General features: G+C 43.1%; 78 protein-coding genes, 1 tRNA gene and 1 pseudogene (1 of these 80 running past the window's edge). 24 read left to right on the top strand and 56 right to left on the bottom strand.

What is annotated here, in order from left to right; genetic code table 11:
* Positions 1-96: 96 nt before the first annotated feature.
* The 4 genes from G7Y45_RS19430 to G7Y45_RS19445 form a co-directional block, all read right to left on the bottom strand.
* Entirely contained in the window at positions 97-873 is a 777-nt protein-coding gene (locus G7Y45_RS19430) for a TatD family hydrolase (RefSeq protein ID WP_022011686.1), read from the bottom strand.
* A gap of 3 nt (positions 874-876) precedes the next feature.
* On the bottom strand, positions 877-1,587 hold the full coding sequence (locus G7Y45_RS19435; RefSeq protein ID WP_005808297.1) for a hypothetical protein: 711 nt from the start codon (positions 1,585-1,587) through the stop codon (positions 877-879).
* A gap of 7 nt (positions 1,588-1,594) precedes the next feature.
* Positions 1,595-2,569, bottom strand: coding sequence for a polyprenyl synthetase family protein (locus G7Y45_RS19440; protein WP_005808299.1), 975 nt, complete (start codon positions 2,567-2,569; stop codon positions 1,595-1,597).
* Positions 2,570-2,647: 78 nt separating this feature from the next.
* Positions 2,648-3,331 (bottom strand): energy transducer TonB, encoded by a 684-nt coding sequence (locus G7Y45_RS19445; protein WP_005781269.1) that lies wholly within the window; start codon positions 3,329-3,331, stop codon positions 2,648-2,650.
* Positions 3,332-3,486: 155 nt separating this feature from the next.
* On the opposite strand from G7Y45_RS19445, the gene cmk reads away from it, so the two are divergent.
* The 3 genes from cmk to pfkA all read left to right on the top strand — a co-directional run bounded on the left by cmk (position 3,487) and on the right by pfkA (position 6,214).
* The gene (cmk, locus tag G7Y45_RS19450; protein WP_032539775.1) at positions 3,487-4,176 is read left to right on the top strand and encodes a (d)CMP kinase; all 690 of its coding nucleotides are present in this window, start codon (positions 3,487-3,489) and stop codon (positions 4,174-4,176) included.
* 111 nt (positions 4,177-4,287) lie between these two features.
* Entirely contained in the window at positions 4,288-5,160 is an 873-nt protein-coding gene (locus tag G7Y45_RS19455; RefSeq protein WP_005808303.1) for a 4-hydroxy-3-methylbut-2-enyl diphosphate reductase, read from the top strand.
* Between the two features lie 73 nt (positions 5,161-5,233).
* Positions 5,234-6,214, top strand: a complete 981-nt coding sequence (gene pfkA, locus G7Y45_RS19460; RefSeq protein ID WP_005781272.1) for a 6-phosphofructokinase — start codon at positions 5,234-5,236, stop codon at positions 6,212-6,214.
* Positions 6,215-6,274: 60 nt separating this feature from the next.
* On the opposite strand, the gene G7Y45_RS19465 is transcribed toward pfkA, so the two are convergent.
* From G7Y45_RS19465 to G7Y45_RS19490, 6 genes are all read right to left on the bottom strand, one after another.
* On the bottom strand, positions 6,275-7,141 hold the full coding sequence (locus tag G7Y45_RS19465) for an SDR family NAD(P)-dependent oxidoreductase (protein ID WP_032532032.1): 867 nt from the start codon (positions 7,139-7,141) through the stop codon (positions 6,275-6,277).
* Positions 7,141-8,373 carry an NADH:flavin oxidoreductase gene (locus G7Y45_RS19470; RefSeq protein WP_165016160.1) on the bottom strand — a complete coding sequence of 411 codons (1,233 nt, stop codon included), beginning with the start codon at positions 8,371-8,373 and terminating at the stop codon, positions 7,141-7,143. Before G7Y45_RS19470 ends, G7Y45_RS19465 begins: the two co-directional genes overlap by 1 nt.
* Positions 8,374-8,387: 14 nt before the next feature.
* A complete protein-coding gene (locus G7Y45_RS19475; protein WP_165016162.1) occupies positions 8,388-9,149 on the bottom strand; it encodes a DUF1295 domain-containing protein in 762 nt (253 codons plus the stop codon).
* A gap of 116 nt (positions 9,150-9,265) precedes the next feature.
* Positions 9,266-10,609, bottom strand: coding sequence for a citrate/2-methylcitrate synthase (locus tag G7Y45_RS19480; protein WP_005781276.1), 1,344 nt, complete (start codon positions 10,607-10,609; stop codon positions 9,266-9,268).
* 12 nt (positions 10,610-10,621) lie between these two features.
* The gene (gene icd / locus G7Y45_RS19485; protein ID WP_165016164.1) at positions 10,622-11,812 is read right to left on the bottom strand and encodes an NADP-dependent isocitrate dehydrogenase; all 1,191 of its coding nucleotides are present in this window, start codon (positions 11,810-11,812) and stop codon (positions 10,622-10,624) included.
* Between the two features lie 116 nt (positions 11,813-11,928).
* Positions 11,929-14,172 (bottom strand): aconitate hydratase, encoded by a 2,244-nt coding sequence (locus tag G7Y45_RS19490; protein WP_005821648.1) that lies wholly within the window; start codon positions 14,170-14,172, stop codon positions 11,929-11,931.
* 138 nt (positions 14,173-14,310) lie between these two features.
* Between G7Y45_RS19490 and G7Y45_RS19495 the strand changes: the two genes are divergently transcribed.
* Positions 14,311-16,215, top strand: coding sequence for an AAA domain-containing protein (locus tag G7Y45_RS19495; RefSeq protein ID WP_165016166.1), 1,905 nt, complete (start codon positions 14,311-14,313; stop codon positions 16,213-16,215).
* Between the two features lie 167 nt (positions 16,216-16,382).
* On the opposite strand, the gene G7Y45_RS19500 is transcribed toward G7Y45_RS19495, so the two are convergent.
* The 12 genes from G7Y45_RS19500 to G7Y45_RS19555 all read right to left on the bottom strand — a co-directional run bounded on the left by G7Y45_RS19500 (position 16,383) and on the right by G7Y45_RS19555 (position 34,335).
* Positions 16,383-18,311, bottom strand: a complete 1,929-nt coding sequence (locus G7Y45_RS19500) for an LruC domain-containing protein (RefSeq protein WP_165016168.1) — start codon at positions 18,309-18,311, stop codon at positions 16,383-16,385.
* A 196-nt stretch (positions 18,312-18,507) separates the two neighbouring features.
* Positions 18,508-19,551, bottom strand: a complete 1,044-nt coding sequence (ilvC, locus tag G7Y45_RS19505; RefSeq protein ID WP_005808312.1) for a ketol-acid reductoisomerase — start codon at positions 19,549-19,551, stop codon at positions 18,508-18,510.
* Positions 19,552-19,637: 86 nt separating this feature from the next.
* Positions 19,638-20,222 carry a porin family protein gene (locus tag G7Y45_RS19510; RefSeq protein WP_005808313.1) on the bottom strand — a complete coding sequence of 195 codons (585 nt, stop codon included), beginning with the start codon at positions 20,220-20,222 and terminating at the stop codon, positions 19,638-19,640.
* 16 nt (positions 20,223-20,238) lie between these two features.
* Entirely contained in the window at positions 20,239-20,982 is a 744-nt protein-coding gene (locus tag G7Y45_RS19515; protein WP_005781287.1) for an acyl-[acyl-carrier-protein] thioesterase, read from the bottom strand.
* A complete protein-coding gene (ilvN, locus tag G7Y45_RS19520) occupies positions 20,983-21,543 on the bottom strand; it encodes an acetolactate synthase small subunit (RefSeq protein WP_005808314.1) in 561 nt (186 codons plus the stop codon). It lies immediately after the preceding gene.
* A 13-nt stretch (positions 21,544-21,556) separates the two neighbouring features.
* On the bottom strand, positions 21,557-23,254 hold the full coding sequence (gene ilvB / locus G7Y45_RS19525; RefSeq protein WP_032536827.1) for a biosynthetic-type acetolactate synthase large subunit: 1,698 nt from the start codon (positions 23,252-23,254) through the stop codon (positions 21,557-21,559).
* Between the two features lie 54 nt (positions 23,255-23,308).
* Positions 23,309-25,111, bottom strand: coding sequence for a dihydroxy-acid dehydratase (gene ilvD, locus G7Y45_RS19530; protein WP_165016170.1), 1,803 nt, complete (start codon positions 25,109-25,111; stop codon positions 23,309-23,311).
* A 613-nt stretch (positions 25,112-25,724) separates the two neighbouring features.
* Entirely contained in the window at positions 25,725-27,800 is a 2,076-nt protein-coding gene (locus G7Y45_RS19535) for a PL29 family lyase N-terminal domain-containing protein (RefSeq protein WP_165016173.1), read from the bottom strand.
* A 16-nt stretch (positions 27,801-27,816) separates the two neighbouring features.
* On the bottom strand, positions 27,817-29,967 hold the full coding sequence (locus tag G7Y45_RS19540) for an FISUMP domain-containing protein (protein ID WP_165016176.1): 2,151 nt from the start codon (positions 29,965-29,967) through the stop codon (positions 27,817-27,819).
* Between the two features lie 18 nt (positions 29,968-29,985).
* On the bottom strand, positions 29,986-32,142 hold the full coding sequence (locus G7Y45_RS19545) for an FISUMP domain-containing protein (RefSeq protein ID WP_165016179.1): 2,157 nt from the start codon (positions 32,140-32,142) through the stop codon (positions 29,986-29,988).
* Between the two features lie 5 nt (positions 32,143-32,147).
* Entirely contained in the window at positions 32,148-33,455 is a 1,308-nt protein-coding gene (locus G7Y45_RS19550) for an OmpA family protein (RefSeq protein ID WP_165016182.1), read from the bottom strand.
* A gap of 31 nt (positions 33,456-33,486) precedes the next feature.
* A complete protein-coding gene (locus G7Y45_RS19555; RefSeq protein ID WP_032531981.1) occupies positions 33,487-34,335 on the bottom strand; it encodes an AraC family transcriptional regulator in 849 nt (282 codons plus the stop codon).
* A 328-nt stretch (positions 34,336-34,663) separates the two neighbouring features.
* On the opposite strand from G7Y45_RS19555, the gene G7Y45_RS19560 reads away from it, so the two are divergent.
* Positions 34,664-35,254 carry a peptidylprolyl isomerase gene (locus G7Y45_RS19560; RefSeq protein ID WP_005781304.1) on the top strand — a complete coding sequence of 197 codons (591 nt, stop codon included), beginning with the start codon at positions 34,664-34,666 and terminating at the stop codon, positions 35,252-35,254.
* 93 nt (positions 35,255-35,347) lie between these two features.
* Here the strand turns inward: G7Y45_RS19560 and G7Y45_RS19565 are convergent, their stop codons facing one another.
* A complete protein-coding gene (locus G7Y45_RS19565) occupies positions 35,348-35,866 on the bottom strand; it encodes a hypothetical protein (RefSeq protein WP_005781307.1) in 519 nt (172 codons plus the stop codon).
* 108 nt (positions 35,867-35,974) lie between these two features.
* Positions 35,975-37,261: a serine dehydratase subunit alpha family protein gene (locus tag G7Y45_RS19570; RefSeq protein WP_005808324.1), complete on the bottom strand. Its 1,287-nt coding sequence runs from the start codon at positions 37,259-37,261 to the stop codon at positions 35,975-35,977.
* Between the two features lie 175 nt (positions 37,262-37,436).
* On the opposite strand from G7Y45_RS19570, the gene G7Y45_RS19575 reads away from it, so the two are divergent.
* From G7Y45_RS19575 to G7Y45_RS19585, 3 genes are all read left to right on the top strand, one after another.
* The gene (locus G7Y45_RS19575) at positions 37,437-38,564 is read left to right on the top strand and encodes a glycoside hydrolase family 43 protein (protein ID WP_032531982.1); all 1,128 of its coding nucleotides are present in this window, start codon (positions 37,437-37,439) and stop codon (positions 38,562-38,564) included.
* Positions 38,565-38,713: 149 nt separating this feature from the next.
* Entirely contained in the window at positions 38,714-39,808 is a 1,095-nt protein-coding gene (locus G7Y45_RS19580; RefSeq protein ID WP_005808332.1) for a PCMD domain-containing protein, read from the top strand.
* 10 nt (positions 39,809-39,818) lie between these two features.
* A complete protein-coding gene (locus G7Y45_RS19585; protein WP_005781314.1) occupies positions 39,819-40,601 on the top strand; it encodes a porin family protein in 783 nt (260 codons plus the stop codon).
* A gap of 426 nt (positions 40,602-41,027) precedes the next feature.
* On the opposite strand, the pseudogene G7Y45_RS19590 reads toward G7Y45_RS19585, so the two are convergent.
* The 19 genes and pseudogenes from G7Y45_RS19590 to G7Y45_RS19675 all read right to left on the bottom strand — a co-directional run.
* Positions 41,028-41,909, bottom strand: a pseudogene (locus G7Y45_RS19590) (transposase); the annotation flags it as partial.
* Positions 41,908-42,045, bottom strand: coding sequence for a hypothetical protein (locus G7Y45_RS20190; RefSeq protein ID WP_005821669.1), 138 nt, complete (start codon positions 42,043-42,045; stop codon positions 41,908-41,910). The gene G7Y45_RS20190 and the pseudogene G7Y45_RS19590, both read right to left, overlap by 2 nt.
* Positions 42,046-42,193: 148 nt before the next feature.
* On the bottom strand, positions 42,194-42,589 hold the full coding sequence (locus G7Y45_RS19595; protein ID WP_005781318.1) for a calycin-like domain-containing protein: 396 nt from the start codon (positions 42,587-42,589) through the stop codon (positions 42,194-42,196).
* A gap of 35 nt (positions 42,590-42,624) precedes the next feature.
* Positions 42,625-44,196: a DUF4925 domain-containing protein gene (locus G7Y45_RS19600; RefSeq protein ID WP_165016184.1), complete on the bottom strand. Its 1,572-nt coding sequence runs from the start codon at positions 44,194-44,196 to the stop codon at positions 42,625-42,627.
* A 394-nt stretch (positions 44,197-44,590) separates the two neighbouring features.
* Entirely contained in the window at positions 44,591-46,138 is a 1,548-nt protein-coding gene (locus tag G7Y45_RS19605; RefSeq protein WP_229067040.1) for an arylsulfatase, read from the bottom strand.
* Positions 46,139-46,165: 27 nt separating this feature from the next.
* On the bottom strand, positions 46,166-47,107 hold the full coding sequence (locus G7Y45_RS19610) for an endonuclease/exonuclease/phosphatase family protein (protein WP_032538029.1): 942 nt from the start codon (positions 47,105-47,107) through the stop codon (positions 46,166-46,168).
* 64 nt (positions 47,108-47,171) lie between these two features.
* Positions 47,172-48,095, bottom strand: a complete 924-nt coding sequence (locus tag G7Y45_RS19615) for an alkaline phosphatase (RefSeq protein ID WP_032536834.1) — start codon at positions 48,093-48,095, stop codon at positions 47,172-47,174.
* A 13-nt stretch (positions 48,096-48,108) separates the two neighbouring features.
* Positions 48,109-50,565: a PQQ-binding-like beta-propeller repeat protein gene (locus G7Y45_RS19620; RefSeq protein WP_032539737.1), complete on the bottom strand. Its 2,457-nt coding sequence runs from the start codon at positions 50,563-50,565 to the stop codon at positions 48,109-48,111.
* A 101-nt stretch (positions 50,566-50,666) separates the two neighbouring features.
* Positions 50,667-52,460, bottom strand: a complete 1,794-nt coding sequence (locus G7Y45_RS19625; RefSeq protein WP_032531990.1) for a RagB/SusD family nutrient uptake outer membrane protein — start codon at positions 52,458-52,460, stop codon at positions 50,667-50,669.
* A gap of 12 nt (positions 52,461-52,472) precedes the next feature.
* The gene (locus G7Y45_RS19630) at positions 52,473-55,919 is read right to left on the bottom strand and encodes a TonB-dependent receptor (RefSeq protein WP_165016187.1); all 3,447 of its coding nucleotides are present in this window, start codon (positions 55,917-55,919) and stop codon (positions 52,473-52,475) included.
* A gap of 161 nt (positions 55,920-56,080) precedes the next feature.
* Positions 56,081-57,106, bottom strand: a complete 1,026-nt coding sequence (locus tag G7Y45_RS19635; protein WP_005821685.1) for a FecR family protein — start codon at positions 57,104-57,106, stop codon at positions 56,081-56,083.
* A gap of 73 nt (positions 57,107-57,179) precedes the next feature.
* Positions 57,180-57,752, bottom strand: a complete 573-nt coding sequence (locus tag G7Y45_RS19640) for an RNA polymerase sigma-70 factor (protein WP_165016189.1) — start codon at positions 57,750-57,752, stop codon at positions 57,180-57,182.
* Positions 57,753-58,277: 525 nt separating this feature from the next.
* Entirely contained in the window at positions 58,278-60,119 is a 1,842-nt protein-coding gene (locus G7Y45_RS19645; RefSeq protein ID WP_165016191.1) for a RagB/SusD family nutrient uptake outer membrane protein, read from the bottom strand.
* A gap of 22 nt (positions 60,120-60,141) precedes the next feature.
* Entirely contained in the window at positions 60,142-63,357 is a 3,216-nt protein-coding gene (locus G7Y45_RS19650) for a TonB-dependent receptor (RefSeq protein WP_022011712.1), read from the bottom strand.
* An 878-nt stretch (positions 63,358-64,235) separates the two neighbouring features.
* On the bottom strand, positions 64,236-65,558 hold the full coding sequence (locus tag G7Y45_RS19655; protein WP_044302074.1) for a BT_3987 domain-containing protein: 1,323 nt from the start codon (positions 65,556-65,558) through the stop codon (positions 64,236-64,238).
* Between the two features lie 26 nt (positions 65,559-65,584).
* Positions 65,585-67,471: a RagB/SusD family nutrient uptake outer membrane protein gene (locus G7Y45_RS19660; RefSeq protein WP_005821692.1), complete on the bottom strand. Its 1,887-nt coding sequence runs from the start codon at positions 67,469-67,471 to the stop codon at positions 65,585-65,587.
* A 29-nt stretch (positions 67,472-67,500) separates the two neighbouring features.
* Positions 67,501-70,953 (bottom strand): TonB-dependent receptor, encoded by a 3,453-nt coding sequence (locus G7Y45_RS19665; RefSeq protein ID WP_005821693.1) that lies wholly within the window; start codon positions 70,951-70,953, stop codon positions 67,501-67,503.
* Positions 70,954-71,081: 128 nt separating this feature from the next.
* A complete protein-coding gene (locus tag G7Y45_RS19670; protein ID WP_005821694.1) occupies positions 71,082-72,281 on the bottom strand; it encodes a FecR family protein in 1,200 nt (399 codons plus the stop codon).
* A 99-nt stretch (positions 72,282-72,380) separates the two neighbouring features.
* The gene (locus tag G7Y45_RS19675) at positions 72,381-72,959 is read right to left on the bottom strand and encodes an RNA polymerase sigma factor (protein WP_005781354.1); all 579 of its coding nucleotides are present in this window, start codon (positions 72,957-72,959) and stop codon (positions 72,381-72,383) included.
* A gap of 260 nt (positions 72,960-73,219) precedes the next feature.
* Between G7Y45_RS19675 and aroC the strand changes: the two genes are divergently transcribed.
* Positions 73,220-74,296 carry a chorismate synthase gene (gene aroC / locus G7Y45_RS19680; protein WP_005808404.1) on the top strand — a complete coding sequence of 359 codons (1,077 nt, stop codon included), beginning with the start codon at positions 73,220-73,222 and terminating at the stop codon, positions 74,294-74,296.
* Positions 74,297-74,308: 12 nt separating this feature from the next.
* Entirely contained in the window at positions 74,309-75,673 is a 1,365-nt protein-coding gene (locus tag G7Y45_RS19685; RefSeq protein ID WP_032531999.1) for a dipeptidase, read from the top strand.
* A 107-nt stretch (positions 75,674-75,780) separates the two neighbouring features.
* Here the strand turns inward: G7Y45_RS19685 and G7Y45_RS19690 are convergent, their stop codons facing one another.
* The 4 genes from G7Y45_RS19690 to G7Y45_RS19705 all read right to left on the bottom strand — a co-directional run bounded on the left by G7Y45_RS19690 (position 75,781) and on the right by G7Y45_RS19705 (position 83,540).
* Complete coding sequence (locus G7Y45_RS19690) at positions 75,781-76,833, bottom strand: linear amide C-N hydrolase (protein WP_005781360.1); 1,053 nt, start codon at positions 76,831-76,833, stop codon at positions 75,781-75,783.
* 67 nt (positions 76,834-76,900) lie between these two features.
* Positions 76,901-80,332: a bifunctional proline dehydrogenase/L-glutamate gamma-semialdehyde dehydrogenase gene (locus G7Y45_RS19695; protein ID WP_165016193.1), complete on the bottom strand. Its 3,432-nt coding sequence runs from the start codon at positions 80,330-80,332 to the stop codon at positions 76,901-76,903.
* A 245-nt stretch (positions 80,333-80,577) separates the two neighbouring features.
* Positions 80,578-81,300: a DUF4396 domain-containing protein gene (locus G7Y45_RS19700; RefSeq protein ID WP_005808413.1), complete on the bottom strand. Its 723-nt coding sequence runs from the start codon at positions 81,298-81,300 to the stop codon at positions 80,578-80,580.
* Positions 81,301-81,389: 89 nt separating this feature from the next.
* Positions 81,390-83,540: a DNA topoisomerase 3 gene (locus G7Y45_RS19705; protein WP_005781365.1), complete on the bottom strand. Its 2,151-nt coding sequence runs from the start codon at positions 83,538-83,540 to the stop codon at positions 81,390-81,392.
* A gap of 124 nt (positions 83,541-83,664) precedes the next feature.
* Between G7Y45_RS19705 and G7Y45_RS19710 the strand changes: the two genes are divergently transcribed.
* Complete coding sequence (locus G7Y45_RS19710; protein WP_005808417.1) at positions 83,665-85,056, top strand: alpha-L-fucosidase; 1,392 nt, start codon at positions 83,665-83,667, stop codon at positions 85,054-85,056.
* A 129-nt stretch (positions 85,057-85,185) separates the two neighbouring features.
* On the opposite strand, the gene scpA is transcribed toward G7Y45_RS19710, so the two are convergent.
* Both scpA and mutA read right to left on the bottom strand, forming a co-directional pair.
* Complete coding sequence (gene scpA, locus G7Y45_RS19715) at positions 85,186-87,333, bottom strand: methylmalonyl-CoA mutase (protein WP_005781369.1); 2,148 nt, start codon at positions 87,331-87,333, stop codon at positions 85,186-85,188.
* Position 87,334: 1 nt separating this feature from the next.
* Entirely contained in the window at positions 87,335-89,233 is a 1,899-nt protein-coding gene (mutA, locus tag G7Y45_RS19720; RefSeq protein WP_005808421.1) for a methylmalonyl-CoA mutase small subunit, read from the bottom strand.
* Positions 89,234-90,156: 923 nt separating this feature from the next.
* Between mutA and G7Y45_RS19725 the strand changes: the two genes are divergently transcribed.
* Positions 90,157-91,821, top strand: coding sequence for a putative transporter (locus tag G7Y45_RS19725; RefSeq protein ID WP_005821705.1), 1,665 nt, complete (start codon positions 90,157-90,159; stop codon positions 91,819-91,821).
* A gap of 87 nt (positions 91,822-91,908) precedes the next feature.
* Here the strand turns inward: G7Y45_RS19725 and G7Y45_RS19730 are convergent, their stop codons facing one another.
* On the bottom strand, positions 91,909-92,538 hold the full coding sequence (locus G7Y45_RS19730; protein ID WP_005781380.1) for an AAA family ATPase: 630 nt from the start codon (positions 92,536-92,538) through the stop codon (positions 91,909-91,911).
* Positions 92,539-92,701: 163 nt separating this feature from the next.
* Between G7Y45_RS19730 and G7Y45_RS19735 the strand changes: the two genes are divergently transcribed.
* The 4 genes from G7Y45_RS19735 to G7Y45_RS19750 all read left to right on the top strand — a co-directional run bounded on the left by G7Y45_RS19735 (position 92,702) and on the right by G7Y45_RS19750 (position 96,374).
* Entirely contained in the window at positions 92,702-94,054 is a 1,353-nt protein-coding gene (locus tag G7Y45_RS19735; protein WP_122330235.1) for an MATE family efflux transporter, read from the top strand.
* Positions 94,055-94,095: 41 nt separating this feature from the next.
* The gene (locus G7Y45_RS19740) at positions 94,096-94,665 is read left to right on the top strand and encodes a Crp/Fnr family transcriptional regulator (RefSeq protein ID WP_005808429.1); all 570 of its coding nucleotides are present in this window, start codon (positions 94,096-94,098) and stop codon (positions 94,663-94,665) included.
* 654 nt (positions 94,666-95,319) lie between these two features.
* Positions 95,320-95,673 (top strand): hypothetical protein, encoded by a 354-nt coding sequence (locus G7Y45_RS19745; RefSeq protein ID WP_044300621.1) that lies wholly within the window; start codon positions 95,320-95,322, stop codon positions 95,671-95,673.
* A gap of 524 nt (positions 95,674-96,197) precedes the next feature.
* Positions 96,198-96,374 carry a hypothetical protein gene (locus G7Y45_RS19750; RefSeq protein ID WP_241158999.1) on the top strand — a complete coding sequence of 59 codons (177 nt, stop codon included), beginning with the start codon at positions 96,198-96,200 and terminating at the stop codon, positions 96,372-96,374.
* 5 nt (positions 96,375-96,379) lie between these two features.
* Here G7Y45_RS19750 and G7Y45_RS19755 read toward each other — a convergent pair whose 3' ends face one another.
* A complete protein-coding gene (locus G7Y45_RS19755) occupies positions 96,380-98,590 on the bottom strand; it encodes a patatin-like phospholipase family protein (protein WP_032539727.1) in 2,211 nt (736 codons plus the stop codon).
* 79 nt (positions 98,591-98,669) lie between these two features.
* Positions 98,670-100,058 (bottom strand): MATE family efflux transporter, encoded by a 1,389-nt coding sequence (locus G7Y45_RS19760; protein ID WP_175413957.1) that lies wholly within the window; start codon positions 100,056-100,058, stop codon positions 98,670-98,672.
* Between the two features lie 107 nt (positions 100,059-100,165).
* Here G7Y45_RS19760 and lysS point away from each other — a divergent pair, with 107 nt between their 5' ends.
* From lysS to G7Y45_RS19775, 3 genes are all read left to right on the top strand, one after another.
* Positions 100,166-101,893, top strand: coding sequence for a lysine--tRNA ligase (gene lysS, locus G7Y45_RS19765; RefSeq protein WP_005781393.1), 1,728 nt, complete (start codon positions 100,166-100,168; stop codon positions 101,891-101,893).
* A 99-nt stretch (positions 101,894-101,992) separates the two neighbouring features.
* Positions 101,993-102,988: an NAD(P)H-dependent glycerol-3-phosphate dehydrogenase gene (locus tag G7Y45_RS19770; protein ID WP_005781396.1), complete on the top strand. Its 996-nt coding sequence runs from the start codon at positions 101,993-101,995 to the stop codon at positions 102,986-102,988.
* Between the two features lie 25 nt (positions 102,989-103,013).
* On the top strand, positions 103,014-104,351 hold the full coding sequence (locus G7Y45_RS19775) for a glucose-6-phosphate isomerase (RefSeq protein ID WP_005781398.1): 1,338 nt from the start codon (positions 103,014-103,016) through the stop codon (positions 104,349-104,351).
* A 78-nt stretch (positions 104,352-104,429) separates the two neighbouring features.
* Here G7Y45_RS19775 and G7Y45_RS19780 read toward each other — a convergent pair whose 3' ends face one another.
* Complete coding sequence (locus G7Y45_RS19780; protein WP_165016195.1) at positions 104,430-104,936, bottom strand: DUF5035 family protein; 507 nt, start codon at positions 104,934-104,936, stop codon at positions 104,430-104,432.
* A gap of 97 nt (positions 104,937-105,033) precedes the next feature.
* Between G7Y45_RS19780 and G7Y45_RS19785 the strand changes: the two genes are divergently transcribed.
* Positions 105,034-105,795 carry an HAD family hydrolase gene (locus tag G7Y45_RS19785; RefSeq protein WP_165016197.1) on the top strand — a complete coding sequence of 254 codons (762 nt, stop codon included), beginning with the start codon at positions 105,034-105,036 and terminating at the stop codon, positions 105,793-105,795.
* Positions 105,796-105,817: 22 nt separating this feature from the next.
* Here G7Y45_RS19785 and G7Y45_RS19790 read toward each other — a convergent pair.
* Positions 105,818-105,889 (bottom strand) — tRNA-Arg (locus G7Y45_RS19790).
* A gap of 218 nt (positions 105,890-106,107) precedes the next feature.
* On the opposite strand from G7Y45_RS19790, the gene asnA reads away from it, so the two are divergent.
* Entirely contained in the window at positions 106,108-107,145 is a 1,038-nt protein-coding gene (asnA, locus tag G7Y45_RS19795; RefSeq protein WP_005781403.1) for an aspartate--ammonia ligase, read from the top strand.
* Positions 107,146-107,151: 6 nt separating this feature from the next.
* Entirely contained in the window at positions 107,152-107,814 is a 663-nt protein-coding gene (ung, locus tag G7Y45_RS19800; RefSeq protein WP_165016200.1) for a uracil-DNA glycosylase, read from the top strand.
* Positions 107,815-107,903: 89 nt separating this feature from the next.
* On the opposite strand, the gene G7Y45_RS19805 is transcribed toward ung, so the two are convergent.
* Together G7Y45_RS19805 and G7Y45_RS19810 are read right to left on the bottom strand one after the other, a co-directional pair.
* Entirely contained in the window at positions 107,904-110,612 is a 2,709-nt protein-coding gene (locus G7Y45_RS19805; protein WP_005781407.1) for a putative LPS assembly protein LptD, read from the bottom strand.
* An 89-nt stretch (positions 110,613-110,701) separates the two neighbouring features.
* Entirely contained in the window at positions 110,702-111,238 is a 537-nt protein-coding gene (locus G7Y45_RS19810) for an HD domain-containing protein (protein WP_005781409.1), read from the bottom strand.
* Positions 111,239-111,699: 461 nt separating this feature from the next.
* Here G7Y45_RS19810 and G7Y45_RS19815 point away from each other — a divergent pair, with 461 nt between their 5' ends.
* Together G7Y45_RS19815 and G7Y45_RS19820 are read left to right on the top strand one after the other, a co-directional pair.
* Positions 111,700-114,006, top strand: a complete 2,307-nt coding sequence (locus G7Y45_RS19815) for a family 20 glycosylhydrolase (protein WP_165016202.1) — start codon at positions 111,700-111,702, stop codon at positions 114,004-114,006.
* Between the two features lie 194 nt (positions 114,007-114,200).
* A protein-coding gene (locus G7Y45_RS19820) for a retroviral-like aspartic protease family protein (protein WP_165016204.1) crosses the window boundary here: on the top strand, positions 114,201-115,343 show its 5' portion. Its footprint extends 951 nt past the window's final position; 1,143 of the gene's 2,094 nt are visible here — the first part of the coding sequence; it begins with the start codon at positions 114,201-114,203; its stop codon lies beyond the right edge, outside the window.

The raw sequence follows: 115,343 nt of genomic DNA on the forward strand, positions 1-115,343 counted from the left end.
TACAAATGTATTCTTTTTTTTCTTCTTCTGCAGCATTATCCTTCTTTTATCTTTAATAAATCCACTAAATTAATAAAATTTAAAATCTAACAGAGCTTATTTGAGTATTCCAAACACTTTCAATGCGCTGATAGCAGTCAATTCCGCAACTTTTTCGGGATCTTCCTTGTATATTTCGGCAACTTTTATTAATGTATCTTTCACATTCGCACTCTCATTCCTCTTCCCACGGTTAGGGACCGGCGTGAGGTAAGGAGAATCCGTTTCCAGCACAATGCGTTCCAACGGAATATGTTTAAGCGCTTCCGGCAGAGTTGACTTTTTGAAAGTGACCACACCATTTATGCCAATCTTAAACCCGGAGAACTCCATCATCCGGGCAGCTTCTTCGGACGTCCCGGTGAAACTATGAAAAATGCCGGTCAAGCCACTGCTTTTATAAGGCTGCAATACCTTATATATATAATCAAAAGCTTCACGGCAATGAATGACAATCGGCAACTGGTACTGAAGGGCCCACTGAACCTGTTTCTCAAAAACAATCAACTGTTCTTTCAACCAGGTTTTGTCCCAGTAAAGATCGATCCCGATCTCTCCTACGGCCACAAATCGTTCCGAAGTTGCCAGGTAATTAGCCACTATTTCAAGTTCTTTTTCATACGAATCGTTCACGGAAGTAGGATGCAACCCGATCATCGGGAAACAAAAGTCACGATAGGTATCACAAACCGACAACATAGGTTCGATTGTCGTACTGTCTATATTGGGCATAAAAATATGCGTAACACCGGCAGCACGGGCACGCTCCATTACCAAAGGCAAATCTTCGGCAAATTCTTCCAGAAAAAGATGGGAATGTGAATCGACAAGCATATTTTAAAGAATCTCTTTAGTTTGTTTTTCACCGGTCCGGTAATAATAAATCAGACCGTAATCACGACATTTCTCCAACCGCTTTTCATTAGGCAGTACCTCCTGGTATTTGGCCTCCACCTGATTCCAGATATCGAGAATCAACCGGTCAGCCTGCGCACGCATAGACGAAAGTTGTTCTAAGCTACGATTTGTGAGGAGTTGAAGGTTTTTCTGCTTCTCATAACCTTCCATGAATATATCATAATGTACTTTCACTTTGGCAATCGTCGGGTTATAGATAGGTATGCCTCCCCGGGAAGTACGTTGCCGCTCTCCTTCTATGATTTTCTGTCCCCACTCGGCTATAGAAGCCTCACTGTTCAAGTCGGGCACGCCGAAATTATCCATAGGCAAGCTGTACATATCTTTATGGGATTCTTTAATTTCGGCTCGAATCACTGCCAGGTTCAAAACTTGTATAAAGTGAGAAATATAAAGACGGGCCGCTTTTACATTGGCCTGATGCTTCTTACTGTTTCTGCTCTGTTCGCCATAACAGTGTACATAATAAGAATGCGCAGCCTCAAATTTAGCCAGAAACATACGTGCTTCCCCCAATGTCTTTAACGAAACGGCCAAATCATAGACATTACATACGTCCCCCTTTACGACCGCTGCTTTCAGCGCCCGTATCCTGGCTTGATCAGTATTTGGCAAACGTCTATAAGGCATCGTTATATTACATCTCGCGGTACATTAAATGCTTCATCAGCTTTTTCAGCTCACTTTTCCTATCTTCTATGACAGATACGGCCCCCAGACTGGTCATCGCACGAGTATAGTACTCACGCATCTTGTTTTCACAGACAGCTTTGATACCTATCTGATTGTACAACTCGGTTACAGCACCGATTTTTTCTTCGGCACAGAATGAAGTCGCATTCAACCAACGGTTCAGTTCATCCAACTGATTCCGGTCGGCCCGTTCCAATGCTTTAATCAACATATATGTTTTCTTATTGCATAAAATATCACCACCGATATTTTTACCAAACACGGCTGAATCGCCATATACATCCAGCAAATCATCCTGCAATTGGAAAGCAACCCCAATCTGCATGCCGAAATCATATAGATTTTCAGCATCTTCACGGGAAGCTCCTCCCAAAATAGCTCCGATTTTCAAACTGGCCGCCAATAGAACGGCAGTTTTCAAACGGATCATTTCCAGATATTCCTCTTCTTTCACATCATCGCGGGACTCAAACCCCATATCCATCTGCTGACCTTCGCAAATCTCAAGTGCTGTCAGGCTAAACAAGTCCATAACCTCTTTCAGATACTCTGAAGAACAGCTTGCCATATACTGATAAGCCAGCACCATCATGGCATCTCCCGACAAAATTGCAGTATTGTCATTCCAGACTTTATGAACCGTTGTTTTTCCACGGCGCATATCGGCCCGATCCATCAAGTCGTCATGCAAAAGAGTATAATTATGATAAACTTCAATTGCCGTAGCAGGATCATAAACAGAAGTAACATCCTCCTTATAGAGATTGTATGCCATTAACATCAGAACAGGGCGAATGCGTTTTCCCCCCATAGAAAGTACGTATTTAACAGGGTCATACAAACCAACCGGTGTGCGTGTAAACCGGATATCTGAAATGTGAGAATTTATTTTATCAAGAAGCTGAAATGCTGTATACATAGTAATAAGTTATAAAAAGAGGATTGAATGAAAAGAGGCTGCTTGGACGGCAGCCTCTCTTCTTATACTATACAATGATTATTGCAGTCTGAATCGTACAGGTAATGTAAATCTACAACGAACTGGTTTACCTCTCTGCTTACCCGGCTTCCATTTAGGCATGGTTTTAACCACACGAAGAGCTTCTTTATCAAGATATGGGTCAACGCTCTTTACAACCCTAATGTCAGTAATACTACCATCACGTTCAACAACGAACTGAAGAACAACCTGTCCCTGGGTTCCGTTTTCCTGAGCAATGGTCGGATATTTGATATTCTTATACAGGAACTGCAAACAAGCAGGCATACCACCCGGAAACTCAGCAGCTTCTTCTACTACCTCAAAAATTTCCTGTTCCGACGGTTCTTCCTCTTTCACCTCAACCGGCACGTATTTTACTTCCACTTTCTGTCCGGTATCCTCTGTTGAAGCAATAGCTGTTTCTTCCACATCAGCCTGGTCATCAACAATCTTCAGGATTTCAGCCTGTTTCGGAACCTCAACGGGAGGTGGGGCCGGTTTTTCTTCCTGTTGTGTAATAGGAATCATTTCCTCTTCAAACTCAATTTGGGCTACCGCCTGGCTTGTATCGATCTTTATATCACGCTCCGTCCATTCGAACGCAACGAATATAAAGGCGAGCACCACAACGTAACCGATCAGCAGCCACTGGGTCTTCTTACCTTCGAGGTCTGCTTTGGGCGATTTTTTTACTTCCATAAAATTATTATATAAAAATTGGTGTTCTTCTGGTTTTTAAGCTGTTATTGCTTTTGTGCCACAAATATAACGCAGATATTTTAAAAATGCAGTATATTTGGCGAAAAAATTTAGATAAGACGTTAAAAAAGGGAATAAACCTGCTGCATAACATCATGAAAAAGATAACAATTGCAATTGATGGCTTTTCTTCTTGCGGGAAAAGTACCATGGCTAAAGATTTGGCTAAAGAAATCGGATACATTTATATCGACAGTGGAGCTATGTATCGTGCCGTTACACTATACAGTATAGAGAACGGCATCTTCAGCGGAGATACGATTGATACTGAAAAACTGAAACAGCGTATCGACGATATCCACATCTCTTTCCGGATTGATCCGGAAACCGGTCGCCCGAATACTTACTTAAATGGAGTGAACGTAGAGAACAAAATCCGCACCATGGAAGTTTCTTCTAAAGTAAGTCCGATCAGTGCGCTCGGTTTTGTCCGCGAAGCCATGGTGGCCCAGCAACAAGAAATGGGCAAAGCCAAGGGCATTGTTATGGATGGCCGTGATATCGGTACAACTGTATTTCCGGATGCAGAATTAAAGATATTCGTAACCGCCTCACCGGAGATTCGCGCCCAGCGCCGTTATGACGAACTGAAAGCCAAAGGACAGGAGGCCAGTTTCGAAGAAATATTGGAGAACGTGAAACAACGTGACCATATAGACCAGACGCGTGAAGTGAGCCCGCTAAAGAAAGCCGACGATGCTTTACTATTAGACAACAGTCATCTCACCATTGCCGAGCAGAGGGAGTGGTTGACAGCCGAATATCAAAAAGCAATAAAAAAGTAAAAACGGAAGGGTGTAGCCATACGCCCCATAGGGTGTAGCCATCCTGAGGAAAGGGTGTAGCCATCCGGTCAGTATGGCTACACCCTTTTTTAATCACAGATTTGTAATTATATGGTAAAAGTAGAAATAGATGAAGGTTCCGGTTTTTGTTTCGGAGTGGTCACAGCCATCCACAAAGCCGAGGAGGAACTCACAAAAGGGGTGACGCTCTATTGCCTGGGAGATATTGTACACAACAGCCGCGAAGTGGAGCGTCTGAAGGAAATGGGACTGATTACCATCAACCATGAGGAATTCAAGCAACTTCATAACGCCAAAGTACTTTTACGCGCCCATGGCGAACCGCCTGAGACCTATATCATCGCCAAAGAGAATAACATCGAGATCATTGATGCCACTTGTCCGGTAGTACTCCGTTTGCAAAAACGGATCAAACAAGAATACATGCAGGAGGACTCTGATGAGAAACAAATCGTGATCTACGGTAAGAACGGACATGCAGAGGTCCTGGGATTGGTCGGACAAACAACCGGCAAGGCGATTGTGATAGAAAAACTCGATGAAGCCCGTCAGCTGGACTTCAGCAAAAGCATACGCTTATACTCACAGACTACCAAATCACTCGATGAGTTTTGGGAAATTGTGGAATACATCAAAGAACACATTTCGCCTGACGCGACTTTTGAATATTATGATACCATTTGCCGCCAGGTAGCCAACCGCATGCCCAACCTGCGAAAATTTGCTGCTTCACACGATCTGATCTTTTTTGTCAGTGGTAAAAAAAGTTCAAATGGCAAAATGTTATTCGAAGAGTGCAAAAAAGTCAACCCAAACTCACATTTGATAGACAGTGCTGAGGAAATCGATGATTCTTTGCTCCCCGGAGTCAATTCTATCGGCGTGTGCGGGGCTACATCCACTCCCAAATGGCTGATGGAAGAAATCTCCGAAGCCATAAAGGCACAGATTAAAAGACAATGAATTAACGTTATTTAATCATACAGGGCACTCCTTTTTGTTATCTTTGCAACGTCAATTAAAAAACAAGATTGTTATGGGAACAGTTAAGTGTGTTGGTATTTTAACTTCCGGTGGTGATGCACCGGGAATGAACGCTGCTATTCGTGCAGTGACACGTGCAGCAATCTATAACGGACTGCAAGTAAAAGGTATATATAGAGGATACAGAGGCTTGGTAACAGGGGAGATCAAAGAATTTAAAAGCCAGAATGTAAGTAACATCATTCAACTGGGAGGAACGATCCTGAAAACAGCACGTTGCAAAGAGTTTACAACTCCCGAAGGACGTAAAATGGCATACGATAACATGGTAAAAGAAGGAATTGACGCCCTTGTTGTAATTGGTGGTGACGGTTCGCTGACCGGAGCACGCATCTTTGCACAAGAATATGACGTTCCCTGTATCGGACTTCCGGGTACTATTGACAATGACCTTTTTGGCACAGATACCACTATCGGATATGACACGGCGCTGAATACCATTCTGGATGCAGTCGACAAGATCCGTGACACAGCTACTTCGCACGAGCGTTTGTTCTTTGTAGAAGTAATGGGACGCGACGCCGGTTTTCTGGCATTGAACGGTGCGATTGCCTCGGGAGCAGAAGCCGCCATCATTCCGGAATTCAGTACGGAAGTCGACCAACTGGAGGAATTTATAAAGAGTGGTTTCCGCAAATCAAAAAACAGCAGTATCGTACTGGTAGCCGAAAGTGAACTTACCGGAGGTGCCATGCATTATGCCGAACGTGTGAAAAACGAATATCCTCAATATGATGTTCGCGTCACCATTCTGGGGCACTTGCAACGTGGTGGCAGCCCGACAGCACATGACCGTATTTTGGCCAGTCGTCTGGGTGCGGCAGCTATCGATGCTATCATGGAAGACCAACGTAATGTCATGATCGGCATAGAGCACGACGAAATTGTTTATGTTCCGTTCAGCAAAGCCATCAAAAACGATAAACCTGTCAAAAGAGATCTCGTCAATGTGTTGAGAGAACTGTCTATTTGATAACAGTATACAACAGGAAAAGACAGACGGTGGACAGTAAACATACAAAGTGTTTATGGTTCACCGTTTATCATTTACGGTAAACCCCTTCTCTGACAAGATTCTTTCTGTTTCCTCCCATAATTGCACCCTTTGAACATGGTGAGTATATTTTTCGGAAAGAGGATGCAAATGATTATTCAAATTAAATGTCGCAGTCTGTTTCCCTGCTTCCACATCAAGTAATAGTCCGATTGCAGTAGAGGCTCCCTGAAGAGGTGTCCGTATAAAAGGACGGAAGAAAATGTCGGTCAATGGATCGAACCATTGATGCATCCGGATGATATCGGTAGACACAATTCCTGGATCAGCAGCATTGACCGTTATTCCACGTACCCGAAGACGCTCTGCCAGTTCAAAAGTAAAAAGCAACAAAGCGAGTTTTGTATTACTATAAACAGGGATTCGCCAGAAATTTCCCCTTTTACCACGAAGAAAAAAATCGGGAAAATCCAGCTTACCAATTGCATAGGTACAAGACACCATATTGACAATACGTGTTCCCTGTCCCATCAACGGAAGCAAAAGCCGCGTCAACAGACAGGGACCTACATAGTTTACACTGACCGTACGCTCCAGCCCATCTTCTGTAATATGCAATCCGGTTTCCATCGTCCCGGCATTATTCATCAGCAAAGCTATGGAAGTGTTCCGCTGTAATACCCGGTTTGCAAAAGTTTTCACTGAAGCCAGTGATGCAAGATCTATCTCCCATACTTCCATATTCTTATTTCCTGTTTCCTTCGCCAACTCCCTGCATTTGGGCTCCGCCTTCGACAGCGAACAACAGGCCATGATTACTACATAACCTTCACGAGCCACGGCACGGGTGATCTCCATCCCCATCCCACCATCGGCGCCGGTAATAATAGCAAGCTTACGTTCCATCATTTATTTTCCAAGTGTTCGATCTCTTTTTGCAAACAAAGAGGAAGTTCTTCTGCCAAATGATGATGACAAGCCATCTCAATGGTATACATCCTTCCTATGCAATAATTACTGTGCCCACAATTACAGCGGGCCTTTTCTTCACGCCGCATCCGGTTGACAAACCCGGGTTCATTAAGCAAAGCACGTGCCATCTGTACAGCCTCGAACCCTTCATTCAGCACTTCATCTATTTTCTCACGGGACACCAGCCCGCCAACATAAATTAAAGGAATTTTAATCTCAGAGCGGAACTTTAAAGCATCTTCCAAGAAATAGGCTTCTTTAAAAGGAACAGTCGGTATCATCACCCGTCCCGCCAACTTGACACCATACTTCAACCACCAGCAATCCATATAGTGCGTCAACGTTCTGATGGGCATCGCCCCACGCATAACATACATAGGAGCTTTACTGACAAAACCTCCACTCAAAACCAATGCATGCCCCCCCAATGACTCAAGCCGTCTGGCCACTTCAAGGGTCTCCTCTATTTCCATACCACCACGAAAGCCGTCACGCATATTCATCTTCACGAACACGGCTATATCACTGCCGGCCGCCTTCATCACCTCTTCCATTACCATCGTCATAAACCGCATCCGGTTCTCCAATGATCCTCCATATTCATCTTTCCGGCGGTTGGTGTAAGGTGAAAGAAACTGGCTGATCAGATACCCATGTCCTGCGTGAACTTCAACAGCATCAAAGCCGGCTTCACGAGCAAGACAGACTGCACGTCCGTAGGCTTTTGCCATTTCCGGCAATTCCTCCCGCCCCATCCCCCGTACCCATGTAGGCGAATAAATATTGAAGCCTGATGAAGCAGAAATAGGCGTAACTCCACAAATACTTTTATGAGACATGTTGCCACAATGCCCTATCTGTATACTGGCAGCGGCACCCTCCGCATGAATGGCATCGGTTAGCTCACGTAAGCCGGGAATGATCTCGGGACGAAGCCACAATTGCCTTGGAAATGATAATCCGCTACGGGTCACCGAAGCATAGGCAACCGTAGTCATCCCTACACCTCCGGCAGCAACGGAACGATGATAATCAAGCAACATCGGAGAAGGGGCGTTTCCCGGACACATACCTTCAAAAGCTGCCGAACGAATAGTACGGTTGCGCAATGTAAGCGGTCCGATGGTAATCGGTGTGAAAAGCTTAGAAGCAAGGTGTGTATTCATAAGTATTTTATTTTTTAATATAAGAAGGGAAAAATTCGTTTCTTATACTCGACCTGTGACCCGAACTCTTCCTTATAACGATGCCAAATAGCATCTGCCCGTGGAACAAGGTTGGCAATAGTCCACCAAGCAAAGACACATCCCGGCAAAGACCAGGTCAAGACAGCCCAACCAATCCATTCAACAATCTCACCCAAATAGTTGGCAGAAGTCACGTAACGATACATTCCCCTTTGAGGAAGATAATGGCGGGTATCTCCGGAAGTACGCAGATTCCGGATGACTGAGTCGGAATGCCAGTTGATTAGCATCCCGCTGAAGAATAAAAGTGTTCCTATCCAAAAACAAGGTGACAGCAACCAGTCAGCTGTGTAGTATCCTGAAGGCGCAAGATAAAATATCCATTCACCCTGCATCAGTCCGTTGAGGATATTAAAGAGGACTCCCATCAAAAGAATGAGTATCGGCATCTTACTTTTTCCTTTCATCAAGAAGGGAAAAACAAAGGCCCGCTGGAAGTAATGCAACTGAAAGAAGAGAAAGAAAGTAAGTTCTACAGGAAAGAAACGACGGTCGGAATGCCACCACAACCAACTCATGACCAAAAAGACAGGGGCCTCCATAAGTATCCAGGCCAACTTATTGTTTACCGAGATACCCCAGGAACGGCTGCGGAACATACCGTATCCCGCCCTGATAAAATAAAGGGCTATGAAAACGGCCAGAGCCACCAGACTCATTATCAAAAGAAGCAGATTAAAGCCTTCTATACTCATATCCAAGATTTTATACAATGGACAAAGTTAAAAGAAAAACTTTAAAGAGACAAATAGTTTACGGAAATAAAGTAAGGGTGCTGCAAAGTGATCTGCCACACCCTCAGACTTTTCTTTTATCTTTTTTTCAACGGCACATATTTTTCTTCTTCCAACACATTCTTGTAAGCCGGACGAATGATACGTTTGCCTTCAAAATTCAATTCTTCATTACGATGGGCACACCAACCGACAATACGTGCCATAGCGAACAAAGGAGTGTAGATTTCTTGTGGCAAGCCAATCATTTCATATACAAAACCGGAATAAAAATCGACGTTGCTGGACACCGTTTTTCCATTATTCTTAATCTTACCGAATGTGGCAATGGCACGCTCTTCCAGAAGTTCAAGGAAAGCAAATTCGCGTTCACGCCCTTTCTCATGTGCCAGGTCACGTGCAAGTTCCTTCAGCAATACGGCACGAGGATCGGAAATGGTATACACGGCATGCCCGATACCATAGATCAATCCGGTCTTATTATAAACCTCTTTGTTCAGCATACGGGTAAAGTAAGTGTCAATCTCATCCACATTGGTCCAGTCCTGAATATTTTCCTGCAAATGATGGAACATGTCGGCCACCTGAATATTGGCACCTCCATGGAGCGGACCTTTCAACGAACCGATACCTGCGGCAATAGCCGAATATGTATCTGTACCGGTAGATGAAGTTACACGAACCGTAAAAGTAGAGTTGTTACCTCCTCCGTGTTCCGCCTGGAGCACCAGCAAAAGGTCAAGTGTACGCGCGTCCAGTTCGGTATAATCCCGTTTCAGCATATAAAGGAAATTCTCGGCAATCGACAAATTCTCCTGCGGATGACGGATGTGTAACGAACGGCCGAAAGTGGCATGACGCAACATATTGAAGGCATAAGCGATGATTGTGGGGAACTTTGAGATCAGATCAATGCTCTGACGCATCAGGTTATCACGTGAAGTGTCATCCGGATTGGAATCAAAACGATACATTTCAAGTACACTGCGAGCCAGAATGTTCATAATATTGTTCCCCTCAAGTTCAATGATATTCATCTTGGTTTTTTGTTCCAAAGGCATATTATCATTGATTAGTTCCCTAAACGAAGCCAGTTCTTCTTTATCGGGCAAACTGCCGGATAACAATAAATAAGCAACTTCTTCAAATCCAAAACGTTTTTCTTTCAGAATGGCATGTGCCAAGTCTTCCAGATCATATCCCCGATAGAACAGCTTTCCGGGAATAGGCTTCAATCCCCCTCCGGGAATTCGCTCATAACCTACGACATTACCAATCTTAGTCAATCCGACTAACACACCTGTACCGTCTTCGTTACGAAGCCCCCGTTTTACGTCAAACTTCGGAAATAAATCGGTGTCAATCCGGGTACAATCTTTCATTGCCTCGGAAAGTTTATAAATCAAATATTCTTTTTTCATGTCCTGAAGGTATTAATTTTTAATTCGGTTAATGATTTCTTCTGTAAATTCGGAAGTAGAAAGTGGCTGCCCTTTGTGCATGAAGCGCGCCAGGTCATTGGTGGCTTTCCCTTCGGCAAAACTGGCTTCAAGTGCCTCTACAATCAGGTCGGCAGGCTCCTGCCAACCCAGATATTCAAGCATCATGACGGCCGAAAGTATCAACGAACAAGGATTGACCACTCCCTTTCCGGCAATGTTGGGAGCCGTCCCATGGGTAGCCTCAAAAATGGCATGTCCGGAGTCATAGTTGATATTGGCTCCCGGCGCGATACCGATACCTCCTACCATGGCTGCCAACTGATCGGAAATATAATCTCCGTTCAGATTCAAAGTGGCGATAACCGAATAGTCTTCAGGAATCAAGAGAGTGTTCTGCAAAAAGGCATCAGCGATACAATCTTTAATCACCAGCTTGCCTGAAGCAATCGCATCGGAAAACTCACGTTCAGCCAACTCGTATCCCCATTTTTTAAAACCTCCTTCGGTGAATTTCATGATATTGCCTTTGTGCACCAAAATGACCGAAGGCAGTTCATGCTGCAATGCATAGCGGCACGCGGCACGTACCAGACGCTCTGTACCTTCACGCGAAACCGGCTTCACCCCGAAAGAAGAGGTTTCGGGAAAACGTACTTTACTGACTCCCATCTCATCGTGCAAAAACTTATAGAATTTTCTTGCCTCCGGAGTACCTGCTTCCCACTCGATCCCGGCATAGATATCTTCCGTGTTTTCACGAAAGATGTGCATATTCACCTTCTCAGGCTCTTTGACGGGAGACACCACTCCACGAAACCAGCGCACCGGACGCAAGCAAACGTATAAGTCGAGCGTCTGGCGGAGAGCCACATTCAACGAACGGATTCCCCCGCCGACCGGAGTTGTCAACGGTCCTTTGATGCCGATCAGATATTCCTTAAAAGCCTCCATCGTTTCATCAGGTAACCATGAACCCGTTGCCCGAAAAGCACGTTCACCGGCCAATACTTCTTTCCATTCGATATGACGGCTGCCACCATACGATACGTCTACCGCCGCATTTACTATTGCCTGCATGGCAGGAGTGATTTCCGCCCCTACTCCATCACCTGTTATAAAAGGTATTGTCGGTACATCTGGCACCAACAATCCCCCATCTTTCTGTTTGGTAATTTTACTCATTGATTTATTTTTTTATATACTCCTCCAATCGTGTTCCAAAGTCAGGTTCAATTGGTTTAAAACCAAAGATTTATTGATTTAAAACCTAAAACAAGTCCCGGAAAGCTATCTACAAGCTATTTGGCGTTCAAAGCCGATCCAGCTCGGAACCAGCCAATCTGCTGTTCATTGTAAGTATGCTGTACCGCAAACCGTTCTTCAGTGCCATCTTCGTGATGCAAAATCACCTCCAGGTTATGTCCGGGCGAAAACTCTTTTAATCCAACTACCGAGATTAAATCGTGCTCACGAATCCGGTCATAATCGGCTTTATCTACAAAGGTAACAGCCAACATACCCTGTTTTTTCAGATTGGTTTCATGAATGCGGGCAAAGCTTTTGGCCAGAATCACCTTCACATTCAGAAAACGCGGTTCCATGGCAGCATGCTCACGACTTGAACCCTCGCCATAATTTTCTTCGGCTACTACAATGGAAGAGATATCATCCGCTTTATACTGTTTTGCGGTACCCGAAACAGTTTCATATGTATTGGTCAAACGGTTCCAGACCTTATTCGTTTCGCCATTGAATGCATTCACCGCTCCCATCAACATATTATCGGAAATGTTTTCCAAATGTCCACGAAACCGAAGCCAGGGACCTGCCATCGAGATATGATCTGTCGTGCATTTTCCCTGTGCTTTGATAAGCAGCGGCATATTGAGAAAATCATTGCCGTCCCATGCAGGGAAAGGAGTCAGTAACTGTAAACGCTGAGAATCCGGAGCAACCTTAATCTCAGCTTTCTCACCCGTAGGAGCCTGATATCCCTGATTGCCGGCAACAAATCCGGCAGATGGCAGTTCATCCCCCGTAGGTTCACTAAGTTTCACCTTTTCACCGTCATGGTTAACCAAACGGTCTTTCAACGGGTTGAAACAAAGATCGCCGGCAATAGTCAGTGCCAGAACAATCTCGGGTGAAGCCACAAAAGCAAAAGTATTCGGGTTACCGTCAGCACGTTTGGCAAAATTACGGTTAAATGAAGTCACAATAGAGTTTTTACGGGTCGGATCGTCTGTATGGCGTTTCCACTGGCCGATACAAGGACCGCAGGCATTAGCCATGATAGTAGCACCCATCTTTTCAAATACATCCATCATACCGTCACGCTCGGCTGTCGCACGGATCTGTTCGGAACCCGGATTTACAATCAGTGGTGATGCCACTCCCAAGTTCTTCTCATTCACCTGCCGGGCTACGGAAGCCGCACGGCTGATGTCCTGATAAGAAGAGTTGGTACAGGAACCTATCAAACCTACTTCCATTTTCCGGGGATAACCATTCATTACTACCTTTTCAGCAAATTCTGAAATAGGAGTGGCGGCGTCCGGAGTAAACGGACCATTAATATAAGGTTCCAACTCTGAAAGATTTATTTCGATAACCCGGTCATAAAAATCTTCCGGACGTGCCATTACTTCGTCGTCTGCACGCAAATCGGCAGCTACACTGTCGGCCATCACAGCCACTTCCTCGCGTCCGGTTGCTTTCAGATAAACAGCCATACGTTCATCATAAGGGAAAAGAGAAGTAGTAGCTCCTACTTCAGCACCCATATTACAGATTGTAGCTTTTCCCGTGGCCGATAACGAAGCCGTACCCGATCCAAAATATTCGATAATAGCGTTTGTTCCTCCTTTCACGGTCAGGATACCGGCCAATTTCAGTATGACATCTTTGGGAGCTGTCCATCCATTCAACTCTCCTGTCAGACGTACCCCGATCAATTTCGGCATCTTAAGTTCCCACTCCATACCTGTCATCACATCCACAGCATCGGCACCACCTACACCGATCGCCACCATTCCGAGCCCTCCGGCATTCGGGGTATGCGAGTCGGTACCGACCATCATCCCACCCGGAAAAGCATAATTCTCAAGCACCACCTGATGAATGATGCCCGCTCCCGGCTTCCAGAAACCAATGCCATAACGAGAGGAAACATCACGCAAGAAATCATACACCTCCCGGTTGGTTTGTGTGGCTGTTTCAATGTCACGTTCAGCACCCCGGTAAGCTTGTATCAAATGATCGCAGTGTACCGTGGAAGGTACTGCCACTGTATCTTTCCCGGCATTCATAAATTGCAACAAGGCCATTTGAGCCGTTGCATCCTGCATTGCAACACGGTCCGGACGAAAATTGACATAGTCCTCTCCCCGTTCATAATTCTTTAAATCCGCCACATTATACAAATGTGCATACAAAATCTTTTCAGCCAACGTCAAAGGACGCTTCAGTGCTGCACGAACATGCTCCATTTTCCCTTTATAGGATGTATAGAAGCTCTTTAACATATTCAAATCATATACCATAACAATTCTGGTTTTATCTGTTCTTCTATTTATTATAACCAATTATACGAAAGAAAGGTTTAACAAATTGAAATGTTTATTCCAATCCGGAAACAGATTTGTTATCTTTGCCGGAAATTTAACCCGCACCCCATTAACATGAACGATTATAATACAAACTCTTCTTCCCCGCTTAGCGATCTTCAACGCCAACAGCTTTTGCTACGTATGGAATATGAATATGAAAAAGAAGAATTTCGCAAGCAGACAGAAACGATGGGCATTGCGAGGAAAGTGAAGCGAGGGCTTTGCTGGTATCCCGTCAGTACAGGCAGAAGTTTTTATAATTCGCTGAACCAACTTGTGATAGAAATAGAACGTCAAGAAGATAAAGAGATAGAACATGCATTTGAATTCGGACGTCCTGTCTGCTTTTTCGAACAGGGCTATGATGGCAGCATACATTATTTCAATTCCATCTACACCGTAAGCTATGCAGATGAAGAGCGTATGGTAGTCGTGGTACCCGGAGCAGGTGCACTTCTTGAAATACAAGGAGCAGACAGACTGGGGGTACAGTTGTATTTCGATGAGACTTCCTACCGCAGTATGTTCGAAGCCTTGGAAGACGTGATTCGTGCGAAAGGTAATCGCCTCGCCCAACTACGTGATATCTTACTTAGTAAACAACCTTCGCAATGGAGAGAGATATATCCGGTACGCTTCCCCTGGCTGAACATCACACAAGAGGAAGCCGTTAACAAAGTGCTACGTGCCAAAGACGTGGCTATCGTACACGGACCTCCGGGAACAGGTAAAACCACTACCCTCGTAGAAGCTGTCTACGAAACACTGCATCGTGAAAACCAAGTGCTGGTATGTGCGCAAAGTAATACAGCCGTCGACTGGATTGCAGAAAAGTTGGTAGACCGCGGAGTGCCTGTACTACGCATCGGCAATCCCAGCCGGGTAAACGACAAAATGCTTTCGTTTACCTACGAACGCCGTTTCGAAAGTCATCCGGCATATACCGAGTTATGGGGTATTCGTAAATCCATTCGTGACATGGGGAATCATCTGCGTAAAGGAGGATATTCTGAACGCGAATCCACACGTAACCGAATACTCCGCCTGAAAGAACGTGCCACTGAACTTGAAATACTAATCAACGAAGACCTCTTTTCCAGTGCCCGTGTCATTGCATCTACACTGGTCAGCAGTAATCACCGGATTCTCACCGGACGGCATTTCAGCACCCTCTTTATCGACGAAGCCGCACAAGCCCTGGAAGCTGCCTGCTGGATAGCTATCCGAAAAGCAGACCGTGTAATCCTCGCAGGAGATCATTGCCAACTCCCTCCGACCATTAAATGTATGGAGGCCGCGCGAAGCGGTTTAGACCGCACATTAATGGAAAAAGTCGTAATGAACAAGCAAGAAGCCGTTTCTCTGCTGAAAATACAATATCGCATGCATCGCTCCATCATGCAGTTTCCTTCCGCCTGGTTCTATCAAGGTGAGCTGGAAGCCGCACCGGAAATTTCTCACCGGGGAATACTCGAGCTGGACACTCCCATAAATTGGATCGATACTTCGGAAATGGACTTTCATGAAGAGTTCGTTGGAGAAAGTTTCGGACGTATCAATAAACCGGAAGCCAATCTGCTGTTGCAAGAACTGGAAAATTATATCCGCAAAATCGGAGAAAACCGAGTGGCAGAAGAGTGTATAGACTTTGGACTTATTTCACCTTATAAGGCCCAAGTACAATATTTACGGAATAAAATAAAAGGAAATCCATTCTTTCGCCCCTACCGTAACCGAATCACTGTCAACACAGTAGATGGTTTTCAGGGACAAGAACGTGATGTTATCTTTATCAGTTTGGTACGAGCCAATGAAAACGGACAGATCGGATTTCTCAATGACTTAAGGCGAATGAACGTAGCCATCACCCGTGCCAGAATGAAACTGGTAATATTGGGTGATGCCACAACCATGAGCAAACACGCTTTCTACAGAAAGTTAATTGAGTATATCAATGGACTCAGGCAAAATTCATAAAAATACCGATAACAAAAAAACGAAGTTATGTCAAAACTCACCACAGAATAACACAGAGTACCTCAGAGTATTTTACTAATAATCAACAACTTAAATTACCCCTGTGCTACTCTGTGTTCTCTGTGATGAGTTTTGACAACCTCGTTTACAATAAAGCAGCAGTCTGCTTATTTCTCCAAATACCAATCCTTATCTGTCTTTCCACCTGATTTTGCCCATGAAGCAAAACGCGGATATGATTGATCAATAGATTCCTTCTCTTCCGTATTGAATGTTTCAACATCTGCCAAATGAATAGCAAACGGATAATTCTGGTCTGACACGTAATAGATCCCTTTGTCTGTATCCGATAAATCCTGCTGGCTTCCAAAGAGAGCTGTATTTACCTTATCAGTTGGTTTATGGTTTACCAAATGTACTTCCGTACGATCCTTGCCTGTATTCTGGTGCAAGAAGATGAATGAATTGTAGGGAGCCACTCCAAAAGTTTCATGATCTACAGGTTGCTTAAATTTATTCCGTATCTTGAATACAGAGGTCTTTGTATTACTACCGGTCTCTTCAATAGCATTGGCAAATACAGCAACAGTAGCCTGGCTTAATTCATTATCCAACCCCTGACTTCCCCAAGCCGATTTACCCTCGATGAAGTCACACTCTTCTACATTTGCCCTTTCTGTATTCATTTGGTAAGCAAAGCCATTCTTAAATAACGCTCCCGACCACATAGCAGTAAAAGTATCTTCAGTAGAAAGTACCTGATTTTTGGTGTTAAAACTCAAAACCGAATTATATTTCACAATCACATCATTCAGGTCATAATCACCTTTAGAAGGCCAATTATCTTCAAAAGCCAAAATTCCTTTATACGTCATTTTATAGGCTATTGACTGATCGTCCGGATCTTCCGGATCAACCGAGGGCATATCGGGAGGGATAATAGCCTCTATCGGATTTGACCAGACATTAAACATAACATCATTATAATCTTGACTTGTCCAATCTTCAAACGATAATACAATAAATTCATTTATTTTAAATGCAGCTGTATGCTTACGTCCTTTATCATTTAATGCAGTAGTTGAATAGAACATTCCCCGTCCTTTACCTACATTGCCATTAGTAGTCGTCCCGTTTCTCGTAAAAGCATCATTACTAATAAACCAGCCTATTTTAGTCCCTTTTGGGAATACAGTTCCCTTATCTTCTCCGTCAGCATCAATATAATGTAGTTTTACACACTCCCCGCCTTTAATACCGACTCCTGTTTTGGTGTTGGGGAATACAACGTACTTTTTAGCTTTCCGAATCTGAGCGACATTTGCCCCTTCCGAATAGCAATAATAGCCAAACGCACTATATGCCGCACTTGTCCCTCCGATAAAACGCACCTTCACTTCGGCACCATGTTCGTCATTAATCATAAAATCAACCGACTGGCGATATTTCTGAGGGCAGTTTCCATCCTCCGGTATAGTTTTATTAATTGTTCTGTAAAATGCGGGCGTCAATTCAATAACACCTTCATTATCCAAATAGTTAGGCCGTCCTTTTATATCCCAACTGCCCAAAGTATAAAATCCTTCAGGCACCGTTTGATACTCACCACCTACACGCGTCTGCACAGATGCTTCGGCAGCCGTATCCCAGTTTATATCAGCCATTATTGTATTCCCTTCTATTTTAGTTTTATACAACATAGGTACTCCGATATAAGAGGTATAAATATATACTTCCTCGCCATAAGCCGGGATTGTTTCTTTGGCACGATATACTCCGGTTCCATCAGTCATTCTCACAACCTTGGGGTCGATATCAGTGCGTTTCACAACCTGTCCGTCAGCATCAGTTGTCAACGGATTCTCAAAATACAGTTCAAATAATACCTGATAATTCTCTGCAGGAATATCATACTTCAGATCCAATTGAACATCTTGTGTAGTTGCAAAATCAAAGGAATTAGCTACCCCGGACGGTTTTTCATCTGGTTTATAATGATCTTTCTCATCAATACATCCCACAACCACGCATCCCAATAAAAGAGTACTTAGTAATACTCCCAGCATCTTTTTCGTTGCATAAACACGATTTTTCATATTGACAAATAGTTTGTTTGTGAATTAGACTACAAAGGTATATATAAAACTTGATACATTTATCCAACAAGCATACTTATTTTTCATATTATACAACATACACGCTTCATCCAAAATACACAATACACTAAATACCAATAAAATAAAAAGAGGAAGAACAATCATTCTCCCTCTTATCAAAACTTGTATATTCCGATTAATTATTTTCCGGACGAAGTTTACGAACTGTTACGGCTGTCTGCCACATTTCGCTTTCACGTAATGCCTTCAGTTCTGCTTCCAGTTTCTCACGATAATCCGGTTTTGAATTGGAATCAATAGAAATTTGTGCTTCATTACCTGTCTTGACACTATTATATAATTTCTGAACAACGGGCTTGATTGCGTCGTGGAACGGGCCCATCCAATCAAGAGCACCACGCTGAGCTGTCGTAGAACAGTTGGCATACATCCAATCCATACCATTCTTAGCAAACAAAGGCATCAATGACTGAGTCAGCTCTTCTACAGTTTCGTTAAATGCTTCAGATGGAGTATGACCGTTTTCACGCAAAACCTCATACTGGGCCAGCAGCAGTCCTTGTATAGCTCCCATCAGCGAACCGCGTTCGCCTGTAAGGTCAGAAGTAGCTTCACGAACGAAAGTAGTCTCAAACAAATATCCTGAACCAACTCCAATACCTAATGCAATGGTTCTCTCCATAGCTCTTCCGGTAGCATCCTGATAGATAGCGTATGAAGAGTTCAGTCCACGGCCTTCAAGGAACATCGTACGAAGTGAAGTGCCCGATCCCTTGGGAGCAACCATGATCACATCGATATCTTTCGGTGGAACGACACCGGTACGGTCACTCCAGGTAATTGCAAAACCATGAGAGAAGTAAAGCGCTTTTCCGGCAGTCAGGTAAGGTTTGATAGTAGGCCATACAGACATTACGGCAGCATCTGACAACAGACACATCACAATAGTACCTTTCTCGCAAGCCTCTTCGATGCCGAACAGTGTTTCACCCGGAACCCAGCCGTCTGCCACTGCTTTCTCATATGTTTTTCCCGGACGCTGACCAACGATCACATTGAAACCGTTATCACGCAAATTCAGTGACTGACCCGGTCCCTGCACACCGTAACCGATAACAGCGATTGTTTCATTTTTCAATACTTCACGAGCTTTTTCCAAAGGAAATTCTTCACGGGTTACTACATTCTCCGTAACACCGCCAAAATTCAATTGTGCCATTTTTCTTTTTTGTTTTAAAAGTCCTGCTTCATCTCATTTAGGAAGCAAAACCGATTATTAATAATTAAACTTATACTCTTTATTTATTATAGTGCAAACCGCCAGCCTACATTAAGCTGCACCACACTATTGTTTGCTTTCGGATTAGAATTACTTGCCCACGCTTTGTTTACATTAATCAATCCGATATTATAGTTAAGAGAAACCAGCAAGCCACGCTCAAACTGATATCCGGCACCAAGTCCCACACCACAATCAAACGTACGAATCACGTTCATACCTATAACTGTGGTCGCATGATCGGAAGATGCTTTATTCTCTGAGTTCACATTAAAACTAAACTGCGGACCTCCGAATAGATACAATCCTTTATATATGAATTCTTTCGCATATACCGGGATGTTTATATAATCCAACTTGTCCGTATAAGAAACCCCATTACCGTTATATTTACTTCCCTGCATTGAGTAGTACACTCCTGCTTCTATTCCGAACCGTTCAGTCAGCATCACATCGCCACCCAATCCCACATTAAGTCCGGGACGTACTTTAGAATCCACTTCTCCGGTAGTGTTGGCCAAGTTCAAACCAACTTTAGGAATCAAATGAAACTGCTGGGCACCCACCCGGCAAGAAACAAAAAGCAGTAAAAGAAAAACTATTTTTTTCATCCTATTATATTTTAAACTATACAAACTTCACTTTTGCGCGGCAAACCACTTCACAATCGTTTTTCTTTATCTCTACGTGATACTCATCTTCGTTCACCTCCTCTTCAAAAAAAGAAAGTTCGTCACCGTAATAACTCTCCGCCACATAGGCCATTTCAAACCTCTGAATTTGTTTCCTCATATATAATTGAATGGGGAATAAATCCAAGATATGCTCTATATAACGAATACTGTTCACATGGCCATTGATATCAATATCACTATACTTAGCGGTCAACTTAGCAGAAGGCTTGTCTGTTGTCACCTTGATGCGCGAAGGTTTCTCAATAGGGCAAGGTTCGTCACATACATAATCCACGATACTGCCGCCATGCAATGTCAGCAAATCGGCAGGTTTACGGGTATTCAGATTAATCATCGCCCATACCGAACGGGCATACCCGATCTTCTTGCCATCTTTGTTCAGGATAGCAAAATTACGGTCTGTAAAAAGACGGTATACATTCTCCACCCACGTCTGTACGGTAAACTCTTCATATTGATAAGGCATCTCTTCCAGATCGATGGCCAGACGGGACAGTACCCAGGTATAATTGTCTTCATTCAATGTAGCAATCCCGAACCCACGTTCACTGGCATGAAAACCGGCACAATTTAACAGATGATTACCGAGCACCCCCATTGTCAAACGCCCCTTGAAGTCGACATGAAAAGGTTCCGCAATAAACTTATAACTTCCTATCTTATTCGCATCACTCATCTACTTTTCCTCTCCTTTGCTTAAGTTATATTTGGTTTCACGATCTGCCAGAAATTCGTTCACGCGTTCAAAACAACTGGTAGTGATGGCCACCCGCCCCGAACGCACAAACTGCAACACACAGTTCAATACGCTCAATTCTTCGTAGAGGGAAGTAATTTCCTCACTGATTCCATTCTTCTCGACAATGGCAAATACCGGATTTACTTCTACAATCCGTGCGTTGTAACGACGGATCACTTTCGACGCCTCCGGTTGTGACTGAAATTCCGGCATAGACACTTTGTAAAGTGCTATTTCATGGAAATAAATTTCATCCTCAGTGAAATAATGCGCCTGAAGCACGTCTATTTTCTTCTCGATCTGCTTGACAACCTTCTCAATCGTATCCTTGTCAGTCCAGGCTGTAATGGTGTACTTATGTACCCCCTTGATGGAAGAAGCCGAAACATTCAGACTTTCTATATTAATCTGCCGACGGGTAAATACCGCCGTAACCTGATTCAACAATCCGGCAAAGTTCTCTGAATGAACAATTAACGTATATAATGTTTTATCCATAACCTCTAAATTATTAGCATTCCAACAACATCTGATTAACCGAACCTCCCGGAGGAGTCATCGGCAATACATTCCCCTCTTCAATCACACAGGCTTCCAACAGGAACGGACCCTCTGTCGCAATCATTTCCTCTATCGCATCAGCCAGTTCTTCACGGGTGAAAACCCTTTTGGCCGGTATATCGTAAGCAGAAGCAATCTTGATATAATCAGGATTCAACATGGGTGTAAACGAATATTTACGGTTAAAAAACATTGCCTGCCATTGGCGTACATTTCCCAGAAAATTATTATTCAATACGATGATTTTAACCGGTGCCTTCTGTTCCATAATGGTTCCCAGCTCCTGAATGTTCATTTGCAAACCACCGTCACCCATAAATACACAAACCGTACGGTCCGGTCGGCCAAAAGTAGCACCGATAGCGGCAGGAAGCCCGAATCCCATAGTGCCGAGCCCTCCGGAGGTAATAATGCTACGATCCTTTGAGTATTTAAAGTATCGGGCAGACATCATCTGGTTCTGCCCTACATCAGTTACCAATACTGCTTCATGATTCGTTGCATCGCTTACTGCACGCACCACTTCTCCCATTGAAAGCGTATCGCCCATCGGGTGCAATTCCGGACGGATCACCTTTTCTTCTTCCACCTGTTCATAAGGCAGGAAACTATCCAGCCACTCTTTATGCTCATTGGGTTGAAGCAATGCCGTTACCGTGGCAAGTGTTTCTTTACAGTCACCCAATACTGCCACATCCGCATGTACATTCTTATTCACCTCAGCCGGATCAATATCAAAATGAATCACTTTAGCCTGTTTAGCATAGGTGGCTAAATTGCCGGTCACACGGTCGTCAAAACGCATACCGACAGCGATCAAGACATCACATTTATTGGTGTTCATGTTCGGTCCGAGATTACCATGCATTCCCAACATACCTTTATTCAGAGGGTGTTCAGTCGGTAAGGCCGACAGTCCCAGCAGCGTACATCCGGCGGGCATGCCTGCTTTTTCGATAAAAGCACGCAGTTCCTGCTGGGCATTGCCCAACTCCACACCCTGACCTACCAATACCAAGGGCCGTTCCGCACCGTTAATTAATTCGGCAGCTACTTTCACAGCCTCCGGATCGGTCTCGGGTACAGGCACATAGCTGCGTATAAAATCAAGCTTTGTAGGAGAATATTCCGCCTTCTCCACCTGAGCATTTTTCGCGAAGTCAAGCACTACCGGTCCCGGGCGTCCGCTTTTGGCAATATAAAAAGCACGGGCCACTGCCCACGGAACATCTTCGGCACGGCGAATCTGATAACTCCACTTTGTGATCGGTTGTGTAATACCTACCAGGTCGACTTCCTGAAAAGCATCCGTACCGAGAAAAGCCGTTCCTACCTGTCCGGCAATCACCACAATCGGTGTACTGTCAATCATCGCATCCGCAATACCGGTAATGGTATTAGTAGCCCCGGGGCCACTTGTCACCAGACAAACCCCTACTTCACCCGAAGCACGGGCAAACCCCTGAGCAGCATGTGCCGCTCCCTGTTCATGGCGAACCAAAATGTGATTCAAAGTCTCCCTATGGTCATATAAGGCATCGAATACCGGCATGATGGAACCTCCGGGATAACCAAAGATCGTCTTTACACCATGATATTCCAAAGAACGCATTAATGCTTCACCGCCTGAAATTATATCTTTACTCATGTACTAAAATTTACAATTTAACGATTTATGATTTCGATTGAAACAACCCCATAGTTAATCAATCAGTCTCACCGCCCCTTTATCGGCAGAGCTTACCATGCTGGCATACGCTTTAAGGCTCTTAGGCACATAGCGTTCACGAGTGACCGGAGTCATCGGACGTGCAGCCAGTTCTTCATCGGTCAGTCGCACGTTGATAGTCCGTTCGGGGATATTGATTTCGATGATATCACCATCCTTGATCTTCCCGATATTACCTCCGGCGGCCGCTTCGGGAGAGATATGACCGATGCTGAGTCCCGATGTACCGCCACTGAAACGGCCGTCGGTAATCAGCGCACACTCCTTGCCCAAATGGCGCGATTTAATATAAGAGGTGGGATAAAGCATCTCCTGCATACCGGGACCTCCTTTCGGACCCTCGTGCGTGATGACGACTACATCTCCGCTGACAACTTTTCCTCCGAGTATCCCATTGCAGGCGGCTTCCTGTGAATCAAATACCTTTGCCGGACCGGTAAACTTCCAGATACTTCCGTCCACACCGGCTGTTTTCACCACACAACCATCCTGAGCTATATTTCCTTTCAGTACGGCCAGTCCTCCGTCTTTGCTATATGCATGTTCCATATCGCGAATGCACCCTTCGGCACGATCCGTATCCAGTTCTTTGTAATAGACGTCCTGAGAGCCGAGCACCAGATTGAACTTCCCGGCAGCCGCACTCTTATACTTCTTAATAGCCTCTTCACACACGTTCGGGCTTGTTATATCATATTTATCAATTGCTTCACCCAATGTCATCCCATCGATACGGGCCACGGATGTATCTATCAATCCGGCTTTGGCAAGTTGTCCCATAATCCCCATGATACCTCCGGCACGATTCACATCCTGAATGTGATACTTCTGAGTATTCGGCGCTACCTTGCACAGGCACGGGCTTTTGCGCGACAACATATCGATATCATCCATTTTAAAGTCCGCTCCTGCTTCATGAGCTACCGCCAGCAGATGGAGTACCGTATTGGTAGATCCTCCCATCGCGATGTCCAGCGTCATGGCGTTTAGGAATGCCTCACGGGTGGCAATGCTCCGGGGAAGCACACTCTCATCACCGTCCCGATAATATTTATAGGTATTTTCTACAATCAGTTTCGCAGCATCTTTGAACAATTGGGTACGGTTGGCATGAGTCGCCACAATCGTTCCGTTTCCGGGGAGTGCCAGACCGATCGCTTCGTTGAGGCAGTTCATCGAGTTGGCAGTAAACATCCCCGAACAGCACCCGCAAGTGGGACAGGCCCGATTCTCAATTTTGGAAACTTCTTCATCGCTCACACTTTCATCGGCCGACTTAATCATCGCGTCAATCAGGTCCAAATGCTGCCCGTCCAATTCACCGGCTTCCATCGGGCCTCCGGATACAAATACAGTAGGAATATTCAGCCTCATAGCCGCCATCAACATTCCCGGAGTGATTTTGTCACAATTGCTGATACACACCATGGCATCCGCTTTATGGGCATTCACCATATATTCTACGCTATCGGCAATGATATCCCGGGAGGGAAGGGAATAGAGCATTCCGTCGTGCCCCATAGCAATGCCATCATCAATGGCAATCGTATTGAACTCTGCAGCAAAGCATCCCAGCTTCTCAATTTCTTTTTTCACCAGCTGGCCTATTTCATGTAGATGTACATGTCCCGGAACAAACTGAGTGAACGAATTGACGATGGCAATGATAGGTTTGCCTAATTGCTCTTTTTTCATACCGTTGGCTGCCCAAAGTGCCCGGGCACCCGCCATGCGACGGCCTTGTGTGCTGAACGAACTGCGTAACTGCTTTTTCATTTCAATATTCCTTTTAAGTAAAGAGCCTTTCCCACCGTAGTGAGAAAGGCTCTAAATCATATCTTCTATCTGTACGAATACATACATAACCTTTCTCACGCTCTTGATGGAATCACCACGACGCGAATAATATGCAGGACTGCCAGGTTAATTGATGTATGATTATTCATAACTTCTGTTTTTCTTTCTTTATGTGCTGCAAAGGTAAGTGCTTTTTTATAAACTCCAAACAAATTGAAGAAAAAAATCACTCAAAACAAAATAATTGTAAGCAAAGCCCATCATTAAATACGCATTTATCATTCAGAATACTATATTCCGAACTATTCCTTATAAAAATCCGCTTTCAGAATATATACAAATTGAATATAAACAGCACAAACATACCAATTATGCGACAACTCTTCAAGGAAGAAAACAAAGAAACATCAATAGAAATCAAGGAAAAAGAAAAGAGCGGAAAGATTAGATTAAAGTCAAACCAATAAAACATGGGGATGTTTTACGATACAACATCCCCATGTTATAGTACAAAACATCCGGATGTTTCACATAACAACACCCGGATGTTTTCGCAACAAGAGTTTAAAGTTTCAAAGTAAACAATGGCATATTACTGACGAATAAAACGTATACTAAATCCGAAGCCACGACTATATGTATTCGTACATTGTGGTACGGCTACATTCGAAGGATTGACGGAGAGTGCCCAGCAATCATTCCCATCAACACTGTCAAACCACCAATACCCAACTTCATCTTTTTCCTGGAAAGCAAAAGGCTCATCAGCATTGCGCCGTCCACCGGGTTTCCCGACAAATCCGGCAATCTTCAATGCCTCGGCTACTTTAGGATCCCCACCTAAGAAATCCCGCAATGTATCCCAGTCTCTCAAATGATTCGGTATTTTCCAGCCTTTAGGGACCAAGGACGTGCCACTGGAAAACACACCTGCATTATACAACAGTCCATATTGATTGCGAATGGTCCGGCTATCTTCCGTAATGCCAGCGGGGAAACCATATACAGCATATCGCGGGATACCATCCTTTCTCCATTCTGAGGAAATGACTCCTGCACTGTTTGTTATCGTCCGCAAATTATCCGCCATCCAATACTGTGTACCGATTTTCATCACCCGATACGAGTTACCTTCATTGTCGGTAGCCTGATAAGGACGGAGTCCGCTTGCCTGATTGCCCGAGTAACCGATATAATCACCGGTAATAAAATTCACTCCGTCTTCGGTAAACAAAGAGGTGAATGGCTCCGTATTAGTACCCGGCGTATAAACGGTAGTCAGATAATCCACCTTTCCTCCGTTGTCCAGAACCACTCCTTCACCAAACGCCTTGTTATAAACATTATAAGGATAAAAGACCGAGGCACTTTTACCCGATCCAAATGAATAATCGGGAATAAACTCATGACATAGTTCTCCTACTTTCACTCCCTCAACATAAAGTTCATAAACAAACGAACGGGAAGAATCGGGCACTTTAAATTCAAGTAATAAGGTAGTTTCAAGCGTTGCCGGCAATTTCTTACCATCCTTAGCAGTCAGTTCGAGGACAGCAGTACCGGACAATGCTCCATCAGCCGAACCTTTACCAGGGGCAATCACTGTTATTTCGCCATCAGTGGCCGATGTATACCTTGCCGTAACTGTCCAACCGCGCGGGGCCGTACATACCGGAGCAATATCTTTATTCACGCCACTACAAGTAAATGCAAAGGTCCGGGATTCGCTCCGATGGAAATATGCCACTTCCGAAGTCTCCAGTCCGACCTGTGATCCTTGCCATTCCGGCACTTTAAGAGTTTTTCCATCACTCAGATAAAATACAATATAACCGTCTTCACTGACCACCTTCCGGAACATAGGATCGCCGGATGCACCTTTCGCCTTCATCGGATTACCCGCAGCATCTTCCAATTCAACAGGACCACTCCCATAGTCAAGCGTCCAGTATCCTGCCGCATTGACCCCAATGACCGGAACAATGCCATCGGTTCCCGAAGCTCTGACCTTTTGCCCGTTGTTATCCAAAAGAAAAGAAGAAGTTCCATCCGGAGCCTTGTTAGCCCAATACAGATGCCCGTCCGTATCCATTTTCATGGTGATGACGGGAGCTATACCATTTTTTCCCTTATCTCCTTCCGCACCGTCTTTACCATCCGTACCGTCAACTCCGTCTTTACCATCGGTACCATCCTGACCGTCTTTGCCGTCGGTACCGTCAACTCCGTCTTTACCATCGGTACCATCCTGACCATCCTTGCCGTCGGTACCATCAACTCCGTCTTTGCCATCGGTACCATCCTGACCATCTTTGCCATCGGTGCCGTCCTGACCATTCTGACCATCTTTACCGTCTTCCCCTTTCTTGCCGTCATCTCCTTTCTCGCCATTCTTGATGACAATGGTGCCACTCTTAAAGAAACTGATCGTATAGCCGCTTCCATCCGCAAGTTCGTTGAATCCGGTAATATAATCACCGGATTCAGACGAGTCTATGATCAGCTTTAAGGCAACAATATCCCTATTCATATTTTTACATAACTCTTCGATAGAGTTTGCCTGTTCCTCCATTTCCGCGTGATTCTTCAGCACTTCGTTTATCTCTTCCTGGCTACAGGAAGCAACGAGGAACAAACAGAGAAACAATAGTTTGATTATATGATTCATATTTATTAGAGTTAAATTAATAATTTGCATCCCGGACACAACGGATACTGTTACCTTCGCCCAACCCGACAGCACCGGAAGTCAGTTGCTCTACAGAATTGGAATTATAACTCATCCGGATGCGGTAATCCGTTTCCGTCGACCACCATTGCCCTGTTGTTTCCGAAGCTCCGGTACTGCCATTACTACCCTCGACCGCATTAGCAGGTAAAGCAGTAAAACCGGTCAGATTGTCTCCCTCTATTCCGGCACTCTCCATCCAGCTTCCGAGCCCTTTCCCAATAGCTGTCGATTTCAGTTTACGTGCATCTGCCCCCACAAAGTCTACCAATTCTTGCAGTTCTGCTTTAGAAGGAACATGCCATCCTTGGGGAGCTATATTTCCTTTCATCGCAAACTGATTGTAAAGCACACCGTACAGGTTGCGATATTGCATAGCACCCGGAGCATCGGCATTAGCCGCCCGGTCGACCTGACATGCAGGAAGACTTTTTCCACATTGAACCATCCAATCCAGAGACGTGGCAAAACCGGTAGGAATAGGAGTACCATCATTAAATTGGGTTGTCTTCAGATTTTCTCCCATCCAGTAGAGACTGCCTATTTTCACAACCCGGTAAGCATATCCCTGCACATCGACAGCCAAGGAAGCTTTCAGCCCGCAAACAGTCCCGTTCACCAGCCCGTCTGTTCCATCTGCCGGCATTACATACTGACCGCCGTTTTCCGTCAGTATGGCAGTAGATGACGGATTACCCGTAACCGGAGTATACCCTGTTCCGTCATGCTGTATCGACGCTCCGTTCTCCAGAATAATCCCCGGACCAAAAACACGCGAAGCAGCATTATAAGAATAGACTACAGTAGCCCGGTCCGTCGTGGAATAAGCCGGCACATATTCCCGGCATATTTCTCCTACTTTAAACCCCTCCATCAAAATATCATAAACCAGGGAACTATTGAACTTCGGAAGCTCAATACGATAATACAACGTTACCAAGATGTCTGCCCGGACAGTATTTCCCAAGGCATCTGTGCCTTCTATCGTTATTCTTTCCGAAGCCGGCAGAGCCGAACCGGCAGCAGGCGCTTTCACAGTCAGCACCCCTTGCAAAGCTTTCGGCTGATAATTAATCGTAGCATCCCATGTTCCTGCCACCTTTACTATCTGCCGGAAACTACTACAATCAAACGGAATGTCCAGTGCTACTCCACGACGAAAGAAAAGAGGTCCCGTTTCATTGAATATCAGTTTATTATCTGCGAATTTAGCCACCTTATAGACACTTCCGTCAGTCATTGTAAAAATGACATACTCCGGATCTCCCGGATTCACAGACGTAAAGATGGACTGGCTGCCATCTGTCACGGTGGCTACAATTTTCTCTCCGCTTGCTCCTGTCATCCACTTCGTAACAGTTCCGACAGTAACCTGCCAGTAATATTCTCCGTCCGTATCTTTAGCTATACCGACAGATGGAGTAATACCATTTACCGGAGTCATAATCACTTTATTACCCTCTCCGTCCGTCAGCCACTCTACCACTCCGGCACCTATCTGTACAGTCCAGTAATAATTACCATCCGTATCCTGTTTAGCACCCATCAACGGAGTATCTCCGGCCGGACCTTTCACACCATCTTTACCGTCAGTACCGTCAACTCCGTCTTTGCCATCCGTACCATCTGCGCCGTCCTGACCATCATTGCCATTACTGCCGTCGGTTCCGTCAGTTCCGTTCGAGCCATTCTGACCATCTGCCCCATCTTCACCGTCAACACCATCCTTGCCATCCGTACCATCTGCGCCGTTCTGACCATCATTGCCATTACTGCCATCGGTTCCGTCATTACCGTTTTCTCCTTTATTCCCAACCAGGCCATTCTTTACAAGCATGTCTCCCCCTTTATGAAAAACGATCAGTGTACCGCTCCCATCGGGCAACTCGGTCACACTTTCAATGTAATCATGAGTCGGTATCGTATTCACTATCGTGGCAAGCAGCCGTACTTCATTATTGGTATCGGATATCCATTCCCGGAGCTTTCCCATCCGGACATTCAATTCGGCTTCCCGGCGCAAGGCTTCGTTAATGTCCTCCTGAACACATCCTCCTGCCAACAAAACCGACAAAATGATAAATATATATTTCTTATATCTCTTCATGATTTCCTGTTTTAAAGATTAATCTTCTCTCAAAATCCGTACGCTATACCCCACCGAATTGTTATCTCCACTATTAAACCCAAGCTCGGAAGAAGTTGCAGATAACCTGAATACAGCACCGACACTCTCCAGGCTGGCGCTACTCCACCAGATACCGGCTTGCTGAAGATCGTTAAACGAAAGACCGTCAGCAGCCCTATATCCCCCTCCGAAACCGCCAAAACCAGTGAGATCAGTTCCGCCGGCAACATTCCAATGTTCTGTCCCGGCTTCCTTCAATAACGTACCGGCATTGGTGCCCAGAAAAGCCCGCAATATAGATACGATATCAGATTCCGTAGGAAGTTTCCATCCTTCGGGTACTACTTTCTTTGCTGCCACCCAATTGTACAAAACGCCATAAGATATTTTATTGGCAAAAGCTCCTGTAGCGGAGGCGTCCTGATAATCATACACGGCACAAGCACCTGAACCTGTATCTTCAAATCCACTTTCTTTCCAAGCATGCCCCGATAAGTTAGTTTCGACAGGACTTCCATCAGGATAACTAAGCGTCCGTAAATTTTCCATGGTCCAATACTGTTTACCTATTTTCACGATGCGATAGGTGTTACCATCCACATCAGTCAGTTTTTCCGCTTGCAGGCCATCTCCGAAATTCGGTTCCCGTCCTTTCAACGAACTGTCGGTATAGAATTCCGCCCCGTCTTCAGTATAGATATACATGACTGCCGGCCGGTCGGCAGCAGGAGCATGATAGCCCGTACCGTCGTGCTGCACCGTGCCTCCTGTATTCGTGATAAGCCCCGCCCCATAAATTCCTCCTGTCAGATAAGGATAGACAATCGTTGCAGACTGCTTTAACTCCCGCTGATATTCCCGGCAAAGCTCTCCCACCTTTTTACCCCAAAGACGGATGTTGTAGACATAAGAGCCTTTGAAATCCGGAAGCATTATCCTATAAAGCATACTCACGGCGAAAGAGCTCCGTGCTGCTTCTTCTGTGGTATTCGTACTCCTCAGTACTACATCTCCGGATAATGCTACGCCCGCTGCTCCTGCCAAAGGAGCTTCAAGGGCCAGTGTACCTGCATCAAAATCAACCGTTGCCTTCCATCCCTCCGGAACATCTACCGATAGCCGTTCCTTAGAGATACCCTTACAACTGAAAGCAATCACCCGGGACTCGCCACGACTGAAGAAGAGCAGTTTGCGTCCCTCCGGCACCTCAATAGAAGGTTTTCCCACCGGTATTTTAAATTGGGTTGCTCCCCCACTTAAAGTAAACTCTATATAATCCGGATCTTTATATTCCACCTTCTCAAACACAGACACGGCATCTTTTGCGTTGGCAATTATTTTCTTTCCACCCGCCTCAATCCATGTTTCAGGATCGGACCCTATCTTCTGTGTCCAGTAATAATTATCGTCACCGCCATCAGCCACCGTCCACTGTTTCACTCCTAACCGGGGAGTCCGTCCATCATGGACCGCAGAGACTGCCTTTATCCGGTTTCCGTCATTGTCCGCCAGATAATATGGTTCACCGGAACCGACTTTTACAGTCCAGTAATATTCCGAGTCAGTGGGGTCCTGCATAATGCCGACCACCGGATTCTGTCCGGGATCACCTTGTTCTCCTTTGCTTCCGTCCGTACCATTAGCTCCATCTTTACCGTCTGTTCCATCCACGCCATCCTTGCCATCGGAGCCATTCGTTCCATCCACACCATCTTTACCATCGGTGCCGTTCTCTCCATCTTTACCATCCGTACCATCGGCACCGTCTACGCCATCTTTGCCGTCCGTACCATCTACACCATCCTTGCCGTCCGTACCGTCAATACCGTCTTTGCCGGCATCTCCATCGGGACCCGTATTTCCCTTCTTTCCGTTACGAATAGTGATCGGGGCACTTCTGGAAAAGGAGATGGTATATCCCGTACCATCCGCCAACTCCTCAATGTGAGTGATGTTGTCTCCTATCTTGTCAATATTGACAATCACCTGAAGATTATAAATATCTTCATTCAATTTTCTGCATAACTCTGTCAGTTCCTGCAGTTCTTTCTTCTGATCGCCTTGTCTGTCAAGTAAATCGTTGAAATCGGATTCCTTACAGCCATGCAGCAACGGAATCAATAACAACAACAGATATATTCTCTTTCTAATCATAGTTTTCATTTTTGAATTTCAACAATAACTCGCCTGGCAAGTACACTGTAGTTGTTAGGATCGGAAGTAAGCGTATCTATACACTCTCCTTTCACGTTGATACGTTTGCTGTCAATTCCCTTCTTTTCAAGGTAAGCTGCCAACACCTCCGCACGCTGTAAAGAGATTTTTTGATTAATATCCGGATTACCCGTATGATCGGCATAACCCAAAAGAATGACTTTCAGATCAGGATACTTTTTTAGGGTTTCCACAATGCGGGATAATTCATTTTTGTATAAAGCTACATTCAGATAAGCCGATCCCCTCTTAAAGTAGACAGGAGGCAACTCATTGAATCCCAGCACCGGATTGGATTCCACTCTCTCTTTCGCATCCGTTTGCGCTTGCTGCAACTGCATATTTAAGGAAGCTATTTCCTGTTTCATCCGGTTCTTCTCTATCGAATCCTCCGTACAGCAAACAGGTGTGGGTAAGTTCACCGCGCGCTCCTCTATATATCTTACCGCAATATCTGTCACATGCTTTGAGGCATAAAGGACATTATCTTGTTTCTTCTTACCCACTTTCCATATCAAGGAAAGCCCGGCACTCGTCATAAAATGGTCTTTTGACTTGATAAGGGTCGACACACCATCCATCTTATTATTATTGACCCATATAATTCCCGTACGCAACTGTACGTCAAAAGCGCGTGAAATCTTGTAACGCAAAGAGAGATCTCCCCCTACCCCAAAGTTCCAGTCATCAGTCTTTTTGCCTGACAACGAGCTCTTATCCGCCTTATTTACTAACTCCGTAGAGAAACGTTGTGCATAGACAGCAGGACTCAGCAATACCGTCCAACGCCGGTTGCCCCGGTTGAGCCCAAAGAAGTTATTTACATTCAGATTCATCTGTAAGCCAAGATTGGTGAAGTGTACTTTCGAAAACACATCCTTATACTTCCAGGTAGTAAAGTCCTGCTTGGTATAATAAGTCATTCCGTCAGCACTCAGGAGGTAATCGGACGCATAAGATTTTGCGCCCATTCTGGTATATCCGGTCCGTGCGGATGCCTCTATACCTATCCACGAATTGATCTGATAGCCTGCAAATCCCCCAAACTGAGACCCGACATAAGTTTTATCTGCCGAAAATGAAGTAAAATCACCGAATAAAAAGGGAGTAGCATACTCTGCCCCGAAGTACCAATGGGAATACGATTTGAGAGGTTCATCGGCCCCAACCGATGTTTTTGTCTGGGCAAAGCCGTTACAAAACAGCAGAGACAAGAAAAGGAAAAGAATGACTCTTTTACATTCTGTTTCCATACAACAACGAATTTTTAACATAAGCTCCAATTTAAGAATTATTGTTTGTTTTCAGTTTCTTGCGAAGTTCGCAAGGTGTAAGTCCATATTGTGACCTACAAAATTTATTAAAGTGTGAAGGAGACGAAAACCCAAAGTCATCGATAATCTGGCTAAACTCATCACCATATACGGTAATGCGATAAATAATCCGTTGTGATTTCCGATTGAGGAGCCAACGATAAACCGATACTCCGAATTGCTCTTTAAATTTAACCCGGAAATTGGTGACCCCGTATCCTAACAGACTGGCCAACTCGCCTACATTTTTTGCACTGAGATAGTTTTCCAGTATCTGTTCTTTGAATTTGGATGACTGTTCCGTCAAAGAGCTGAATAAAATTGCAAGTTCTTGCTCATTATAAACAGAATTCAGAATATAAAACAGTTCCTGCCGTTTCGTTATATACAAAGAGACATCATCTAATTTCATCTCCAGATACAGCACCAGAAGCTGTAGAAAAGAGTTCAATGGCTCCGCGAATCTGAGTCCTGTACCTTTCAGAGCAGACTTGTCCTGAAAGGAAGCATAAGGCCTAAATGTCAGCAAATCATGTACAATTAAATCGCCGAATGCAAACAGAATGACTTGTGTATCTGAAAGCATCTCACAAACATGATCATTTTCTTTATCCCAAAAGAAGATATGCCGCTCGTCAATAATAGCTAATTCTTTCTCACCAGAAAAAACTTTCATAGTGCCACTCATGATAAAAATTAAAACATTGCTATCCATTTTCGGCAAATGGCTTCCTTGCACAATGGTTAAAAATCTAAATCCTGTTTGAAAGACCTGATTTTGCAGTAAATCAGAAGATAAATTGTCCAGTAAGGTTTTCATAGGTTTATGTATGTTGTAAAAAAAACAAAAGACACACTAACATCTTATTAATAAATAATACAAAGAAAACCCTTTGACAACTCAATCCGTTTATACATTTTATTTATTTTGTTATATATAATAACGAAATAAAATACTTTTTTTCATTTAAGTAAAATTGAGACATGGCATTCCTTATTTTCATAAAATCACCGCCTATCAGCCAACAGGTATTAATTTCTACTACGAAAGAATAAACTCCATACCAGTCCACAAATCTCTGATGATTAATTCGTATCTTTGTCCCCACGGAAAATCCGAATTTTATTAATAACATTATAAAGAACAGATGGAAACAGCAGAAAACAAGTACATCACTGTAGCTTACAAACTGTATACAACAGAAGATGGCAAAAGAGATTTAGTAGAAGAAGCAACAGCCGAACATCCCTTTCAGTTCATTTCCGGTTTGGGTACTACGCTTGAAGCTTTTGAATCACAGATAGCAAACCTCAATAAAGGAGATAAGTTTGAATTTACCATTCCTTTTGCCGAAGCTTACGGTGAATATGATGAAGAACATGTGATTGATCTTCCGAAAAACATCTTCGAGATTGACGGAAAATTCGATAACGAACATATCTATCCGGGAAATATCATCCCTCTGATGAATTCAGAAGGCCAGCGCCTGAACGGTAGCGTAGTTGAAGTAAAAGCTGACACTGTGGTAATGGATATGAACCATCCGTTGGCAGGTGAAGATTTGACTTTCGCGGGTGAAGTTGTTGAAAGCCGTCCGGCTACAAACGAAGAAATCCAGGAAATGGTTAAAATGATGACCGGTGAAGGTGGTTGCAGCTGCGGAAGTTGTGGTGACGGTTGCGGTGACGACTGCGGAGATAGCTGTGGAGACAGCTGCGGTTGCGGACATTGCCATTAATCGAGCGATTATCTATAAAATAAAAAACGGTGAACATACTGCACATGCATGGTATGTTCACCGTTTTATTATATCAAAATGTGTATAGCACACCTATTTCACGATCTCTATCAAAAAAGAGTCCTCACTGTATTCCTTACCATTCAAATAAAGTTTCTTATGTATCGTAGGATCCTGTTTCTTCCAGGTGATGTATAAGTCAAATTTCACCACGTCTTTTGTCCCGTCTCCCCAATGGATCGTAAAAGTCTCTCCCTTATATTGATGTTCCGGAGAAAACTCACCAAAAGAAAGAACACGCTTTTTCTCTTTACCCAGTAGCTCTTTTCTTAATCCTAAAGAGCGGGGCATATTAAACCGCGTATCCACAGAGTTTTCCAGCGGAAAGGTCTTACCTTCGTATTCCACCGTAATTTCATTAGCCAATAAATTTGATGAAACCTGCGGGTCCAACAGGTTAGCCCCGGCAGCATCCTTCACCGAAAAATAAATATTATAGTTTATGAAATCCCAGATATAATCCCCCGGGCCGTCCTCTTTCTCTTCTTCTCCATAACAACCGGTTGCCAGAAGCGGAAGCAACAGAAGCAACCATACAAAGTAATTTTTCATATATTCAGCATTAATAGTTCGTCATTCCGTCAAAGTTCTTTATATCAAGAAAATGAAAGAATTAGCCTTTTACTGCTTATCTTCTGATTTTTAACACATTGTTTAACATTAGCACCCTTTATGAGTCATAATATCAAGCACCACCTTATCTGTTTCATTCATCCCCTGAGATCCAATCCGCGTCAAATTGCGGATACTTTGATCAACATCTTCATCAATAATTCCTTCTACCGAAGTTACGCAGCGATTCTCCATAGCCATTACAGCGGACAACACAGCTGTTGACACTCCTGTCGTCACCTTCAAGGCACAGCTCGGTTTCGCACCGTCACATATCATTCCGGTCAGGTTGGCTATCATGTTTTGAACTGCAAAAGCCACTTGCTCATAACTGCCTCCCATCAACCAAGTGATTCCACAACTGGAACCGGTAGCAGCTACCACACAACCGCAAAGTGCAGAAAGACGTCCCAGACTTTGCTTAATATATATCACAGTCAAATGACTCATCATCAACGCACGGATCAGTTCCTCTTCCGGTTTTCCGTTTTCTTCGGCATAAACCACTACAGGCAATGTAGCGGAAATACCTTGATTACCACTACCCGAGTTACTCATAACAGGAATCATCGCTCCTGCCATGCGTGCATCACAAGCAGCCGATGTATACGAAAGAATATGTGAAAACACACTGTCGCCCATAATCTTATGTTCATAGGTTCCGCGAAGCATCTTGCCCAATGCGTGACCATAATCTCCCTGAAAAGACTGTTCGGCAGCTTTCTTGTTAAGTCTTGCCGTTTCAAGAATAAAACGGATTTCATCCAACGGAGCAGTCAGTGCAAAGTCATACACTTTCCGCAGAGTGAGTTCCAGTTCCTCTTCTTCCTCTTCTTCACCGGAAACCTGCTGTTTATTTAATAGTATTTCATCTCCTTTGGCTACATAAACAAATGTAGTATGTCCTCCGGAAATAATAGCTGTAGCCTGCTCTCCACCGGCTTCACACATCACCTCTATGTAAAGTTTCTCCGTAATGTTTTCCTTCAGCGAAATACAGATACGCTTTTCATCAATCAACTTCTTCCCTTCTTCCACGGCTTCCGGAGAGCTGTCTTTCAACACTTCAAGTTGATAATCCGACTTTCCGATCAACGCCCCCAGAGCCACTGCAATAGGCAACCCAATCATCCCCGTACCGGGAATTCCCACTCCCATCGCATTCTTCAGGATGTTAGCACTCAACAATACTTTTATTTTTTCCGGTTTAGCTCCTAAGGTTTCTGTAGCCTTTGCCACACACAGCGCAACTGCAATCGGCTCTGTACATCCGATAGCCGGAATCACCTCCCGCTGCACTAAAGCAATTATCTGTTTTCTTTCTGACTCAGTCATCTATTCAAGGTTTATATTTTGCACAAAAGTAGGAAATATACTCTTATAAACCATTCATTTAACTAAAGAATATCCCACCCGGACAAGTTAAGAGTTTTACAATCGGTTTACTGGTTATTTAAGAATTATCATGTATCTTTGTCTCTCAATTACAAATACTTAATAAAAAAGAGCAATGAATAAAGGATTTACACTAAAAGCCCTCTTTCTGTTATGTTTTCTTTTCTCGCAAACAGCCAAAGGGCAATCCTTCACTCCCGGAAAAATATGGCCGGACAATCATCAGGTCCATATCAACGCACATGGTGGAGGTATTTTGTACGATAACGGAACCTACTATTGGTTTGGCGAACACAAAACAGAAGGTGAAACCGGCAACGTTGCCAATGTAGGAGTGCATTGCTACTCTTCCGATAACCTATATCATTGGAATGATTGTGGAATAGCACTGTCAGTGATCGAAAATGACTCCGAACATATCATTTCTAAAGGATGTATCCTTGAGCGTCCCAAAGTCATATACAATCCTCACACTAAAAAATATGTCATGTGGTTCCATCTCGAGCCCAAAGGAGCCGGATATTCGGGAGCTTTAAGCGGAATCGCCGTAAGTGACCGGGTGACAGGTCCTTACACCTTCTTAAAAGCCGTCCGCCCCAATGCAGGTTCATGGCCTGTCAACGTACTGCCGGTCCATAAAACCGCCCGCAGACCTTCTATCGAAGAAGAACGTCAATGCACAGGTGGTAGTCTTCCTGCACATCCCGACAGCCTCAATATATTGGGACGCGATATGGAACGGGGACAGATGGCACGTGATATGAATCTGTTTGTCGATGATGACGGCAAAGCCTATCACATCTATTCTTCCGAAGAAAACAGCACCTTACATATTGCCGAACTTGATTCATCTTATACCGGCTATACAGGAAAGTACACCCGAATTTTTATCAACCGATTTATGGAGGCTCCCGCCATGTTTAAGAAGGATGGTAACTATTACCTTATCATGTCCGGATGTACCGGGTGGAGTCCTAATGCAGCACGGTCTGCAATAGCTTCCTCCATTTGGGGAGAATGGAAAGAATTAGGGAATCCCTGCGTAGGTCAGGATGCGGACCTGACTTTCCATTCGCAAAGTACTTATATTCTTCCGGTGCGGGGTAAGAAAGACCAATTTATATACATGGGCGACCGTTGGACACCCCAAAATGCAATAGACGGACGTTATATTTGGCTTCCAATTTATTTTGAAGGCGAAAAACCTGTTATCAAATGGAAAGATTCATGGACTTTAGACTAAAAACGCACCATTCTGAACATTATGACCGTTATAAAATGTTGTATTGTAGGGGTTCAAATGTATCTTTTCAAAAAAGAAACTTAACTTTGCAGCCAAGTTTACAAAAAATCAACTAAACTAAAAGGATTATTAATCAAAAACAGAATCGAATGAAATTAAAGAATCTGATAGCCTGTTTCTTTCTGGGCTTTATAATGGTTTCTTGCATACAAGACGAAGCACCTAATGCAGAAGCAGACATCATTGCATGCACTGTACCGGGTGATGTTCTCAATCGTGATCCCATCATCGAAAACAAGAAAGTTACATTAATTGTAAAAACAGGAACAGATATAACCGCATTAGCACCTAAGTTTACTTTGACTCCGGGAGCTTCTATTGTCCCTAATAGTGGAACTATACTTGATTTTACCACACCTCAATATTATGAAGTAACTTCTGAAGATGGAAAATGGAAGAAAAAATATGAAGTAGGAGTAACTTTCTCAGGTATTACTAACACAATGTATCACTTTGAGAATATTAAGTTCGACTCAGAGGGAAAATACCATATTTTCTACGAAACAGATGCACAAGGGAAAGAAACCATGACTTGGGCAAGTGGCAATGCCGGCTTTGCTTTTACCGGTGTAAAAGCAAAAGCAGAAGAATATCCAACAAGTCAAGCAAACAATGGCGTCGAAGGGAAATGCTTAAAACTAACAACTTGCGAAACAGGTTATTGGGGCTCGTTGCTTGGAATGCCAATTGCAGCGGGTAATCTATTCTTAGGTAGTTTTGAAGTAAAGCCTACCGATATTCTCCGTTCAACCAAATTCGGAACTCCTTTTTCAAATATTCCAACTTCAATTACCGGATATTATAAATATAAGGCAGGAAAGTCATTCCAAATAGATGGTAAACCTGTAGATAACAAAAAAGATATCTGTGATATTTATGCCGTATTTTATGAAACAGATGAAAAATTGTCTACACTTGACGGAACTAACGTATTGGCAGAAGATAATACTTATATCGTATCAGTAGCTCGGATTAAAGATGCAAAAGAAACTGATGAATGGATTAAGTTTGACTTACCATTTGAATATCGTACTGGTAAATCAGTAGATATGGAGAAACTCAAAGCTGGAAAATATAATTTAGCTATCGTATTTTCTTCAAGTATACGCGGAGATCATTTCGAAGGTGCTCCAGGAAGTACACTTTACATTGATGAGGTTCTATTAAATTTCACTAACAAGTAAAAATGAAAAAATGAAAAAGTATATACTTATAGGCCTGCTCGCTTTTATCGGCACAATCAACACTTTAAAAGCCCAAGAAGAACGGAATCATGGTATTATTTGGTCTGCACTACATGGGCTTGAATATGAAATAAAAGCAGGTTTCAACGTTGGAGGTGCTTCACCACTCCCATTACCTGCAGAAATACGTGCACTCACAGGGTATAGCCCTACTATATGCTTAGCTATAGAAGGCAATACAACCAAATGGTTTGGTAAAGACTCTAAATGGGGAATGACTTTAGGATTACGTCTTGAAACTAAAGGTATGGAAGCCAAAGCACGTGTAAAGAATTACAGTATGGAAATTATAGGGGATGGCGGCGAACTTTTAGCAGGCTACTGGACAGGAAAAGTAAAAACTAAATATAGAGGTTCTTATTTCTCAATTCCAGTAACAGCCGCTTATAAACTTAGCCAACGTGTTAGAATTAATGCCGGTCCTTATGTTTCATTTATGACCAGTGGTGACTTCAATGGACATGTGCATGATGGATATCTACGCAAAGACACCCCCACTGGAGAAAAAGCAGAATTCGAAGGAGATAAAATTGCTCCTTATGATTTCTCTAAGGACCTAAGCAATTTTCAATGGGGATTTCAAGCTGGTGCCGAATGGAAAGCATTCAAACATCTAAATGTATACGCAGATTTAGTCTGGGGATTAAATGATATCTTTAAAAAAGACTTCAAAACAATTACATTCAATATGTATCCCATATATCTAAATGTAGGATTTGGATATGCATTTTAATTAAAAAAGACATATTTCATTTTAGTAAGCTCGTATAAATCCTAATACCTTGGACTTTATACGAGTTTTTTATACAATAATATTCTAATACACTTCTTTGAAGACAAACTAACAACATACAGATAATATCACTTTAAAAAAGAAGCATAACAATAGATTCCACTGAATTCCAACAACCCAAACAATTAACAAAAAAGTCCTAAGCATTAATACTACATAATAAAAAAGGAGGATGGTTAAACGAGGGCACTGAAAAAGTGATCTTTTTTAGCATCCAATCCTTTTTTTAGAAATTCTTGGAAAAAGTTGCATGTCGAATGATGCATTTCATTCACATACAACTTTTTCTTATATTAAGGGTAATAACTCCACAATTTGCTTTATACAAGCCGTGTTTGTCTTCCACGGGCATGGATTACACTTACTTTAACTGAGTTTGAGTATTCTCTTGAGATTTGCTGCAAAAATAGCCATTGCTCCTTGCATTTTCATACATGACAGTCCGTAGGACTGCGCCCTGTCATATCCATATACCTGTTTCAGTTCCGCATTTTTAGCTTCAATCTTATAACGCTCGGCAGCCTTCTCTTTGAACCGTTCGGTTTGTTGAAACTCTATCTGTTGTTGCTGCTCATCGGTTTTTATGGGTACAGAATAGGTTTTAGATTTAGCTCCCGGCTTATAACATCCCTCCCGTTTTGAGCAGCATTGACACTTATGCACATCAAAATAATAAGTATACGCCTGATTCCATGCTCCATTCTTTCTCCCTTGTTTTGCCCTACGTATAGCTATATGGCCGGCAGGGCAAACAAACATGCCGGCATCCTTATTGTAATCAAACTTGCCTTCCTCCTTTCTGAAACCTTGGCTGATACTGGGATTCAATTTAGCTACCAACTCAAAGTGTTCATCACGAGATTTCTCCAGATTATCCTTTCCCGAATAAGCTGAATCACCAATCACTGTTTGTACATCGATACCATTCTTCCGGCTTTGTTCAATCAACGCGGGCAGCTGGGGACCGTCTCCCTTTTCACCCGAAGTTATGACAGCCGCTGTTATGATACGCTCCTCGGTCATTCCGATATGCGTCTTATACCCAAAGAAAGAACTTTCTTCCGATTTGTGCCCGATACGTGCATCCTCATCTTCAGAAACAGTGTAATGGTCGATGATATCATCCAATGTCTCTTTTAAGAGGTTCAGTTTTTCCTTTATTTGGGGAATGCAGACGAAGGTTTCCTGTTCTTTTAATGTATCAATCAGTGTTTGCATATAAGTCAGTTCATGTTCCAGAACGTCGTCAGGAAACGAGCTCATTATAAACAAAGGAAAAGTCTATCAGCGAGTTGATACGTCGAAGCAGGTTATCCTGAGGGATGATCAAATCATAAAGACTTGAATAATCACTAAAAGCCAAACGTTCTTGGGGTGCTAACATGGCGGTATTCTTTTGGTGACTCGAAGATACAAAAAAACGGTATAAATCCAGATTTTCTTGGATTTATACCGCCATTTTTTTATAGAAGGGAGACAGGAGGACTTTTTCAGTGCCCTCGGTTAAACCATCCTCCTTTTATCTATACAATTTATTTAGTTCCAACAAAAGTAACCTCTATTTTTTGAAGAACAGCTGAAATAGCCAAAGAGATATTACAGTTACTATCACTAACCTTTGAACCATCATCGAATTTCGCAGATAATCTCAAAAAGCCATATTTAATTGTTTTCAAAGTCAAATTTCCAGTAGCATCTTTTGAGGCCGTAATAACAACATCCGCTTTAGGATAACCAGAATAAGAAAAATCAGGAATTGTTAATGTCACAATATCACTTTCTGTCACAATTACATTCTGACCATCCTTCACAGTTGGGGTACCACCATCAACCGAAATCGTCAATCTACCAGTATAAGTACCAGCAGCATTTGCTGCAAACACACTTATCGTACAAAGTAACATTAATAAGGTAAATATCTTTTTCATTATTTATTGTTTTAACATTATATACTACAAACAATTTATTTAGCTAATAAATCCAACCCCAGATCAAAACCTGTTGTAGATGGCCAGTTCTGTGGTAATCCAATTAAAAGAATTATAGCCGCAGCTGCATCCTCTGGAATTATTTTCGCATCCATCATGATCTTCCACAACTTAAATAAATCTGATCCAGTACCAAATTCAGAAGAGTCAGCAGACATTTCTTTATCAACCATAATTGGGTCAAAAGCTGTTTTATCAAGATAAATATAAGTATGCCCCTTATCTGTGGTTTTTACATTCAAAGGTACACCATTATTCACCCAACTCAGCAACATTTCAAATGTCTCATCACTAATAGAACTCATATCAACCTTCAACATTGTACCTATTAGTTTCTTAACAGTAGCAGCATCACCATTTAAAATTTCAGAAATTATCGGAGCAAGCGATTCTGCATTACTACCCATTGCCTGAGAAATAATGGCAGGAACATTTAATTTCAAATACAGTTTATCATCTTTAGGAAACCAATAAGCTAAATTTTTAGGAGACTGCTGCCATCCATCAGTAGGAATTAATTTATTTAAAACATCAACTCCTGGTGCTCCACCACCAAAAATTAATCCCATTGCCCAACTTGGTTCAAAAGTTATAGAACCTGAAGAATATTTTGCAGAAATATTACCATCAGCTTCAAGAGTTACAGACTGCAAAACTTGAGGCAAAATTAGTCCACCAATAGTTCTGAGCACCGCAGGAAAGAAAGTAGAATAATATGCATCCTCAACCTCCCAGTTAGAATATAAAGAACTTGTTAATACAGAGTTAGGCATAGGTGTACCATCTACATCTAAGGTACCAAGAGTGTATTCTCCCAAAGTATATGTCTTAGCCCATCCTTTAGGATCATTCATTTTCACTTTCAAGTTCAAAGTCAACACTTTATCTTTGCGATAACCAGTATATTCTATAGTAGAACTATTTGTTTTGGTGCTTCCACTGAATCCTCCATTTGCTACTTGAACGCCAGTCAATGTAGTTTCTGTTTCTCCTGGGATAACGTCCTTCAAAAGGATACTTACATTATCACCATCTGTGGCATCAAACACTACTTCTTTACCTGTCAGTGCAGTTTCTCCATAAGTCAAAACTAAAGTTTCACCTTTGTAGGTTCCGATATAAAGACCGGCACCTGTTGCACTAACATTCAAGGCAACCTTACCTTCAGGTGTAATTGTACCATCAACTGTAACCTTTAACAATGGAGTCGGTTTAGCCGTTTCTCTTGTTACAGGTTTAGTCATAATATCTTTCGTCCCATTGAATTTGAAAGAGCCGTCAGCTTGTTTTTCCATTGCAACATCAACAGTTACATCACTATAACCATCAATCACATTTTTAAAACCTACTGTTGCAGACTGAAGACTTGTAGCTTCAAAGTTTACAGTTCCCGTGGTACTTGCTCCATTCAACTGGAAATCTACATTTTCTGCCTTAATTTCACCTTTAGGAAGTTCTTGCCAACTGTTATCATCATCGTCACTACAAGCAGTGAACAAGCTCACTGAACAAATCAGTGCGAAGAGATACAATAAATTTTTCTTCATAAATTAATCACGTTTAGTTAGTAATTTTTAATCTTTATTCTAAAACGGAGCAAAGTAACTGCTTTATTTCCATCCAAACAAGGTCTATCTTACGTATTTTATGTTCTAAATTTAAGATTAAGTTGCTTATTGGCCGAAATCGTATCATAAAAAATTCAATCTATGATTCTAATCCATCAGATATAACATCTCTCAATCATCATCTTTAATAATATAATGGCAGAATAGTTTTCTTATGCTAATTACTTATATTACACTGGTTATAAAAAGACAGTGGTAAGAGTCTTTTTCTATCAAAAAAGATCTCTTACTCCCTTTCAGCCTTTATACATAATAATATAATCGTATATATACGTTCTAAGTTGCCACTACCGATTATCCTATTTTTTAAGAATCAATATAGTTCGTCCAATACTTTCACCCGAAATGCAGGATATACGGGAACAGTATGCTCTTTTTTCATAATCTCACCAATCTTTTTGACGATTTCAGGATGCTTAGGGGCAACATCCCTCTGTTCACAAGAATCTGTTTCCAGATCGTATAGCTCGATCTTCATATTTCCTCTTTTCAGTCCATTACGCAATCCTTTCCATTTGCCCATACGTACAGCCTGTTGTCCTTCTATGTCCATAAACTCCCAATAGAGATAAGAATGCTTCATTTGATCTCCACTCTCCATTAAAGTCGGATAAAAACTGATTCCATCGGTCTCTGTGGCCGGATTCACACCTGCCAGTTCACATATCGTTGAGTAAAAATCATAAGATGTACATGGTAATGTAGTGTGTGCTCCTGCCCGGATATGTCCTTTCCATGTTACAATCAACGGTACACGGATTCCTCCTTCACGCAAAAAGCACTTTCCCCATCCATATTCCGAACGGAAAGGACCTCCACTCCGGAACCAGGGCGAATCGACTCCACCATTAAAGGTCGGGCCATTATCACTTGAAATGATAATGACCGTATTTTCATACAATCCCTTCTTCTTTAAAAAATCTACAATCTCACCTACCTTCTCATCGATGTAAGTCACCATTGCCGCATATCCGGCATGTGGATAACGTGCCGGAAAGTAATCGGCCTGTCCTAAATAAGGGGACTCGTCACCAAATTTCCTGACATAATGATCAATCAAACGTTGAGGGGCCTGAATTGGAACATGTGGCAAAGGAGTAGCGTAGTAAAGAAAAAAGGGTTGTTTTTTGTTCTCCTCCATAAAACGCAATGCTTCTTCCTGAATTTTATCGGGCGAATAAACATGTGAGATTAACTTATCATAGCTGCTCAGGCTCAAAGGATCGGCTCCGGGGTCAAGTTTGGTATGCGGTATCACCGTATCATTTGCCAGATACTCCCTCTGTTCATTCCGATACAAATGCAATGGAAAGTAAGTATGTGCCTGACGCTGACAATTATAACCATAGAAGAAGTCAAAACCATGATTCAAAGGCAGGCTTTCAGTACCCGGAGCACCCAATCCCCACTTTCCTACTATCCCTGTACGATATCCTCCTTCCTTCAAAATTGACACAAATGTTTTCGTACCGGATGGCAATCCGCGTTGACCTTCTAAGGTTGAATCGCGCTCAGCCGCAAGAAAATCCCATACTCTACCACGTTCCGGAGCTTCATCATTCCCCCTGATGCCACAATGACCACTGTGTTTTCCTGTCAAAAGAACACAACGGGCAGCAGCCGAAACCGGAGATCCGGTATAATAATTACTGAATACCATTCCTTCGGCAGCCAAACGGTCTATATGGGGAGTTTCGATCCGCTTCTGTCCGAAACATCCCAGATCTCCATAACCCAAATCATCCGCAAGCACAAAAATAATATTGGGACGGACAGAATCGGTAACCTTATCCCCCGCATACACCATCTGGAGTCCTGCTGTTTGTACCAACAATGCAGAACATACAAATCTAATATTCATAAAAATTCAATATATGATAATCCGGCACTACTTTTCCAACGATGACACTTTAAAAGTAGTCAATACAAAACCGTGATCGGAAGGATAAAAGAATTTTTCTCCCATAAACTCCAGAGGTTTAGTCAGCTCCTGGTTATAAGATTCAGACGTTACCGCACGAATAGTCTTACCTTGATAATAGATAAAATCAATACGGTCGGACCGGACAGGCTTATCTTCATTATCGTAGATCCAGGTAGCTCCTATATTCTTTTCGGGTTGGGGATGAATTTCACGAAAGCTATCCTTGAAACCTGCGTTTTGCATCTCTTTAGAAACAGTCCATTCCACAACGGCACCACCATGGCTATACATATCTTTCGTGGTATCTGTCCAGTCAAGATGGGAATGTACATTGAAATCTCCCCCCATAATCATGGGAATACTGTCAGTCTGACGAATCATCGGTTGCAAAACAGAAAGTATGCGGCGTATTTCATCATCTCGTGTCCCGGCATCGTCCCAAGCCAAAATATCGGCTTCTGATTGCTCCGTAGGCACTAATCGCATATCGGGTAAATAATGCAGCCAGGTATCGAATAAACGGACTGGCGTACCATCCATATCTATTTCGACTCCTCCGAAATTGAATGTAGAAATGGAATCAGGAAAAAGATACGTTTTCTTTATCGGATAGCGACTATAAATGCACAGATTGTCTGATAACAATACGTAATCATATCCCAAAGAGTCTGCCACCATTGGAGCCGCACCATAAGTCTCAATCATCAAAATAACATCCGCCTGACTCTTTTTCAGAATCCCTATAGTTCCTTCACAGCCCTTTTCGGGATAGTTTTTAGCATGTCCTGCATGCCATACATTCCATGACAAAACTTTTAATTCCTTCTCCTTAACACGTTCCACAGGTGTGCAAGAGACAAAGCTAATTGCCAAAGACGCAATTAGCATATATATAAATCTTTTCATATCAATCTTTTATACAGGTATCATCCAATGGGGCTATTTCCCCCATTGGATAAGTACATTTTAATTATTTAGTAAAGAATGCTGTCGTTACCGGATTGCCCAACCAGGCTTCGTGAGGCTCAACCCCCAGCAGCCAAGCTTCCGTTGCAGCCACATCAATCACCATTGTACTCTCAGTTATCTTATAGTTCTTTTTCACACCCTTTCCATAAAATACAAGCGGGGTCTCCATTTCATTGAGAGTTTTTCCGCCATGATTAGTACCGATTCCGCCATGATCCGCAGTCAGTATAATTACAGTATCATCCATCATACCGGCTTCTTCAATGGCTGCTACTATTTCACCTAAATAACCGTCCAATTCATCGAGCTTTTCATAATACTCTTTGGATTCCCACTTGTAGCTGTGTCCGGTGTGATCAGGATATTCAAATATAACAGCACAATACATAGGCTTTTTCTCTTTCAGATAATTCACGGCGAATTGTGTCGCTCCCTTAGGATGTTCCTTTGTTTGCGGAGCATGTACGAAGTAGTTGATAGCGAGCGAATCAACCAGATATCTCATTCCATCCCATTCATAAATATAGCCTACCTCTGCTTTAGGATATGTATCGCGTATCAATCCGTAAAGTCCCGGAAAACGACCGTATTGATTGGTTATAAAAGGAGGAATCTCGGGTGTCTTGCTTCCCCAGGTCGTATATCCATGAAGTTCCGGTCCGGCTCCGGAAAACATAGAGGCCCAGTTTGGAGCACTCGATGATGGCAGAATCGAACGGTTGTTCAGTGTATAAGCCCCTTCTTCCATCAACCGGTTGAAATTGGGCATGGGATGATTGCGGATAGCAACGGCACTTAAACCGTCAAAAGCAATTAATACTACATGCTTCGGATGTTTCTTCAAACGGGGACCGGCTGCATTTACTTCACTGGCAAATAAACTAAGAATCACAGAAAATATGAATAATATCGAAATCTTTTTCATTTTGTATATACAATTAATCATGTAACCTAAAATTATAAATATTACCTCCAAAATCGGTAACGAACAGACAGTTACCGCTTACTGCCACACTCGAGAATACCGGAGCTCCCAAAGCACGTTTTCCACGATAGGCGCCTGTGTCCAAGTCAACGGCATGCAAATACCCGTCACTGGCCCCAAAGAAAACGGTTGCTCCCACAAGTACAGGCGAAACTTCGACTGTGCATTCATGGCTATGAGAATAAGGGACAGTATAGAAAAGGCTTGTTCCGGTACGATAGTTCCAGACCTCTTTAAAAGTAAGACGGTCAAATGCAACCACTCCCTTATTGGAAGTGGAAACAACCAGATATTTATCCGTCACAAGCGGAGCGCAGGCCGAATTAAACTCATAAGAAGTTTCCGCCATTTTCAGAATATCTCCGGAACGTGGGTTGATCACATATAAATTCTCACATGAGGCCAGATAGAAATTACCATCGTAAAAAGTTGCCGATCCGTCACGGAAACGAATTTTACTGTCACGCTTCTTCCACAATAAAGTACCGTCATTGATGTCATGTCCGAAGAGTCCGTTCCAATGTGCAGACGCCACTAATACTCCTGCACCTACAGTCAAAGTAGAAGTGGTTCCCTCACCTCCATCCCAGGCTTTGTTCTGCCACAGGATCCTTCCATCGGCAGTCCGTACGGCACAAGTTCCTTTCGCATGTCCGGCATACACCACACCATCGACAACCGCCAAGCCTTCATCAAGAAGTGGCAATAGAGAAACCGGCAACTGTGTTTGCCAACAAACCGTTCCTTTTTCTGCATCTATGGCGTAAAGCATCCCCGAAGCATCCGAAGCAAACACGCGCCCGTCTTCATAAGCAATGGTATTCTTTATCGAATTAGAAGCACTGAAAGTCCAGCAAAGACCTCCTGTTGCAGCATCATAAGCTTTTATAAAGCATTTCTCTGCCCTATCATCGTCAATGGTTCCTATAAACACTTTATTCTGTGCCACTATGGGCGAACACATATAAATATTGCTGCCTGCATTTCGGACCCAGTTGGTTTGCAGAGGCAAAGACACTGTGTCATTCACCAGTTGATTGTGGGCGGCATTTCCACGAAGTCCCGCCCAAATGGCGGATGCCACAGCCGAAGCTGCCGGCTGCCCGGTTACGGTGTAATCCACCCTTTTCGTCAAACGGGTTCCATCCTCAAACTCGGCAGTCACCAACAAGCGCTGCTTGCCATCGGACACACGGACTGTTCCGCTCCATTCCCAGTCTGTTTCGGGTAACAATGTGACAGACGACATGATTTTCCCGTTCCGTTCAACAGAAGCCGTTACTTTTTTTGCGTACGACACCGTACGATAAGCATTAATCCGAACTGTCATTTTACCATCAGAGACAGAAACAATTTCACCTTCTGCCGGATAAGCAGAAGTCAAGATTCCATCGATATAAGTATAACGGGTTTCCGAACTGAGTTTACCTTTGGTATCAGCATGATAAATCCTGAAACAGGACGTTCCGTGATCGATTCCTCCTTTATCCGGAGTAGATGAGCAGTAGGTCTGAAGTCCCGACTTCAACTGCTTATAATAATGATTGTGCCAGTGTCCGTAAATCATGGCGTCCAGATTATAATCTGCAAAGTCTATCTGTTCGCCGTTTTTATCCTTGAAGAGCAAATCGTCTCCCCAAAACCATAAGTCGTGATTAAATAAAACTACCCTTTTATCTCTATTTATTTGTGCAAGGTCATTCTTCAGCCAACGGATGATATCAGCACGCCTGTACGAGGGTGCATGATCACCACCCAGCATTGGAGTAACCACATAATGCACATTACCAACGTCGAACGAATACCATGAAGGACCGAAATGACTCTGCCATAACTCTTCACCATACCTTCCGGCACGCAAATCATGATTACCCACACAATAATAAGTCGGAACCCCCAAATCCTCAGAACGAAGATAACGTCCGTGAAAATCCTGATGGGCTTCATAACAAATATCACCCGTATGGATGATAAAAGCAGTCGGATTTGTTTTCACATACTCTTTCAGATTGTCTATCCAGTCACCATACAGAGATGTCTCTGTATCTGTGATTTGTACAAACGAATATCCATTTCCTGTCCTTACCGGACTCTTGCAAATTCCCAGTTCATACTTTTTTCCGGTCCCGTCGAAAGGTAAATAATGGGAAGCAGATGCCTGAAATCCATCGGGCACGGTCAAAGTGATAAACCGGGTGTCTTTATGTCCCGGAAGTATAAAGCTACCATCTTCCGCCGTTTGCACCACATGGAGCCCATCTTGCACACAGACCCCCTTTATCCCTTTCTCTCCGGCATCACGAATGCCGTTTCTGTTTGTGTCGATATAAACCCCGCCTTCTATCTGTGCGAAAGCAGAACTGCCAACTCCCAGGAATAAAGCCGCTATACCTGCAAATAACTTCAACATATTTATTGTTTTACTATATTAATCAGTTTTGTCTCTTAACGAAAACAGCAGGCTTCTCCCGCTACTGCCGGAGCAGCCTTTCTGTTTTCGATATGATAAACCTATTCCCAGAATGGATTCTGATAGAGGTTTTCGTTAACAGTAATATCTTTGGTAGCAACCGGATAATAATAATATTTAGGAGATACAAAAGTATACTTACCATGTTGCGCTATCAGGTAGATATAGCCTTTTGTCCCTTCGGTGAGCCCAATCGTATTACCTTCCAAAGCATAAACCGTCAATTTATACTTTTGCTTGTCCTCCTCAGGTATCTTATCTACATCCGCTTTCTTTTCCACTACTGCAATGTCCGGTGTACCATCACCTGTTACATCATAATAGCCCATTCCCGGAATATACGCCCCTTCCGGAGCAGCCTCAAACAACTTTCCACATCCCCAACGCATTAAATCACCATATCTGAACCCTTCGCATGCCAATTCGATTCTGCGTTCACGGCGTACTTCCAGCACAGCACCTTTTTGTGAAGACTGTACATTGGAATAACGTTCTTCCTGTACCGGATCAATATTAGCCAGCCAGTCGTCCAACGAAGCATCCGGCATACCGGCACGCTGCCTGATCAGATTGATTGTATTGTTGATATCATCTTGTGTAAGCGTACCCAATTCGGCCTTTGCCTCAGCATATATCAGCAAAATTTCAGCGTAACGGATAATAGGTAAATCAGTATAAGATTTTCCCCAATCCATCTGATCGAATGTCAACGGACGGAATTTGATCTGTGGATATCCACCCAGATTCAGTTTAGCCCGGTGAGGCTCGGTAGTACCCACGTTCAGGACACCCGGTTTCATAAAAGTCTGCTCCAGACGAGGGTCCCGATTCTCAAAGATCTCCAGTACCGTCTTGGTCCGGTAACCTTCCACTTCATGAAAATATTTGGTTTGTCCGTCCTCAACGACTAAATAATCTTCCATCAGACTACGGGAAAGTCCCGTATTATAGTCAAACTGAGCCTGAGCATTGTGCAGGCGTCCTAATGCCTTATCGTAATCAGCCACCAGAATCATTTCCGGGTTTTGCGTAAGATCCGCACTACAGAAAAGTGACTGATAGGCAGGCAGTCCACTCTCTTTGGAAGTCGACAGGCTGTAATGTTTTGTGTCCATAATCTTCCGGCAGGCCTCTACCGCTATTTTCAGGAACCGATCGCCATCATTCAGTTTCAACTCGGGATGATATTTACGGAATGTCCCTTCATGCAAAGCAATCCGCGCCTGTATAGCCAAAGCAGCATTCCGGTAAATACGGGTCGTACTATTGTTTGTTTTCATGTGGGTCACGGCAAAATCAAGATCGGCCATTATGGAATCTACGACCAGGGAACGAGGATCCTGTGACTTATATAGTAACTCGGTGTCCGTCGTTTGCAGGTCATGGCTATACCATGGCACATCCGAATAGTCTTTCACCTTTGAATAATAGATTAATGCACGAAACATGCGCGCCAGCCCGATGTAGTGATTAATCTCACCACGGTCGCCCTCCACACGGTCTGTCCTTGCCAACATAAAATTGACCGTACGAATGTTCTTCCAACTCCATTTACCTATGTTATCGGGTCTATATTCACCACGCATCATCTTATAAATATCAGTATCTTCCGGATACAGCATATTGTCAGAAGGCGTATCCGAGTAACTTGCACCAATATAGCCGTACATGCCATTGGTATAGGTCTCCAAATCGGCGGGAGAAGAGAAAAAGACCTTCTCCGTGATACTGGTCTCAGGAAAACGATCCATGAATCCGTCATTACAACTTGTCATCAGAGCTGCGCCTGTCAGACAGCACGCAGTCAGTAATATATGTTTTATTTTTGAACACATAACTTATCTTAATTAGAATGTGAGATTTAAACCAAATGAATAAGAACGCTGAAGAGGATAAACAATATTACCTAAACTTTCCGGATCTACCTTATAATGTTTGTATAAGCCTGAAAACTCACACAGATTATCACCGGAAAAGAAAATACGCAAACGTTCAATTCCTATCTTATTCAACAGTACTTTAGGAAGAGTATAACCTACGGTGAGGTTTTTCAAACGGACATAAGCTGCATTTTGCAGGTATCTGGTCTGAACAACTCCACACTCCCTGTCTGTATTTTCCGCCACATAAGCTTTCATACGCGGGAAATACGCGTCCGGATTTTCCTCTGTCCAATGGTCGTACATATTACCCACGGTAATATTAGTCCAGGGCTGTGCATAAATACCCCAGAAATAAAGGTCGCCTGTGCCCGGATAATAATCTTTCTTACCTACCCCCTGGGCAAACAGGCTAAGATCGAATCCATTCCACTGTGCATTGGCCGATAGACCAAATGTATAGCGTGCACGGCTGTTACCAATGACTTCATAATCACCATGGTCTTCCAGTGTCCATGCTCCATCGGTTATTTTACCGTCTTTATTTTCATCTTTAAATTTCAGATCACCGGGAGCCAGCGGACGGGTACCCGGATAGGAAGTACACCATGACTGGTCTGCATGATTCTTTATATCTTCCTCGGAAGTGAAAAAGCCTAAAGTCTCTACACCCCATATCTCACCAATCTCTTTTCCTACATAGTAATCACCCAACAATCCTTTCGGATTTTCGTACTTCGTAATATAGGCACGGCTATCTGCCAGATTAAAGTTCACATCATAATAAAATGGTTTTCCGGCCAATTTGAACTGATCTTTCCAACCTACGGTCAATTCCCAGCCCTCCGTCTTCAAGTCGGCTGCATTTTGCTTGGGGACATCCGTTCCCAGAACACTTGGCAGTGTCACTCCTGCCGTCAACATATCTTTTGTTCGGCGCACATATACTTCACCCGTTATGCTTAAACGGTTATTGAAAAAATTAGCGTCTAAAGCAATATTGGTGGTAGTTACCTTTTCCCAGGTCAGGTTACCGGCTACCAATCCGGGAGCTCCCACATATACCGGCTGTTGTTTCTCCAGGATCTGACTGATTTTTCCCGATCCCATCGTGGCAAGATATGCATACGCATCCACATCCTGATTTCCCAGACTACCATAAGAACCTCTCAACTTCAAGAAACTAACCACATCACTCAAAGGCTCAAAGAACTTTTCACGCGAGATGACCCAGCCCAATGATACGGAAGGATTAAATACAAAACGGTCATTCTTCGGGAAACGCGAAGTACCGTCATAACGTCCGTTAAATTCGAAGATATATTTATCGTCGTAGATATAGCCCAAACGCGCGAATGCACCTCTTAAAGCCCAAGTCGTTATGCTTTGAGACATATTCATATCTCCCGTGGCCAGGTTAATGGTGGGAAGTGAACTTGAAATCAGCTCTTTACGATTCGCTTTCACATAATCATATTTATACTCTTCCTGATTGAAACCTGCAACTGCAGTAATGGCGTGTTTCTTCGCAAATGTTTTCTGAAAAGTACCATAAACATCAAACAAGATGTGCTTTGTATCGGAATTACTGCTCGAAGCATCCGATACGGTAGAAATAGGATTAAACGTCAGGACAGGCAATTCGGGTCCATTGCGATAAGTGACAGGCAGGTTATACCAGTTACTTCTGGTCTTGGTATTTGCAAAAGCAAAAGTTCCTTGTACCCAAAAGACATCTTTGACTATATCCATCTTAGTAGACAGATTGATATTTGTATTTGTTTTCCAGTCTGTAGCACGTCCGCCTTCGGCCAATGCCCCCAATGTACCTACACTGGCATCTGTCCAGGTTCCATCAGGATTCTTAACCATATCCATCGGATTTTTACGGTACATCTGTTTATAGGTGTTGGTCATGGCATTCGCATAGTCATAATCGGAAGTGGTCAGGCTCACATTACTGCTCAGACTCCACCAATCCGTCAGTTTAAACTGTAACTTGGTACGCAGGTTATACCGGTTATAAATGTCGTTTCCATATCTTAACATACCGTTCTGACGATTGTATCCTCCCGAAAAGTAATAAGAGATACGGTCTGTTTTACCGGAAATATCAATATTATGGATCGTAGAGAAACCTACATCATTGTAAGCCTCGTCCACCCAGTTTGTACGTCCAAAATAAGTATAAGAACCATCCGGATTCAGGAAGTAGGGAGAAGTGGAAGGATCTTCGGAACATTTTTTCGCATAGGCCAGTTGTTCCTCGTTATAAAGGTTATACCACGGATATGCCATTGTATTTCTCGTAGTTGCCACCAGATAAGGGTCTGTTATAATTTCCGGCATACGAGTGTTGGTACGCAATACAAAATTGTTGTTATAGTTAACAGTAAGTTTTTCATTGCTGCCATTTTTAGTTGTAACCAAAATAACACCGAACGCAGCACGCGACCCATATATAGCAGAGGATGCGGCATCTTTCAGTACAGAAATATTGGCTATATCAACAGGATTCATGCGATTCAACTGATCACTGGTGGAAACAACCCCGTCAATGACTACCAACGGAGAACCTCCATTCAGAGAAGTAGTACCACGAATATTATAGGAAGGGGAGTCATCTGCCTCACCATCACCGACAGATACATTAAGGTTGGCAACGGCACCTTGCAAAGCCTGCCCCATGTTCAGTACCGGACGGTCTTCGATTGTTTTAGTAGATACGGTCGCTACCGAACCCGAAAGGTTGACTTTCTTCTGGACAGCATATCCCACTACCACAACTTCGTCCAATGCTTTACTGTTTTCCTGCATTACAATGTCCATCACTGTTTTATCGCCTACCTTCACCGTCTGGGTGATATAGCCGACATACGAATACTGAAGCGACTTGCCTACCGGAACTTTCAATGAGTATTTGCCGTCGATATTGGTTATGACACCGGTAGTTGTTCCCAATATCGTTACATTTACCCCGATCAAGGTTTCGCCTCTTGCGTCTGTAACGGTACCGGTTATCTCTTTCATTTTTGCAACGTGGTCATTCCGGACATTTTGTTTCTCCGCACCGGGAATCAGAATAATCTTTCTATTCTCCACTACGCATTTGCAGTCCGGCAGAATTTGAGATAAAATTACGTCAATACGTTCATTATCGGCCTGAACCGTTACTTTACGGTTCATGTCAATTTCCGCATCATTGTAGAAGAAAGTGTACTCACTCTTCGATTCAATCGATTTAAGAACCTGCTTCAGGGGAACTTGTTTCACATGGAGATTAATACGTGTCTGCTGAGCATAAACTCCCTGAAAAACAAACAGGAACATAATAAAAGACATAAGTCTTGCTAAACGAATGTTTCTTTCTGTTAAGAAAAAGCTCAAAAAGCTCCTCCATTTAAATTTATTCATATCTTTGTAAAAGATTTAAAGTAAATAATTGCGTCTCCTGCAAGAGACGTGATTAAAAGAAATCTGAGATAGGTAAGTGCTGCAACATTTACCTATTTTTTTGTCTGGTTGTGTGTCTCTACATATTTTCATTCAATTTTTAAGGTTAATACTTGTGTTGCCTATCGCTTTCTGGGAAGAATATGTAAGATACCATTCTCCCAGTAATATCTTATTGGAGCAACCAAAGTCATCGCTTTCAGAATTTCATCCAGATTCTCTCCATTCCTGACAGAGAACGACATAAATACTTTTTCAGCAAACTCTGACGGACATTCAATATCCACCCCATACCATTTATTCAAATTAATGATAATATCGGCCAATTTATCATTGTCGAAAGTCAGCTCATTCTGAATCCAACTGATATAATCATCCGTATTGACCATCTGTACCTTGGTCCGCTCACTCTTCTTATCATAATTTATCAACTGCCCCGGAGTCAGTACCACCGAATGGTTCATCTTGCAACCGGCAATCTTCACACTACCTTCTACCAATACTGCCTCGACTCCGGATTTCCGCTGATAATTGTCGACAATAAAGCGGGTGCCCAACACTTCCACTTTCATTTCTCCGGCTTGCACCCGGAATGGAAGTTTCTCATTTCTCCGCACTTCAAAATAAGCTTCACCGGACAAACTGACTTCACGGGCTGATGCACTGAACGTTTCCGGATACTCCAACAAACTATTTGAATTGAGCCATACAACCGTACTATCCGGTAATACAAAACGGCCTTTACTTCCATTGGCAGTCAGCAAACGGTTCATGACTTCCTTCTGCCCCGGAACCGAACTGCTACCCCAATAATAAGAAGCAGAACCGACAGCAAACAGTATCAGAAAGACAGCTGCCACCCGCAGGAACAGACTGAAATGTTCCGGAAAAACAAATCTGCTTTTACGGGAACCGGATTCCGGTATTTGTATCCGTGACCTAAACCGGTCGAGTGCCACTTCCGTTTCAACATCATCAGTAGCCAGCGTATTGCCTAAAAGCCATAAATCACGAACTTCGGAAAACTCGTTCCGGTTCTTTTCCGATTGTTTCAGCCAGTTCAAAAGAAAAACTTTCTCTTCACAGGTAGCTGTACCATCCAGAAAACGTATAATCACTTCGTTTATGTCTCCTATTTCATTTTTCATTTTTAGCTCCTCTATAAGTAATACAAGTGAAATTAAAAAACCCCTCCTCCAAAACATACTTTTTTTTAAAATATTATTTTGAGCAGAGATAGAGTAGGAATAAAAGGCTCATTAAACCTTTATTTTTAAGATGAGTACGCAACTCCAACAGAGCACGGGTCAAATACTTTTCTACAGTCTTGGGTGACAGATCGAGCTGAACGGCAATCTCCTTTACCTTCAGGCCGTAGCTTCTGCTTAGTATAAATACCTTCTTTACCTGTACAGGCAGTGTTTCGACAAAAGCTTCGATTTCACCCCGAAGTTCCTTCATGAATAATGAGTTCTCCTGATTATCTTCCTGAATCTGCAACGCATCGATCTGATCTGAAAAACATTCCATGGACTCTTCTTCAGTATATTTCTTGCTGGTGAGGAAGTTGAGAGATTTATTATAGACGGCCTTAAAAAGATAGGCCTTTACTGCTCCATCGAATTCAATATCTGTACGCTTATTCCATAAAGCAACAAAAACATCCTGAACGATATCTTCTGCAACATCCCAATCATTCACAAAGCGAAACGCATACACCCGCAACACTTTATAATATTGCCGAAACAGTTGCTCTACCGACTCAAGGTTCGAATACATTGCGTTTTTCTTCATTTAAAGTATTAGTTAATAAAAAGACACTGGCAAAGTAACAAATAATAATAATAATCTCAAAATTTTAAGAATCCGTTTCAGTACCAATTTTAACCCGCGAATGAACCTGCAAGCCGATAATTCCTTTAATGCCCAAAACAAATTACTTCATGTGATTTACTTCTATATAAAATAGTAAAGTAACGGGAATAAACTTATCCTTAACAGCAAATCTTCTTCATCTTAGCAGCTAAGATGTACATCTTGGGCGCTAAGATCTATATCTTGACGGCCAAGATGCACATCTTTCGGCGCAAGATGAAGTAAATGATATGAATAAAAACATTTCTTTCGGGCACCGGAACCACTTTATACGGGTACTTATGGAAGTTCTCTTCTTAAGTTCGTCAGACAACGATGCAATTACCTAATAATTGATATACCGGGATTACGCATTACGAGAAACCGGGCTGTAAACAGATGTGAAGTCTATCTGTCTACAACCCGGTTCTATTTATATCGGATACCTATTGTACGTGTGTTTCCTTACCAGCCGGGGTTTTGTACCAATTTCTTCGACTTTTGTATCTCTGCCAACGGAATGGGGTACAAATACATACGCTTCTCAAAAATACGGGTCTCAAAAGCAGTGCGTTTCATAAATCCCTCAAGATCGGTGGCATTCATATCCATACCATGAACAGGGCCGCCTTGTTTATACCCTTCTTCTTCGGCACACATCCAACGACGTACATCAAAATAACGCTGTCCTTCGGCAAACAATTCAATGCGGCGCTCGTGACGTATGGCTTTCTCCTGCAACTCCCGGTTGCCGATAATTTCCGGTTTAATGTCTTTCAGTAAGGGAATACCGGCTCTATAACGAATGCTATCCACATACTGGATAATACGCGCATCACCCGGATTCACATGATTCAGGGCCTCTGCATACAACAAATAAAAATCGGCCAGACGAAACAACATACTTGCACGATACTTGGATTTCGGATTGTTGCCTTGATTCAGCAAATCACGGTTCATACCTTTATAAAGTAAATATCCTGAATAACTCATATCTGCCTTCGAATTGTCATCCGGCATTCCTTTATAAAAATAAATCTTCTTATCGGTCTTTTGCCATATTTTGCCGGAATAAGTAATGTCCTGGTAGAAACGCGGTTCACGGTTCTTATACATATTGGGTATACCGTCTTCACCGATGCCCTCTTCTTTATACAAACCCGATTCATCAATGCTTTTACCATCACTCATCAAGAAGTCATCAATAGCTTCCTGAAGAACTCCGACACAACTGAATCCACTAAAAATAGCACGCGGAGTACATCTGCGTTCACGGCCTTCACCGTTTACTCCGCCCCAGGAGTTCTTACTGCTTTGCCAAACCGCCTCCGAATTGTTAACGCTTACCTGAAACAACTGATAAAGCGATTCTGCCGGATCGATCTCACCGTCCTTCACCACCTGGTATAAAGAGTAGCGCCCTTTTGAATAATCAATAAAGCGTTGCAGAGCGTCCAGAGCAGTTTTCCATTTCGTGTCATCCTTTGCCGGAAAGAGTTGTTTGCCCTGATTATCCTTCAAAGCAACAGCTTCGGGATAACCACCATTGAACAACGGACTTGCCGCATACACATGCAATTTGGCCAAAATGGCCAACGCTGCCCCCTTGGTCGGTGCCGCCGCACGTTCATTGTTAATAGTACCGTCCGGATTCAGTTCTTTCTCCGGTAGCAAGTCGTAGCATTCATTAAGTTCTTTATCAATAAAGGCAACTACTTCATCTACCGAATTTCTGTAATAATCCAAGTCAGCAGCCGAAGGATCGGCTATTTCGGTCATAATAGGAATGGGACCATATAACTCGAACAACAGATAATGATAATAAGCACGTAAAAAACGTGCTTCATTCTTCAGAAGAGCCAGTTCTTTTTCATCGATGAAGTCGGCTACATCTCCGTTCTGAGGAATGACATGGGCGTATGCGATGAATTCGTTTGCCTGCCGGATTTGCTTGTAAAGGCTCCAACGTGACAAATCGGCCGATCCGGCATGATAGCCTATCGTTGGAATCGTTTTCACATTGTTCTGTGCTGACTTCAATTCGTCTGAAACAGCCGGCCAGGGATTATCCAAACCGGTCAGGCTGGCATAGGCATCCGTTATGATGATGTTCGACATATCGGGGATACCGGTATAGATGTAGCGATGAAACCTGCGTGCGTAACTTGTGTTATTAAATACTTCTTCCATAGTCATTTCGGCAGCCAGATCATCTGATACATTTAGATAATCTTTACAGCCGGAAAGGAGAGTCGCACTCAATCCAAGTGCCAGTATAAAGGTCGGTAAATTCTTAAAAACTTTCATATATATACTATTATTAATTAAGTTAGAATGTAAAGTCAAGACCAAAAGTAAACGTACGGTTCAGCGGATAAGGGAAACCTCCATTGTTGTTTCCCTGCTCGGGATCCCACATCTTGATACGATCCCATACATACAGATTGTTTCCCTGTATATAAAAGCGCAATGCTTCTATATTCAACTTCTTCAATAACTTCTTATCGAAATTATAACCTAATTCGATATTTTTCAGCCTCAGGAAACCGGCGTCACGCAGCCACCACGTACTGGCTGCCGTATTGTTCTGGAAGTTATTACTATGCATACGGGGAAACATCACATTCTGACTTGGATTCTGTTCTGTCCAACGATCGGCTACCACCGAACGCACCGCAGATTCTTCGATTCCCCACTGGAAAGGAAAGAAGGTCGCATCAGCTCCGGTTCCCAATACAGTTGACGTATTACCGGCTCCCTGAAAAAAGATACCGGCATAAAAACCTTTCCATTCGGCATTAAATCCGAAACCATAGACAATTTCGGGAACAGTGGGATTTCCTACATCTTCCATTTGGTCATTGCTGTCAATTTTGCCGTCACCGTTCAGGTCTTTGTATTTGATATCACCCGGACGAACGCCGCTCGAAAGACCGGAAACAACTCCGGGTTTTAATTCATAAGTGCGGTTGAGCCCTTCACCGTTGATGATAAAGTCATCATAGGTATACAAACCGTCGGCGATATAGAGCTTGTTCGAGTTGAGACGGGTACCTTTCTTTTCCAGCCAGGGATACACCTGCGGCACCTGATCGTATTCGATAATTTCATTACGGGCAAACGTGAAGTTTCCGCGTGCACTCAGGTTGACTTGCCCTATTTTTTGGTTAAGGGTGAGGCTGGCATCTACTCCATGATTCTTCACAATACCAAAGTTCTGCCAAGGCATCTGTTGGAAACCGGTTACGTTGGACACCGTGTTGCGTTGCAATAAAATGCTCTTACGCTTATTGTTGAAATAGTCTACCTGCAAATCGATGCGGTTGTCGAATAAGCCGAGATCAATACCGTAATTCGTCTTTTCCTCAATTTCCCATGAAAGATAGGGAGCCTCAAACCGGGCCTCGGTAATTCCATTACCGATACCGCCCATGCCTCCCGTATCACTGAAGCCGAGATTATACCCTCCATTATCCTGTTTCATCGTACCACGGTACAAGAAACGGTCACCACCGGTGTCATCATTTCCCGTACGTCCGATAGAAAACCTGAATTTCAACTTGTTGACTACCTTCTTCAACGCCTCCGGATAATAAGGTTCGTTGCTGACATACCATGCCAATCCCATTGCCGGAAAAAAGCCGAAACGAAATCCTTTTGCAAAGGTCTCGGAACCTGTATAACCGAAGTTGCCCTCTACGAAATAACGTCCGTCATAACCGTAAGTGGCACGTCCCACAAGACCCTGCTTTCTGTAAGGCAAAGCATTGTCGTGATATTGGGTCTCTTTTTGCATATAAAGAACCATAGCGGTCACATCATGCTTCTGCGCAAAAGTCCGATTGTAGTTAAACGAAGTTTCGAAATAGATTTTTTTATTCGAAGAGTTTTCCAGTTTCTCGGTCAATACGTCGCTGCCCTCCACAACTTTCTTAAATTGCAGTGCCCCGTTTTCATCACGTCCGGTTGCCAGATACTGAGTAGGTGTCTTGGTTCGTTTTGCCGTATATTTCATATCAGCATCAAAACTGATCAGACCTTTCCAATTCAGCCCCTTGGTGATAAAGTCCAACTTCTGGTTTACTTCCAGTTTCGACTGGATAGACGTTCTCCACTCTTTGGCATATCCGGAATTTACTAATAAGTTATATGGATTCACGCGGTTACCCGAAGGACGCGGATGTCCGGCAATCGTTCCGTCCGAGTATTCAGCAGGCATCAGGTAAGAGGGAGTGCGACACATCGAATTGAAAATTGTATTTGTGCCTGTACCCGGATAATTCGTTTGCAGGTATTGTCCGCTAATATCTACTTTCACCAATGTTGTTTTCGTCGCGTCGAAATCGATATTACTACGCAAATTATAACGTTTCAGCCCGATGTTATTGTCATACTCGTTTTTCTTGCCCTCTTTAAAAATACCGTTCTCCTGATAAAAGGCTCCGGAAACAAAGTAACGTGCACGCTCGGATCCGCCTCTTACATTGAGGGTATAGCGCATATTATAGGTATGCTCTCTCAGCATCTCCTTCAACCAGTCGGTGTCGGGATAAAGGTCGCGATCGGCTCCCGGACCGTATTTGGCAATTTCTTCCGCTGTACGTATACTGGCTGTTCCTTCATTGTTCAAAGCTTCATTATACAGTTCCAGCGTCTCTACCGAATTCATAAATTCAGGCAGGCGAGTCGGAGTGAGCAAGGTAGATTCGGCACGAAGGGATATTTTGGGTTTCTGCGAATTACCACGTTTAGATGTGATCAAGATCACTCCGTTAGCACCCTCGGCACCATACACAGCAGTTGCCGCGGCATCTTTCAGCAGAGTAAACGATTCGATTTCATCAGGTTCTATATCCTGCATATTACGGGGCACACCGTCGACCAAAACTAACGGATTTGTACCTCCTTTGAAGGAACTTACACCTCTGATCCAGAACTCGGAATTATCATATCCCGGTTCACCCGAACGCTGAACGGCAATCAAACCCGGCACTTGTCCGGCCAGGGTATTAGTCAGATTTCTATTGGACGATACAGCCAGTTCCTTAGGTCCGATAGCATTAATAGAACTTACGACACTGTTTTTTTTCTGTTTACCGTAACCAATAACCACTACTTCATCCAGCAATTCGGTATTGGGAAGCATCTTTATGGCCAGAATCTTTTCACCTTTGTAGGTGATCCGTTGTGATTCGTAGCCCACATACGAGAAAAGAAGTATATCTCCTTTCTTGGCACTTATCGAGAAGTTACCATTTACGTCAGTAATAACTCCTGTAGTAGTCCCTTCCAGTTTAATCTGTACTCCGATCAAAGGCTGACCGTTCTCATCCACCACAAGTCCGGTGGCATTATGAACCTGGGCGAAGACTGAATTCAGCCCGAAAGACAATAAAAACAGGATAAAGCAGATCAATCTCAATACTTTATTCTTAAACGCATATTCTTCTGGCATCCTCCCGGTACGATCACCGGCAGTATCAGCATCATTACTAATATGAGCAGTCATCGGCAAAACTGATATTAGCATAAAAGGTTTTTTCATAAGCTTAAATCTTTTTTGTTGTGTAGGTTTTAAATTAATTTTCAGGAAAAAGTGATACTATCCATCTATCGATGCATAGTTCTGTTTGAAATCCGGTCTTTCTTATGTTTTCATAGGCGTAATAAATATGGTTAACACGTCATCTATACTGAACCATGCTGATATTGATTTACGCAAAACGCCTGATTTTATCAGAGTTCCTGTAGAACTTAAGAAAGAAGAAAGACAACTGAACTTAAAGGTAAATGATGTAAACGAAAAGGAGTATTTGTAAAATGTAGTCTAAAACGAGAAAGAGATATACCTATTTTCCACCTCTGTATACTTCGATATATATCACAAGAAAAAACACATAATGGAGAGAGAAAAGATCAAATCATTGATATTAAATAGTATAGAAAACCATCTTATAAAGAAGAATTTTCAGAGTTGCAATTACGATATTTTAAAAAAAGACATGCTTAAATAAGCGTTTTATTAAAGTTATTGCTATATTTGCCACGAAAATGGACCATTTATTACGTATTTTTAAAACTGTTAACTTGATAATCTAAAAGGTAGCATCTGTATGTATTGCGCATAAAACTTTCCAAGTTCTACAGGAACTTTTCTCAAGTACTTTTGAATTTATTTATTTCCAAACAGAACCGCATATCAATAACATTTTTATAGAAAAGTATTGTAAAATAATTACTTAATCAAAGAACGTCAACGGTACATCTTTGGTAGCATAAAAACAACCCGACAGCATATTAATATCATCACATCAAGATCTTTACCCATTCTTTTTATCTTTATCAGGCTATTATTCTCTTGAATGCGAATCAATAATTGGATGAATTCTCCCAACTATTGATTCGCATGATTACTTATTTATATCAGTTGATTACCGTACCTCTTACGTCCAACTCACGGATAGCAGCCACCGTACCGTTGCCTACCCCATCAGGAATGACAAGTTTGATATAGCGTGCCGTTGATGATTTTACATAATATTTCAATGCGGCATCCTGATTGGTGAAGCCAAACTGACCAATCGACTCCCAGTTGTTTCCATCCTCACTGGCTTCAAAACGTACTACTTTAATCGGATTATTACTTCCCCGCCCACGTGGCAAGAGTTCCACTTGAGCTATCTTAACGCGGTGATTCATATCAATGATTATCTCGTAGGGGAGAGGATCGGAACCTCCTTGCCAGCGAGAATGCCAGAAGGTCTCGGCGTTTCCGTCGATCAGGTGTTTGGCATGTCCGTTATTGCTACCTTCACCCGAAGGTTCCTCGGTAGTGAACGACACGATTTTCCAGTCCGTTTTAGAAAGTTTATCTCCTTCTTTTATGATGCTATAAGCAGCATAAGTATCCTTATCTGCCCGTATAGTGGCGTCAGAAGTTACCTCTGCTATCTGTACGGGCAACATATAATTTCCCGGCAAAATGTCATCCTTCAGTTTATAAGTTGCTGTTACCTGATTTACTCCGTTCTGAAGAACCGGGGTCTCGGGTGCTACATAAGCATCGGACGGAAGCATACTGAAATAAGTGCCGTTGGCTGTGTTATAGGCATCTATCACCGACTGGCGGTTTTCCAGACGGCAGGTTATTTCCCATTTATTGGTAAACGGAACGCCGATCTGTACAGGCAACTCTTTTACGTCTGCCAGATTGATTTCTTCGACTCCGGCATTCATAATGGTTACAATCGGTTCTGAGACCTTAAATCCCAACAACAAAGCAGAACGTCCCGGAACCAAAGGCATCCCGTTGGATGTGGCACGCAAAGGCAACACATATTTCAAGTGATCGTATCCGGAAAGCTGTTGTATCTTAGCCGGATCGTAAGTAAGTTCACCTTTCAGCAGTCTTTCGTCTGCCGGAATATCGACTGTCCCTTTTGTCAGTTGATAACAATCGGCGGGCAGAAGTTCGTACGAAGTTCCATCAGCAGCATTCATCGAATCGAGCAGAGCTTTGTCCACCGAGAAACTCACCACACTGGCGGTTGATTTCAATCCTCCCTGTTGTATCCATAAATCTGCCGTATACTTTTCACCTACATTATAGGATTGCAATGTGTTGAATCCTTCCTGAGATACAGCCAAAACTCCATCGGCTTTGGAACTTACATCAAAACTGTCATCGCAACTGCTTACCGACAGTGCAACGCAAGCTGACAGTGCTATATAATTAAATCTATTCATAAGTTAGTCTTTTTATTCGTTCAAAATCACCATCCCGGATTCTGTACCAGATTCTTAGTCTTCCGCATTTCTGAGTCAGGCATCGGATATAAATACATTTTCCGGTTAAATACAATCTGACTTGCTTCCACTACACGATTGAAATCGTCAATATCATTCGGTTCGCCACGCACATTCATTCCATGTACATAACCGTTCTGACGACCTTCTCCGTTTTTATCGGCAATCATCCATCTTCTTACATCAAAATAACGTTGCCCTTCTGTAGCCAGTTCCACCTGACGTTCGCGCTGAATAGCAGCCCGCTGCAACTCCTGATTACCACGAATAGCAGGATTCAAGGTCTCTACACCGGGCAATCCTGCACGCTCACGCACGAGATTGAGGTATTTCAAAACTCTCACATCGTTAGGATTGACTTCATTGGCTGCCTCGGCATACATCAAATAAAAATCTGCCAAACGGAATATAATAGAAGGACGGAACTGAGAGGCTACCCCCGGATTGGTCAAACTGACTGAACGGTTGAAACGTTTGAAAAGCATATAACCGGTCAGCGTGGCCTGTCCTTCTTGCACACCGGAGTTTCCACCATTGTAAAACAACACTTGATTACAGCTCACAGGCCATTGACGTCCATTGAAGAAAACGGTGTTATAAAAACGAGGTTCACGATTGAGGTAACGGTTGCTGACAGACACGTTGGTATACTTCTTGGAGAAGTTATCATTCTGATCTTTGTAAGTCCCGTATCCCTCTTCCTGATAAAGTGTGGATTGCGGCAAATAAGCCGTAGCCGAAATGGGAAGCCCGTCTTTCATATAAAAAGCATCTACCAATTCCTGCGTAACTCCGGTGGAACCCAAACCATTTTTTTCACAGCGCGGAGCGATACGACGATCAAAAGCATCGCCATTCATTCCTCCCCAATCATTATTTGCCGTGGCCCAGATAATTTCGTGTGTATATTTCTGAAACAGATTATATACAGACTTGTCCGGATCAATGACAGCACCGTTGTCGTCTTTATATTCTTTATACAATTCATATCTTCCGGCCTCGGCATAATCGATAAAGTCTTTGCAAGCAGCAAGAGCTTTCTCCCACTTACCGGCATCATAATCGGGAAACAGGCGGGTACCATCCGGATTCGTCACCGCCAAAGCTTCTCTGTATCCTCCGTTTAAAAGAGGACTTGCAGCATACAGCCACAACTTGGCACGAACGGCCAGAGCAACTCCTTTGGTCGGCCAGGCACGATAATCCTTATCTTCAAAAATGGGCTCCTGAGTCAATTCTGAAGCAACTGCTGTCAGTTCGGAATCAATGTACGCTACCACTTCGTCCACCGTGTTCCGGGGTACGTCCTGATCTTCAGTTGCATCGTATATCTTGTCCTTCACCAAAATGATCGGACCGTACTGTTCAAACAACAAATAATGATAAAATGCCCGCATAAAACGTACGTTGGCTTTCATCTGCGTCAGCTCGTCTTCCAGCAACTGGTCACCCTGAGTACCTGTAGTCACGATCGGATGGGCCTTCTGCAAAAAGATATTGGCCTGACGGATGTATTTGTAGCAGTCGCCATAACGATGAAATCCCATGTTGGAAGCATTTCTATCCGAATTATTGTATTTGGAAGAGTTTCCATATCCTACGACCAGTTCATCACACATACCCGTCCAAGGATTCTTGAAAGCTCCCACATTCACGCTGTTTATTCCCGAATAGTCGGGGATACCGGCAAAAACATTGGCATACCATCTTTTTGTATACGATACGTTATCAAATACCTGTTCGGTATTCTGCAAACCTCCCGCAAGTTGTTCGGAAACTCCCAGATAGTCGCAAGAACTAACAAAGCACAATAGCGCTATCAGCAAAGTATATATAGAATTTTGCTTTTTCATCTTTCTATTTATTAATCTGTTTTTTCTTTTTAGAATGTAAAGTCTAAACCGAGTGTGAAAGTACGTGGCAGAGGATAATTCAAACCTGCGTTGGCATTACCGGCTTCCGGATCGAAATACTTAATCTTGTCCCACACAGCAAGATTATATCCCATAATATAAATACGGGCAGCCTCAAAACCAATCTTATCCATAAATTTCTTAGGAAGCTGATAACCGAACTCTATGTTTTTCAGTCGTAAGAATGAACCATCACGCAGCCACCAGGTGCTTGCCACCCGGTTGTTGGCATTATTGGCATTGTTTTTATGCAAACGCGGAATAATGACATCCTGGCTGGGATTGCTCTCGGTCCAACGGTCTAAAGCAAACGTACGGTAATTGGACTGGTCGACACCCCAGGAGAACGGGTACCATCCTTCTGAAGTAGCCCCTCCCAGAAGAACAGATGTATTGCCTGCCCCTTGAAAAAAGATACTTGCATAGAAACCCTTGTACTCGGCATTAAGGCCAAATCCATAAATAATTTCAGGGGTACTCGGGTTCCCTACTCCTCTTACCTGGTCGTAAGAGTCAATCACACCATCACCATTTACATCGACGTATTTGATATCACCCGGACCAACCAATCCTCCCAAAGTAGGACGCGGAAGTTCCGAACGAAGTTTATAGGTTTTCAATCCGTTGGCATTGGTACTGACTATAAAATCGTCCTCGGTATAAAGCCGGTCGGCAATATAAAGAGTATTTTCGCTAACCCGGGTACCGGTAACTGCTTGATAATCGTACTTCTGCGGTAGTTCATCGTATTCAAGAATTTTGTTGCGCGTAAAGGTAAATGTCCCGCGGGCGCTGAGTTTCAGTTTACCTATCTGCTGATTGAGGTTCATTGACATATCCACACCCTGATTACGTACCTTACCAAAGTTCTGCCATGGGTCTTGACGAAGTCCGCCCAACTGGGGAACAGTACGGCGTTGTAGCAAGATATCTCTACGTTCGGAACGGAAATAATCGAAAATAATATCAATACGGTTATCGAACAATCCAAGATCAAAACCATAATTCTGCTTATCTTCAATTTCCCAAGCCAGATAGGGGGCTGCAAAACGTCCTTCAACAATACCGTTACCTATTCCGTTGGTTCCGCCAGTATCTCCGATACCCTGTGTAAATCCACCGGCATTGGTCGTGAAAGTAGGACGATACAAAAAGCGTTCCTGTCCCGTTTTATCATTACCCGTACGTCCGACAGATGCTCTCAGCTTTAGTTTATTAACTATCTTTTTTACCGCTTCCGGATAGAATGATTCGTTAGAAAGATAGTAAGCGGCACCGACTGCCGGGAAAAAGCCGAAACGATTACCTTCGGCAAATGCTTCGGAACCGGTATAACCAAAGTTGCCTTCGACAAAATAGCGTCCGTCATAGCCATAAGTGGCACGGCCCACAAACCCCTGCTTACGGAAAGGAAGAGGAACATTGTGCTGTTGTGTCTCTTTCTGCATATACAGCAACATGGCCCCCACGTCATGTTTTCCAAACGTACGTTTGTAGTTGACAGACGCATCGATATAAATTTTCTTGGTGGCAGATGTCGCACTGTTTTTGGGATCCTGAATATCCGGGTTACCCGATACAACCGTAGAGAAAATCAGTTGTCCCAATTCATCACGACCAGTAGCATGATATCGTGTCGGATTATATTCACGACGGATAATCATCTCGCTGTCATAGTCATAACTTATATTCAGGTTGGCAGACAAACCTTTGGTAATGAAATCGAGTTTTTGATTGACATTTACTTTTGACTGGATACCGGTTCTGTATTCTTTTGCATAACCGGAGTTCATCAATAAGTTATAAGGGTTACGCATATTGGCATCTCTTTCCTGAGCATAAGTAGCTACTGTTCCGTCACTGTACACAGCCGGGAAAGCATAGGGAGGAGTGATCAACATGGAACGGAAAATGGTGGAAGTACCTGTTCCCGGATAATTATTAATGAGATATTGCATGGCAAGATCTACTCCTACTGTAGTAGTAGAAGATACAGCCATATCAATATTAGAACGCAGATTAAACCGGTCAATACCGATATTGGTATCATAAATCCCATTCGGTCTGTTCTTGAACAATCCGCTTTCATTAAAATAGGCACCTGATACGAAATACTTGGCCTTTTCCGTACCACCGCGTACATTGAGTGTATAACGGTGGCTGAAGGTATTCTTACGAAGAAGTTCGTCAATCCAATTGGTATTAGGGTACAGATCCGGATCATCGTTGTTACGGTAATGAGCTATCAGTTCATCAGAAAATTGAGGTCCCTCTCCATCATTGCGCAATGCTTCGTTATACAGGCTCAGATAATCGGCAGAACCAACAAATTCCGGAAGACGAGTAGGTGACGAAATCGTATGTTCTGTCTTAAAAGATATTTTAGCCTTCTCAACCCGTCCGCGCTTAGTAGTCACCAGTACTACACCGTTAGCTCCTTCCGCACCATAAATGGCAGTAGCGGCCGCATCTTTCAGTACAGAAAATGTTTCTATTTCATCCGGTTCAATATCACTCATATTTCTGGGAACTCCATCGACAAGTACAAGCGGAGAAGTTCCTCCGGCAAAAGTACTGACTCCGCGAATCCAGAATTCGGCATTATCATAACCGGGCTCTCCGGAACGCTGGACCGCAATCAGACCTGCCACCTGACCGGCAAGGCTGTTATTCAGGCTTCGGGAAGGAACGACAATGTCTTTGGGTTTTATCGAACTCATGGATACCACCACACTCTCTTTTTTCTGTTTACCGTAACCGACTATCACTACCTCATCAAGCGCTTTTGAGTCTTCGTGCAATACGACATTGATGTTACGACGTCCTTTCACCTTGATTTCTTCGGTATTATATCCCAGGTATGAGACCAGTAAAATCACATCATCCGACGGAAGCATGACTTCATAACGTCCTTCCATATTGGTTATGGCACCGATAGTAGGATTTCCTTTTACCACTACGTTTGCACCGATGACTGACTCTCCTTTTGCATCGGTAACGACTCCGGTAACTTTGATTTTAGCCTTCTGCTGAGGGGCAGAGGCGGACTCGGAAGTTTCTTTTTTATAAATAATGATCTGACGGTCTTTAATGGTAAATCCATTATCGGTATGTGCCAATAATTGCTCTAATATTTTTTCGACCGACTGATTAACCACATTTACACTGACTTTCCGGTTCAAGTCAATAACACCATCCCTGTAAAAGATGATAAACTCACTATTCTTCTCTATCTCCTTAAAAACCTGTAGTACGGTTTTTCCGGCAGATTGCATAGTAAAGACTTTGGTTTGCGAGTAAACACTTGAAGCATAAGCTATTTCGAATGCAAAAGTGAATAACAAAAATAAAAAAATACTTTTTATTGATAATAAAGTTCCTACTTTAGTCCTATTGGGACTAAATATTCCATGATTATTCATACATTTGTACGATTTGATTAACAAATTTGTTTTTACGTAGTTTAATCTAATCAGGGGTTGGATGATATGAGGGTATTATCCAACCCTTTCTTAAAAAATTTAAGGTCCTTGTTTCATACTATTAGAAATTACTTGGTTAATAAAAAATGGTTCTCTCTGATCTCTACTTTCGCAGGTATGGTTTTACTTAACATTTCCAAAACATCCCATAAATCTTCCCGTAAATCAAGCTTACCACTACAGGTTAACCCGATCAGCCCCGAATCAGCTGTGATGTGTTTTCCATAATATTGAGATAACTTTTCGATGATTACTTCAATCTTTTCACGTTCAAAGCAATAATAGCCTTCTACCCAACTGATATATTCAGACACATCCACTGTATTTATCCGCAACTCGTTCCCTTGGTCATCATAAGTTAACATATCATTGGGGTTAAGAACTTTCTCGGGATGCTTATGTGTATCCACTTTCACTTTACCGGATACCAAAACCACCGATTGTTCCTCTGCAGAATCATAAGCACTCACATTAAATTTCGTGCCCAGCACCTCTACTTCCATCCGATTGGTCTTTACGATGAAAGGCCGGGTTTTATCAGGAGATACCTGAAGGTAGACTTCTCCATTCACATAAATCTCCCGCCTATGTGCCGCAAACTCTGTCGGATATACCACACGGGTATTAGCATTCACGGCTATTCGTGTCCCGTCGGAAAATGTTATAAAAGAACGTTTTCCGGAAGGAACTATTAACTGATTATAACCTGCGCCCCCTTCTTCATCTGCCTGAGCCGTTCCGGAATTGATGGCTATTTTACCACCCTTCTTATAGTGTAATTTACTTTCTTTCCCATCCATAACCACCTTCTGCCCTTTCGACAAGACTAACTGTATGTCATCGCTATGATCCGGTTGGGAGATACTGGCCAAACTGTAAAATGAACTTTCTTCATAAAAAGCAATAAGGGAAAAAACAAAATAACTGCTCAAGACCAACATTGATATACAGGCAGCAATACTCGCTACACGCAGGAAAATTAATCGTTTTTTTCCTCTTCTCGCTTTTTTCTCAACCGCTACCTGATAGCTGATTCGTTCCCAAAGTATTCCCACTTCATCGTCTGTCATCTGCTTTTGAGGACTTACGGCTACAATCTTTAAAAAACTTCGAGCCATATGTAACTCTTTGGCAAAATCGCTGTCTTCTTTTTCCAATCTTGCCCAAAAATCTTCACTTTGTTCCGTAGGATGCTGCATTGAGTCCAGAAAAGGTCCGTCGTTCAACAAATCAGCTGCGGTATAGTGTATATAGTGAGTTCGCTCCATTTTCTTCTTTTTATAAAAAGACAGACAGAGCTCTGAAATCTACTCAGTGAAAAGCGGATTTTTTTATTGAATTTCTATTACCAGCTGAAAAACAAGGAATTAGAATAGAAAGAAAAATGGCAATATACCATACATTTCACGCAAGCGGGTAAGAGATCGCTGAAGTAAATTATAGGCTGACTGATAATTAAGCCCCATCAGCTCACAAATAGAACTGTAATCCAGCCCTTCAAAAAAACGATAATAGATGATTTCACGCTGTCGGGGAGAAAGCGTATTCAACAAATGGGCAACAGTATGTTTCTGAGATGTTTCATCTTCGGTCTCAATAATTTTTTCTTCTACCGACAAATCGAACTCATAATTTATATTAGAGATATAAGTGTCATGTAAACTCCCTTTATTAAAGACATTAAAGATAGAATTCCTTAACGAAGACATTAAGTAGATTTTAATATTGGCAGGAGGAGAAGAGTATTTACCTTTCTGTCTGTAGATATTCACAAAAACATCCTGGACACAGTCTTTCACCATCTCTGTATCTGTAGTAAAGCGACACCCATATTGATAGAGTTGCTGAACATATTGAGAATACAGCCATGCATAAGCATTGTCATCTCCTTCCAGAAATGACTGCCACTTCGCATTACTACTCTCAACGGGATCATTATTATACATATCGCATGACTTCTGACAACATCAGTTGCGCAAAATAAGCAAAAATTCATTAAAGGTAGTCAAGAAACCTCTCTTTTTAACTATAAAATTCCTTTATAATTGCTAATCTTCTTTCTTGTATTAATTAGAGGACAAACAAAAGCCGGCATCTATTACAGCGAAATTCAATCTCCCCTTATGAAGGAAAACCGAAGAGAACAACTCTTTCCTGAAATTTATTGTTATATTTGCATATACTAAACTTTAAAGCCTTATTCAATATGTTCAATTCATTTGGCAATATTTTCAGACTAACCAGCTTTGGCGAATCTCATGGTAAAGGAATCGGAGGAGTGATTGATGGATTTCCAGCAGGTATCACTATCGACGAGGAGTTCGTTCAGCAAGAACTGAACCGCCGTCGCCCGGGGCAGTCGGTCATTACCACTGCACGCAAAGAAGCTGATAAGGTAGAATTTCTTTCGGGCATTTTCGAAGGAAAATCTACAGGATGCCCCATCGGGTTTATCGTATGGAACGAGAACCAACATTCAAACGACTATAATAACCTGGAAAAAGTATATCGTCCGTCACATGCCGATTATACATACACTGTAAAGTATGGAATCCGTGATCACCGTGGTGGAGGACGTTCTTCTGCACGTGAAACCATTTCAAGGGTAGTGGGTGGTGCTTTGGCAAAACTCGCATTGCGTCAATTGGGAATTCACATCACAGCTTATACTTCACAGGTAGGTCCAATTAAATTGGAGGGTAATTATACGGATTACGATCTTGACTTGATTGAAAGCAATCCGGTGCGTTGTCCGGACCCCGAAAAAGCAAAAGAAATGCAGGATTTGATTTATAAAATCAAGGGTGAAGGAGATACCATTGGAGGCGTATTGACTTGTGTCATCAAAGGATGTCCTATCGGACTTGGACAGCCTGTATACGGTAAGCTACATGCCGCATTGGGAAATGCCATGCTGAGTATCAATGCTGCAAAGGCTTTTGAGTATGGAGACGGTTTCAAAGGACTCAAACAAAAAGGATCAGAGCAAAACGATGTGTTCTACAACAATAATGGGCGGATAGAAACACGAACCAACCACTCCGGAGGAATCCAAGGGGGGATCAGTAACGGGCAAGATATCTTCTTCCGGGTAGCATTCAAACCGGTAGCCACGGTACTGATGGAACAGGAAACTGTTAATATCGACGGCATCGATACCACATTGAAAGCCAGGGGACGTCACGACCCATGTGTATTGCCACGTGCAGTACCTATTGTAGAAGCCATGGCAGCAATGACCATACTCGACTATTATTTATTGGATAGAATGACGCAACTTTAATAATTATTCAACGTGAACGAAATTCAGAAATATATTGCAGAGAACGAACCGATGATGATGGAGGATTTATTCAGCCTCATCCGTATTCCCAGTATCAGCGCATTACCGGAACATCATGACGATATGCTGGCATGTGCACAACGCTGGACACAATTATTACTCGAAGCCGGAGCAGATGAAGCCATCGTTATGCCTTCAAAAGGAAATCCTATCGTATTCGGACAAAAGATAGTAGACCCTAACGCTAAAACGGTATTGATATATGCGCATTATGACGTGATGCCTGCCGAACCTCTCGATTTGTGGAAAAGCCAACCTTTTGAACCGGAAATACGTGACGGACATATTTGGGCGCGAGGTGCCGATGACGACAAAGGACAAGCATTTATTCAAGTAAAAGCTTTTGAGTATCTCGTAAAATACAATCTGCTGAAAAACAATGTGAAATTTATTTTCGAAGGAGAAGAAGAAATCGGTTCACCAAGTCTGGAGGCCTTCTGTGAAGAGCATAAGGAACTACTAAAGGCCGATATCATACTGGTATCAGATACCAGTATGTTGGGTGCCGATCTTCCTTCATTAACTACCGGGCTGCGTGGTTTGGCCTATTGGGAAATCGAAATAACAGGTCCAAATCGCGACTTGCATTCAGGGCACTTCGGTGGGGCTGTAGCTAATCCGATTAATGTGCTTTGCGGCATGTTGAGTAAAGTAATTGACGCTGACGGACGCATCACGATCCCAGGATTTTATGATGCCGTGGAAGAAGTTCCACAAGCAGAACGGGAAATGATCGCCCATATTCCTTTTAATGAGGAAAAATACAAGGCAGCCATCGGTGTAAAAGAGCTTTTTGGTGAAAAGGGATACAGTACCCTGGAAAGAAACAGTTGCCGCCCCTCATTCGATATTTGTGGCATTTGGGGTGGCTATACCGGTGAAGGCTCTAAAACCGTACTCCCGTCAAAAGCCTATGCCAAAGTATCGTGTCGGCTGGTTCCGCACCAAGACCATCATGTAATCTCAGAGCTTTTTGCAGACTACTTCCGCCGGATCGCTCCGGCTACAGTGGATGTAAAAGTGACACCGATGCATGGAGGACAAGGATATGTATGCCCTATATCACTACCGGCCTATCAGGCAGCAGAAAAAGGATTTGAAATAGCCTTCGGTAAAAAACCATTGGCCGTACGTCGCGGAGGGAGTATCCCTATTATATCAACCTTCGAACAGGTGTTAGGAATAAAAACCGTACTTATGGGATTCGGACTGGAATCGGATGCTATTCATTCGCCTAATGAAAACTTCTCTCTGGATATATTCAGAAAAGGGATCGAGGCAGTTGTAGAATTTCATCTGACATACAGTAAAAAGTAAGCTTCTTATCACAAATAATAACACGGATTAAAACAGATATCAATCAGGTTCCGTTGCGACCTAAAATTGAATGCTGTTTTAATCCGTGTTATTTGTGGTAAGACTTATCATGGCAACTCAAACATAAATGTGAACGATTTACTGTCTTTGAAATCTTTCACTGCGTCTCCTGTATAAATTTCCCCGTGTGTCAAAGATAATTTCCTGATATTTGCACTCGGACTAAAATCAACCTTATTCAAATCTACCCAGAACAGGTTAGGAGTCAAAGTCGACTCAAAGTAGTATACCCGATTTTTCTGATCAGAAACCGAACGCCAACGTGTGGAAGAAATATACGGCTTGTCCGGAGTTGTGATTCCGAAAGGAACAGATACATTCCGCATCACGCTCAATACACTCGGTACAGCAATATTCGCATCCGATGTCTGCGGAATAGCATGAATATAGAAAGAAGCACGCACAAAACGGTCACTTGAACGGTTGGTTCCCGGCAACATATTCAAACCGCCTACCTCTTTCCAATAATCATTCACAGCCAATTGAAGATCGTAACGGGGAGAGTTTGTCATTACTTGATATTCTTTACCTTCATGGATGATCAGGTCTCCATTGATATACTCCAGAATAGCGGAATTACCCGTTTCATCAGTGATAGCCATATGCAATGTAGATGCAGAGCCATTAGGCATGTTCGGAGCATCAATGCGGAAGGTTTGTTTACTTAGCTCTTCAACAGCTTCACGTACTGTTGCAAAGTTATCAAGCACATACTGTGTCCAAATACTAATCCCCATTACAGGGCGGGTGTCATTGGGACGGGTATAGACAGACTCCGGCAGAAACAGGAGACTGGCAACCAATCCTTTTTCATTCATGCCGTCGCAAGTACCGATATCATACCCGGTAGCCACAATGCTACCATACTTCGAAGTCCATTCTACCGTATTTCCTTTATCGTATCCTGCACGTTTGATACCACGGGGAAAAAGATATAAATTAGACTGAATATCCTCTTTCCAATCCATCGTACGTCCGGTAATCACCATATTATCCGGTCCAATGTAAACTGCACGTGTACATGCTTTCGCAGGCTGTCCACCCCAGATCAAATTGACAGCTATAGTAACCAAAGCTGCCATCATAATTTTCTTTCTCATACTCTTTTTATTAATTAAAATGGTTTTGTTATCTGCATTTAGATAACAAAACCATAGAGTATTAGTTTTATTCACAGGCAGGTACTTCCGAAATACTTCCGTACCGATGGTACTCAAAAGCAATGCTTTGCTCTTTAATATAATGTATCAACTCTACCCTTCCGTCTTTCACCGGAGGTGCTGTAGCAATATACTTGTCAGTCTGTACAGCTGCTTCGTATATTTTCACGGGTATTTCCGGTGAGCAGGTACGGATACGTTCGTATTCGGAGATACTACTGATAAATGAATCCATTGTCTCCTTCCTCAACCGACAACCTGTGTCTGCCAAAGCTTCGGTACGATCGTCCGATGGGTCATAACTAATGGTAAGTGGAGTTCCACACAACCGGGCAGCATATACTATCATCTCTGCTGTTTCATTCCTGTCATCCGGGAAAAGCCTCAATACCATACTCTTCAGTGGCAAATAACGGAACAAATTCTGTTCACCATAAAGATTATTTATATCCCTCGGCTTTGAAAATTCCTCCTGAAAGGCTTTAGTATAGCTTTGACGATAGTCGGTTTTACTATCAGGTTTATCGGCTATTTTCACAAAGCAACTGCAATAGTTCGGGCCACCTGCTTTCACTCCTCCACCGAAAGCCGAAAGTTTCATCCCGCCAAATGGCTGCCGGTTGACAATAGCCCCTGTTATACCCCGATTGATATACAGATTTCCGGCCATTAACGAATTTTTCCAGATCTTTTGTTCGGTTTCATCCAGACTCTGGAGGCCGGATGTCAAGCCATAATCCAATCCATTCACCAAATCAATTCCTTCCTGTAAATCTTCAATACAAGCCACACTCAACAACGGACCGAACAACTCGGTGCGAAAAGAGTAACTACCCGGCTTCACTCCCCACTTTACAGTAGGAGCCAGTATATATTGCTTCTTATCAATGAATCTTGGCGGCACTAACCAAGTCTCCCCAGGTTCCAGCACTAATGCTTGCAGTAATTTTTCATTTTTATTTGTTATCATAGGCCCCACTACATTGCCCGGATCCCAGACACTCCCTACTTTCAGACTGGTAGCCGCATCAATCAGTTTCTCACGGAAACTCTTATCTTCATAGACCGAACGTTCCACTAACAGCAACGAACAGGCAGAACATTTCTGTCCTGCATTGCCAAAAGCAGAAGAAACAATATTCATAATAGCATGGTCACGATCACCGGAAGCGGTAAGTATAATGGCATTCTTTCCTCCGGTCTCTGCCGAAAGTGGAGTAACCGGAGCTGATTTTGCTATACTACGGGCTGTATCTGTACCACCGGTCAAAATAATATGTTTCACTATCGGAGAAGTGGTAAGCAGCTTCAAAGCCTCCCGATCAGTTATGATCACTTGCAATGCTTCTTTGGGTACTCCCGCATCCCAAAAAGCTTTGGCAAACAACCAAGCCACCGGAGCTGCCACCGTAGCAGGTTTCAGTATAACAGTATTTCCCCCGGCCAGGCCGGCAACAATGCCACCTATGGGAATGGCACAAGGAAAATTCCATGGAGAAATAACCAGTACAGTCCCCTTTGCTGTTAAACTAACATCACCCAACTCCGAAAAAGTTCTCATCGTTGTAGTATAAAAACGTGCATAGTCGATTCCTTCAGATACTTCTACATCTCCTTCAACAACTGTTTTTCCGGTTACTGCACACATACAGCCTATCAAATCTCCCCTCATCTCCGCCAGATTATTGGCAGCAGCATACATCATCTTATGCCGGTCTTCCAATTTGGTTTTTCTCCATCCGGCAGGATCGGCTTCGGCTATAGAAAGTATCCGTTCCACCTGCTCCGCATTGGCCTGTGACATCTCACATATACAAACATCCTCTTCCTGGCAACGATCCAGATATTTATAACGTTTCTCCGTAATTATATTTTCAGTTCCAATTTGCAATGGAATAATTTCGGGCACATCCTCTTTCGACTTTTTCCATTTGGCAAATATCTTCTCCACCCACTCCTGGTTTTGCTTCAGGTCGAAATCTGTATCCGGCTCATTTTCCATTCGGTCTGAAGGCATAGCCGGCGTATAAGGTTTATTCCGATCCTGTACTCGTGGCGAAGTATGAGTCAGATGATCTTTCATCGCATAAGCATCTTCAAACTGTTGAGCCAGAAAGTTCCAGGTATCGGTATTCGGCTTCAAATTGAACGAATGGGTCAGAAAATTATCAGGAGCCGTATTTTCATCCATACGCCGCACCAGATAAGACACTGCATTGAGGAAATGTTCGTCTTTCACAACCGGAGTATAGAGAATCACCCGGTTACCTAACATAGACTGTGCACGCCACAAATGATTGGCCATTCCTTCAAGCATCTCAAACGTCATATAGTCTGATGTACCCAATTTCCGGCTCAACAAATAGGCATATGCTATAGAGAACAGATTATGCGAAGCAACTCCCAAATGAAGCACTTCAGCATTTTCGGGTTGTAAGCCACGCTCCAACAAATGCAAATAATTGGCATCTACTTCCGTCTTTGACGGGCGTACCGGATTAGGCCATCCACGAAGTGAAGAAATAACGGTTTCCATTTCCAGATTACAGCCTTTCACCAGACGCATCTTGATAGGTGCCCCCCCGGATTCTACCCGTGCTTTGGCAAACTCAAGCAACTCAGTCTGAAAATCATAAGCGTCGGGCAAGTATGCCTGAACGACAATACCGGCCGAATAATTTTTAAACTCGGGTTTGCTCAGCACCTCTTTAAACAGACGCATAGTGAAATGTGCATCTTTATACTCCTCCATATCAAGGTTGATAAACTTAGCACGTTTCAGCCCGTCTTCGTCTACATATGGATTATCGATCGCCTTTTGATAAAGAGCAGACATGCGTCTGACCAATTCAGGAAAACTCTCCCGATAATTCAATGCATGTGTCTGAGCATAGATGCCGGAGATTTTAACCGATATATAATTTATATCCGGAGATTCCAAAGCTTCCAGATAATGATGATACCGATGATCAGCCTCTCCATTACCCAAAACCACTTCCCCCAACAAATTGACGTTTTGTCCGATCTTCTCTTTAAAACGGGACGCTAAATGTTCTGTCAGGTTCGGACGCGATTCGTCAATAATCACTTTAGAGGTATCCGTACGCAATCGCTTCTTGATAATAGGGATAGCGATAAAATCAAAATGATGTCCGAAAGCCTGATACATTTTAAAAAGAAAAGTATCCCTTTTATTTAGAAATTCAGGAACTCCATATTCATCTATCAGTGTTTTGATTCGTTTGGCAAGTTTCTTCCGGTCACGTATCTGGGAAGATTCGTCCAGCATTTTCACCAGGAATTTTTTATCTTGAGGACGCTGCACCATTACGGCATATTTATGTTGCTCACGACGCTCTTCACTTGTAATGGTTGCTTCACAGGTATTGTAGAGTTTCAGTACCCATTCGTTTACTTCAGCAATAGTTGGTCTGTCCATAAGAAATCAATGTTAAAGTAATGTATTGAATCAGAAAATAATCTCAACTTACAATTACAGAAACATGGTAGGGCTGAACATAACGGCACGATAGCGATGCAAAGTCTGCAACGCTTGCTGTGAAAACCGGTCAAAAAGCAGATATCGGTCCATAATAGTATAATTTAAGGAGGTGTGTATCTGCAAATATATAGATATTTTCTAAGAATCAATGCTCTTTGGGCTATTTTTCCTGAATCAGAAAATTACATTCCTTTTTTGATACCCGCTTTGATTAACAATGCGTTCACCGGATAGGATAAGATAAAACCAAAAAGCATGGCAATCTGCATCATAAACCAAAATGTCCAGGATGTTTTCTCAAGAGGTGCATCTGTAAAAAGTACAAAAGTAACAACAGCCATCCAACCATACATACCCACCTGCCAGGCTAACAATGAAAAGAAATCGGCCTTAAAGGCACGCGAAACAGCTTTACTAAAAGAGATTTTCTCCATTTCACGGATTGCGGCAAATTGAAAGAAAACGCCTATAACCAATGCTAAAACAAAATCAAGTACCCAGCTGCCTGCTATCAAGCTCCCCCCTATCCGTAAAGGTACCCAGTAAGTAAACCATTCTCCAATAAGATCTGCCAGCGTACAACCAGCCCCGCAATGAAAAGCAGACAAAGTGATGGACTGCCATTTGGGACGCATATCAGGCATGTCCATCTCCATCGGCATTTTCATATCCATCTTCATACTTTCTACGGGAGCCACTTCTACCATGCTATCTTTCCGGATACCAAAAGTATAATAGGCAAACAACGCAAAATAATGTCCCCACAGCCCGGTAAGCACCCAGACTATATTCATTATCTTCATGGATTGTTTGTGAAATATTACATTAATTGCCAGAATAAGGGCTATGATAAGACCGGCACATACGAAAAAGCAAGATACTGCATTGAAGAACATTGTATTCATAAGGCTCATTATTAATTGATAAGTGGTATTAATAACGAGCCTTTTGCAAAATAGTTCAGTTAAAATTATGTATTAACAAAACAACAAGACTACTCGAAGGCTTTCCGATAAGTGCATCCATTTCTCCATTCGGAACAACCATAAGCAGTTTTACCTTTAATAATCGTTCCTTTTCCGCAAAGCGGACAAAGTTGTCCCACCAAAGAGTCTGCCCCTGTCAGCACATCCGGTTGAGCCGATCCGGTGGCAGGAGACGCATTCTCAGTTGCAGAAATGACTTTCATCTTTTTCTCTTTCGGAGTAGTGGGTTTACGTTCTCGTTTCTTCGGTTCTTTCTTCTTCTTTTCTTCTTCCGCCGTTGCCGCTTCCTGAATAGTGATACGGCGGTTCGTATTATCAGACAGAACACTGTTGACTATTTCGGCTACCATCAACTTTAACTCTTCAAGAAACTGCCGTGCATCATAAGTCTTCTTCTCTATCTCACGTAACTTTTTCTCCCAAATACCCGTCAACTCAGCTGATTTCAACAACTCTTCATGAATCAACTGGATCAATTCCACTCCTGTAGGGGTAGCTATCAGGTTCTTTTTCTCCTTACGGATATAATTACGCTTAAAAAGGGTCTCGATAATAGCTGCACGGGTAGACGGCCGACCAATACCATTTTCTTTTAACGCATCTCGAAGTTCATCGTTGTCAACCAATTTACCGGCAGTTTCCATCGCACGAAGCAGAGTGGCTTCGGTATAAGGTTTAGGTGGCTGAGTCCATTTCTCATTCAAGTCGGGTAGATGCGGGCCACTTTCTCCTTTCACGAAAACAGGAAGTACATTCTCCTCTTCACCTTCTTTTTCTTCATTCGGATCTTTCACATCTTTGGAAAAGACCACACGCCATCCCGGTTCCAGAATCTGCTTGCCAGTCACCTTGAATTCAATGCCATCTACCTCCCCCATTACAGTCGTGGTAGAGACTTTACAATCAGGATAAAAAACGGCTATAAACCGACGGGCTATCAGATCGAAAACCTTACGTTCCATATCTGTCAGATTTTGCGGATGAACCCCTGTGGGAATAATAGCATGGTGATCGGTTACTTTCGAACTATCAAAAACTTTTTTTGACTTAGGCAATGAAGTTCCGGACAACGGTGCAGTCAGTACTTCGTAATCTTTCAGCCCTTTTAAGATATTCGGACATTTGGGATAAATATCATCACTGAGGAAAGTAGTATCTACACGCGGATAAGTAGTCACTTTCTTTTCATAAAGCGACTGAATCAGTTTCAGGGTCTCGTCAGCAGAATAGGCAAATTTCTTATTGCACTCCACCTGAAGAGAGGTCAAGTCGAACAGACGGGGAGCATACTCTTTCCCATCTTTCTTAACCACAGAAGTTACCACGAAAGGCAGGTTTTTAATACGTTCTACCAATGCCATCCCCTCGTCACGGTTAGCTATCGGGTCAATGCCCCGGTTCTCTGTTCTCTTAGTCTTGCCACCGGCTTTTTCTTCTTCAGCAGCCAACTCTTCATCACTCTTACGAATAAGGGCAGAAAAAGTCGTATCACGGTACATTGTTTTCAGTTCCCAATATTGTTTTGGCTGAAAATTTTCAATATCAAGCTGCCGATTGACAATAAGAGCAAGAGTAGGTGTCTGAACACGTCCGATAGAAAGCACTTGTCGGTTCTGTCCATATTTTACGGTATAAAGCCGCGTAGCATTCATCCCAAGCAGCCAGTCGCCAATGGCTCTGGACATACCTGCCTCGTAAAGCGGTTGAAAATCATCCTGATCTTTTAACTTTGCAAAACCCTCTTTAATAGCCTCTTCGGTCAGCGAAGAAATCCACAAACGTTTTACCGGACACCGCGCTCCGGCTTTCTGCATCACCCACCGCTGAATCAGCTCTCCTTCTTGGCCGGCATCACCACAATTGATAATCTCATCGGCCTGTTGCATCAACCTTTCAATAATACGGAATTGCTTTTCGTAAGTAGGGTTCTCTATCAGTTTGATGCCAAAACGAGGAGGAATCATAGGCAGACTGCCCAAACTCCATGATTTCCATCCGGGAGTATATTCATGGGGTTCTTTCAGGGTACAAAGATGGCCGAACGTCCAGGTTACCTGGTATCCGTTCCCCTCAATATACCCCTCTTTCCGTTCGCGGGCTCCTAATATATCAGCAATATCACGTGCCACAGAGGGCTTTTCGGCAATGCAAACTATCATTTGTTTTTTATTATAATGAGAATTGAGCAGACAAAGATACAAAAAAATAGAAAGGGGGAAGTAGTAATCCATCGCCATTTATTTTGTAGCTTTGCTCTGTACAATCTTTAAAATTTAAAAAGACATGAAAAGCTACAAATTATTATTTGCACTTACCTTACTCTTTGTATTTGCTTTCAATGCGAAAGCACAATATGTCCATGAACGCTCTGACCAATATACACCTCCCGAAGATTCTCTGGTGGTCAGGAAACTCCATCACTGGCAGGACCAGAAGTTCGGAATGCTGATTCACTGGGGATTATATTCCGTTGCCGGAATTGTAGAATCATGGTCCATCTGTTCGGAAGAAGCGGATTGGATACCGCGTGATAGTACCATTGCCTATGAAGATTATAAAAAATGGTACTGGGGATTGAAAGATTCATTCAATCCTACCCGTTTCAACCCGGAACAGTGGGCACAGGCTGCCAAAGCGGCAGGTATGCGTTATGCCATCTTCACCACCAAACATCACGATGGATTCAATATGTTCAACACGGCTTACTCCGATTTTTCAATTTCAAAGGGTCCTTTCAAAACAAATCCCCGGGCAGATGTAGCCAAATATGTGTTTGAAGCTTTTCGCAACAACGACTTAATGGTAGGAGCCTATTTTTCTAAACCGGACTGGCACTCGGAATATTATTGGTGGCCCCGCTACGCTACTCCCCGCCGTACACAGAATTACAATATAGAAAAGAACCCCTGGCGCTGGAATCAATTCAAAGAGTTCACTTACAACCAAATCAGCGAGTTGATGCACAACTACGGTTCTATCGACATTTTATGGTTAGACGGAGGATGGGTAAATAACCCCGGAACCAAATCGGTATTGGACATGGACCGTATATCGCAAATGGCACGAAAAGCACAACCGGGTATTTTATTCGTAGACCGCACCATCCATGGTAAATACGAAAATTATCAGACCCCGGAACAACAAATCCCGGACAAACAACTTCCCTACCCATGGGAGACTTGCATGACACTGGGAGTAGACTGGGGATACACTCCACATGCGGTATTCAAATCACCCACTACAGTGATAGCAAAGTTAATGGAAATCGTAGCTAAAGGCGGAAGTTTGCTACTCGGTGTCGGCCCTACCCCTGAAGGAATATTACAAGAAGAAATTGTCAGCCGGTTGGACACTATAGGAGAATGGATGACGAAAAACGGCCCGGCTATCTACAATACCGTTACGACTCCTGACTATCATAGTGAAGGCATCTGGTTTACCATGAACAAAAACAAAAAAACAATGTATGCATTATACAGTGATCCGAAAGCCCGGACTCTTCCTAACTACATAGAATGGGAAAATAATATTCCTGCTAAAGGAAGTGCTGTTTACTGCCTTCAAAACGGTAAAAAAGTAAGATGGGAAATAAAGAACAATCGGGTACGTGTCTATTTACCTCAGAATCTGAAAACAGAGGTGAACGCGCTTGCATTCTCCTTCACCCCCCAATAATAGTCATGCAACCATTTATTCCATAAATAATACGTAGATGATATTGACCGGGATAGAACTAAAATCATAAAGAGGCGGAGTATTGCAATACTCCGCCTCTTCGTTTATCATTTCTCAAAGACTGTTTTTTTATTCTTCATCCATCAGGATTTCCAGAATCTGACAAGCAGCCTTAGCCACCGGAGTACCCGGACCAAAGATCGCAGCTACACCGGCCTTATACAAGAAGTCATAATCCTGGGCAGGAATTACACCACCGGCTATTACTACGATATCTTCACGTCCCAACTTCTTCAATTCTTCAATAATCTGCGGAACCAATGTCTTGTGCCCTGCAGCCAACGAAGAAACTCCGACTACGTGAACATCATTCTCTACCGCTTCACGAGCTGCTTCCGCAGGAGTCTGGAACAACGGTCCCATATCCACGTCGAAACCACAGTCGGCATAACCGGTAGCTACTACCTTGGCACCACGATCGTGACCGTCCTGGCCCATCTTTGCAACCATAATACGAGGTTGACGTCCCTCTTTCTTTGCAAACTTCTCAGTGAGTTCGCAAGCACGCTTAAAGTCAGCGTCGCCTTTGCTTTCTGATGAATACACGCCTGATATAGTTCTAATTATTGCTTTATAACGTCCTACTACTTGTTCGCAAGCATACGAGATTTCACCCAATGTTGCACGAACATGAGCAGCTTCTACAGCTAACTCAAGTAAATTGCCCTTACCGGTTTTGACACATTCGGTAATGGCAGCCAATGCTTTGTCCACCTCAGCTTGGTTACGGCCTTCTTTCAAACGCTTCAGGTTCTCGATCTGCTCTTTACGAACAGCGGTATTGTCAACTTCAAGAATATCAATCGGGTCTTCTTTCTCAAGACGATACTTATTTACACCGACGATAGTCTGTGAACCACTGTCGATACGAGCTTGTGCCCGGGCAGCAGCCTCTTCAATACGCATCTTCGGAATACCGGTTTCGATAGCTTTCGCCATACCGCCCAACTTCTCAATTTCCTGAATATGTTCCCAAGCACTGTGAGCCAGTTCATTAGTTAATGACTCTACATAGTAAGAACCACCCCACGGATCTACGTTCTTGCAAATATAAGTTTCTTCCTGAATATAAATCTGAGTATTACGGGCAATACGGGCAGAAAAGTCTGTCGGCAAAGCAATAGCTTCATCAAGCGCATTGGTGTGCAACGACTGAGTATGTCCCAGCGCAGCAGCCATAGCCTCGATACAAGTACGTCCTACATTGTTAAACGGATCTTGCTCAGTCAATGACCAACCGGAAGTCTGCGAGTGAGTACGCAATGCAAGCGACTTCGGATTCTTCGGATTAAACTGTTTCACAATCTTTGCCCATAACATACGTGCAGCACGCATTTTGGCAATTTCCATAAAATGGTTTGTTCCGATAGCCCAGAAGAAAGAGAGGCGCGGAGCAAAAGCATCGATATCGATACCTGCAGCAACACCGGCACGAAGATACTCCAGACCATCAGCCAACGTATAAGCCAACTCAATATCAGCTGTGGCACCTGCTTCCTGCATGTGATAACCAGAAATGGAGATAGAGTTGAACTTCGGCATCTTCTGTGAAGTATATTCAAAAATATCAGAGATGATCTTCATAGAGAATGCAGGCGGATAAATATAGGTATTACGCACCATAAATTCTTTCAGAATATCATTCTGGATCGTTCCGGCCATCTCTTCAAGTTTGGCTCCCTGTTCTAATCCGGCATTGATATAAAATGCCATAATCGGAAGTACGGCACCATTCATTGTCATAGATACAGACATCTTGTTCAAAGGAATGCCATCAAACAAGACTTTCATATTTTCAAGCGAACAGATAGACACGCCGGCCTTACCAACGTCACCTACCACACGTTCATGGTCAGGGTCATAACCGCGGTGTGTAGCCAAGTCAAAAGCAACCGACAGGCCTTTCTGTCCGGAAGCTAAGTTACGACGATAGAAAGCATTCGACTCTTCAGCTGTAGAGAACCCTGCATACTGGCGGATAGTCCATGGACGAAGGGTATACATCACCGAATACGGACCACGCAAATAAGGAGGAAGACCGGCAGCATAGTCCAGATGTTCCATTCCTTCAAGGTCTTCTTTTGTGTAAACAGGCTTTACGCAGATGTGTTCCGGAGTCTTCCAGTTGGCCTCGATTCCGTTAGCCTTTTGCCATTCTGCACCATTAGCGGGCTGGAATGCTGCGTAGATATCTAAGTTTTTAAAATCTTTTCTCATCTTACTTCAATAATTTAGCGTTGAACTCTTTAAGTGTCTCCAGTACATTTACACGTACATGGATGAAGTTCTCAATACCGGCTGCTTTCAGTTCTTCGGCGCATTCCGGATTTCCGGCAACGATGAACATGGCGCGGCCATTCAAAGCCTGGAAAGCCGGAACAGCATATTGGGCATACTCTTCATCGCTTGAACAGAGCACCACAATATCGGCTTTTGCAGCCATCGCAGCTTCTACGCCTGCTTCAACCGTTTCAAAACCAAGATTATCAACCACCTCATATCCGGCACAAGCCAGGAAATTACAAGAGTATTGTGCGCGTGCCTGCCGCATAGCCAGATTACCGATCGTCAGCATAAATGCTTTCGGACGTTTCCCACTGGCTTCGGTTTCAAGACGCAACGCCTCAAATTGACTTGCCGCACGATCGAAGTTCAATGTAGTAACATCTTTTTCACAAGTATCGTGTCCACCACAACAGCATGTGGCTTCTACCGGCTTCTTATCACCCGCTTTTTCATTGAAATTTGGGAACTGGTTAGTACCCAGCAGAATCTCGCGACGCTGAGCCACAGCTTTATGGCGTGCTTTATTGCTTTCATTCACAGCAGCCTGAACAGTACCGGCTTTCAATGCTGCATAGAAGCCTCCTTCTTCTTCAATGGCAAGGAAGATTTCCCATGCCTGCTTAGCAATAGAGACTGTCAGATTTTCAATGTAGTAAGAACCGGCAGCCGGGTCAATTACTTTATCGAAATGTGATTCTTCTTTCAACAGCAGTTGCTGGTTACGGGCCAGACGTTCGGAAAACTCATCCGGAGTTTCATAGGTCTTGTCAAAAGGAACCACCGTCATTGAATCTACACCACCCAGAGCAGCCGACATTGCCTCAGTTTGTGTACGAAGCAAGTTTACATGAGCATCAAACAGAGTCAGATTAAAAGTAGATGTTTCAGCATGTACCTTCATTTTAGCAGCGCAACGGCATTCTCCGTTAGGTCCTTTATTTTCGCAATCACGCAGACATTCCGGGTTGTAAGAAGCCACTATGTTAGCCCATAACATACGGGCAGCACGGAACTTTGCAATTTCAAGGAAGTAATTAGAACTGATACCGAAATTAAACTTAATCTTTTTGGCTACGATGGCAGCAGGAAGTTCAGCTTCGGTCAACTGACTCATATATTCATTACCCCATGCCAATGCATATCCCAATTCCTGAGAAATATAAGCACCTGCATTGTTCAGTGTCAGGGCATTCACATTCAGTACACGGTATTTAGGCAATTGGGCAGTAGCTTCGATCAGCGCTTTGGCTGTTTGTACCATATCCCCTTTCTCTTTGCCTTTTGTCAGCATTTTATTGAAGAAATCGTAATTGATAGAGCCTTGCAGCTTTGTCAAATCATAGTCTTTCTTTTGAAAATAAGCTACCAGCAAATCAGCCAGTTCTACCACGTGCCCCTGACAAGTAGAAAAATTCAACTCAACACATTCTGCACAAATATCGTTCAACAAAGTCTCAATGTATTCCGCATTGAGTTCTTTAGCCTTCACATGGAAAGAAAGAGAATCGATACCTTTATTCAGAATATCCAGAGCCTTGGCGTTGGCTTCCTTCGGACATTCCACCTTAATCTCCTGGCGAACCAACCACTCATTACTGTTCTTCTTTGTACCTCTTAAATAAGGAAATTCTCCGGGAAGCGCATCGGTTGTTTTCAGTCCTTCCAGGTCTTCCATCCGGTAGAAAGGTTTTACCTTGAATCCTTCGTTTGTCTTCCAAACGAGTTTCTTCTCAAAATCAGCTCCTTTCAGGTCGGCTGTGACCTTCTCCATCCACTTCTCGGTGGAAACAGGAGAAAAATCTGAGAAGAGTTTTTCTTTACTGTCTGCCATAGTTTATTTATTTAAAATTAAAATAAGATTGTTATCTCAATTTATTTCTCTGAATCCTTTATCAAAATGTAAGATTGCGACTTGCAAATATACTGAAATAGTCTAAACCCTACGCTTTTTTTAGGGAAAATTCGCACTACCCACCGCCTCCGTACCACGGCTCTTTCATTTAACCTGCCTTGCTCTCATACAAAAAACACGTTTCGATCTTCCATCTTCCACCTTTCAGAACACATATTACTGATTGTGAGACACATAACTTGGTGGAAGATGCGATTTTTATGCCATTTATCTTCCACCCCTATCTTCCATCTTCCACCCACTGTTTTAGGGGATATTTCAGTGATAACAGACTGTAAAGCAAATGGATATATCCAATTTCTTATCCGTTTATCTCTCTAAAAGCATTTCATTTTCCTTACTATCTTTAGTACAAATGGCCGGATCTTTATCTCAGCCCGGGCATGCGGGCTCATCAGCCCGGGTATGCGGGCCCATCGGCCCGGGTATGCGGGCTCACCGGCCCGGGTATGCAGGATGGACTAAAGAGTTTTATGACAATGGTTAATCTACTACACTTCTCCGGTAATAGCCGCCCGAATTCTTTCTTAAAAAAGAAATAACGAGAGGCTGTCAAAACTCACCACAGAGGACACAGAGTGACACAGAGGCGATTTTAAATTGTTGATTATTAGCAAAAAGGCTCTGTGCTACTCCGTGGTGAAAAAAGTTTCGACACAGCCTCGTGTGCGAATGGAAGGCTTTTTTTAGGGGGAGGGAAGACAAGGGAGGAAGACGGTTGTAAAATGAAAGAGCCGTCCCCCCGCGCTTCCCTTAAAATAAAAGGCAGGCAAATATTTGATTACCTCCGAGGTTATAGCTAATTTTGCACCCGTTTACAAAAAATTATAAACTACTATATTATGGATTGGTTACAAGATTTATTATGGAACCCCAACTCCGTAGCCCACATTGTTTTCCTCTACGCCTTCGTAGTGGCAGCAGGTGTCTATTTGGGAAAAATCAAAATCTTCGGAGTTTCGTTAGGGGTTACTTTTGTTTTGTTTGCCGGCATCCTGATGGGACATTTTGGCTTCACAGGCGATACCCATATCCTACATTTCATCCGTGAATTCGGATTGATATTGTTCGTATTCTGTATCGGTCTCCAAGTGGGGCCTTCTTTCTTTTCTTCATTCAAGAAAGGCGGAATGACCCTGAACATGCTGGCCGTAGGAATTGTGGTATTAAACATCGCCGTAGCAATGACACTTTATTTCATTCTGGGAGGCAGAATCGAGCTCCCTATGATGGTGGGTATCCTATACGGCGCAGTCACAAACACCCCGGGGCTCGGTGCCGCACAAGAAGCACTGAATCAATTGAGCTACTCCGGGCCACAGATCGCATTAGGCTATGCCTGTGCTTATCCGTTAGGAGTAGTGGGTATTATAGGCTCCATCATTGCTGTCCGCTACATCTTCCGTATCAATTTCGCCAAAGAAGAAGAAAACTGGAATCAAGAAACTGACGGTACACACCACAAACCACACCTGATGAGCCTGGAAGTGCATAATGAAGCCATCTACGGAAAAACTCTGGGCACAATCAGCAGCTTCCTCGGACGTCCGTTTGTTTGCTCGCGTATCCGTAAAGACGGACACGTCAGCATTCCGAATCACAGTACTATTCTGGAACAGAACGACCAATTATTTGTGGTCTGTTCAGAAGAAGACTCAGATGCTATTGTAGCCTTTATCGGACGTGAAGTGCAAGTAGACTGGGAAAAGCAAGATATGCCGATGGTATCCCGTCGTATTCTGGTAACCAAACCGGAAATTAATGGAAAGAAACTTGGTATGTTGAACTTCCGCAGCATGTACAATGTCAACATCACGCGTGTGAACCGTTCGGGTGTCGATCTTTTTGCCAACCCGAATCTGGTACTTCAGGTAGGTGACCGTGTTATGGTGGTAGGCTCCGAAGATGCTGTAGAACGAGTAGCGAGTGTACTGGGTAATTCACTGAAGCGCCTTAACGAACCGAACATCGTCACATTGTTCGTAGGTATTTTCCTGGGTATCCTTTGCGGCAGCCTTCCCATTGCATTCCCGGGCATGCCGACTCCGGTAAAACTCGGTCTTGCCGGCGGACCATTGGTGGTGGCTATCCTGATAGGACGTTTCGGACACAAATTACATCTGGTGACCTACACAACTCAAAGTGCCAACCTGATGATACGTGAAATCGGCATTGTTCTTTTCCTTGCCAGTGTGGGCATCGAAGCCGGAGCTAATTTTGTGGATACTGTGATCCATGGAGACGGTCTGCTTTATGTAGGTTGTGGTTTCCTGATTACGATTATCCCTTTGCTGATTATCGGAATTATAGCACGATCATACTATAAAATTAATTATTTCATGCTGATGGGATTGATTGCGGGTAGTAATACAGACCCTCCCGCATTGGCATATTCCAACCAGGCAACCGGTAGCGATGCTCCGGCAGTAGGCTATTCTACAGTATATCCGCTGTCTATGTTCCTCCGTATCCTTGCGGGACAAATGATTTTGTTGTTAATGATGTAACAAATCAAAAATAGCAATGGCCAATTACTGTGTTTTCATTTACACCGTAGTTGGCCATTAACATATTATAGCATGCCCGATTCTGATTTATAAATTTAGTTTTTTAACTATAAACTCTTCTATAAACCTTACCGTTTCATCGATTCCCAATACCGAAGAGTCAATGCAAAGATGATAGGTTGCAGCCGCTCCCCAAGTTTTATAACTGTAATAATTATAATATTCGGAGCGTTTCTTATCTGCCTTATTCATTTTTTCCTCAGCAGCTTCTTCAGAAATGCCATGAATACGGCACAAACGCGCCACGCGGTCTTCGTGCGAAGCAGAAATGAAAATATTGGCGCAACGGGGATGTTCGCGCAAAATGTAATCGGCACAACGCCCCACGAATACACAAGATTTCTCTGCTGCAAGATGCCGGATGACATCACTCTGAATTTTAAAGAGAGCATCATTACTCAGACAATTGGTACAGGGCATAGCACCATCACTGATAAAAGGAAAACGCATCCCAAACAATCCACCTATAATACCTTGGGAAGCTTTTTCATCCGCTTTCTCGAAAAATTCCCGACAAAGTCCACTCTCCTCTGAAGCCAGATTAATCAGCTCTTTATCATAAAAATCAATGCCTAACCTGGCTGCCAGTTTTTCCCCGATCTCTTTTCCGCCACTGCCCAATTGACGGCCGATATTGATGACATAATTACCGTTCATAGTACATTTGTATATTGGTTCAATAGCAAACATACACATTATTTCCGAAAGAAGGAAATAAATAATGTACCAATATCCGGCACATCGCATTTCTTATCAATTGGTAACTTTTCTTCTTTTCCATAGACGTATCTTTGCATCCGCTAAAAAAAACATAGATTTTATGAAAGACAGTATTGATTTCGGAAACATGGAAATCCCGAGACTGTTCAGGAAGTTGTTGATCCCAACAGTACTCGGAATGGTTTTTTCCGCCATTTTTGTAATTACCGATGGTATCTTTGTCGGTAAAGGAATTGGTAGCGACGCCTTGGCGGCAGTCAATATCACGGCCCCGCTATTTATGATCACCACCGGCATCGGATTGATGTTCGGAGTGGGTGCATCTGTCGTGGCGTCCATCCATTTATCACAAGGCAAACGAAAAGTGGCAAGTATCAATATCACACAGGCACTTGCCTTTTCATCCCTCCTGATCCTGGTATTATCAGCACTTTGCTGCTACTTTGCAGAACCGATAGGACGATTACTCGGCAGTTCGGAACGATTGCTGCCGTTGGTAGTGGAATACATGAACTGGTATGTTCCTTTTCTCGTTTTCTATCTGCTTTTGAGTGCCGGCATGTTTTATATCCGCCTGGACGGATCGCCCAACTATGCTATGATGTGCAATGCCGTGTCAGCCATTATCAATATCGTACTCGATTATATTTTCATCTTCCAATTAGGTTGGGGGATGATGGGAGCTGCCTTTGCCACCAGTTTGGGAACTATGGTCGGCGGATTGATGACTCTTATTTATCTACTCCGTTTTTCTCGCAACGTGGGCATTTATCGTATCAAACTTAGCCGGAAAAGTATGCAGCTTACCTTCCGCAATATCGGCTATATGGTGAGGCTCGGCTCTTCGGCATTCATCAGCGAAGCATCTATAGCCAGTATGATGTTTTTGGGGAATTACGTATTTATCAGCCATTTGGGAGAAAGTGGTGTAGCAGCATTCAGCATCGTGTGTTACTTCTTTCCTATTATCTTTATGGTATACAACGCCATCGCCCAATCGGCACAACCCATCATCAGTTACAATTTCGGGCAACAGAATCCGGGCAGAGTGGCACGTACCATCCGACTGGCATTGAAAACAGCTTTGGGATGTGGTATTTTATTCTTTACTGCAACTCTTGTATTCAATCACGAAATAGTAGGACTATTCATCGACAAAAGTTACAAAGCGTATGACATTGCAGTAGATGGAATTCCGTATTTTGCAGTCGGTTATCTGTTCTTTGCACTCAACATAGTTGGTATCGGTTATTATCAAAGTATCGAACGTGCCCGGCGAGCCACTGTCATCACCCTTTTCCGGGGAACATTGTTTATGTTGACAGGCTTCCTGCTCCTGCCTCCGATACTGGGAATAAAAGGTATTTGGCTTGCCGTCCCTCTTGCCGAACTGCTGACTTTGCTGCTGATTATTGGAATTTACCTGAAAGACTCTTTCGCCACTCGCCGATGATGCGTATCTTTGCATCGTTCAAACAGATGTAAAAGAGCCTTATGGAAACATTTATTGAAAAATTCAGGAATAGCTATCGTCTTTCGGAAACCGATACGCAGACTCTTCTCAATTATATGGAGGAGGTGCGTTTCAAAAAGAAAGAAGTCATTGTTCATGAAGGTTCCAGAAACGGAAATTTATATCTGATAAAGCAAGGCATCTGGCGCGCTCATTATCTGAAAGACGGGGTTGATACCACCATCTGGTTTGCCGGGGAAGGCGAAGCCGCTTTTTCGGTATGGGGATACGTGGAAAATACAGCATCGCACATCACAATCGAGGTGATGTGCGACAGCATAGCCTATTGTATATCCGGACAAACATTGAACGGTCTTTATGCCTCATCACTCGGTCTTGCCAATCTGGGACGCCGCCTGATGGAGCAACAATTACTCAGCACTGAAAATTGGTTGATCAGTGCCGGAAGTCCAAAAGCCAAAGAGCGTTACCTGACACTTATCAAAGAACATCCCGAACTGCTACAAAACGTACCTTTGAAACACATAGCTTCCTATCTGTGGATAACGCCACAGTCACTGAGCAGAATCCGGGGAGAAATAAAGATGTGATCAGCCTCTCCCCCCAAAAAATGTAATCGTCTTTTGAGAAAGAAATGTCAAACCTGATACAGGATCAACTCCTGTTTACAGAAAGTATATATGCAAGCCAGCCGGTGGGAATTGAAATATATGACGCAATGGCATTTCACTAATCTATTATAATATAGCAGGTTCTTTATTCGCACGAAGGTGGCCGGCTGCCTGTCCATGTCCTGATGAATGTTTAAAATGGGTCGGCATATATTTTTTCCTTGTTCTGCATTGAATTTACATAACGCAAGCGGGTAAACACAGATCCGCTCTCTTTTCGTTAAATCTCCCCATACTAACGGCGTTCAGCAAACAATCCCACCAATAAAAGTGTTTCGTAATACATTTTTTAGCCGTTTGCTATGGTAATTCAGAAATTATCACCATCTTTGTGGTGAACTATCAAATTTTTGTAAGGCTGAAACAAAGGAGAGAAATCATCTTTGTTTCACACTAACTGTAGGTGTATAATTTTATATACCTACAGTTTCTGGATAAAAACGGCTCTGCCCCCGTGTCTAACTTCGTAATGGGTTAGCATATTTTTCTTTCTTTGTTTCGGCTTTGAAAGTTTGATAGTTCAGCGGGTCAGCAGGGCCGTTCATTCTTCCCTGCCCGATATACGTTTGAGCTATGGGCAAACAATCTATTATCAAAATCTTGTATTTCCACCGGCGAAGAACCAACGCAAACGGTTGGTATCGGTTGGATTTTATTTTTCAGCGAGGTAAAAAGATTCTGCATTATACCCTCTCTACCCGGGATTACGAATATGCAGAGTGTTTCTGTTCACCCTCCCATATCGAACGTGCAGACATGATTGTCTTTGTGGCTGAACTTTTTTTAGAAATTCACAAAGTGAAATATTCATGCTTGAAACGTACACCAAGCCAGGCGTATGCCACTTCCAAATATATATCCCGGATCAATCAAATGTGCAAAAAGAACCATTATCACAAAACGCCTGTCATTATAGACGGACTATAGTACTTTGATCTTTCATAATAAATTCTCTTTTATAATTGACTTTGAATCTAAATCCGACTCACCAAACCAGTTGACTCGCCGAACCGCTGCCACTCTACCCCCCGGAGGACAGCGGTTCTTTTTCTTTCATTTAACCAGTTCACATGAATCGTTTCTTTATTCTATTACATATTTAATTCCTTAATTATCAACATTTAATCATTCGTATAGGTGTCTTTATCCGGTCCCGTGTACCCGAGCTCATGGGCACGCCTGCGCGAGACCGGATGTAGATTGCACCATTTCCGGTTGAACAAGAAGGAAAAACAAAATGCTTTAAGAGGTGATTTTGCTTAAGAAATGCATAGTTTATGGTTGATAATTAATGGCCTGTACAGTATTCTCGCCTTAAAACAGCAAGTGGAAGATGGAAGATCAAAATGCATTTTTCGCATGAGAAGGCTTTGCATTAATTTATTTTCCGGAGTTCCATCACAAGCAATGGCTTTGAACACCCGGAGGATGTACTGCCTCACGAAGTACGGGTGTCGAAAGTATATTTCATCGTCGACCGTAAGTTTACACACCGCGTCAGCCAAATGACGTTTTACCGTTACCCACTATCCAAATACTTCCCCGGGCATTTACTGCGGGCAGGAACGGCCGAGGAGGAAGAATCTCAAGAACAGGAAGATAACTCCGGTATCAACGGCAAAGGATGAAAACTCTAAAAGACATATCCCAGATTCACATAGAATCCTACATCGTGTGCCCTGCTTGAATAGCCGAAAGAGGCCTCTAACGGACCGAACAAGCTATCGTAACCATATCCCAGGCTGCCTCCCCAAACCGGCTTACCACTTAGGATATCAAAAAAGTTATCTTCCCGCAACGCCACATTCCCGGTGAGAGTGACATAATTCTTACCCCCGATACGCTGACGTACCTTCAAACCGGCTATGATAACAGAATTATCGACTATCTCCAGATTGGTGATCCCGGCAAAAGGAAGTTGCTGAGGCAAGTAATGACCGAAATTATCTCCACCGATGGCATTCAGATAGGGATAAGGGATATCTTTGCCTATAAGAATACGTCCATACAAAGAAGGAATCAAAGCAAAACGGTCGGTAACCGAAAAGACACTGGCCCACGAGGCGGTCAAAGCAGAAAAGGGAGCATGACCTTTATACTGTGTCAGGTTATCGGTATAAAGTGAATAATTCCCCTGGAGATCGATCCCTTTCGAGGGAAAATATCCCTTATCGTATGTATTATAATGCAGTTGGGCATAATAGCTGAAGAAGTGTTGGGGTTTCACCTTCAACTGTTGCCCGCCCGCATTATATAGAAAGTCCTTATACTTGAAGAACTCAAAACGCAGTCCGGCTCCAAAACGAAGGTTACGATACCACACATCCGAAAACCCCAACTCACCGGAATGGTATTTATAAGTAGTGTTATAAGCACGTTTCCCGTGATCGTAAATATTAATATCGTTATACTCAAACTGATAAGCGAGATTGAAATTTCGCATCTGCATCGGAGCCAATGTATAGTCCACCCGGGCCAGGTAGCGTTTTCCAAGACGTCCGGTCAGTGAAAGCCACGATGGAATACGTGTATTGAGGCGGGTGCTCACATTCAACAGCAATGAAGCGATCTCTTCCGAGTCGAAACGGATCCCCAGATTGAGATTACGCTCGTACTTCTCTTCCAAAATAAAGTGTAGCAAATATCCCTGGTCGGTATCGGTCAGTTTGTAACTGACATTGGAATAAGCCTGGCTTCCGCGCAACGTAGCAAGTGCTTCATAAAGTTGCTCCATACGCATCCGGCTGTTCTCCTTCAGGTGACAGCGGTGCATAATCCATTTCTTGTCACTGTCTTCGATACCGTCAAAGGTGATCTCTTTCACAAATATATCTTTCTCGGACCATAAAGAAGTAAACGGACCGTGTCGGGGAGCAACGTAATCTTCGGGAAGACCGATCTCTTTCTTCAGTCTGCGCAAAGCAGTCCACTGCGCGCGGGCTGCCTCTTCGCCACGGTGCATCAATGTGTCGAGTGCGGGAATGTTGAAACTTGCGGCAGAATAGCCTTTTACGTCGACTTTAATATACACCGTTGCCAATTTTATATTCTCTTCATATCGGGTTTGGCCGGTCAGATTGATGATCTGGTTGAATATCTCACCAAGATTATTCAGTTCATCCGCGGTCCGGAGATCATTCTGTACATCGACACCAATAATCACATCGGCTCCCATAGCCCGGGCTATGTTCGTGGGGAAGTTGTTTTTCATTCCTCCGTCAACCAGTATCTCGTCGCCCATACGAACGGGCGTGAATACGCCGGGAATAGCCATACTGGCACGCATAGCGGTAGCCAAGACACCATTGTGAAACACTACTTCTTCACCGTTCACAATGTTCTCGGAGACACAAGCAAACGGAATAGGCAGCTTGTTGAAGTTAATGGAATCGTGATAGCCTACAGTCAGTTCGGAGAAAAGATTACCCAGGTTCTGCCCTTTAATGACCCCTCCGAACACATTCGCCTTCAAATCCTTTTTCAAAGGGACAGAAAGAATATAAGTTTCAGAATTCTTCCGTTCAGTCATCGTTTGATCTTCCCAACTGATACGGTCACTCAACAGAAAAGACCAATTCTGGTGATTGACCATACTATCAAGCTGACAGGGGGTATATCCGATGGAATAAAGTCCGCCGATGATAGACCCCATACTGGTACCTACGATATAGTCGATAGGAATACCTGCTTCCTCAATCACTTTGAGGGCACCGATATGGGCTACCCCCTTTGCTCCTCCCCCACTTAGCACCACAGCTACTGATTTGCGCTGCTGCGCATGCGCGGGCAGAAAAAGAAACAGACTGACAAATAAAACCAACAAGAAACTTACATACTTTTTCATGGCTGTTACATTGCTTTCAGATCGTTACAGATAAAAGACAAATGCAGGCAATGATTTGTTTAGCACAGGCTGAAGAATCCTATGTCCGGGCAGCCGCTTTACGGAACTGACGGAACTGCCACCACAACATGGCAGCCGATATCAGGCTGGCTATCAGGTCAGAAGTCGGCATACTGATCCAGACACCTGTCTGCCCCCAAAAACGCGGTAGAATCAACAGACAAGGAATCAGGATGAGTACCTGACGGGTAATGGAAAGGAAAATAGCTTTACTTGCCATCCCGATACTCTGGAAGAAATTGGAAGTGACCATCTGAAAGCCGACAATCGGGAAAAAGAGTACCACAATGCGGAGACCTTCGGCAGATTGGCGAATCAGCTCTTCGTGCGATGTGAAGACGGACACAGCCAGGTCGGGAATAAACATCCCCATCAGAAAACCGGTAGTGGTGACAATGGTCGCACCATAGATGGTCAGTTTCAACACACGGGTGACACGGGGATATAGTTTTGCCCCATAATTGTATCCGGCAATCGGCTGCATACCCTGGTTCAGTCCCATCACAATCATAAGGAATAGAAATACCAGACGGTTGACAATGCCAAATGCCCCGATGGCAAGATCACCCCCATACCGTTTCAAACCCTGATTTATCAGAATCACAATGAAACACGATGCAAGGTTCATCAGGAAAGGAGACATACCTATAGCCAGCGAATCGAAAACTATTTTTCGCTTCAACCGGAAAATTCCTCGATGGAAATGGAGTAATTCCTCCTTATTGCTAAAGAGCCTGAACTGCCAGGCAAGGGCAATCACTTGTGCCGTAATCGTAGCAATGGCCGCTCCCTGGATGCCCCAGCCAAAACCATAAATAAACAAAGGATCGAGAATGGTATTGATAACCACTGTAGCAATGGTGGCAACCATCGCCTTCTGCGGATGCCCGGCTGAACGAAGTACCGCATTCAACCCCAGATAAATATGGGTGATGACATTCCCATAAAGAATCACTTTCATATAGTCACGGGCATAGCCCACCGTTTCGTCACTGCCTCCAAAGAAGTAAAGAATAGGATCAAGAAAAATAAGGGTTAATATGGTGAAAGCAAGCCCGATGATGATATTCAGTACCAGCACATTGCCCAATACCCGTTGTGCCGTATCATAATCTTTCTGCCCCAGTTTGACCGAAATCAGCGTAGCGGCTCCCACTCCAACCAAGGAGCCGAAAGCAGCGGCAAGATTCATAAGGGGAAAAGTCAGAGCAAGTCCGGAAATAGCCATCGGACCCACTCCGTGACCTATAAAAATGCTGTCCACCATGTTGTAAAGAGAAGATGCAGTCATGGCGATAATAGCCGGAATGGCATACTGCATCAGAAGTTTTCCAATCTTTTCAGTACCCAGCGCAGTGGGTGTTTTTTGTCCTGTCATACCTATTGTTTTGAGGGTGCAAAGATACAAATCTATTTAGAATTAAAGGTGAAGAATAAAGAATAAGAGTTACAATGCCGTATTTCTAAGAAAAGTTTCGTATTTTTGCCTCCAAAATTGAGTTAATATCTAACGAAATGAACATATTAGAACTAAGTGAACAGGAAATCATCCGACGTAACAGTCTGAATGAACTTCGCGCGATGGGCATCGAACCCTATCCCGCAGCAGAGTATGTAACCAACGCTTTCTCAACCGATATTAAAGCCGAATTCAAAGACGACGAAGCACCTCGCCAGGTATCTGTAGCTGGCCGCATGATGAGCCGCCGCGTGATGGGCAAAGCCTCTTTTATCGAACTACAGGATTCTAAAGGCCGTATTCAGGTGTATATCACTCGCGATGACATCTGTCCGGGAGAGGACAAAGAGATGTACAATACTGTGTTCAAACGCCTGCTCGACTTAGGCGACTTTATCGGAATTGAAGGTTTCGTGTTCCGCACTCAGATGGGCGAAATCAGTATTCATGCACAGAAACTGACTGTACTTGCCAAATCGATCAAACCACTGCCTATCGTAAAATACAAAGACGGCGTGGCTTACGACTCTTTCGAAGATCCTGAACTCCGTTACCGTCAGCGTTATGTCGACCTGGCCGTAAACGAAGGTATCAAAGATATATTCATGAAACGCAGCAAGGTGTACAGTTCTATGCGCGAATATTTCAATTCGAAAGGCTACATGGAAGTAGAAACTCCTATTCTCCAGGCCATCGCCGGAGGAGCTGCCGCACGCCCGTTCATGACCCATCACAATGCTTTGGACATCCCACTCTATATGCGTATTGCCAGCGAGTTGTATCTGAAACGTCTGATTGTCGGTGGCTTTGAGGGAGTATATGAAATCGGTAAAAACTTCCGTAACGAGGGTATGGACCGTACGCACAATCCAGAATTTACTTGCATGGAGATATATGTAGCCTACAAAGACTATAACTGGATGATGGAATTTACCGAAAAGATGATTGAAAAGATCTGTCTGGACGTAAATGGTACTACTGAAGTAAAAGTAGGTGACAATATCATCAACTTCAAGGCTCCGTACAGACGCGTCACCATGCTGGATGCCATTAAGGAACATACCGGTTACGACTTGACAGGTATGAACGAAGCACAAATCCGCGAAGTATGCCAGAAACTGAATATGGAAATCGACGAAACGATGGGTAAAGGTAAACTGATCGATGAAATATTCGGTGAGTTCTGTGAAGGAACTTATATCCAGCCGACTTTCATCACTGACTATCCGATCGAAATGTCTCCGCTGACCAAAAAGCACCGTACCAACCCTGAACTGACAGAACGTTTTGAATTGATGGTAAACGGTAAAGAATTGTGTAATGCATATTCTGAGTTAAACGATCCGATCGACCAGTTGGAACGCTTTGAAGATCAGATGAAGCTAAGTGAAAAAGGAGACGACGAAGCAATGATTATCGACAAAGACTTTGTCCGTGCATTGGAATACGGCATGCCTCCTACTTCGGGTATGGGTATCGGCATGGACCGCCTTACTATGTTGATGACCGGACAATCAACTATCCAGGAAGTATTGTTCTTCCCGCAGATGCGTCCGGAAAAAGTCGTACCGAAAGATAGTGCCGCCAAATTCATGGAGTTAGGCATTGCCGAAGACTGGGTGCCTGCAATTCAAAAAGCCGGATACAACCTGGTAGCCGATATGAAAGATGTAAATCCACAGAAATTACATCAGGATATTTGTGGCATCAATAAGAAATACAAATTGGAACTGACTAATCCGTCAGTAAACGATGTAGCCGAGTGGATACAGAAAATTAAATAAATCAAGAATGAAGAATGGTGATGAAGAACCGGAACATTTGTCTCCCTATCTTTCATGCACCATTCTTCATTCTTCATTTTTAATTCTTAATTTATAGAAATGAAATTACCCGGTAAGATAGCGATAATGGGCGGAGGAAGCTGGGCTACAGCCATCGCAAAGATGTGTCTGGCTCAAGAAGAGTCTATCAATTGGTACATGAGGCGCGACGACCGCATTGCCGATTTTAAACGACTCGGACATAATCCAGCCTATCTGACAGGCGTAAAGTTCGACATGAAGCGCATCAATTTCAGCTCTAACATCAACGATGTAGTGAAAGAATCTGATACGCTTATTTTCGTCACTCCTTCTCCATATCTGAAAGCTCACCTGAAAAAGCTGAAAACACGGATCAGAGACAAGTTCATTATTACCGCTATCAAAGGTATTGTTCCCGATGACAATCTGATTGTTTCGGAATACTTTAATAAAGAATATGGTGTTCCTCCCGAAAACATCGCTGTATTGGCTGGTCCCTGTCATGCCGAGGAAGTGGCACTGGAACGTCTCTCCTATCTCACCATCGCTTGCCCGGACAAGGATAAGGCACGTGTTTTTGCCCGTAGACTGGGCAGCAGCTTCATCAAAACGTCTGTCAGCGACGATGTGATAGGGATTGAATACAGTTCCGTACTGAAAAACGTATATGCCATCGCAGCAGGTATTTGCAGCGGTCTGAAATACGGAGATAATTTCCAGGCTGTATTGATATCAAATGCCATTCAAGAGATGAACCGTTTCTTAAATACGGTGCATCCCATAAACAGAAACGTGGACGAATCTGTTTATTTGGGTGATTTATTGGTAACAGGCTATTCTAACTTCAGCCGTAACCGCACGTTCGGTACCATGATCGGGAAAGGATACTCCGTAAAGAGTGCCCAGATAGAAATGGAAATGATAGCGGAAGGATATTACGGAACAAAATGTATTAAGGAAATCAATAAACATCATCATGTAAATATGCCGATACTCGATGCTGTATACAACATCTTATACGAACGCATATCTCCGATGATTGAAATTAAACTGTTGACTGACTCGTTTAGATAGTTAATAACGTAAAAATAAAAAAGATATGATTAGTTTGAACATTGAAAAGACTTTTGGATTCATCTCCAAAGAATCGGTTTCTGCCTATGAAGCTCAGGTTAAAGCCGCACAGGAAGCGCTGGAAAACGGCACAGGTAAAGGTAATGACTTTCTGGGGTGGTTGCATTTGCCCTCTTCTATCAGCAAAGAGCATCTGGCTGACCTGAAGGCTACTGCACAAGTATTGAGAGACAACTGTGAAGTAGTGATCGTAGCCGGTATCGGCGGAAGTTACCTGGGCGCCCGTGCGGTGATCGAGGCATTGTCAAACAGCTTCACCTGGTTGCAGGAAAAGAAAACAGCTCCGGTCATCATCTATGCCGGCCATAATATCGGTGAAGATTATCTGTATGAACTGACAGAATTCCTGAAAGACAAGAAATTCGGTGTGATCAATATCTCCAAATCCGGTACGACTACAGAGACAGCTTTGGCGTTCCGCTTGCTGAAGAAGCAATGCGAAGACCAACGCGGCAAAGAGATGGCCAAAAAAGTAATCGTTGCCGTTACAGATGCAAAGAAAGGCGCAGCCCGCGTCACCGCAGATAAAGAAGGATACAAATCATTCATTATCCCTGACAATGTCGGAGGACGTTTTTCTGTACTGACTCCGGTAGGTTTGCTGCCTATTGCAGTAGCCGGATTCGACATTGAAAAACTGGTAGCAGGTGCCGCCGATATGGAAAAAACTTGTGGAGCCGAGGTTCCTTTTGCGGAAAATCCCGCAGCAATCTATGCCGCTACCCGCAATGAACTGTATAAAAGTGGAAAGAAGATAGAAATTCTTGTAAACTTCTGTCCGAAACTACACTACGTGAGTGAATGGTGGAAGCAGCTTTACGGAGAATCTGAAGGAAAAGACAACAAAGGTATCTTCCCGGCAGCAGTAGACTTCTCTACAGACCTGCACTCGATGGGTCAGTGGATTCAGGAAGGTGAACGAACCATCTTTGAAACAGTGATCTCGGTAGATAAAGTGAATCATAAGCTGGAAGTTCCTTCGGACGAAGCTAATCTGGACGGTTTAAACTTCCTGGCAGGCAAACGTGTAGACGAAGTGAATAAGATGGCCGAACTGGGAACTCAATTGGCTCATGTAGACGGCGGTGTTCCTAACATGCGTATCGTCATTCCTGAACTGAGTGAATACAGCATCGGACAGTTACTCTATTTCTTCGAAAAAGCATGTGGTATCAGTGGTTATCTGCTGGGCGTAAACCCATTCAATCAGCCGGGTGTGGAAGCATACAAAAAGAATATGTTTGCTTTGCTGAACAAGCCGGGATATGAAGAAGAATCAAAAGCAATCCGGGCGAAACTGTAAAAAGCTATAAAATTACCGATATATAAAAAGAGCGATGCTTCCAACAGCATCGCTCTTTTTATATATCGGGCCATCCAATTAATCTGTTTGATTCTCGGAAGTTTTAATTTCCAGTTCATACTTAGCTCCCTCGCAATTGACGGGCTTGGAAAAAAGGTAAAACTTAAGTTTCACTCCGTCCTCGGTGACTTGCTGCACCTTTGCCCGCAGCCCCACTTTAGTCTGAGAGACTCCATCTTTAAAACCTAATTTACCATTATCCTTATCCGTGAACTCCTTATCATTACTGAGAGCTTCTTCCGGCAATTCATTAAAATCAATCGCCACAGCGTTTACCTCACTGCCCAAAGTCTCTTCCTTCACCAGAAACGTATTTAGTTCTTCTCCGTTTCCATCCAGTTTCAGCGAAATTTCAAGTTCATCATCTACTTTTAGAGGGGGTAATGCCTCCATTTGCCGGGCATAATCCATCTCTCCGTCATTGATATAAAGCCCTTCCATTTCGATTGTAGGACTGGGGACAGAATCTTTGCAAGCAGTAGTCAGCAAGCATAACGACAGTAAAGGAAAAAATAGTTTTCTCATGCAATCATATCACTTTATAGATTTTGCAAAAATACATATTCTGTTCGATTCACCAAAATAATCGTATCTTTGCACTCCAAATCAATAGGTATATATCATGTTTCAGGAAGCAATTACGCAATATCTCAAACAAAATCATTATCAATCCATTCAGTTGAAATCCGCACTTTTCGATATGGACGGCGTACTTTTCAACTCCATGCCTTATCACGCCGAAGCATGGCACAAAACGATGGAAGCTCACGGACTTCATTTGAGCAAAGAAGAAGCTTATTTGCACGAAGGCCGCACCGGAGCGGGAACCATCAACATCGTATGTCAGCGTCAACTGGGACGCGACGCCACGCCGAAAGAGATAGAGAGTATTTATCATGAAAAGAGCATTGAGTTCAACAAGCATCCCCAAGCCGAACGCATGCCGGGTGCCTGGGAATTACTACAAAAAATTAAATCTGAAGGTATCATTCCGACTGTAGTCACCGGATCCGGACAAGCTTCATTATTAGACAGACTTGAACACAATTTTCCGGGAATGTTCCGACAAGAACTGATGGTAACTGCTTTCGACGTCAAATACGGAAAACCGAATCCGGAACCCTATCTGATGGCACTGGAAAAGGGAGGATTAAAGCCTTATGAAGCCATTGTTATTGAAAATGCCCCTCTGGGAGTGGAGGCCGGACACAAAGCCGGAATATTCACCATTGCTGTTAATACCGGTCCATTGGATGGGCAGGTACTGTTAAACTCCGGAGCCGATTTACTCTTTCCTTCCATGCAAGCTCTATGTGAGTCATGGGAAGCGTTAGCCCGGTTCTTACATCAACCGCCCCTTAAAACAACAATAGCTGATAATTAAATAATTATCAGCTATATCTTCGTACTCCCGAAGGGAATCAAACCCTTATCTTAGGTACCGGAAACCTACATTCTATTCGTTGAACTACAGGAGCATTGTTTTATGCGACGACAAAAGTATAAAAAAACTTCGCATTTTCCTAATGATTCACCATTTTTTGTAGTATCTATCTACCGAACGCCATATCCTCAAATATTATTTTGCAACTCTTATACCATATAAAACGATCAATTTGATAACATTTTAGCCAATTATTCGTACAGATATAGATATTATTCATATCTTTGCCGACAAATAACAATCAATAAACCTATGAGTTACCTAATAAAACCTCAGAATTATAAACCTTTGCTTGACCTGAAACAGACAGAATTGGGCATCAAACAAATTAAAGAATTCTTCCAGTTGAATCTTTCATCGGAATTACGTCTGCGACGTGTGACAGCTCCACTCTTTGTACTCAAAGGAATGGGTATCAATGATGATTTGAATGGCATAGAACGTCCGGTCTCATTTCCTATTAAAGACTTGGGTGATGCACAAGCTGAAGTAGTCCACTCACTTGCTAAATGGAAACGACTTACTTTGGCAGATTATCACATTGAACCGGGTTATGGTATCTATACGGATATGAACGCAATTCGTTCGGACGAAGAACTGGGCAACCTGCATTCACTTTATGTAGACCAGTGGGACTGGGAACGGGTGATTACTGCCGAGGACCGCAATGCAGACTTCCTTAAGGAGATTGTCAACCGTATCTATGCCGCCATGATCCGTACGGAATATATGGTATACGAAATGTATCCGCAGATCAAACCTTGCCTGCCACAAAAGTTACACTTCATCCACTCTGAAGAATTACGCCAGTTATATCCGGATATGGAACCTAAATGCCGTGAACATGCCATCTGTAAAAAGTATGGAGCCGTATTCATCATTGGTATCGGTTGCAAACTGAGTGATGGTAAAAAACATGACGGACGTGCCCCGGACTATGACGACTATACCAGCAAAGGGCTGAACGACTTACCCGGCCTGAACGGTGACCTGTTATTATGGGACGATGTACTACAACGTTCCATTGAATTGTCTTCCATGGGTATCCGTGTGGATAAAGAAGCTCTTTTGCGCCAAGTAAAACAAGAAAATCAAGAACAAAGACTGGAACTCTATTTCCATAAGAGATTATTGGATGATACCCTTCCACTCTCTATCGGTGGAGGTATCGGTCAGTCACGCTTATGCATGTTCTATTTGCGCAAAGCGCATATCGGTGAGATTCAAGCAAGTATCTGGCCTGAAGAAATGCGCCGTGAATGTACAGCCCTTAATATACACCTTATTTAATAGCCTATGAACGTACAAATAGAAGAGAGCTGGAAAGCTCATTTACAACCAGAATTTGAGAAAGACTACTTCCGCACACTGACCGAATTTGTCAGAAGCGAATATAGCCAGTACCAGATCTTTCCTCCTGGAAAGTTGATATTCAACGCATTCAATTTATGTCCCTTTGACAAAGTAAAAGTAGTCATTATCGGACAAGACCCTTACCACGGTCCCGGACAGGCACATGGTCTTTGTTTCTCGGTAAATGATGGAGTAGCCTTTCCACCTTCTTTGGTGAATATATTCAAAGAAATAAAAGAAGATATTGGTACGGCAACTCCTCCCACCGGTAATCTGACACGGTGGGCTGAACAAGGTGTCCTGTTGCTCAACGCTACTTTGACAGTACGTGCCCATCAGGCCGGTTCGCACCAACGCCACGGATGGGAAGAATTTACAGATGCTGCTATCCGCGCTCTGGCGGAAGAAAGAGAAAATCTGGTATTCATCCTATGGGGAAGTTATGCACAGAAGAAAGGTGCCTTTATTGATCGTAACAAGCATTTGGTACTTAGTTCGGCACACCCTTCTCCCCTCTCTGCCTACAACGGCTTCTTTGGGAATAAGCATTTCAGCAAAACGAATGAATACTTGAAAATCCACGGAAAAACAGAGATAAACTGGTAGTGAAGACAGCCATCTATGAACGATAAACGGTGAACAATTTGTAGCACGAAAGCGTAAATTGTTCACCGTTTATCGTTCATAGATATTTATTAATACCACTGGATGTTGCTTTGAGTCTGGCTTCTCTTATCCCACTTCAAATCACGCAGGATACTGGCCGTTGCACGAATCGTAAAGTTATAATAGCGATAACGTCCGAAAGGAGAAATACTGGCGGACATATTAAAACAGTGCAAATCACGAGTAATCGTACAAGAGGTCTGAGTGATCTCCTTCGCTTCGAAATCATATCCGGAATTGAATGTAAACGACCAGTTATTGGAAATCTTCAGATTACCCGACATATTGATATTTTGCGTATACTTAAACGGATAACGCATGGTATTACGGTTGATCGGCTTACTACGGTCCTCACTAATACGGAACGAATAGTTAACATTCAGTGACCATGGCATCTTGAAAACCTGATATCCGTCACTGTCTGCCTGTGCTTTCTCAACTTTCTTTTCAGTAACCACTTCGTCACCGGTTGAATCTCCTCCCTCGTCGTCAGCACTATCCTTTTTCTTTTTTTGATCGCTATCTTTATCTTTTCCGAACAACTTCTTCCAAGTATCATTATTAAAAGTATAGTTGATAGAAGATCCCCATCCCTGGAATCGTCCGAAACGTCCGTAAGACCATTCTGTACGATCACCGACTATTACATTACCCGACTTATCGAATGTATAAGCATAAGTGGCAAACACCGCATTCATGTTCAGCGTATAGTTATTAAACTTTTTAAACTTCATACGCAAACGCATATTCAGGTTACTCCACGGCTGTTTCTTTGCCGCCATATTATAAGAAAGATTAAAGCCTATCTCATCGATCAGACTTATTTTCATAAGAGAATCCTTCTTGTTACGGTATTTCATTTCCAGGTTGTTCGATACATCGAAACTAACCGTTCCAGACTTTTCACGCGGAGCCGTACCAAACTGCTGGCTGGAATAAGGAGAGTAATATTGGTCATTACCGTCTGCATCACGGTAGTATTCCCAAAACTGTCCGAAGCTTGGAGAACCATTCAACGAAATCTGCGGTGTAAAGACGTGACGAATCTGTATTTCCTTTTTCTTCATAAACAGAGGTTGATACATACCATACATCTTTGTGCTCAACGACAAACTGGCCGAATAATTAAATACCCGGTAGAACCCATGAATCGTATCGCCGGGGTGTGTATCCCATTTCTGAGTAGTTTCATCATAGCTCTTCATCACCTTACGGGTATACCAACGCTCTGTATAATTGAATGAAGGCACTACCTGCAAATACTTGAAAAGAGTAAAGGTGGCCTGCACTGGAATGTTATGCTGCATCGCATTCTCCCACTCTCTAAAACCTGCTTTAAACAAGCGGTCATCTTTAGTTTTCAAGCTGTTGGTCAGACGCCCCGAGTAACGCAAGGAAATCTTTTCGTACCAACGCTCTTCACCTACCGCACGTTTGCGTTTAAAAGGGAAAATAGTACTAAGAGTGATATTCAAGTCAGGCAAAGTGACAGCTATTGAAGAATCACGCATGGTCTGGGCTATGTTGAAAGTACCTGCAAGCGTCAGCTTCTGATCCGGAAAACTGCGGGAGTAACTGACACTCGAAGTTTTCGTATTCTGAGTCATCAGCTGAGAATTATAGAGGTTATTGATATTGGTACGCTCATAACTACTGGTCGCGAAATTCACACTTGCCGAGAAAGTACTGTTCGGACTGGCCTTCTGGTCTTGCCGATGATTCCATACAATCTTAAAGTCTTTGGCAACCGAATAGTCAGCCAATCCCTTATCTCCCAATTTAGTAACCTGATAGCCGGCCTGTAACGAACCGGAATATTTATAACGTTTATTGTAATTAGTCTCCAGATTACCGGCCCATGACCCCTTCGTAAATATATCTCCGGTCAACTTAAGATCCATTATATCGCTGATGGCAAAATAATAACCACCTCCCGTCAATCCGAAACCACGACTGGAATCGTCCATGTAGCTTGGCATCACAAAACCAGAAGAGTAACTGCTGGAGAAAGGAAAGAAAAAGAAAGGTACAGCCAATGGCAACGGTACATCTTCTACCACCAAATAGGCAGGCCCAGTCACCACATTCTTCTTGGGACGAACTTTGGCCTTGGTCAACTGCATGTAGAAGTGTGGATGATCGTGATGATCACAGGTCGTATAACGTCCGTTTTCCATAAACAGTTCATCATTAGCTCCTTTCTTGGCATTATTACCCACAACATATCCTTCACCCTGCTGAGTTACAACGTTATTGATAAATCCTTTTTTACTTTTGAAATTATACCGGATTGCTTTGGTTTCATAAGGCGTATCGCCATCCTTAAACACAGGCTTGCCTTGTTCAACCCCTAACGAATCAGTCACACCACGAGCATACACCGTACTGCTATCCATATTCATGGTGATGATCTGTGCTCCCAATTCTATTTTTTCATAATTCACTTTACCATCACCATACAGATGTGCAAAGCCACCTTCGGTAAAAACAATGGAATCGTTAGCCGAATAAACCACAGGGGCATCCAGAGGTTGTTTCTTCTTCCTGGCAGATTGCAACGACAAGGTATCAGCCTTCAACGTATCTGCTTTTAATGAATCAGTTTGCTGGGGCGAATAAGTGATAGGCCCCTTCACCTCTCTGACACGGCGACGTTGAGCCATCGCTTCATCCGGAAGCATCAAGAGGATCAATAATAGTATAAATGATAGTATTGTATTTGCTTTCAATGGCGTCATTAACTAATAGTTTACGCTTGAAGGGGCAAAAGTACACAATCTTCACCAAATATACTTGAGAATCTTGATTTTTAATTCTTTTTTAGGCACTAAAGAAGCAGCTCACACCAATTGTTAAAGCGTCGAAGTCCTTCGTCACCGTACCGGGCAATACTTTTACGGGCATCTTGCACCGATTTTTCACGATCAAGATGTGTTTTCGAAAAGAATTTATCAGCAAAGCAAATCACTTGTTCTTCTATACTGACCGGCAACATTTCACGATGCGGAATAGGAAGCTGCTGTTTAATAATCTCTTCCAGTGAAAGTCCCGCACCGGTATGACGCTCACAAACCAAAGCATGTCGCGGAAAACCTTCTTTGCGCACCAGCTCGGCTCCCAGATATCCATGACAAATATATGGCTCCTTACCCAAACACTTAATGCCCGGAGCATGTGTCAGAAAAATTCCGAGATCATGCAACATGGCAGCTTCGTTCAGAAAAGTAGTATCAAGGTTCAACTCCGGGTGCTTATCGGCTATCCATAATGCCTTATCGGCAACCGAACGACTGTGAACCAACAATATATTTCTTAACTCATTATCCTGAGGATAATATTTATCAATTAAATCAAGCGCTCCCATATTCTATTCACTTTTTATAATTTCCGGCTTGCTCATTCCTTATTCAGTAAGCAAATTCACACTGTTTATCTTATCAATTTCACGCATTTATCAACAGTTTTTAGTTTGTTATTCAGTTCAATCTGCAACTGTGGTTCCATCAGTTCACAATTGCGATCTCTTTGAATCACAGCCGTGGTCTCAAGAAGGCACGTACATAAATCGAAAGAAGCAATACGTCAAAACATTAGCCATCCCATGACAAACACTGACAAACAGGCAAAAAGCAACTTAATAAACCGATTTCTTCTGAAGAAGAAACATACAGCCGACTGCGAAAGTTTACGTAAGAGCAAAGATAGCAACAGTTTTTCAATCAGGAATGAAGATTATCAAAAGAATTGATTGTATATTTGTGCTTTTCATACAGTAAAAGTAAGCAGACTAAAACTAATTTGAAAAACAATCCAATAATTATCCTTATGACAAAACCATCTTACAAACAATGGTTAGCAACCTGTGCTTTCACCGGCGCATTACTGCTGACGGGCTGTAGCCCCACTCCCGCTACCAGAGATGTTTCTATTGTACCGTTGCCAAACAAAGTGCAACAGAACCATGGTGCGTTTGTATTAACCCCAAACACCATCATCGGTACCACCAATCCAGAACTGCTTCCAGCAGCAGAGTACCTGAAAGGTATTCTGTCAGTAGCCACCGGATATAACATCCAGGTGAAAGAAGGCAAAGGAAACATCACTCTTTCTACCACTGCCATAGAAGGCAAGGAGGGGGCATATACGCTCACCGCAAAACCCGATCAAATAGAGATTACGGGAAATTCTTATAACGGTGTGATAGCCGGTATCGAATCACTCCGCCAGTTATTTCCGCCTCAGATTGAATCGAAGCAGGTGGTGGACAGCGTGACATGGGCCATACCCGCCGTACAGATTGAAGATGCCCCGCGCTTCGAATGGCGTGGTATTATGCTCGACGTATCCCGCCACTTCTATACCAAAGAAGAAGTAAAAGAACTGCTTGACGTAATGGCACTTTATAAAATGAATAAGTTCCACTGGCACCTGACAGATGACCAGGGATGGCGCATTGAAATCAAAAAATATCCGTTACTCACCGAAAAAGGAGCTTGGCGTACGTTCAATTCACACGACCGGTCATGCATGGAACTGGCTAAATCGGAAGATAACCCCGATTACCGGATTCCGGTAAACAAGCTTCGCATTGTGGAAGGTGACACGCTGTATGGCGGATATTATACACAAGAGGATATAAAAGAAGTAATAGAATATGCCAAAGTACGCGGCATCGATATTGTTCCCGAAATCGATATGCCGGGTCACATGCTGGCAGCCGTCAGCAATTATTCCGGAGTAGCCTGTACAGACAAAGTAGGTTGGGGAAGCACTTTCTCCTCTCCTGTTTGCCCCGGAAAAGAATCGGCAATAGAGTTTTGTAAAAACATATATAGCGAACTGATAGACCTGTTCCCTTATAAATACGTGCACATCGGCGGCGATGAAGTGGAAAAGACAAACTGGAAAAAATGTCCCGACTGCCAGAAACGTATGCGAGACAACCAATTGAAGACAGAAGAAGAACTGCAAGCCTGGTTTATCCATAACATGGAAAAGTTTTTCAACTCAAAAGGCAAAGAGATGATCGGTTGGGACGAAATCATCGAAGGTGGATTAAGCCCGACTGCTACCGTCATGTGGTGGAGAAGCTGGGTCAAGGATGCTCCGCAAAAGACTACCCAACAGGGCAACCCAATCATCTTCTCCCCCAACAGCCAGTTCTACCTGGATTATCAGCAAGATAAGAATTCTGTACGCAACATTTACGATCTCGACCTGACGATCGAGGGAGCGACTCCTGAACAACAAGGACTGATCAAAGGCGTACAGGGAAACATTTGGTGCGAATGGATTCCCTCACGCGAACGGATGCAATACATGGCTATTCCACGTCTGTTGGCCATTGCCGAATTGGGATGGAGCCAGGCTTCGCAGAAAGACTGGAATACCTTTGCACAACGGTTGGCCAATCAGTTCGAACGCCTCAACATCATGGGTATCAATTATCGTATCCCCGATCTGGAAGGTTTCCACCGCAACAACGCTTTCATTGGTGAGGGAAGTGTTAGTGTGACTTGCCTGGATCCGAGTGCAGATATTCGTTATACTACCGACGGAAGCATTCCGACGCTGCAATCATCCAGATACGAAGGTCCTATCCCAGTGAAAGAAACAACCGATTTTACCTTCCGTACGTTCCGTCCTAACGGGAAAGCCGGTGATATCGCACGTACGCGTTTCATTAAGAGCGAATATGCTCCAGCCACAACTACCACTCCTTCCAACAAAGGTCTGGAAGCTGAATGGTATGAATTTAAAGGCAGCAAATGCGATGACATCCCCAAAGCTCCACTGAACGGAACTTATGTCATTGAGAAAATAATGATCCCAGAAAAAGCAAAGGGAAACATCGGTTTGGTAATCAAGGGATTTATCAATGCTCCGAAAGATGACATTTACACTTTTGCCCTGCTGTCTGATGACGGCAGTACCTTACTGATAGACGGTGAAGAAGTCATCAACAACGACGGACCGCACGGACCGCGCGAAGTGATTGGACAGAAAGCATTGGCCAAAGGATACCACCCAATAGAAGTACGATACTTTGACCAAAACGGTGGACAACTGAAAATGACTGTAACAGGTAGCGAAGGAAATGAAATTCCGACAAACGACTTGTTCGCACACTAAAGATTCGGGTCAACGAACAAAACTTCATTAATATGCCATAGATTACATTGAAGGTAGAACTGACAGATTATCTACATTTAGTGTAATCTATGGCTTATATAAAAAGGATGCCGGATTCTGATGCCGACACTGATGACTCCGCATAAAAAACACATAAATTCACAAGAACTAATTGAATTATAACATATACTACTATGGCAAGACTAAAGCTCGGCATTCTTACTTGTACAATTTATTTTTCAATGACTGCCTTTTCACAAACAACCACTTCTTTAAGGTCGAAAATATTAGCATTAGACGATTATCAGGACGCTCCACAACTGTGGAAACTGTATAACGATTCTTCTTCTGTGATGGATGAAGCAACCCGGTTACATGCAAAAGTATCATTGAATTATTATTTTAATCGCCCCGACGAAATGCTTCAATGCGTAGACTCTCTCCTCACTCTATATCCGGAAGAGTGTACTCCGGAACAAAAGTTGGCCTATTGTTATGCCAAAACAGAGAAACTTCTGGAAAAAGGGAACTACAGACAACTCAATTCCTGGTGGCAGACCTTGCGCAAAGATAAAAAGCTCTACCAAGCGATAGAAAGAAAAGGAAACTTCCTTTGTTCAGAAAAAATAATCCAAGGTTTATTGGAAAAAAATAATTTCCGGATAGATTTTCCAGGAACATCCTGTACACTTCCTACAAGTTATACATATCCGTTAATACTCTCAATGACAATAAATGAAACCGAATTGCCTAACACCATCTTCGATACAGGAGCACCCTATACTTTTCTCACTCAGGAGATGGCACGCAAATGTAACGTGACATGTATAGGAGATACCATATCCGTAAACAGCATGTTCGGTACTTCACAAGCCACCACCGGTTTCGTAGAGACTTTACAATTGGGTAATATCACTTTCCACAACACGGTAGTCCATGTTTCTCTTGTTGAAAAGGATCCTATCTTTTCCGGTCACGACGCCATCTTAGGAATAAAAGAACTCCGGAGAATCTCTAAAATAGAATTCGAATTTGGCAAATTAACTTTCAGAAAAGAGGAGCAAAGGCAGCCCATCGATCCTAATATATGTTTCGCAGAAACCGGTTGTGTTTTTCTATTCGCGAACAACCGGAGTTATCTATTAGACACAGGCGGAGAAGGAAGTTTCATACACACACCGGACACGGCTTCCGTCAAAGTGATGGACGTGAATGATTGTCCGGTACAATTCTTCAATACATATACAGCGGATTCCATAACCAGACAATCCGGATTATTAGGGTTCCCATTCTTCTACGGATTCGAAACCTGTACACTCAACTTCGACCGTATGAAC

This window comes from Bacteroides sp. ZJ-18 (genome assembly GCF_011038705.2).
Taxonomy (GTDB): domain Bacteria; phylum Bacteroidota; class Bacteroidia; order Bacteroidales; family Bacteroidaceae; genus Bacteroides; species Bacteroides hominis.

Excerpts from the sequence above, each read along its gene's own strand:
- G7Y45_RS19480 (WP_005781276.1), bottom strand. The coding sequence starts at position 10,609 with ATGAAAAAAGAATATTTGATTTATAAACTTTCCGAGGCAATGAAAGAT.
- G7Y45_RS19730 (WP_005781380.1), bottom strand. The coding sequence starts at position 92,538 with ATGAACGGTAATTATGTCATCAATATCGGCCGTCAATTGGGCAGTGGC.
- G7Y45_RS19670 (WP_005821694.1), bottom strand. The coding sequence starts at position 72,281 with ATGGAGCGAACTCACTATATACACTATACCGCAGCTGATTTGTTGAAC.
- G7Y45_RS19770 (WP_005781396.1), top strand. The coding sequence starts at position 101,993 with ATGAAATTACCCGGTAAGATAGCGATAATGGGCGGAGGAAGCTGGGCT.
- G7Y45_RS19710 (WP_005808417.1), top strand. The coding sequence starts at position 83,665 with ATGAAAAGCTACAAATTATTATTTGCACTTACCTTACTCTTTGTATTT.
- G7Y45_RS19675 (WP_005781354.1), bottom strand. The coding sequence starts at position 72,959 with ATGTATAATAATGATCCCGTTGAGAGTAGTAATGCGAAGTGGCAGTCA.
- G7Y45_RS19695 (WP_165016193.1), bottom strand. The coding sequence starts at position 80,332 with ATGGACAGACCAACTATTGCTGAAGTAAACGAATGGGTACTGAAACTC.
- G7Y45_RS19775 (WP_005781398.1), top strand. The coding sequence starts at position 103,014 with ATGATTAGTTTGAACATTGAAAAGACTTTTGGATTCATCTCCAAAGAA.
- G7Y45_RS19570 (WP_005808324.1), bottom strand. The coding sequence starts at position 37,261 with ATGACTGAGTCAGAAAGAAAACAGATAATTGCTTTAGTGCAGCGGGAG.
- ung (WP_165016200.1), top strand. The coding sequence starts at position 107,152 with ATGAACGTACAAATAGAAGAGAGCTGGAAAGCTCATTTACAACCAGAA.
- G7Y45_RS19615 (WP_032536834.1), bottom strand. The coding sequence starts at position 48,095 with ATGAAAAAGATTTCGATATTATTCATATTTTCTGTGATTCTTAGTTTA.
- G7Y45_RS19810 (WP_005781409.1), bottom strand. The coding sequence starts at position 111,238 with ATGGGAGCGCTTGATTTAATTGATAAATATTATCCTCAGGATAATGAG.
- G7Y45_RS19540 (WP_165016176.1), bottom strand. The coding sequence starts at position 29,967 with ATGAAGAGATATAAGAAATATATATTTATCATTTTGTCGGTTTTGTTG.
- G7Y45_RS19490 (WP_005821648.1), bottom strand. The coding sequence starts at position 14,172 with ATGGTATATGATTTGAATATGTTAAAGAGCTTCTATACATCCTATAAA.
- G7Y45_RS19620 (WP_032539737.1), bottom strand. The coding sequence starts at position 50,565 with ATGTTGAAGTTATTTGCAGGTATAGCGGCTTTATTCCTGGGAGTTGGC.
- G7Y45_RS19535 (WP_165016173.1), bottom strand. The coding sequence starts at position 27,800 with ATGAATCATATAATCAAACTATTGTTTCTCTGTTTGTTCCTCGTTGCT.
- G7Y45_RS19575 (WP_032531982.1), top strand. The coding sequence starts at position 37,437 with ATGAATAAAGGATTTACACTAAAAGCCCTCTTTCTGTTATGTTTTCTT.
- G7Y45_RS19555 (WP_032531981.1), bottom strand. The coding sequence starts at position 34,335 with ATGAAAACCTTACTGGACAATTTATCTTCTGATTTACTGCAAAATCAG.
- icd (WP_165016164.1), bottom strand. The coding sequence starts at position 11,812 with ATGAGTAAAATTACCAAACAGAAAGATGGGGGATTGTTGGTGCCAGAT.
- G7Y45_RS19815 (WP_165016202.1), top strand. The coding sequence starts at position 111,700 with ATGACAAAACCATCTTACAAACAATGGTTAGCAACCTGTGCTTTCACC.
- G7Y45_RS19690 (WP_005781360.1), bottom strand. The coding sequence starts at position 76,833 with ATGAGAAAGAAAATTATGATGGCAGCTTTGGTTACTATAGCTGTCAAT.
- G7Y45_RS19640 (WP_165016189.1), bottom strand. The coding sequence starts at position 57,752 with ATGAAGAAAAACGCAATGTATTCGAACCTTGAGTCGGTAGAGCAACTG.
- ilvN (WP_005808314.1), bottom strand. The coding sequence starts at position 21,543 with ATGGATAAAACATTATATACGTTAATTGTTCATTCAGAGAACTTTGCC.
- G7Y45_RS19495 (WP_165016166.1), top strand. The coding sequence starts at position 14,311 with ATGAACGATTATAATACAAACTCTTCTTCCCCGCTTAGCGATCTTCAA.
- G7Y45_RS19785 (WP_165016197.1), top strand. The coding sequence starts at position 105,034 with ATGTTTCAGGAAGCAATTACGCAATATCTCAAACAAAATCATTATCAA.
- G7Y45_RS19465 (WP_032532032.1), bottom strand. The coding sequence starts at position 7,141 with ATGGAACGTAAGCTTGCTATTATTACCGGCGCCGATGGTGGGATGGGG.
- G7Y45_RS19740 (WP_005808429.1), top strand. The coding sequence starts at position 94,096 with ATGGAAACATTTATTGAAAAATTCAGGAATAGCTATCGTCTTTCGGAA.
- G7Y45_RS19470 (WP_165016160.1), bottom strand. The coding sequence starts at position 8,373 with ATGAATACACACCTTGCTTCTAAGCTTTTCACACCGATTACCATCGGA.
- G7Y45_RS19455 (WP_005808303.1), top strand. The coding sequence starts at position 4,288 with ATGGTAAAAGTAGAAATAGATGAAGGTTCCGGTTTTTGTTTCGGAGTG.
- lysS (WP_005781393.1), top strand. The coding sequence starts at position 100,166 with ATGAACATATTAGAACTAAGTGAACAGGAAATCATCCGACGTAACAGT.
- G7Y45_RS19655 (WP_044302074.1), bottom strand. The coding sequence starts at position 65,558 with ATGAATAGATTTAATTATATAGCACTGTCAGCTTGCGTTGCACTGTCG.
- G7Y45_RS19650 (WP_022011712.1), bottom strand. The coding sequence starts at position 63,357 with ATGAAAAAACCTTTTATGCTAATATCAGTTTTGCCGATGACTGCTCAT.
- G7Y45_RS19665 (WP_005821693.1), bottom strand. The coding sequence starts at position 70,953 with ATGAATAATCATGGAATATTTAGTCCCAATAGGACTAAAGTAGGAACT.
- G7Y45_RS19700 (WP_005808413.1), bottom strand. The coding sequence starts at position 81,300 with ATGAATACAATGTTCTTCAATGCAGTATCTTGCTTTTTCGTATGTGCC.
- ilvB (WP_032536827.1), bottom strand. The coding sequence starts at position 23,254 with ATGAGTAAAGATATAATTTCAGGCGGTGAAGCATTAATGCGTTCTTTG.
- ilvD (WP_165016170.1), bottom strand. The coding sequence starts at position 25,111 with ATGAAAAAGCAGTTACGCAGTTCGTTCAGCACACAAGGCCGTCGCATG.
- G7Y45_RS19635 (WP_005821685.1), bottom strand. The coding sequence starts at position 57,106 with ATGAAAAATGAAATAGGAGACATAAACGAAGTGATTATACGTTTTCTG.
- cmk (WP_032539775.1), top strand. The coding sequence starts at position 3,487 with ATGAAAAAGATAACAATTGCAATTGATGGCTTTTCTTCTTGCGGGAAA.
- G7Y45_RS19580 (WP_005808332.1), top strand. The coding sequence starts at position 38,714 with ATGAAATTAAAGAATCTGATAGCCTGTTTCTTTCTGGGCTTTATAATG.
- G7Y45_RS19500 (WP_165016168.1), bottom strand. The coding sequence starts at position 18,311 with ATGAAAAATCGTGTTTATGCAACGAAAAAGATGCTGGGAGTATTACTA.
- G7Y45_RS19630 (WP_165016187.1), bottom strand. The coding sequence starts at position 55,919 with ATGAATAAATTTAAATGGAGGAGCTTTTTGAGCTTTTTCTTAACAGAA.
- pfkA (WP_005781272.1), top strand. The coding sequence starts at position 5,234 with ATGGGAACAGTTAAGTGTGTTGGTATTTTAACTTCCGGTGGTGATGCA.
- G7Y45_RS19440 (WP_005808299.1), bottom strand. The coding sequence starts at position 2,569 with ATGTATACAGCATTTCAGCTTCTTGATAAAATAAATTCTCACATTTCA.
- G7Y45_RS19745 (WP_044300621.1), top strand. The coding sequence starts at position 95,320 with ATGGGCAAACAATCTATTATCAAAATCTTGTATTTCCACCGGCGAAGA.
- G7Y45_RS19780 (WP_165016195.1), bottom strand. The coding sequence starts at position 104,936 with ATGAGAAAACTATTTTTTCCTTTACTGTCGTTATGCTTGCTGACTACT.
- G7Y45_RS19660 (WP_005821692.1), bottom strand. The coding sequence starts at position 67,471 with ATGAAAAAGCAAAATTCTATATATACTTTGCTGATAGCGCTATTGTGC.
- G7Y45_RS19625 (WP_032531990.1), bottom strand. The coding sequence starts at position 52,460 with ATGTGTTCAAAAATAAAACATATATTACTGACTGCGTGCTGTCTGACA.
- G7Y45_RS19545 (WP_165016179.1), bottom strand. The coding sequence starts at position 32,142 with ATGATTAGAAAGAGAATATATCTGTTGTTGTTATTGATTCCGTTGCTG.
- G7Y45_RS19585 (WP_005781314.1), top strand. The coding sequence starts at position 39,819 with ATGAAAAAGTATATACTTATAGGCCTGCTCGCTTTTATCGGCACAATC.
- G7Y45_RS19725 (WP_005821705.1), top strand. The coding sequence starts at position 90,157 with ATGGATTGGTTACAAGATTTATTATGGAACCCCAACTCCGTAGCCCAC.
- G7Y45_RS19515 (WP_005781287.1), bottom strand. The coding sequence starts at position 20,982 with ATGAGTGATGCGAATAAGATAGGAAGTTATAAGTTTATTGCGGAACCT.
- G7Y45_RS19445 (WP_005781269.1), bottom strand. The coding sequence starts at position 3,331 with ATGGAAGTAAAAAAATCGCCCAAAGCAGACCTCGAAGGTAAGAAGACC.
- G7Y45_RS19435 (WP_005808297.1), bottom strand. The coding sequence starts at position 1,587 with ATGCCTTATAGACGTTTGCCAAATACTGATCAAGCCAGGATACGGGCG.
- aroC (WP_005808404.1), top strand. The coding sequence starts at position 73,220 with ATGTTCAATTCATTTGGCAATATTTTCAGACTAACCAGCTTTGGCGAA.
- G7Y45_RS19605 (WP_229067040.1), bottom strand. The coding sequence starts at position 46,138 with ATGAATATTAGATTTGTATGTTCTGCATTGTTGGTACAAACAGCAGGA.
- G7Y45_RS19610 (WP_032538029.1), bottom strand. The coding sequence starts at position 47,107 with ATGAAAAGATTTATATATATGCTAATTGCGTCTTTGGCAATTAGCTTT.
- G7Y45_RS19645 (WP_165016191.1), bottom strand. The coding sequence starts at position 60,119 with ATGAAAGTTTTTAAGAATTTACCGACCTTTATACTGGCACTTGGATTG.
- G7Y45_RS19560 (WP_005781304.1), top strand. The coding sequence starts at position 34,664 with ATGGAAACAGCAGAAAACAAGTACATCACTGTAGCTTACAAACTGTAT.
- scpA (WP_005781369.1), bottom strand. The coding sequence starts at position 87,333 with ATGAGAAAAGATTTTAAAAACTTAGATATCTACGCAGCATTCCAGCCC.
- G7Y45_RS19755 (WP_032539727.1), bottom strand. The coding sequence starts at position 98,590 with ATGAAAAAGTATGTAAGTTTCTTGTTGGTTTTATTTGTCAGTCTGTTT.
- G7Y45_RS19595 (WP_005781318.1), bottom strand. The coding sequence starts at position 42,589 with ATGAAAAAGATATTTACCTTATTAATGTTACTTTGTACGATAAGTGTG.
- asnA (WP_005781403.1), top strand. The coding sequence starts at position 106,108 with ATGAGTTACCTAATAAAACCTCAGAATTATAAACCTTTGCTTGACCTG.
- G7Y45_RS19735 (WP_122330235.1), top strand. The coding sequence starts at position 92,702 with ATGAAAGACAGTATTGATTTCGGAAACATGGAAATCCCGAGACTGTTC.
- G7Y45_RS19705 (WP_005781365.1), bottom strand. The coding sequence starts at position 83,540 with ATGATAGTTTGCATTGCCGAAAAGCCCTCTGTGGCACGTGATATTGCT.
- ilvC (WP_005808312.1), bottom strand. The coding sequence starts at position 19,551 with ATGGCACAATTGAATTTTGGCGGTGTTACGGAGAATGTAGTAACCCGT.
- G7Y45_RS19600 (WP_165016184.1), bottom strand. The coding sequence starts at position 44,196 with ATGAAGAAAAATTTATTGTATCTCTTCGCACTGATTTGTTCAGTGAGC.
- G7Y45_RS19475 (WP_165016162.1), bottom strand. The coding sequence starts at position 9,149 with ATGAGTATAGAAGGCTTTAATCTGCTTCTTTTGATAATGAGTCTGGTG.
- mutA (WP_005808421.1), bottom strand. The coding sequence starts at position 89,233 with ATGGCAGACAGTAAAGAAAAACTCTTCTCAGATTTTTCTCCTGTTTCC.
- G7Y45_RS19430 (WP_022011686.1), bottom strand. The coding sequence starts at position 873 with ATGCTTGTCGATTCACATTCCCATCTTTTTCTGGAAGAATTTGCCGAA.
- G7Y45_RS20190 (WP_005821669.1), bottom strand. The coding sequence starts at position 42,045 with ATGTTAGCACCCCAAGAACGTTTGGCTTTTAGTGATTATTCAAGTCTT.
- G7Y45_RS19510 (WP_005808313.1), bottom strand. The coding sequence starts at position 20,222 with ATGAAAAAAATAGTTTTTCTTTTACTGCTTTTTGTTTCTTGCCGGGTG.
- G7Y45_RS19550 (WP_165016182.1), bottom strand. The coding sequence starts at position 33,455 with ATGGAAACAGAATGTAAAAGAGTCATTCTTTTCCTTTTCTTGTCTCTG.
- G7Y45_RS19565 (WP_005781307.1), bottom strand. The coding sequence starts at position 35,866 with ATGAAAAATTACTTTGTATGGTTGCTTCTGTTGCTTCCGCTTCTGGCA.
- G7Y45_RS19805 (WP_005781407.1), bottom strand. The coding sequence starts at position 110,612 with ATGACGCCATTGAAAGCAAATACAATACTATCATTTATACTATTATTG.